Raw genomic sequence first — 112163 nt, forward strand, 5'->3', positions numbered from 1 at the left:
CGACGAAGTCGCGACGTTCGCCGGGGTGCTGCGCGACCAGGGTGTCGTGGCCGGCGACCGCGTGATCGTCTACATGCCGATGATCCCCGAGGCCGCGATCGCGATGCTCGCCTGCGCCCGTATCGGGGCGGTGCACTCGGTGGTCTTCGGTGGGTTCGCCGCGAAGGAACTCGCGACCCGCATCGACGACGCGAAGCCGGTCGTGCTGGTCACGGCCTCCGGCGGTCTCGAACCGGGCCGCACCATCGAGTACCTGCCGATCGTCGAGCAGGCGATCGGTCTGTCGCCGACGCCGCCGCACACCGTGATCGTCAAGGATCGTGAGCAGATCCCCGGTTCGGCGGCCGACTACCAGACCTCCTCCGCGGCGTGGTTCGACTGGGACGAACTCTGCGCCGACGCCGCTCCCGCCGAGCCCGTGACGGTCGCGGCGACCGACCCGCTCTACATCCTCTACACCTCCGGCACCACCGGGAAGCCCAAGGGCGTGGTGCGCGACAACGGCGGGCACGCCGTAGCTCTGACCTGGTCGATGCACAACATCTACGACATCGACCCGGGCGACGTGTGGTGGACCGCCTCCGATGTGGGCTGGGTGGTCGGCCACTCCTACATCGTCTACGGTCCGCTGCTGGTGGGCGCGACGACGGTGATGTACGAGGGCAAGCCCGTCGGCACACCCGATGCGGGCGCGTTCTGGCGGATCATCGCCGAGAACGGCGTCAAGGCGTTGTTCACCGCCCCCACCGCGATTCGCGCGGTGCGCAAGGCGGATCCGAATGCCGAGGAGCTGAAGAAGTACCCCATCGACTCGTTGCGGACGCTCTTCGCCGCCGGTGAACGCCTCGACCCCGACACCTACTACTGGGCGACGAAGGTGCTCGACCGTCCGGTGGTCGACCACTGGTGGCAGACCGAGACGGGCTGGGCGATCGCCGCCAATCTGCGCGGCCTCGAGGCGATGCCGCTCAAGGCCGGCTCCCCGACCGTCCCGGTTCCGGGATACCGGGTCGAGATCGTCGACGGCGAGGGCAGGCTCGTCGATCCGAACACCGAGGGCAACATCGTCGTCCGGCTGCCGTTGCCGCCGGGCACCCTGGCCGGCCTGTGGCAGGACGAGGATCGTTACCGCCGCTCGTACCTCGACACATTCCCCGGTTACTACCTCACCGGCGATTCCGGGTACATCGACGAGGACGGCTACGTCTTCGTCCTCGGCCGCTCCGACGACGTGATCAACGTTGCCGGGCACAGGCTCTCGACCGGCAGCATGGAGGCCGTGGTGGCCGGACATCCTGCCGTCGCCGAATGCGCGGTGGTGGGCATCCGCGACGAACTCAAGGGTCAGCGCCCGTCGGGTTATGTAGTGCTCAAGGCGGGCGTGGAGATCGATCCCGAGACCCTGCGCCGAGAGCTCGTCGCGATGGTCCGCGACCAGATCGGCGCGGTCGCGACCTTCCGCGATGTGACGGTGGTCCAGGCTCTCCCGAAGACACGCTCCGGCAAGATCCTGCGCAAGACGATGCGGCAGATCGCCGACCACGAGGAGTACACCGTGCCGTCGACGATCGAGGATCCGGCGGTGCTCGACGCGCTGAAGCAGCAACTCGGCGGCTGACGGCACGCCACGGAGGGTGTACACGGCAGCGGACGGATACCCGGTGCAGAGCACGAGTATCCGTCCGCCGGGGTACGCCTACGTCACCTGCGTCGTCGGCGTCTCACGATCCACAGGACGATCACCGCTGCGAGCATTCCCCCGGCCGCCGCCATCAGGTCGGGCCGGGTGCGCACCACCTCCGCCCGTTCGGCTGCGGACTGCTTGATCCTCGTGGGCACGTCGAGTCTGTCGGTGAGTTCGCCGACGGTCGCGGCGAGTTCTGCCCGTTGACGTTCGATGTCGGCCACGTCCTCCGGACGCCCATCGTTGTCGGATGCGGTCACTTCGTTGCTCCCTTCGCGGCGTCGATGTCGGCGCGGACACTGGCAACCGTGCGTTCCGGTACGGGGGGTGCGGCGTTCTTCGCCTTCGAGGCACCGACCGCCGCGAGGATGCCTCCGACGACGAGCACCACGAGCGCGACGATGAGGGCGGCGAGCCACGGCTCGACGGCCGTGGCGAGGCCGAGCACGGCTGTCGCGATCAGCGTCGCCAGTCCCAGGAACAGCAGGATCGCTCCCGCACCCGAGATACCCACGCCCACACCGATACGGGTGCCCTTGGACTTGACCTCCTCGAGCGCGTGGGAGACCTCGGTCCGGACCAGGGTCGACACCTGTTCGGTGAGCCGCTCGGTGAGTTCGACCGTGGACAGGTTCTTCGGTTGTTCGGCCACGGGACGCGCATTGCCGCCGGGCGTCGTCATCGCGGACTCCTTTCTGTCGAGGGTCGGGTAGGGTCCACGGAGTCGGTCGCCTCCTCGGAGGAGTTGTCCACGCTGTGGGCTTCACGCAGTTTCCGCCCGTGCTCGACGAGTTCCTCGAGCTTGGCGGCGTTCTTCTCGCTCGCGCGTGAATCACGTTCGGGCAGTTGCAGTGTCTTCTCGGCGGGCATACCGGCCTGCAGCTGGCGGCCTCGCTCCATCTCGGCGTCGAACTCGGCACCGAACAACAGGGCCAGGTTGGTGATCCACAACCACAGCAAGAAGATCACTGCGCCGGCGAGGGATCCGTAGGTCTTGTTGTAGCTGCCGAAATTCGAGACGTAGAAGGCGAATCCCACCGAGGCCACGATCCACACCAGGATCGCGATGAGTGATCCGAGGCTGACCCAGCGGAATTTCGGCTGGGACACATTGGGTGTCGCGTAGTACAGCACAGCGACGATCATCACCACCAGCGCGAGCATCACGGGCCACTTGACGATGTTCCACACCGTCACAGCGGTGTCGCCGAGGCCGATGACGTCGCCGATCGTCCGTGCCACCGGACCACTGATCACGAGCATCAGGGCGGTGGCGCCCGCGGCCACCAGGGCCACTGCGGTGATCAGCAGCATCAGCGGACGCAGTTTCCAGACGGGCCGCCCCTCTTCGATCTCGTAGATCCGGTTCATGGCGCGGCCGAAGGCGCCGACATATCCCGATGCCGACCACAGTGCGCCGAGAATACCGACGACCAGGGCGAATCCGGCTGTCGGTGCGGCGACGAGCTGTTCGATCGGTCCTCGGAGCGTATCGACGGCGGAGGACGGACCGAGATCCTCGACCATGCCGAGCACGGCATCCACCGTCGTCTGCCCCTGGCCGAACACACCGAGCAACGAGACCACGACGAGCAGGGCCGGGAACAGCGACAGGACGGCGTAGTAGGTCAGCGCGGCGGCGAGATCGGTGCACTGATCCCGACTGAACTCTCGAATCGTCCTGCGCAGCACATACTTCCACGACGGTTTGGACAAATCGGTCGGAGAGTCGGGTTTGCGCGGATCGTCGGGTGCGAGGGTGGCACCCGATGACCCGTCACGTCTGTGCTCGGCATCCATACTGCGGCGGATACCCGCGGTCGCACACGGACCAAACTCACAACCGCACCGAGACCGAACCCGCCGCCTCAGCGGTGCGACGGCCGTACGATTCGGCTCATGCCCGACATCCCACTCGAAGGATCCGCCGACGGTTTCGCCGACATCGCCTCGCAGCTCGACTACCCGATGTTCATCGTCACCGCATTCGACGGTGAGGAACGCAGCGGCTGCCTGATCGGATTCGCGACGCAGTCCGCGATCGATCCGGCACGCTTTCTCGTGGCACTGTCGGACAAGAACCGGACGTACCGGGTGGCGTCGAAGGCGAAGCATCTCGCGGTACACGTCCTGACCCCGGCCGATCGCGAACTGGCGGCGCTGTTCGGTGAGCACACCGGTGACGACATCGACAAGTTCGACCGCTGCTCGTGGCGGGAGGGACCGTACGGCCTGCCCGTGCTCGACGGCCCGCGGGCCTGGTTCGTCGGCCGGATCCTGGAGACGTTCACGACCGGTGACCACGGAGGCTTCCTCCTCGAACCCGAACGCGGCGAGCTCCGCGGCGACCTGGACCGCCTCATGACCTTCGCGTCCGTGGGCGATCTCGAAGCCGGGCACGGCGCGTGACGTGCATCCGTAGAGCGCAAGTGATCTGATCGGCGACATGCGACGACTCGACGGCACCCCTGCGGCGCAGCACGTGGACGACACGGCGCTGCGCGCCCTCTACGCCTATCCCGACGACCTGTCCCGGCCGTGGCTGCGGATCAACTTCGTGTCCTCGCTCGACGGCGCCGTGGCGGTCGAAGGACGGTCGGGCGCCCTGGGTTCCCCTTCCGACAAGAAGGTCTTCGGGCTGTTGCGCGAGCTCGCCGACGTGATCCTCGTGGGTGCGGGCACGGTGCGCGCCGAGAACTACGGTGGCGCCCGGACGAGCGAGGCCCTGCGGGCGCGGCGGCAGGAGGCCGGACTGGCTCCGATACCCCCGGTCGCGGTGGTGACCGCCTCGTGCGACCTGCCACCCGACCTGCGTCTGTTCACCGATACGACGATCCCGCCCGTGGTGTTCACGACCGCACGTGCCCCCGAGAGCGCCCGGCGCGCGGTCGAGGCCGCCGGTGGCGAGGTACGCGTCATCGCCGACGCGGTGATCGACGGACCCTCCTTGCTCGCCGCGATCGGCGAGGCAGGATGGCTCCGCGTGCTGTGCGAGGGCGGGCCCAGCCTGTTCGGCCGCATGATCGAGGACGGCGTTGTCGACGAGCTGTGTCTGACCTGGGCGCCGGTCCTGGCCGCCGGTAACGCCGGGCGCATCGCGCACGCACCGACGGCTGCCCTGACCCCCCTGCGACGTGCGCACCTGGTGTGCGACGACGACGGCACCCTGCTCACCCGCTGGGTGCGGACCGATGCTCTGGAAGGAGACACGCATGGCCGATGACGATGTGGTGGAGGGGACGGACACCTCCGACGAGCTGATCGAGCAGTTGGCCCAGCTCGCCTCCGACAAGGAATTGACGCTCGGCTGCGCGGAGTCGCTCACCGCCGGCACGCTCGCAGCCCGCCTGGGTGCCGCGAAGGGCAGCTCCGACTGGTTCCGCGGCGGCATCGTCGCGTACTCGCGCGAGGTCAAGTACGGCCTGCTGGACGTACCCGAAGGTCCGGTGGTCAGCGAGACCGCGGCGCGCACGATGGCGGAGAGCACCTCCCGCCTCCTGGGAGCCGAGATCGTCGTCGCCGTGAGCGGAGCCGGCGGACCCGATCCGCAGGACGGCCGTCCGCCGGGCACGGTCTGTTTCGCGACGACCGGTCCGGACGGAACTCGCAGCGAGGAGCAGCACTTCGACGGTGACCCGGAGAAGGTGCTCGCACAGACGGTGCGTCACGCGCTGTCGTTGCTCGTGGAGCGGGCATCCGCCTGAAAATCGGATGCGGTCCCCTGCCTGCGTGACCTACCGTGACGGCCATGCGCGTCGTCTTCACGAAAGGTCCCGGCATCGGGTACGAGATCGCGGTGCATCGCGAGACCGGACCGGAACTCGCTCCGCGCAACGGCCCGGGCGGTCACCCCTATCTCCCCCACGACCTCGTGCACCTGCTGGTCGAGAGGGAGGCGGGCATCGAGCTCGGCGTCTACGGGCAGTTGGCCGCCGGCGACAACGGCCTGTTCTGGCCTGCCGACGACGCAGAACGAACCCGGGCCGGTCGGCGTCGCAGGTCGAAGAAGCATGCGATGCCCCCGCGCGCGGAGGCCGACATGATCAGGTCGGAGGAACTGGCGCGCATCGCCGTCCCCGTCTGGGAGGCGCGGCGCCGCCCGGCAGACGGGCTGCCGGCCCATGTCTCCGAGAAGGACGTCGTACCGGTGGTCGACCGCATCGTGGACACCTTCGACGACTACGCCGACCGGTGGCATGCGCTACCGGTCGGCGGGTCGCTCACGGTGACCTGGGAGAGACCGTCACAGAGCCGACGGTGACACGTCCAGGGTCGTCCGGTCGAGGCTCGCGAGCAGATCGAACTGCGGGCCGGTCCTCGGCAGTTCGAAACGGAAGAAATAGCGTGCGGCAGCGCGCTTCCCGTCGAAGAAGTCACCCTCGCGGTCGCCTACGGCGAGGAGCTGCTCGAGCCACAGCCATGCCACGACGACGTGCCCGACGGCTTCCAGATAGACCGACGAGTTCGCCAGGGCCACAGCGGGATCGCCGGTGGACCACAGTGTCGCGGTGGTCTCCGCGACGCGCCCCACGGCCGCGCCCAGCTGTTCCGCGTAAGCGGCGGCGTCGCCCCCTGCCCGTGTCGCCTGCGCGATGGTCCGTCCTACCGTTTCGCCGAGCAGCGCGAGAGCGGCACCGCCCTGCATGATCACCTTGCGGCCGAGCAGATCCAAACCTTGGATACCGTGGGTGCCTTCGTGAATGGGGTTGAGGCGGTTGTCGCGGTAGAACTGTTCGACGTCGAACTCGCGGGTGTAGCCGTAGCCCCCGAGCACCTGGATCGCGAGGCTGTTGGCCTCGAGGCACCACTGCGACGGCCAGGACTTCGCGATGGGCGTGAGCAGGTCCAGCAGCAGACCGGCGCGTGCGCGCGCCGCTTCGCTCTCGGCGGTGCGCTGGTCGTCGACGAGCTTCGAGCAGTACAAGCCCAACGCCAGCGCACCTTCGACGTACGACTTCTGCGCCAACAACATCCGCCGTACATCGGCGTGTTCGACGAGGGGAACCTGCGGTGAGGCCGGATTCTTCGCGCCGAGCGGACGGCCCTGGGTGCGGGTGCGGGCGTAGTCGAGGGACTGCAGGTATCCGGCGTACCCGAGGGAGGTGGCAAGGAAGCCGACGCCGATCCGCGCCTCGTTCATCATGTGGAACATGTACGACAGGCCCTTGTGCGGCTCGCCGAGCAGGTAGCCGACCGCACCGGCCTTTCCGCCGGGCGTGTGGACGCCCTCCCCGAAGTTGAGCAAGGTGTTGGTGGTGCCGCGGTTGCCCATCTTGTGGTTGAGGCCGACGAGGGCGACGTCGTTGCGTTCGCCGAGGGTGCCGTCGGCCTCGACGAGGAACTTCGGGACGATGAACAGCGAGATGCCCTTCACCCCGTCCGGTCCGCCGGGGATCTTGGCGAGGACGAGGTGGACGATGTTCTCGGTGAGTTCGTGATCGCCGCCGGAGATCCACATCTTGGTGCCGGTGAGGCGGTAGGAGCCGTCGTCCGCGGGCACGGCCTTGGTGGTGATGTCGGCGAGCGAGGAGCCTGCCTGGGGTTCGGACAGGCACATGGTGCCGAAGAAGCGCCCCTCGAGCATGGGCGGTACGAAGGTGGCGATCTGCTCGTCGCTGCCGTGCGCGACGAGCAGGCTCGCGTTCGCCGCCGTGAGGAAGGGATAGGCGGAGGTTCCGGCGTTCGCCGCCTGGAACCACGCCATCGACGCGCGCTGCACCGTCACCGGAAGTTGCATCCCGCCGTGTTCCTCGTCGAATCCGCCCGCGAGGAGGCCTGCCTTGGAGAACAGCTCCAGGGCGTCCTTGACCTCGGGGATGATCTCGACGCGGCCGTCCTCCCCGATGCGGGGTTCCTGGGCGTCGGCCTTCTTGTTGTGCGGCGCGAAGTGCTTGGTGGCGATGTCGGCGCTCAGGGCGAGTACGGCATCGAAGGTTTCCCGAGAGTGGTCGGCGAAGCGTGTCCGCGTGGTCAGGGACTCGACGTCGAGCCAGTCGTAGAGAAGAAAGTCCAGATCGCGGCGGGACAGGAGAGGTGAGGGCATCGGGGATCCTTTCGGGCGACGCGGGTATCCGGCCGCAGCAGGAACGAACTAAGCGCTCACTCAGTAGAGCAATGCCGGTGCATGATGTCAACGACGCCTTTTCCGCGACCCGCAGGACGGACCCCGTGACCGACACACCCGAGCAGACCTCCGACGCGCCCGTTACCGTCGATTCCCCCGCCGCCGCCCTTCCGGGCGGCGGATCCGACGTCGCGCGCCGGCTCGTCGCCTCCGCCGTGGAGTCCTTCGCCCGACGCGGCTACCACGCGACCACCACCAGGGACATCTCCGTCGGCGCGGGGCTGAGCCCCGCCGCTCTGTACGTGCACTTCCCGTCCAAGGAGGCGGTACTCTTCGAAGCCGGTCGCAACGGACACCTCCACGTTCTCGAGGAGGTCGAGAGCGCTGCTGCGATCTCCACCGATCCGGTCGAACGGATGCGCGCGATCGTCGACCGGTTCGTGCGGATCCACGCGGTGCACCACACGACCTGCCGCGTCGCGCAGTACGAACTGCACGCGCTCTCGGAGGAGCACTACCGCGAGATCGCCGAGATCCGCCGGCGCACCGACGCCGTGGTCCGCGAGGTCATCTCCTCCGGAGTCGGCAGCGGCGCGTTCCGCGTCGGCGACGTGCCCACCGCAGCCCTGGCCGTCCTGTCGCTGGGGATCGATGTCGCCCGGTGGTACCGCCCGGGCCGAATGGACGTCGACGACCTGGCCCGCCACTACGTCGACCTGGCGTTGTCGATGCTCGGGGCACCCCCACACTGACCCGGGTCGGCCGCCGAACGACGACGAGGCCCGCGACATCGGTGTGACCACCGTTGTCGCGGGCCTCGAATGTCGTTGCGGGCGCGGTTATCCGACGCCGAGGAGATCGATCACGAAGACCAGTGTCTTGCCTCCGAGCGGATGCCCGGAACCGGCCGGTCCGTACGCGAGCTGCGGGGGCACCGTGAGCTTGCGACGTCCACCGACGCGCATGCCCGGAATGCCCTCCTGCCAACCCGGGATCAGCCGTCCCAGCGGGAACCGGGCGGAGTCGCCACGAGCGAACGACGAGTCGAACACCTCGTTGGTCTCGTACTCCACACCGTGGTAGTGCACATCGACCACGCCGCCCGGCTGGGCCTCGTCGCCGTCACCGATCGTGATGTCCTCGATCACGAGATCGGCGGGCGCAGGGCCGGTCGCCGGCTCGATCGTCGGAACCTCCGGCGGCACCTGCACGGCGAGCAGGTCGATGATGAACACGAGGGTCTTGCCGGACATGCGGTGTCCCGATCCGGCCGGACCGTAGGCGAGCTCCGGCGGGATGGTCAGCTGGCGACGCCCGCCGACCTTCATGCCCGGGATGCCTTCCTGCCAGCCGGCGATCAGGCCGGACAGCGGGAAGGTGATGGACTCACCGCGGCTCCACGACGAGTCGAACTCCTCACCGGAATCGAACTCGACCCCGACGTAGTGGACTTCGACCTTCGATCCGGGTTCCGCCTCGGCACCGTCGCCGACCACCAGGTCCTTGATGACCAACTGGGTGGGAGCGGGGCCCTCCTGGAACTCGATTTCGGGCTTTGTCATGCGTGTCTCCTCGTCGGGATTCGGTCGAGATGTCCGGTCGTTACGAGGGTCAGCGCTCCTCGAGGGACGTGTACGGCCGCTCGGTGTAGCCGGTGTAGATCTGACGCGGACGGCCGATCTTCAGGGTCGGGTCGGAGTGCATCTCACGCCAGTGCGCGATCCAGCCGGGCAGGCGGCCGAGGGCGAACAGCACGGTGAACATGCGGTCCGGGAAGCCCATCGCACGGTAGATCAGGCCCGTGTAGAAGTCGACGTTCGGGTACAGCTTGCGCTCGATGAAGTAGTCGTCCGTGAGCGCGGCCTCTTCGAGCTTCATGGCGATCTCGAGCAGTTCGTCGCCCGCACCGAGCTTCTTGAGGATGCGGTCGGCGGTCTTCTTGACGATCGCGGCCCGCGGATCGTAATTACGGTAGACGCGGTGCCCGAAGCCCATGAGCTTCACGCCGTCTTCCTTGTTCTTGACCTTGCGGACGAAATCCTTGACGTCGCCCTCGGACTTGGCGATGCCGTCGAGCATCTCGAGCACGGCCTGGTTGGCGCCGCCGTGCAGCGGGCCCCACAGCGCGTTGATGCCACCCGAGATGGACGTGAAGAGGTTGGCATCGGACGAGCCGACGAGACGCACCGTCGAGGTCGAGCAGTTCTGCTCGTGATCGGCGTGCAGGATGAGCAGCATGTCGAGCGCCTGCGCGATCTCGGGATCGATCTCGTAGGGCTCGGCCGGGAAGCCGAAGGTCATGCGCAGGAAGTTCTCGACCAGCGACAACGAGTTGTCGGGGTAGAGGAAGGGCTGACCGACCGACTTCTTGTACGCGTAGGCCGCGATGGTCGGCAGCTTGGCGAGCAGACGGATCGTCGACAGCTCGACCTGCTCGGAGTCGTCCGGGTCGAGGGAGTCGGGGTAGTACGCCGACAGGGCGTTGACAGCGCTCGACACGACGGGCATCGGGTGCGCGTTGCGCGGGAAGCCGTCGAAGAACCGCTTGAGATCCTCGTGCAGCAGGGTGTGGCGGCGGATCTTGTCGGTGAAGACCTCGAGCTGCTCCGCGGTCGGCAGCTCACCGTAGATCAGCAGGTAGCTGACCTCGATGAACGTGGACTTCTCGGCGAGCTGCTCGATCGGGTATCCGCGGTACCGCAGGATGCCCTCCTCACCGTCGATGTACGTGATCGCCGACTTGGTGGAGGCGGTGTTGACGAAACCCGGATCCAGGGTGGTGTACCCGGTCGCCGCAAGGAGCTTGCCCAGCTCGATACCGTCATTGCCTTCCGTCGCCTTGGCGATCGACATCGTGTGTTCGCCACCGGGGTAGCTGAGGGTGGGGTTGGTGTCATTCTCAGCGGGCACGAAGGATCCCTCTCAAGCTCAGACCTACGAGAAACTTCCGGACATTCACGTAGAACCTAGCCGTAGCGCGGGGTATGCGCTGAGGCAGGGTCCGCCGAAAGTCCCCGATCGGTATGTCGTCCATGTGGGCTCCGAACGCTCGCCCGCACCCTCTGCGACAGCGCCGCAAGGCCGGCACACGCCGATAACCTGCGGCAATACTACCCAAGTCTCACCAAGGTCGTTACGCGGGGATCTGCGCGTATCCGGCGCCCACGCGGTCACTCTACTCACGGCACCGCGAGGAGCACATCGAGGAGTGCGGCGGTGGCCTGCGCGACGGCTGCACCCTCGAGAGGCGCATCGGTTCATCGGTCGTCGAGTCCGACAGGATCGCCGCCATCACCGGCTGCCCGTCGGGCGATCACACCATCCCGGCGTCGTCCGCCGTCCCTTCGGAGGGATCCTTCCGCTTCGAGGCGCAGAACAGCGGCGGTGGAGAACAGCGCCCCGGCATCGTGCAGAACATTCTGCGCGGCAGAGTGTTTCGAATCGACATGACGCAACCCCGCGCATCGCCGTCACCGGGTTGCACGCGCCGCTTCCGGACGAAGTCGTTTCCGGCGAGAATGTGGACCTGTCGTCACCCGAGGGTGCGCGAGACCCGGTAGCGCACGAAGGCAGGGAAAGCGACGACGCACACGGCCGTGCCGACGATCACGAGCACACCGCCACCGGCCGCCGCGACTGCCGTGCCCACAGCCGCTGCGGCCGCACCGTGGAGCACGTCGCCGATGCGCGGCCCGCCCGCGACGACCACGATGAACACACCCTGGAGCCGACCGCGCATCTCGTCGGTCGCGACGGTCTGCAGCATCGTCGAGCGGAAGGCCGCGGACACCATGTCGACCGCACCGCCGAAGGCCAGGAAGAACAGTGCGACCCACAGCAGCAGGCCGCTGCCGCCCGGCTCGGCCCACCACACCGCGGCACCGAAACCCACCATCGCCACGCCCCACAGGACGATGCACACGATCACGGCGAGCCCCTGTCGCTGCACTCGCGGCAACCACCCGGAGAAGACGCCGCCGATCACCGCGCCCACCGACATCGCCGCGAACAGCAGACCGAGGGCGAAGCCGCCCTGCGCGGGATCACCGAACGATTCGTGGGCGATCTGCGGGAACAGCGCGCGCGGCATCCCGAACACCATCGCGACGATGTCGACGACGAACGACGCCAGCAGGATCTTCTGTCCGGACAGATACCGGAAGCCGTCGAACACCGCGCGCAGACCGGCGCGGGTCACCTCACCCAGCGGCGGGATCGCCGGTAGCCGGACCACCGCCCACAGGGTTGCGAGCAGGAAGATCGCGTCGAGCAGATAGAGGGTGGGCAGACCCACGACGGGGATGAGGGCACCCGCGAACAACGGCCCGGCGATGGCACCGAACTGCACCACCGTCATGTTCAGCGAGGTGGCCGCCGCGATCTGCCCCGTCGGCAGCAACCGCGGGATGATCGCCGCGCGGGTCGGCTGGTTGACGGCGAAGAACGCCTGCTGCACCGAGAACAGACACAGCAGGATCCACACGTTGTCCAGTCCGCTCGCCGCCTGCACCCACAGCAGCAGGGACGTGGCACCGAGTCCGGCGGAGGTGATCAGGAGCAGCTTCCGGCGATCCATGGCGTCGGCGAGGGCTCCACCCCACAGTCCGAAGACCACGAGGGGAACCAGCCCGAAGACACCGGTCAGGCCCACATATGCCGAATTGCGGGTGATCTCGTAGATCTGCTGCGGCACGGCGACCACGGCCATCTGGGCGCCGATGACGGTAACGATCCCGGCCCACCACAGCCGGGCGTAATCCTTGGTGCGCAGGGGTGTGGTGTCGGCGAGCAACCGCCTCACGGTTGCAGGCGCTCGGTGACCCAGCGACCGTCGACCGAGCGGGTCCGGATCCTGTTGTGCAACCGATTGGGTCGGCCCTGCCAGAACTCGACCGACTCCGGCACGATCCGGAAGCCGCCCCAGAACGGCGGCACCGGGATGTCGTCGTCGAGGTCGTACCGCTCGGCGGCCTCGACGAGGGCGTGCTCGAGATCGGCTCGCTCCCCCACCGGCCGTGACTGTTGCGACGCCCACGCGCCGAGTCGTGATCCGCGCGGACGGGTGTGCCAGTACGCGAGCGTCTGATCGTCGGGCACGCGGACGACCGGTCCGCGGACCGTCACCTGCCGGTAGACCGGCAGCCACAGGAAGGTGGCCGAAGCGTAGGGATGCCCGGCCAGATGGCGGCCCTTGTCGGACTCGAAGTTCGTGAAGAAGGTCAGGCCGTCGGCGTCGATCTTCTTGCACAGCACGGTGCGGGTCGCCGGGTGGCCCTGCTCGTCGACGGTCGCGAGCACCATCGCATTGGGTTCGGGCACAGCGGTGGCGACCGCGTCCGCAAACCACGTACGCAACAGCGGAAGCCAGCCTCCGGCGACATCGTCCGGGGTGAGATCGCGGTCGGCGGGGGACTCGTCGGTCGGCCCGGCCGGGCTGTAGTCGACACGCATACGCGCGAGGTCGTCTCCCTCGGGGCGCGGCAACGGTGTATCGGACGGCACGAACGACGACGGTACTCCGGCATCCGGAAGGCGGCGCTCGGACCACGAGGACTACAGTTTTCAGGACGACCCGAGTGGGGTGCCGATCACACCTGGCGGTGACCTCATTCCACCGGCAGCGCGGCTCGGACCGGGCCGTGCTCGAATGAGGAGAGCCCAACCGTCATGGCAATGCGCACGTCAGTTCCCGAGGATTTCGTCGCAGGACTCGAAGGCGTGGTCGCCTTCACGAGCGACATCGCCGAGCCCGACAAGGACGGTGGCGCACTGCGCTATCGCGGGGTCGACATCGAAGAACTCGTCGAGAAGGGAGTCACCTTCGGCGACGTGTGGGCTCTGCTCGTCGACGGCGAGTTCGGTCGCGGCCTGTACCCGGCCGAGCCGTTCCCCCTCCCGATCCACACCGGCGACGTGCGTGTCGACGTCCAGGCGGGGCTGGCGATGCTCGCACCCATCTGGGGTTTCCGTCCGCTGCTCGACATCGACGACGCCACGGCCCGCGACAATCTCGCGCGTGCCGCGGTGATGGCCCTGTCCTATGTGGCCCAATCGGCCCGCGGCATCTATCAGCCCGCCGTGCCGCAGCAGCGCATCGACGAGGCGAGCACCGTCACGGAGCGTTTCATGGTGCGCTGGAAGGGCGATCCCGATCCCAAGCACGTCGAGGCGATCGACGCCTACTGGGTGTCGGCGGCCGAGCACGGCATGAACGCCTCGACGTTCACCGCCCGGGTCATCGCCTCCACCGGCGCCGACGCGGCCGCATCGCTCTCCGGCGCCGTCGGCGCGATGTCCGGGCCGCTGCACGGCGGCGCCCCGGCCCGCGTGCTGCCGATGATCGAGGAGACCGAACGCACCGGCGATCCGCGCGGACTGGTCAAGGGCATCCTCGACCGCAAGGAGAAGCTCATGGGCTTCGGTCACCGTGTCTACCGCGCCGAGGACCCCCGCGCCCGGGTGCTGCGCAGCACCGCGAAGCGGCTCGACGCTCCCCGCTTCGAGGCCGCGGCCGCGCTCGAGCAGGCCGCGCTGGCCGAACTGCGCGAGCGTCGCCCCGACCGCGCGATCGAGACCAACGTCGAGTTCTGGGCCGCGGTGATCCTCGATTTCGCGGAGGTCCCTGCGGCGATGATGCCCGCGATGTTCACCTGCGGGCGCACCGCCGGCTGGTGCGCGCACATCCTCGAGCAGAAGCGGCTGGGCAAGCTCGTGCGTCCCGCGGCGATCTACACAGGCCCGGATCCGCGACCTGCCTCGGAGGTCACGGGCTGGGACTCGATCGCACACCGTTGACCCCTCCCCCGGCCGGGCCCGACCAGCGCCCGGCCGGGGCTCCGAGGAGGCGGTCTAGACTACCTGTGCACCATGTCCCTCGACTCTTAGGACACGCATTCCGATGGCAGACGCGTCACCGATCATTCCCGCCGACCTGAAGCCCGCAGACGGCCGCTTCGGCTGCGGCCCCTCCAAGGTTCGTCCCGAGCAGCTGCAGTCGCTGGTCGATGTCGGCGCTTCGGTGTTCGGCACCAGCCACCGGCAGAAGCCGGTCAAGGACGTCGTCGCCCGTGTCCGCTCGGGTCTGCGCGACCTGTTCTCCCTGCCGGAGGGTTACGAGGTCGTCCTCGGCAACGGTGGCACCACCGCCTTCTGGGATGCCGCGGCGTTCGGTCTGATCCGGGAGCGTTCGCAGCACTTCACCTACGGCGAGTTCTCGTCGAAGTTCGCGACCGTCGCGAAGAAGAACCCGTTCATCGGCGACCCGATCGTCGTGGGTTCGGAGCCCGGTTCGGCCCCCGAGATCGTCGCCGACGCGTCGGCCGACCTCATCGGCTGGGCGCACAACGAGACCTCGACGGGTGTCGCGGTTCCCGTGCAGCGCCCTGCCGGTTCCGACAACGCCCTGATCGCGATCGACGCGACCTCGGGTGCCGGCGGCCTGCCGGTGAACATCGCCGACGCCGACGTGTACTACTTCGCTCCGCAGAAGTGCTTCGCCGCCGACGGTGGTCTGTGGATCGCGCTGATGAGCCCGGCCGCGCTCGAGCGTGTCGCGGAGATCAAGGAGTCGGGTCGTTTCACCCCCGAGTTCCTGTCGCTGCCGATCGCGGTGGACAACAGCAGCAAGGACCAGACGTACAACACCCCGGCGCTGGCCACCCTGCTGCTGTTCGCCAACCAGATCGAGTGGATGAACGGCAACGGCGGGCTCGACTGGGCGGTCGCCCGCACGAAGGATTCGTCCGCGCGCCTGTACGAGTGGGCCGAGGCATCCGAGTACGCGACCCCGTTCGTCGCCGATCCGGCACTGCGTTCGCAGGTCGTGGGCACCATCGACTTCGCCGAGTCGGTCGACGCAGCCCAGGTCGCGAAGATCCTGCGCGCCAACGGCATCGTCGACACCGAGCCCTACCGCAAGCTCGGCCGCAACCAGCTGCGCGTCGGCATGTTCCCGGCCATCGATCCCGAGGACGTCTCGCAGCTGACCAAGAGCATCGACTGGGTCGTCTCCCAGCTCTGAGCACGCTCGCGAAGCGGGGCCGGGTCCGGGATCGGACCCGGCCCCGCTGTCGTTCGAGTCTCGACCTCGCATCGAGACATTTCGGCGAACCCTGGACGATAACGCGCCGCGCCGGATTTCTTGCGATGCCACTCGGCGTGGCGCGGCGTGTCCGGCCACGAAAAATATCGCGGTCGGTTACAGTCGGGCGGGTCAATCGCGATCGGCGCGAGGAGGTCAAGGTGCGAGAGCTTCGAGTGGTCGGTCTCGAGCCCGATGCTAAGCATGTGGTGCTCGCCGATCCCACGACGGGGGACAAGTTCCGCATTCCCGTCGACGACACCCTGCGCGCAGCCGCTCGCGGGGATCTGGCCCGTCTCGGCCAGATCCAGATCGAGACGACCAGCCAGCTCCGTCCTCGCGAGATCCAGGCCCGCATCCGCGGGGGCGCCTCGGTCGAACAGGTGGCCGACGAGGCGGGCATCCCCGTCGCCAAGGTCGAACGGTTCGCCTATCCCGTTCTGCTCGAACGGTCCCGGGCCGCCGACATGGCCAAGAAGGGTCACCCGGTCCGACCCGACGGACCTGCTGTCGAAACCCTGCTCGACATCGTCACGCATGCTTTCCGCGCCCGTGGGCACAGCCTCGACGAGGCCGAATGGGATGCCTGGCGCGACGACGACGGATTCTGGGTCGCGCAGTTGCGGTGGCACGCCGGTCGTTCCACGAACCGGGCCCACTGGCGGTACCAGCCCGATGCGCACGGTGGCACGATCACCGCTCTCGACGACATCGCGGCCGATCTGGTGGATCCCGATTGCGGTCGTCCTTTGCGCTACCTGACCCCGGTCTACTCGGCGCGCGACGTCGACGATTCCACCGAGGCCGAGAACGCCGAACGTCACGCCCCGATCGCACTGGAGTCCCCCGCTGCCGAAGAACCGGCTCCCGAGCCGACCGCTGCAGAGGAGGCTGCCGTTGCCGCCACCGTGGGCGACGAGGCACCACAGGCCCCCGCGAAGGACAAGCGCGGCAAGCCGGCCCTCCCCTCGTGGGATGACGTGTTGCTCGGTGTGCGCAGTAACGGACGCGTCTGAGGAAGACGTCGGCGATGTCGGCGACGGTGTCGACGCTCTGGTACGTCGACGCACCCGATCCTGCCGCGGTCCTGCGCGAGTTTTCCCCGGATCGTGATGCGGCGCAGGCACTTCTGTCGCGCATGTTCCCCGACGTTCAGGTCGATCCCGGGGTGCGGGTTCCGCTGACCGAGGTCGGTCGAGACGATACGGCGGATTCGGTCGAACGGTTCTGGGTCGGCAGCTATCCCGGCGTGACGGTCGTGTCGAGCCGCCGATTCGCACTGCGCCACCCATCGGAGCTTCCCTCGATGTGGTTGCGTACGCCCGCCGCGGAACACACCTGCCTGCTGGCCTCCGATCCGGCCGGTGCGTGGGGATCGTTCGCCGTGTGGGAGTGCGGCAGGCTGCGACGCAGTTTCGGGGCGAGCACGGTCGAGTTCTTCGAGGACGAGGGCCTGCCGTTCGTGTGGGAACGGCCGTTCTGGGCGGGTGACCATCCGCTCCGCTGGCCGCCGAACATCCCACCGCCCCCGGAGTCCCTGCCTTTCCACCCCCGCAAGCTCGTCGAGGAGGCGCACGGCGCATGGCTCGGATTCCGCTACGTCGGGCGTCGCCACGACGAACCGGACCCGCGCGAGATCGAGACGTGGAGTTTCACGCTGCGCACCCCGGTCCCGCAGGTCACCGCCCCGGCTCCGAAGACCGGCTGGTGGCGGCGCCTCGTGGCGCGTTGACCTCCCGCCCCTACCCCGGATTCTCCACCGGTCTGTTCACTCTCCTTCTGAGATAGTGGTTTTCAGGGAGTCGACGTCCTCGGACGTGATGTCCGGGGACTGGAGGACGATGGCCCAGGCGTCCACGTACTCGGTGCTGTACTTGTGGCCGTGACCGGCCGGCACACCCGTGGAGAAGGGCAGATCTGCCGTGATCTGCCAGAAGGTCACGAACGGTATCCACACCATGTCCTCGAGCACGTCGCGACCGGGGGCTTCACCGATCCAATCCGGTTCGCTCGTAATCAGACGCGGACTCCACCACACGATCGGGTCCGACGGATGCATCAGATACAGCACCCGACTTCCCTCCCACGGAGCGCCGTCGGGAGGAATACCCGCCTGCGGGTCGTTCGTGAATCGCACCGTGCGACCGTCCCGGAAGACCGGCTCGACCTCCGGGCTGCCCTCGTCCCGGCGATCACTGAACTCCCGGAAGAGGACGTTGAAGTTCGGAGGACCGGCGAACACCGTACCCGCCGTCCGATTGCGCAGGTCGTACTCGCCGCTGAAGGCCGTCTCCCCACCGAACGAACCGAGACTCTCACCTGCCACGAACAATCGGGGGCGGGCGTCCTGAGGAAGCTTGGACCAGACGTCGTAGACCGCGTCGAACAGATCGCGTCCGGCTTCCCTCGCCTTCGACTGGTCGACCAGATAGGAGATCCACGAAGGCAGGTAGGAGTACTGGATGGCAACGGTCGCGACATCGCCGCCGGTGAGGTACTCGACGGAGTCCACCAGGGCCGGGTCCACCCATCCACTTCCGGTCGTCGTCACCACCACCAGATTCCGGCGTTCGAATCCGCCTGCCCGCGTGAGGTCTTCGACCGCCAGCGCCGCTCGCGTCTCGGTGTCCTCGGACGACGCCAGACCGGCGTAGATCCGGATCGGTTCGAGGGCAGGACCTTCGGTGAACCGGCCGATCTGCTCGGTGGACGGACCCTGCCCGACGAAGATCCGCCCCTGCCACCCCAGGGAATCCCACGGCACCACCGAATCCGGTCCGCCGGAGCGTAGCGCGGTCGTCGGTTGCTGCACACCTTCCTCGGTCTTCGTGTCCCGTGCCGAGAACGCCGTGTTGGCGACGTCGATGAAACCTGCGAGCAGCACGCCGGAGACGAGCGCGTACACGAGGCCGGCGACGAGCACCCATCCCACGACGTTCGCGGCTCGCTGCCCGATCCACCGGTCGAGCGTCTTCGCCGCCCAGCGATACAGACCACGAATACCGCGTCCGGTCGCCAGGAGGAGGCCGAACACCAGTACCGCGATGACCGGCGAGAGCACCGTGAACACGAGATCGTATTCGGAAATCCCCATCAGAGATCGGATTTCGTGCTGCCAGTACTGGCCGAGCCCGAAGAAGACCGCGAAGAGGACCGCCCCGCAGACTCCGAAGATCCACCACGACGGAGCCTTGGGAGACCGAGGAGGCCGGTCGGCGAACGCGCGCCACACGAACGCGAGGAGCACCCCGAGGCCGTATCCGATCGCGGCAGTGATCCCGCAGATCATCCCCTGCAGGATCCCACCGCGCGGAAGCAACGACGGGGTGAAGGACAAACATGCGAAAAGCACTGCACCCCAACACCCGGGAAGCGTGAGATGCAGTGCACTCCGTCGTCGCTGCGAACGGGAAGCGCCGGACTCGGTCGTGATGTTCCCGACCGGTCCGCCCCGAACGCCGCGACCGCCTTCCTGCACGGCCGCGTCAGTAGTAGTCGGAACGCGGCTGCCAGGTCGAGACCGCCCAGATCACAACCACATCGAGCGCGATGATCAGGATCGACCACCACGGGTAGTACGGCAACCACATAAAGTTCGCAAGGATCGACAACGCGGCGATGACGATGGCCGTGACGCGAGCCCACGTGGCGCCGCTCATCAACGCGAGACCGGCGACCAGCATCACGACACCGAGGACGATGTGGATCCATCCCCACGTGGTGAAGTCGAATTTGAACGTGTATTCCACGCCCCGCACGAAGACTTCGTCCTCGGCCACCGCGGCGATGCCCTGGAAGATCTGGACGATGCCGACGGTTGCCAGGATGATCGCTGCGCCGATCGAGGTGCCTGCGGCGATGCCCTGTTTGACACTCGTCCCGCCCCGGTCGGGGCGTACATCCTGCGACATGACAATCCTCTCGTGTAGGAAGAAGACATCGACCGTGCGCCGCTCCTCACGAGGAGCGATTACGATCCGATTCTCGGAAGCAAGGGTGTCTTCGGGTTATGCTGCCACCCTTGAATTTTCGACCGCCGGCTTCTCGACGCGACGAGGCGTCGAACGCACGAGCCGACCACGGGAGGGCACCGTCGCAGTGCCCTCCCCGCGACGATGATTCACGCGATGGGCACGCCGTCACGTCCGGTCGTGGCGTTACCGAGCGCCTGAGCCTTGAGGTGTTCGTACTCCGCGGGCGTGATCGCACCGGAGTCGAGCAGGGCCTTCGCATCGGCGATCTGTTGAGCCGGGGACTTCCCGGCCGCCACGGTCCGGATGTATTCGTCGGTGGCCTGCTTCGCCTCCGCTTGGGCCTGCTGTGCCCGCAGCGCCATTCCCCGACCGCGAGCGATCAGGTAGACCAACGCCGTCAGGTACGGAAGGACCACCAGACCGATGACCCACACCGCTTTCACCCAACCGGATACGGAGTGATCCCGGAAGAGGTCGACGATGATTTGGAACAGGACGATCAGATACGCCACGAAGGCGAACACGACGACGGTGTACCACACGTAGTCCCAGAATGAATCCATAGCCGAACCTCCCCGGCCGAACCGATGGCGGGCGATGCCCTGTGAAACCACCGGAGAATGAAGATCTCGAATTCTGTTGTCCTGCGGTGTGCCGCAACGGCACTGCCACTACTCGCGGCCCCCGGTCCACTCGTCGACACCGGTGTCGAATCGTGACGACTGTCCGATTCGGGCTTCGGCAGGTCCATCTTCGGTCATGACGACCTCCGTCCCTCTGTTCGGGAGGGCCGGATATACCATACGCCCGTTCCCGGGTGGAGGGCACCGGTTTGCGCAATCGGCGCGTTTCGGTCCCGGATCGGGTCGATCAGGAGTACACCGCCCGGGGGTTCCAGGTTGCGACCGCCCAGATGACCACTACATCGAGGGCGATGATCGCGAGCGCCCACCCGGGATAGTAGGGAAGCCACATGAAGTTCACCAGGATGGACAGCGCGGCGATGACCATCGCCGACACCCGCGCCCATGTCACCCCGGAGATCAACGCGATGCCCACGATCACCATCACGACACCGACGACGATGTGGACCCACCCCCACGTGGTGAGATCGAACCTGAACACGTACTCCTGACCGGTGACGAACACTTCGTCCTCGGCGACCGCCGCAATCCCCTGCAACAGCTGCAGAGCGCCGATCAAGGTCATGATGATCGCGGCGCCGACCGACGTTCCCGCGGCCAGACCCTGCTTGACCGACATTTCCTCCCGATCGGCATGCACATTGTGAGACATGATGCTCCTTCCGGACGACCCGTCATCATCGAGTGTGCGCTCCGCCGGAATTCTCCAGTGGGGGTTGACGATTTTCCTCCGCCGGTGAGCACACCCGGAACGGTCAGGCCACGAGCAGCGCGAGCCATCCGAACGGCACGCCGCCCACGACACCGGCCGCGAGCCAGCGCAGCACCGGCACCCGCAGCCACGACCACACGGTCGGGACGATTCCCGCGGCCGTCACGATGTTGACGACGACCGCGAGAACCGGATCGATCCGGCCGAGCACCCGGCCGCAGGCCACGACGGCGATGACGGTGGCGACGAAGGAGAATGCAGTCAGTGTGAGCCCCGTCCCCCACGGGGTGGGCGCGGGGTCGCGAGCCGGGATCATCGCGGCAGCCGGACCCGCTCGTAGAACGCCATCGCCGCCGCGGTGGCCACGTTCAGCGAATCCGTGCCGGGCGCCATGGGAATTCGGGCACGCACGTCGGTCGCCCGCATCGCCTGCTCGGTCAGACCCGGGCCTTCGGCACCGAGCAACAGTGCGACCTTCTCCTCCGTCATCGCTTCCGCGAGCGGGATCGCCTGCGGATCGGGGGTCAGCGAGATAAGCTGGAATCCCTTGCCACGCAACTGATCCAGGTCGGACGGCCATCGGTCGAGATGGGTGAAGGGAACACGGAGGACGTGCCCCATCGACACGCGGACCGCCCTGCGGTACAACGGGTCGGCGCAGCCCTTCCCGAAAAGCACACCGTCGACACCGAGGCCGGCCGCGTTGCGGAACATCGAGCCGATGTTCTCGTGGTCGTTGACCCCTTCGAGCACCGCGACCGTGGTCGCCTTGTCGAGGACCTCGTTGAGCGACAACGGTGCGGGTCGATGCGAGACCGCGAGCACGCCTCGGTTGAGGTGGAACCCGACGATCTCGGCCATGGTTCCGGCGTCGGTGCGGTAGAAGGGCACGTCGACGTCGCACAGGTCGCCGGCGAGTTCGTCCAGCCGTCGACCCACTCCGAGCAGGCTCGCCGGAGAGAACCGGGAATCGAGCATGCGCTGGACGACCAGCACACCCTCAGCGATCACCAGCCCCTTCCGACCGGGAAGGTCGGGCCGACGATCCGCCGAGTTGAGATCGCGGAAATCGTCGACCCGGGGGTCGGAAGGATCGTCGATGTCGATGACGTGAACCACCGGGACATTCTCCCAGCGTCCGCGTCCCCTCCCGCACCGGGTCGGTCGACGCGACCGTGACACGAGGTCGACGCGACCGTGACACGAGGTCGACGCGACCGGGGGTACGGTCAGTCGTCTTCCGCGACCAGCGCCGTGAGGATACCCACGGCCTCGCGCAGCGTCGCGAGCGATGCGGAGTCGAGATTCTCGAGCCGTTCGGTCAGCCACACTTCACGTGCCTGGGCTTCGTCGGCGAGCAACTCGGTCCCGGCGTCGGACAACGTCACGATGATCTGTCGTCCGTCCGTGGGATGCGGTGTCCGCTCGACGAGGCCGAGTTCGTGAAGCGAGGCGATGACCCTGGTCATCGAAGGCGGTTGGACGCGTTCGCGCGCAGCCAGCGCCCCCGGGGTCATCGCACCCTCCTGCGCGAGGGTGGCCATCGCCGAGATCTGGGTCAGGGAAACTCGGGAATCGGTGCGTCGCCCCCGCAAATGACGCGTCAGACGCACAACGGCGAGTGAGAGGTCACCGGCGAGTGCGCGTGTATCCGAGATCATGGCGTGCAGAATACGTCACATCGCCCGAAACACGCCTCGGCCCTCTACGTGAGCAGTTCCGTGATCGGATCGACCGAGAAGTACAGGGCGAACAGCCCCGCGACGATCCACATCAGCGGATGGATGGTGCGGATCTTGCCGCTGGCCGCGTGCAGGACCACCCAGGTGATGAAGCCGACGCCGATGCCGTTGGCGATCGAGTAGGTGAACGGCATGACCATGATGGTCAGGAAGGCCGGCAACGCCACGGCGAACACCGAGAAGTCGATGTCGCGGACCTGGCCGATCATCAGGGCACCGACCACGACCAGCGCCGGAGCGGCCGCCTCGATCGGGACCACCTCGTACAGCGGAGTCAGGAACATCGCGAGCAGGAACAACACGCCGGTGACCACGTTGGCCAGGCCGGTGCGGGCTCCTTCCGCGATACCCGAGGCCGATTCGACGAACACCGTGTTCGAGGAGGCCGAGGCGCCGCCACCGACGATGGCGCCGGTGCCCTCGACGACGAGGGCCTTGCCGATGCCCGGCAGGGTGCCGTTCTTGTCGGCGAGGTCGGCCTCCTTGCCGAGACCGGTCATGGTTCCCATCGCGTCGAAGAAGTTCGCGAGGACGAGGGTGAACACGAGCAGCGTCGCGGCGATCACGCCGATGCGGGTGAACGCGCCGAACAGGTCGACATTGCCGACGAGGCTCAGGTCCGGGATCCCGAAGAAGGAGTCCGGGGCCTCGGGGGTGCTGAGGTTCCAGCCCTTCGGGTTGGTGCCCAGGGACGGACCGACGTCCGTGACCGCTTCGATGATCATCGACAGGATGGTCGTGACGACGATGCCGATCAGCAGTCCGCCGCGCACCTTGCGTGCGACGAGCACACCCATCAGCAGGACACCGACGACGAAGACGAAGGTCGGCCACGAGGCGATCGATCCGTCGATACCCAGGCCGACCGGAACGGTGGTGCCGGCGGCGTCGGGGATGCGGCGCACGAAGCCGGCGTCGACGAGACCGATCATGGCGATGAAGGCGCCGATACCGGCGGCGATGGCGGCCTTCAGTTCCGCCGGGATGGCGTTGAACACCGCGGTGCGGAAGCCGGTCAGGGCCAGCACGACGATGATGATGCCGTCGATGACCACCAGACCCATCGCTTCGGGCCAGGTCACCTGCGGGGCGATGGTCACCGCGAGCAGGCTGTTGATGCCCAGGCCGGCGGCGATGGCGAACGGATAGTTGGCGACCACACCGAAGACGATGCTCATGAAGCCGGCGACCAGCGCGGTGACGGCCGCGACCTGATTGATGGGCAGGATGTTGCCCAGCACGTCGACCTTCGCGCTCGCGTCGTCGGCGGAGAAACTACCGAGGATGAGCGGGTTGAGGACCACGATGTACGACATCGCGAAGAACGTGACGATGCCGCCACGCACCTCCCGGGACACGGTCGAACCGCGCTCGGTGATCTTGAAATAGGCGTCCAGAAAGGACGTTCGCTTGGAGTCGGTGCCTACGGCCATGTCCACAAAATCCGCTCGTCGAGTACGGGGCGTCGCAACGGGAACCGATTATTGCAGCGCGAAGGAACTAATCTGCAATCCGTGGAACCCGCCCAGCTCGTCGCCGCCCGTATCCGACGCCTCGCCGACCCCCGCCCCGCGCTCGCCGTGGGAACCGCTCTGTGGGTGGTGGCGACCGTCGTCGTGTTGTGGGTCGGCGGCGATCTCCGCGACGATGCGCTACCGATCTGCGTGGCGGGAATCCTGGTGGGGCTGCTGGGAACTGCGCTCTTCCTGCTGCAGCGTCGCGCCGCCCGTCGCGGCGACCGCGGCGCCCAGGTGGGTCTGGACTGATTCCCGTACACCGCCGTCCGCGAGACACCCACGGCGGGTCAGCGGCGGATCCGCACGCGAGTGATCAACCACACCCACAGCACGGCCCATGTGATCCCGAAGATCCAGCCCGCGACGACATCGGTGAACCAGTGCGCGGCCAGGTAGACGCGGGAGAACCCGATGGCCAGGGTGTACGTTGCGAGCGCCGCCGTCGCGACCGTCCGGCGACGATCCCCCCGCGGCCACGTGCGCACCACCACCGCCACGAGCACCGTGGCCAGCACGGCACTGGTCATCGCATGTCCCGAAGGGAACGACTCGGTGTGCAGGACGACCAGTCGTTCGGGTTCGGGGGGCCGGACGCGGCCGAACAGATGCTTGAGCAGCGACATCACCGGCCAGCCCGTCAGTACGGCACCGGCCACGAAGACAGCATCGCGCAGACGATCGGCGCGCACCAGCAACAACGTCGTCACCGTCGCGATCAGACTCGTCGCGATTCCCCCACCCGTATGGGTGAGGACGGTCACTGTGGTGGTCAGTACGGGCTCGCGGATCGAGACCATCCAGTCGAGCACCGCGACGTCGATCGTCACGGTCCGGTTCCCCGGTGCGGCGCAGCTGCCACCACGGTCGCGCGGCCCGCCGCGAGCGCGGTGAGCGCGGCGGCCAGGCCCTTCGGCGTGCTGTGGACGGTGCCGGCGGCATCGACCCACCATTCGACCTCGATCTCACCGGCCAGAGCCCCGGAGCAGCGCACGACCAGCCGGTCGTGCAGGGCGAGCACCCCGCGCGGCAGCGGTACACCGGCGACGATCCCGGCCAGGACGGCGGCAGGCTCGCGTTCCCAGGTCGAGCTGTGTCCCTGCTCGACGGGTTCGGCGTCGACGACCGCCGACGCCACGGCGATGTCGAGCACGTCCGCAAGCGCGTGCGCGGTTCCCCGTCCGCCGGTGACGAGCCGGTCGTGCGGGATGACGGCCGCGAACCACGGACGGTCGGGGACGAGGGCGTCCGCGGCATCGGCGACGGTGCCCGCCAGGCTGCGCACCCCGTCGGGCAGGGTGACCGACTCGGGATCGAGACCGCCCGACGAGAAGGCCGCGGCGAGCGCGTCGTGAGCGGCGACGATCGCCGCCGGTCCCGGCGATCGGCTCTCGTCGGCGAGCCGGTCGAGCAGTGTCTGTGCCAGGTCGAGGTCTTCGATCACCGTTCCGGCGAGGGCACCGCGGAAGGCGGCCGCGTCGGGATGGGTGCAGGGATCGAGGAGACCGTCGAACAGGACGTCGTCGGCGAAGCGGTAGTGCCCCAGGGGCCGGCCGTCGAGCGACGCGCGGGTGCGCAGGTACCACGCGGTGTATCCGGCAGGGTCGGCGAGCGCCTCGGCCGTAGTGGGTTCGGTCGCCAGCAGGGTCAGCGCCCGTGACCAGCGACGATCGTCGACGAGATCGAGATCGCGCACCGCGACGAGTGTCTCGGGATCGTCGTCGAGTCGCTCCCACCAGAGGTGTTCGTCGGGCAGGTCGTGATCGGGACCGGTGGGCAGGTCGGCGCGGAGGACCGTGAAGCCCCAGCCCACACCGATCGCGCGCAGCGCGTCGGCCCCGTACCGGTCGACGACGGACGGGTCGACGGTGCCGAAGGGTGCGTCCTCGACCAGCACCTCGGCGAGCGGCGCGCCGGGGAGCAGGAGTTCGTCGGCGGGAACGGCATCGCCGTGGGTGTCGGGCAGCAGCAACGCCCCGAGTTCGCGAGGCACGGCCGCAGCGGAGGCGAACGGCACCAGCCGGAGCACGACGTCGGCGAGCTCGCCGGCCGGGAGATCGCCGTCCGGGTCGATGTCGTCGGGATCGGCGTCCTCGACGGCGGCGGCGAGCGCCGGGTCGGCGAGCAGATCCTCGACCGTCACGGTGCCGGCTCCGAGCCGGGCGAGCAGAGGATGCGCGGCCTCGGGATGGACGAGGCGCACCCACGGCATCGACACCGCGCCCACATCCTGCAGTTGCGTCGCGAGGACGGTCGTGCGCGGGCCGGTCACGGTCCGGCCGTCCGACAGCGGAACCGGCAGGGATGCGAGTTCCTCGGCCGCCACCGCGTCGACGACGAGCGGAGTCAGCGCCTCGTAGAGGCGGTTCCACCACTTCGGATCGCGTTCGTGGCCGGAGAGCAGTTCGGCCAGTCGCGCGAGACCGAGCCGGTGCACTCCGACGGCCGAGAGCGCCGACGAATGTCGCGGGCCGCACAGCTCCGGGATCACGAGCCCGGGGACGACCTCACCGAGGACGTCGGCGAGCTCGTCGGTGAGACCGGGCAACGCGACGGCCCGGTCCGGTACCAGATCGGCGTCGCCGTCGGCTGCGGGAAGCCACGCTCCGGCGGCCAGGTCGTCGAGGATCGCCTCGCGGATCCTGCCGTCGACCTCGCTGCGCGCGAAGCCCGGGAGGGGCACGAGGTCGAGTCGCTGGTCGGGGGGCAGAGCCGCGACGAACCGCGCGTACCCGCGGGCGACGTTCTCGACGTGGGCCCCGGGCAGCACGCGCCGCCGGTCGGGTTGCATCGCGACGTCGGCGACGACGATCGCGGGCAGCGACAACTCCTCGTCGGAGCGGGTGGGAGCGCGCAGGACGTCGCTGCCGACCGGTGCGACCCGGCCGTCCACGACGGGGACGAGCCACCGCGCCGACGATCCGGTGAACTCCCACCAGGTGCGACCGCCGATCCGCACCTCCCCCAGGCCGTTGTCGAGTTCGCGCCGGTGGCGGGTGAACTCGTCGTCGCCGATGACGACGGTGCGCAGGCCGGGAAGTTCGAGCAGGATGTCGTGGGCCTCGGCGCGGAAGGCATCGAGCAGCGCGACCGGGTCGACCCCGGCACGCAGGGTCAGCACGACCTCGGTGTCGCTGCCGGGCACCGGTGGTGTCGCCGTCGGCCACACGAGGCGCAGCGCCGGGACACCGGACTCCGGTTCCGGCAGGCCCCGCTCGGCGAGGACCGAGCGGGTGCGCTCGGCCGAGAAGTGGATCGAGCCGGTCCGCGAACGGACCTCGATGTCGTCGGAGACCGCCAGCACCGCGGTGAAGCCGACACCGAACCGTCCCACTGTGGATGCGGTACCGCTCTTGTTCGACGAGCGCAGCGCGGTCAGTGCATGGACACCGCCCACGTCGAGCGGCTCGCCGATGTTCGCGACATGGAGCCGACCGTCGGCGACCCGTACCCGCAGTTCCCCCGGTGTACCGGCGCGCGCGGCGGCATCGGCGGCGTTCTGGGCGAGTTCGGTCAGGACGCGATCGCGGTACCCCGCACGGACGTGATCGGCCTCGGTGGCGGCGTCCTCCCGGAGGCGGGTGGGCGACGACGACCACGCCGCGAGGATTCCCTCGCGTAACGCCGCGGTCCCGAACGGATCCGCGGGGCCCGGCCGGGTCACGTCAGTCGGTCTGTTCCGGTTCGGACGAGGACGACTCGGCAGCGGCAGGCTCGTCCGCGGACTCGGCGGGCGCCGAGCCGAGTTCGACGACCTCCACGGCCGAATCGTCGAATGCCTCGTACAGCGGGGAGCCGGCGCCGGTGGGCAGAGAGGTGTCGGAATGCGCACCGCACCCGTACTCGGCGTGCACGACATGACCGTCGGCGGCGAACTCGTTGCCGCATACCCCGAAGGCCGCACGCAACGAACCTGCGAGGGGGAGGTAGAAACCGCACAGGCGGCACGAGGACGGGGCGGCCTTCGCCATCTCCGAACCGGGGCCGTACTCGCCGTCGAACCACCGCTGCGCTGCTTCGAGGCGACCCTCGAGGCTCATGACCTGCCTGCGGCCCAACCCGATCTCGAGGGCGGTCTCGTCGACCTCGGGATCGCCGGACTGCATGTAGCCGGGTACCAGCCGCACATCGTCGGGAGCGGGAGCCAGCAGATCGCCGGGACCGAGATCGCCGGGACGGATCCGCTCGCTCCACGGCACCCACTCGGGCGCGACGAGGGCGTCGGGGCCGGGCAGGAGCACGAGTTCGCTCACCGTCACCCGGTCGGAATCCGGTGCGGCGGACACGACGACGGCCCACTGCCAACCGCGGTAGCCCGGAAGCTCCGCGACGAAGCGGTGGGTGGCCGAGCACTCGTCCTCGCGCGTGACGCCCAGATAGGCGCCGACTCCACCGTCTCCGAGTTCGTCGAGTGCGGCCCGAGCGAGGTCGGCGGCGTCGGCGAGCACGGAACGCACCGCCGGATCGACCACGGGGTTCGTTCCTCGGGAAGCGGAAGCAGAGGCAACACTCACGGCCCCCATTCTGCCTGACCTGTCGGCCCGGGCGCCCGCGGGTCGCGGAAGCTGGTGCAGACGCGGGTCGCACATGCGATGCAGGATGGGCGCGTGTCCCGTCTTCTTCTCTCGGCCGCGGTCGCGGCGATCGTCTGCGTCACCACCGCCGGATGCGGTGACGATCTCGTCGCCGAACCCGGGCCACCGGCCACCGAGCTCGGTGTGGAGGTCGTCGCCACACACCCTCACGATCCGGAGGCGTTCACCCAGGGCCTCGAGATCGACGAGGACGAACTGCTCGAAGGCACCGGCCGTGCCGGACACTCGTGGGTCTCGGCGCGGGAGGTCGACGTCGACGGCGGCACCCTCACACTCGCCGAAGCCGAACGCACCCGTGAGCCCGTCCTCGACGACTTCTTCGGGGAGGGCATCACCGTGGTCGACGACGAGCTGTGGCAACTGACCTGGAAGGACGGCACCGCCGTCGTGCGCGATCGCGACACGCTTCTCGAGAAGCGCCGCGTCGGCTACGACGGCGAAGGCTGGGGGCTGTGCGCCCGGCCCGACCGTCTGGTGATGAGCGACGGCTCGGCCGAGCTGATCTTCCGCGACCCCACCTCCTTCGCCGAGATCGGACGCGTCACCGTGCACCGGGAGGGCCGCGCCGTGACGAATCTCAACGAGCTCGAGTGCGCCGAGGACGGCAGTGTCTACGCGAACGTCTGGCAGACGGACGAGATCGTGCGGATCGATCCGTCCACCGGCCGGGTGGACGCGCGGATCGACGCGGCGCCGCTGCGCGATCTGCTGCCCGACGGGGCCGAGGTGGACGTCCTCAACGGCATCGCGCAGATCCCGGGAACCGACCGGTTCCTGGTGACGGGCAAGTACTGGCCGACCCTGTTCGAGGTGCGTTTCGTGGGGTGATCCGGGTGGCATACCGATCGCGACACGCCTCACCGGGGCCACGACCCGCCCTTGTGTTACAGCCGCTACAGCGTGGGGAAGAATCGAAGACGTGACCGAACCGGACGAGCGACCCGCCCCAGAGGGAGCAGACCGACCTGCCCCGGGCTCGCAGCATCCGGGGTACAGCAACTATCCGCCTCCCCGCCGCGTCTCGGGACGTCGCACTCCCCTGCCACCCCTGCATCCCGTCGACCACCCGCGCCGACCTGCGGGTGCGCCGGGTGCCGATCGCGACGAGTCCGCGTCCGGCACCGATGCACCGCGCGCTCCGCGCATGCCGCGGAAGCTGACGGTGACGCGGGTCGCGGCTCTGCGCAGCCGCGAACTCACCTCGAAGGGCATCGCGACGTTCCGCCGGGCCGCCACCGCCGACGGCGCCGACAAGTCGGGACTGACCGCGCTCACCTACGCGACGATGGCGAACTTCGCTTCCGATGCGGCAATCGCCGTCGCCCTCGCGAACACCCTGTTCTTCTCGGCGGCCACCGGGGAGGACAAGACGAAGGTCGCGCTGTATCTGCTCATCACGATCGCGCCGTTCGCGATCATCGCGCCGCTCATCGGGCCGTTGCTCGATCGGCTGCAGCACGGTCGCCGTCTCGCGCTGGCGACGTCCTTCGCGCTGCGCACGGTGCTCGCGATGGTGCTCGTGTTCAACTTCGACAGCTGGCTGCTGTATCCGGCCGCCCTGGGCATGATGGTGCTGAGCAAATCGTTCGCGGTACTCAAATCCGCGGTGACCCCACGCGTCCTGCCACCGGAGATCGATCTGGTACGGGTGAACTCCCGGCTGACGGTCTTCGGCCTGGTCGGCGGCACGATCGGCGCCGGCGCGGTCGCGGCGGCCGCCGCGTGGGCGTTCGGGTCGGCGGGAGCATTGTGGCTGTGCGCCGGGATCACCGCCTTCGGCGCCTATCTGAGCATGCGTATCCCGGCCTGGGTCGAGGTCACCGAGGGCGAGGTACCGGCGACACTGTCGTACCACCGCTCCGATGCGCGTACCGAGGTGCTGCATTCCGACACCGTGACCGAGGTGATCGTCACCAAGTCCGGAAAACGGAAACAGCCCCTCGGACGGGCCGTCGTGACCGGACTGTGGGGCAACGGCACGATCCGCATCCTCACCGGCTTCCTCACCCTGTTCATGGCGTTCGTCGCGAAGAACACCACCGGACAGGATCCGCTGATGCAGGCCGCGATGCTCGGGGGTGTCGGCGCCGCCGCCGCGATCGGCAACTTCGCCGGCAATGCGACCGGAGCGCGACTCGCGCTGGGGCGGCCCGCCCTGATCGTCGTGCGGTGCACCGCGGCGGTCGTGGTCGTGGCCGCCGTGGTCGCCGCGACCGGCAACGTCCTGACCGCAGCCCTGGCGGCGCTCGTCGCGGCGTGCGCCAGCGCGCTCGCCAAGGTCTCGCTCGACGCGTCGCTCCAGCAGAACCTCCCGGAGGAATCGATCGCGTCGGGATTCGGACGGTCCGAGACCGTCCTCCAGCTCAGCTGGGTGTTCGGCGGGGCGATGGGCGTGCTGCTGCCCACCGAACTGTGGCTCGGATTCGCCGTGGTCTCCGTGGTGCTGGTCGTCGGATTCGCACAGACGGTGCTGACATACCGTGGGGGGACGTTGCTACCGGGATTCGGCGGCCGTCGACCCGAACGCGTCTCCACCGAGACGGCTGCCGGGCGACGACGCGCCGGCGGATCCCCCACCGAAGATTGGAACAGTTGAGTTGCAGGCCCGGACGAAGAAGACTCTCGCGCTGCTGCTGGTGGCCCTGGTGATCGTGGTGGGGGGAGTCGCCGCCACGGTGTGGAAACTGGTCGATTCGGCCGAGCCCACGCTTCCGACCATCACCGCGTACGCCCGGGGAAAGACCGTGACGGTCGACCCCGCGCAACACTGCAATCTCTATCTCGAGGACTGCGTGGAGAACCCCATCGGTCAGCTCGACGTGCCGGCGGGCTACCCGCTGCAGTTGTCGCTCCCCGCGGAGATCGCCGATGCTCCGTGGCGCATCATCACCGTCTACGGCGACACGCAGACCGGTCAGACCTACGTCGACGGCGCCATGTTCGAGGCCGGGGCGCGTCGGACGCTCACTGTGAAGAGCTCTCCCGAGCTGCAGCTGCTCGGGGTCGAGATCCAGCTGCCGTCGGCCGTGGTCGACGAGGCCGGTGAACCGATCGCGCACGCAGTCTGGGCCGTGAAGACCTTCTGATCCGGCCGCACGAACGACGCCGGGCCGCTCTCGCCGGTAGCGAGGCGGCCTGGCGTGTTTCGTTTCTAGTGGTCGAGCTCGCGCGCGATCGCCCGCATGACCTCGGAGATGCGCTGACCGGTCTTGCGGTCGGGATAGCGCCCGCGCCGCAGATCGGGCTGTACCGCTGCTTCGAGCAGCTTGATCATGTCCTCGACCATGCCGTGCAGCTCGTCCGGTGCGCGGCGCTTCTGCTGGACAGGAGCCTCGCGGCGTCCCTGCCGCAGCGTGGGTTGCTCGAGGAGCTCGACCTTCAGCGCCTGCGGACCCCGGCGACCCACTGCCATGCCGAACTCGACGCGCTGCCCGGGCTTGAGCGCTTCCACTCCTTCGGGGAGCGCGGAGGCACGCACGTAGACGTCCTCGCCCTCGTCCTGGGACAGGAAGCCGAAGCCCTTTTCGACGTCGTACCACTTCACCTTGCCGGTCGGCACCGCGCTCACCCGCTCCTCGACAGCTGTGCCCCCACGGGGCAACCCGTTTACCATGCAAAACAACGCGCCCCGACTCGGTCGAGTGGGACGCGTAGACGCCTGCCAGTGTACCTGCCGGGGTGTGCGTCCCCCCGAATCGTCTTCCCGCTCCCGGACCTCACCGCCGGACCCCGCGACGACTACCGTGGTCACGTGGGTACTTCATCTTCGGATTCGTCCGCCGCTCCGCGTAACGGCCTCCTGAAGGCCGCGATCGTGTGTTTCGCCGTCGGCGTGGTGGCCGTCCTCGCCATCTTCCTCACCCCGGTGATCACCGACGGCAAGCCCGGGCTCGTGCTGTATCTGCTGACCCTCGCCTGGCCGCTGGGCTTCGCGCTCGCCATCGCCTTCGCGCTGAGCTCGGGCCGGCGCGCACGGAACGGAGACCGGACATGAGGATCCTCCTCAACATCATCTGGCTGATCTTCGGCGGCCTGTGGCTCGCGCTCGGTTATTTCGCGGCCGGTCTGATCTGCTGCATCCTCATCATCACCATCCCCTTCGGCATCGCGTCGTTCCGCATCGGTGTCTACGCGTTGTGGCCGTTCGGCAAGACGACGGTCGACAAACCGACGGCCGGTACCGCGTCGCTGATCGGAAATGTCATCTGGATCGTGGTCGCCGGCATCTGGCTGGCCCTCGGGCACATCGCCACGGCGATCGCCATGGCCGTGACGATCATCGGTATCCCGCTCGCGATCGCGAACCTGAAGATGATCCCGATCTCCCTGATGCCCCTGGGGAAGGAGATCGTTCCTGTGGAGACCCGCCCGAGTTATATGTGATCTTTATCACATAACAGGGGGATAACGAGCGGGACTCGAAACGGATTTTCAGGTACCCGAACTCCACTACCTGGGACTTTATTCCCTGGTACGCGATGCGCGCGTTCGCCGACCCTCGAATCGGCGCGTTATCAATTGGTGACACTTCGCCCTCGGGCCGTTACCGTCATGTCCGGTCGAACCGCCAGGCTCGGCCGGTCCGGAACCGCCGCGCCAAATTCCTGTCCCGTGGTTCCGGAAATCCCGACGAACGATCCACAGGGGACAGGAAACGGGGGACCCACCGGTCTCCCAGGAACCGACCGGCCCACAGCCGGACGGTGTCCAGGAGGCCCGGGCCGACGCAAGCGCGACGGCCCTCGGGGTGAAGCCGAAGGCGCTCCCAACGGAGCGACACGGCCGGGCAACCTCTTCAGCCCGAACCCGACAGCTGACCTCGTAGGTGCGTACGGAGAGGAACACGGAACCGACATGAGCGGACGCCATCGCAAGCCCACCAATACCGGTCGTACCGTCGCGAAGTTCGCGCTGACGGGTGCAGTCCTCGGCGTCACGGGTGTCGCGTTCAGCGGCACCGCCGCTGCCGCCCCCGACTCCGACTGGGACCGCCTCGCACAGTGCGAGTCCGGCGGCAACTGGGGAATCAACACCGGCAACGGCTACCACGGTGGCCTGCAGTTCTCGCCGAGCACCTGGAACGCCTACGGCGGCCAGGAATACGCTGCCTCGGCCAGCCAGGCCAGCCGCGAACAGCAGATCGCCGTCGCCGAGCGTGTCCTCGCCGGCCAGGGCTGGGGCGCATGGCCCTCCTGCTCGTCGAGCCTCGGACTGTCGAGCGCGCCCACGCAGCGCTCCGTCGACACGGTCCCCAGCGCTCCTGCGGAGACCCCGGCGCCGAGCATCGAGAACGCTGTCCCGCAGCTTCCGGAGACCCCCGCCCTCCCCGCCGATGTCCAGGGCATCCTGGCCGGCTTCGAGCAGGGCGTCACCGCACTCCAGGACGCCGGCGTCGAGCTCGACCCGAACATCCTGGACGCCGTTCGCGCGGTGCTCCCGCAGTAACACTCCGAACATCCCGGGAAGGCCCCGCACCACTGATGGTGCGGGGCCTTTCCGCATGCGCGGACCCGGCATGGACCCTGAGAACGACGACGCCCGGCCCCTGCGAAGGACCGGGCGTAGTGCGGAAGAGCCGAATCGGTGATCCGCGATCAGCGGTTGATCACCGTCTTGGGGTGCGTGTAGGGCAGGTCCTCGACCGGCAACGGGAACACGGTGTCCTCACCGTAGGGGGAGAGCGGACCGGATCGCGTGGACGACAGTTCGGTGACAGCGTGCTCACCGTCGGCCAGCTCGGGCCATCCGTGGTCGACATAGTGCTTTTTCGAAGAGGTAGCCATGCGCTCATTTTGGCAGGTGAGTTCGGGGCCTGCTACCGCAGGTCTCTAATCTGGAGGGGATGTCCCCGACCACGCCCGCTCCCGACACCGCCTCGGACTCCCTCGCCCGCTGGCTGGCAGGTCGACGCGACACGGATCTCGCTGCCACGCTGCGTGCCCGGCCCGACCTCGTGGTGCCGCCACCGGCGAGCATGAACGTGCTCGCCAACCGGGCACAGCAACGCGCCTCGGTGTTCCGTGCTGCCGACGAGCTCGACACCGCCACCTTCGGAATCATCGAGGTGCTGGCGCGTCTCGGAGCGGTCGTGTCCCCCGTGACCCGGGCCGCCGTACTCGACGAGGTGTCCGGCCGGCTCAGCGCGAGGAATCTCGACCGGATCCTGTCCACCCTGCGGTCGCTGCTACTGGTCTGGGGATCCACCGACGAGTTGCGTCTGTCCGCTGCCGCCGTGGACGCCGTCCCGTGGCGCGTGGGACGCAGCAGCGACGTCGCCGGTCCGTCCCGGCAGGAACTCGACGATCTCCTCGCGGCGCTACCGCCCGAGCAGCGCAGCATCCTCGACACCCTGTCCCGTACGTCCCCGATCGGCCGTACCCGCGACGCCGCGCCCGGAACACCCGGCGAGCGGCCCGTGCAGAAACTGCTCGCCGCCGGACTGCTCCTCCGCATCGACGACGAGACCGTCGAACTCCCCCACCGGGTGGGTCAGGCGCTGCGCGACGACGCACCCTTCGACCCGGCGGCGCTCGCTCCCCCGCGCGCGCCGAAACCCACCCGGTCGACCGCCGACGTCAACGCGACCGCCGCCGGTGCCGCCCTCGAACTGCTGCGGCACTGTGAGGACGTCCTCGACGTGCTGGGCGCGCAACCCGCTCCCGTCCTCAAGGCCGGCGGACTCGGTGTCCGCGAACTGCATCGCATCGGGAAGTCGGTCGGCCTCGACGACGACGAGACGGCGCTGGTCGTCGAGGTCCTCGCCGGCGCCGGGCTGATCGCGCGTGGCCTTCCCGACCCGCCCACACCCGGCGACGACGATCACTGGGCCCCGACCACCGCCACCGACGCGTGGCTGGCGTCCTCCCCCGCCTACCGCTGGGCGGTCCTGGCCGGCGCCTGGCTCGACCTGCCGCGGCGCCCCTGGCTGATCGGCCGGCGCGACCAGAACGACAAGCCGGTCGCCGCACTCTCCGACGAGGTGAAGTCCCCCACAGCCGCCCGCGATCGGCGACTGCTGCTCGACGTCCTCTCCGACGTGCCGGCACTGGGCACGGACGTCGCCGATCTCCGTGCGGCTGCGGCGTGGCGTCGTCCTCGCTGGGCGGGTCGTCTCGACACGACGAGCGTCGTGGAGACCGTGCGTGAGGCGACGACCCTCGGTCTCGTCGCGCACGGCATGCTCGCGTCGCCCGGTAAGGCGTTGCTGCACGGCGGCGACGCCGAGGCCGAGATGGCGGCCGTGCTGCCCGAACCCGTCGACTACGTGCTCGTCCAGGCCGACCTGACGGTCGTCGCTCCCGGACCGCTCGTCCCCGAACTCGGCGAGCGGATCGCACTCGTGGCGGACGTCGAATCGGCCGGTGCCGCGACGGTCTACCGGATCGGCGACAACAGCATCCGGCGCGCGCTCGACGCCGGTCTCGGCGCGAGCGACCTGCACGGTCTGTTCGCGACGCATTCCCGTACCCCGGTGCCGCAATCGCTCACCTATCTGATCGACGACGTCGCGCGTCGCCACGGACGTCTGCGCGCGGGTGTTGCGACGTCCTTCGTCCGCGCCGACGACCCAGCTCTCCTCACCGAGGTGTTGTCCGCCCCGGTCGCCGCGATGCTCGCTCTGCGTGCGGTCGCCCCGACCGTCGCGATCTCGCAGGCACCGCTCGCCGAGGTGCTCACCGAGCTGCGTGCCGCGGGCTTCGCTCCGGCCGGAGAGGACGCCTCGGGAGCGATCGTGGATCTACGGCCCCGAGGGGTCCGTGTCGCGATGCCGCGCGCCCGCGCCCGTTACGCCGGACCGACCGCGCCGAGCGGCGAGCAGCTCGACACCCTGGTGCGTACGCTGCGCGCCGGCGACCGTGCGGAGGCCGCGACGCCGACGGCCTCGGCGCGCGGCGACGGCAGCAGATCCGGGGGCGCGGCGACTCTCGCACTGTTGCAGCTCGCCGTGCACGGCAAGCGCAGCGTCACCCTCGGCTACGTCGACGCCCAGGGGGTGGCGACGCGGCGGATCGTCGACCCGGTTTCGGTGGGCGGCGGACAGGTGCAGGCTTTCGACCCGGCGACGGGCTCGGTGCGCAGCTTCGTGCTGCACCGTGTCACCTCGGTGGCGCTGGTCGACTGACGACGGAACCGGGTGCGGCCGTCGGCATTCGGCGGCCGGTCGCGCACGAGCCCGCCCCCTTCATGTGCTCCCGCGGAACAGATTCCGCGGCAATGGATTCGAGTCCTCGATCACCGATCTGTTCGACATCGGACCGGTGGCACCATCCGGGTTCGCCGAGGAGCGTCGAGATCTCCCGGGTCACTCCTCGCGCACCCTCGTTCTCGTACCGGTTCGAGTACCGGTGAGGGTCCGTTCCGCCAGGGGCGCGACCTCGGGTGCGACAGGAATCGACGCACCGTGAAATCGACTCCGGGAACCCGGACGCCCGCACTATTTCTGCATTGTGTTCGGATGGCGCACAGAATATTTCGGGCGACTGGCTTTTTCCCGGAAATGACGTATGGTGTGGTCCTGTCGAGTGGTTGTTCATCGAAGATGGAGTGACAATGGCCGACAAGGGCAAGAATCCGAAGAAGCCTGCGAAGTCCCTGAAGGAACGTCGACAGGAGAAGCGGCAGAAGACCGCCGAAGCCGGAGAGTTCATTCGTAAGCGGAAGCGGAGCTGAATCCACTTGCAGGCCATGGATCTCGAAATCGCAGCGCTCGAAGCGCTGTACGAGAAGATAAGTGGATTGTCCGGTCGGGAATCGGGCACCGACGCGCAGCGGCACGGATATCGGTCCGCACTGGCGCGTGCGCGTGTGTTCGTTCTCGACGAGCGTGCCGGCGCGATGAAACAGCCGGCCTGAGAACAGAGAATCGGTACTGGAATGAAGCGGACGCTGCATGCCCTGGACAGGATCCAGGAACGACTCGAGTCGGAATTGGATTCGAGGCCTCCGGCCTCCGAGAAGGACGCCGGTTACCGGTCCGGGATCTCCGAGGCGCTGGTGTGCGTGATGGAGGTGCGGCAGTCGCTCGCACGGTGAGTATGTCGTGAAGCCGGGTCGGGCGTGCGTTCCCCACAGGGAGCGCACGCCCGATCCTGTCGTGGTGGCGCGGTACGGCCCGAACCTGGAGAATGGGAAAGTTCAACTTTCTACCCACAGGAGGCACTCGTGGCCGACGGACCGCTCATCGTCCAGTCCGACAAGACCGTGCTTCTCGAGGTCGACCACGAGGGCGCCGACGCGGCTCGTCAGGCGATCGCACCGTTCGCCGAACTCGAACGCGCCCCCGAGCACATCCACACCTACCGGGTGACGCCGCTGGCACTGTGGAACGCCCGTGCCGCCGGTCACGACGCCGAGCAGGTCGTCGACGCGCTGGTCTCGCATTCCCGGTTCGCCGTCCCGCAGGCCCTGCTCGTCGACATCGTCGACACCATGAGCCGCTACGGGCGTCTCCAGCTGGTCAAGCACCCCGCGCACGGCCTGACCCTGGTCAGCCTCGACCGCGCGGTGCTCGCCGAGGTTCTCCGGAACAAGAAGATCGCGCCGATGCTCGGCGCCCACATCGACGACGACACCGTGATCGTGCACCCGAGCGAACGCGGACGTGTCAAACAGATGCTGCTGAAGATCGGCTGGCCGGCCGAGGACCTCGCCGGCTACGTCGACGGCGAGGCCCACCCCGTCTCGCTGGACTTCGAGACGAACCCGTGGCACCTGCGCGACTACCAGGAACTGGCCGCCGACTCGTTCTGGGCAGGCGGCTCGGGTGTCGTGGTGCTGCCGTGCGGCGCCGGAAAGACCATGGTCGGTGCCGCCGCGATGGCGAAGGCCGGCGCGACGACGCTCATCCTCGTGACGAACACCGTCGCCGGGCGGCAGTGGAAGCGGGAGCTGATCGCCCGCACCTCCCTCACCGAGGAGGAGATCGGCGAGTACTCGGGTGAGAAGAAGGAGATCCGCCCGGTCACCATCGCCACCTACCAGGTGATCACCCGCAAGTCGAAGGGCGAATACCGCAATCTCGAGTTGTTCGACTCCCGCGACTGGGGGCTGATGATCTACGACGAGGTGCACCTGCTGCCGGCACCGGTCTTCCGGATGACCGCCGACCTGCAGTCCCGCCGGCGCCTCGGCCTCACCGCGACCCTCGTGCGCGAGGACGGACGCGAAGGCGACGTCTTCTCGCTCATCGGCCCGAAGCGGTTCGACGCGCCGTGGAAGGACATCGAGGCCCAGGGCTGGATCGCGCCCGCCGACTGTGTGGAGGTTCGCGTCACCCTCACCGATGCCGAGCGCATGGCGTACGCCGTGGCCGAGCCCGAGGAGCGGTACAAGCTGTGCTCGACCGCCCGTACCAAGATCCCGGTGGTGAAGTCGATCCTCGCGCAGCACCGCGATGCACCGACGCTGATCATCGGTGCTTACATCGATCAGCTCGACGAGCTGGGCGAAGCGCTCGACGCCCCCGTCATCAAGGGTTCGACGAAGACGAAGGAACGCGAGGCGCTGTTCGACCGGTTCCGTGCCGGCGAGTTGAAGGTGCTGGTGGTGTCGAAGGTCGCGAACTTCTCCATCGATCTGCCGGAGGCCTCCGTCGCGATCCAGGTGTCGGGCACGTTCGGGTCGCGGCAGGAGGAGGCCCAGCGTCTCGGGCGGCTGTTGCGTCCCAAGCACGACGGCGGGCAGGCCCACTTCTACTCCGTCGTCTCGCGCGACACCCTCGACGCGGAGTACGCCGCGCACCGCCAGCGGTTCCTCGCCGAGCAGGGCTACGCGTACCGGATCACCGATGCCGACGATCTGCTGGGCCCGCAGATCGGCTGACTGCCCGCGGGAGGCCGTTCGGGGCTCCCATAAGCTGGTGGCGTGCGCCGCTTCGACTTCCCCCTGGACCTTCCCCATGCCAAGGCCGTGAACCAGACCCTCGCGGATGTCCGTCGTCTGCGGTGGTCGGCGATATTCGTCGGCGTGGTGTGTGTCGCCGGTGCGGTGGGCCTGTTCCTGCTCGGCGAGAGCTGGTCGTACATCGTCGCCGCCGTGCTGGCCGTGGCGGCCGCGACGTCGGTGTGGGTGGCGCTGTGGGCACCGCGCAAGGTCGGGACCATCGAGCAGCTCTATCACGACAGCCCGCTCGTTCCGGCTGTCGTCGCGGCGAAGCGCGCCCGCGGGTTGACGCTCCTCGCTCTGGTGGACATCGCGAAGCCCGAGACGACGGGCCGGCACTTCGCCCTCGTCACCCGCAACGTGGAAGCGGTCCCCGGCCACCGCATCGCGGTCGGCGAGCGGGTGCCGTGTGCCGCGGTCCTCTCCGACCGCACGACCCGCAACGACTCGGGTGTGTGGCAGATGGTCGGGCCGATGCCGATCGCGTGGGGCACCCGCGACAAGAAGGTCATCGCCGATGCCGTCGCACAGATTCCCGACGTCGAGTGGCGCGTGCTGAAGGACCAGCTGAAGAGGGTGGACGAGGTCGATGCCACCGACGAGCGTCGTCTCGAGCTGTCGAGCAAGGAACTGCCGCCGGAATTGCGGTGACCCGGAAGTTCGGTGACATGGAGATTCGCACGCTGACCGACGACGTGGTGGTGCTCTCGCCGCCTCGCTCGGCCGATGTCGACGCCATCACCGAAGCGTGCCGGGACCCGCGGATCGCCCGCTGGACCACCGTGCCCTCTCCCTACACCCGGCCGGACGCGCGGCATTTCGTCGAGGACATCGTTCCGGCCAAGTGGGAGAAAGGTTTCCCCGATTGGGCGATACGATCCGCCGCAGACGGGGTGTTGTGCGGCATGGTCGGATTCGTCCCGCGCGAGAGCACGGATCCGGAGATCGGCTACTGGATCGCCCCGGCCGCGCGGCGCCGGAGTCTCGCGACCGCCGCGGTGCGACTGGCATGCGGTTTCGCGTTCGCCCCGGACGGCCTGAACGTCCGGCGGGTCGCCTGGCGCGCCTTCGTCGGCAACCGTGCCTCCGCTGCCGTCGCACGGCGGGTCGGATTCCGGTACGAGGGCATCGTCCGGAACGGTCTCGTCCAGCGCGGCGTTCCGCGGGACGTGTGGGTCGCCGGGCTGTCTGCCGACGACCCACCCGGACCCGTGGACGGCTGGCCCTTGTAGGCCGTCACGCGAGGTGAGGAAGCACTTCCTTCTCGAGCAGTTCCAGCCCCGAGGTGTCGTAGGCGGCCTCGGGCACGTAGAAGATCGCGTACTCGAGCCCCTGCTTCTTCAGGGCAGTGAGGTTCTCGACGATCTGCTCGGGGGTGCCGACGGCAGGCATCCCCCGGAAGGCGTCGAGCGCCCCGCCGGCCTTCTCCGGTCCCACGATCGGTTCGAGACGGGCCCGCAGCGCCTCGAGTCGGTCCTGCACCTCGGCTTCGGTGCGGCCGATCGCCACGTTGTAGTTGGCCGACCGCACGATCGCGCCGAAGTCGGTGCCGACCTCGGCGCAGTGCTCCCGCAGGATCTCCGATTTGCGCGCGAAACCTTCGGGTGTGCCGTCGAAGTTGGTGTACTGCGCGTACTTCGCGGCGATCTTCAAGGTCACCTTCTCGCCGCCGCCCGCGATCCACAGCGGAATACCGCCCTCCTGCAGCGGAAGCGGACGGACGATCGCGCCGTCGACGGTGTAGTGCCTGCCGGAGAAGGTCGCGGAACCCGTGGTCCAGGCCTGCCGGAGGATCTGTACGCCCTCGTCGAGGCGGCGCAGTCGCTCACCCGCCGACGGGAAACCGTAACCGTATGCGCGCCATTCGTGTTCGTACCAGCCACCGCCGATACCCATCTCGATGCGTCCGCCGGAGATGATGTCGGTGGTGGCCGCGACCTTCGCGAGGTAGGCCGGGTTGCGGTAGGCCATGGCGGTGCACATCTGGCCGATGCGCACGCGCTCGGTGACGGCCGCGAAGGCCGACACGAGGGTCCATGCCTCGTGGGTGGCCTCGTCGGTGGGTGCAGGGACCGTGTGGAAATGGTCGTACACCCAGATCGAGTCCCACGGGCCGCGATCGGCGCGGACCGCGAGGTCGCGCATCACCTGCCACTGGTCGGAGGGATCGATGTCGACGAGGTCCAGTCGCCAGCCCTGGGGGACGAACAATCCGAAGCGCATGCGGGTCCTAAGGTCGAAGTGACGGTGTTCGGTGCCGGTTCGGCCGGCGCCACCTGTTCCAGTGTGCGACGCGGCCACGGTGAGTATCGCGGAACGAAGCGGAACATGCAGGCCGCTCCGATCTGAGGCTTCGGGTCGAATCCCTTCGTCGTGCACCCCCGGCGGGGAGCTCGGATGATCCGGCAGAGCTCACCGGTCGGCGCGCCACCGCGACAGGCGACGTTCGATCGAGACGAGGATGCCGTTGAAGACGAGCCCGACCAGCGAGATCGCGACGATGCCCGCGTACATGTCGGGGATCCGGAAGTTCAACTGCGACGCGGTGATCAGATATCCGAGACCGGCCTTCGCGCCGACCATCTCGGCTGCGATGAGCACCAGGATCGACGACGCCGCCGACATCCGGATACCGGTGAAGATCGTCGGCACCGCTGCGGGCAGGACGACCTTCCGGAACAGGAGGTGCGTCGGAAGACCGAGCGAGCGCGCGGATTTCACCAGCAACGGATCCACGGTGCGCACACCGGAGATGGTGTTGAGGAGGATCGGGAATGTGCACGCGTAGATCACCAACGCGACCTTCGAGGTCTCCCCGATGCCCAGGATCAGGATGAACACCGGGAGCAGCGCGAGCGCGGCCGTGTTGCGGAAGACCTCCAGGATCGGGTTCGACAGGTCGGCGACGGGTTTGTACCATCCGATCGCCGCTCCGAGCGGCACCGCCACGGCGACCGCGACGAAGAACCCCACGAGCGCACGGGAGAGGCTCGCAGCCAGGTGGTCGGCGAGCCGGCCGTCGCCGATCAGGTCGGCGAAGGCACCGACCACGGTGGTGAACGGGGGCAGGAACACCTCGTCGACGAGCCCGACCCGGGGAGCGATCTCCCACAGGGCCAGGAAGGCGACGATCGCCGCCGCGGGCTTGACGACACGCCACACCAGGGCGACGGTGCGCCGCCCGGCACTGCGCACCGGCGATCCGGCCGGCGCGACGGCGGGCTCGGCGTGGCCGTCGAGCCCGGGCTTCGTCAGAACGGCACTAGTGCTGGACATGCTGGGCCTCTTCCGTTGCTGTGGCGAGTTCGAGGTCGTGCGTGCGGGTCACCTCCGAGTGCAGCAGCGACCAGATGTCGTGCCGCAACGTCCGGAATGCCTCGCTCGAGCGGACGTCGTCGACGTTCCGGTCGATGTCGACGTCGACGATCGTCTTGATCCGGCCCGGTCGGGACGTGAGGACCGCGACGCGCTGCCCGAGATACACGGCTTCGTCGATCCCGTGGGTGATGAACAGGATGGTCTTACCCGTCTCGCGCCGGATGCGGAGCAGTTCGTCCTGCAGCGATTCGCGGGTCTGGGCGTCGAGTGCCGCGAACGGCTCGTCCATGAGCAGGACCTCGGGGTCGAAGGCGAGGCTGCGCGCAATGGCGACGCGCTGCTTCATGCCTCCCGACAACTCGTGCGGGTAGCGGTCACCGAATCCGTGCAGTCCCACGAGATCGAGGTAGTGTCCGGCGAGCTCACGCCGCTCCCGTTTGGGCAGCCCCTTGGCCTCCAGACCGAATTCGATGTTGTGGCGGGCCGTGCGCCACGGGAGCAGTGCGTACTGCTGGAAGACGATTCCGCGATCCAGACCGGGGCCGGTGACGGGACGGCCGTCGAGCAGGATCTGTCCAGAGGTCGGCGTACCGAGACCACCGAGAAGGTCGAGCAGGGTGGACTTTCCGCAACCGCTCGGACCGACCAGCACGAGGAACTCGCCGTCGGCGAGGTCGATGCTGATGTCGTCGAGAGCGGTGAAGGTGTCGTTCGTGCCGCGTACCGGGAACTGCTTGGTGACGTGGTCGATCCGGAGTTTGGGCTCGCTCACTTCGCCTCCTCGAGAGGTTCACCGTTCGGACCGCTGGTGGGTTCGTAGGTGCCGTTGGCGTAGGGGTTGAACTCGTTCGTGAAGACGTCGTCGAGTTCGACCTGTCCTTCGTCGAGTTCGCCGTTGCGCGTGAGCCAATCGATCCAGGTCCGAATCTCCTGGTCGGTGATCACTCCGCCGGGTCCGGCCACGCCGGGGCTGCGCCAGTACTCGACGAGACTCGTCGACTCGTTGCGTCCGCGTCCCTCGATGATCTCCTTGTACTTCGCGATCACCTCGTCGCGAGGAGTGACCTGTGTCCAGCGGATGGCACGGGCCGTGCCCTGCACCAGATCCGCGACGGCGCCGCGGTTCCGTTCGATGAAGTCGTCGCGGAACACCAGGGTTCCGTAGGAGAACGATCCGAAGAGGGATTCGTCGGTGAACAACGGGCGGATGCCGCCTCGTTCGACGGCGGTCTCACGGAACACGCTGCCGAGCGTTCCGACGTCGATCTGTCCTTCGCGCAGAGCCTGTTCCGTATTGACGGGCGGCACCACGATCAGTTCGACCTGCGCGATCTCCTCCGCGTTCAGGCCCTGCTGGGCGAGCCATTCCCGGACGAGAAATTCGTGGTGGGCGCCGAGGGTGTTCATGCCGACCTTCTTGCCGATCAGATCGCGTGCGGTGCGGATCGGGTTGTCCTCGAGGACGAAGTAGCCGGTGAAGGTCTGCTCGTCGGAGCCGTAGTAGGCGAGCACGGAGGTCAGCGGGGAGTTGCCGGCCTGCGCCTTGATCACGGCGCCGTTGAACGCGCCACCGAAGTCGACCTGGTTCGTGGCGGTGTTCTGGAGCGACTGGGGACCGTTGCCGTTGTCTCCGATCCACTCCAGTTCGACGTCTTCGAAGTACCCGAGCGCTTCGGCGAGTTCGGGGAATCCGACCTGGCCGGCCGAACCCTCGTAGCGGAGGACGGTTCTTCCGTCCGCGGTGGTGGTCGCCCCGGAACCCGAGCACGCGGTCGCGACGGAGGCGAGGGTGAGAAACGCTGCGGCGGCAGCGACGACGCGCAGACTACTTCTGCGCAGAGGGGATGCGGGCATCAGGATTCGAGTCCTCGTGTCGGCCCGAGGGTACGGGCGCGGTGATGGGTACCCGGCCCTTCCGGGTACAGGAACTACGCACCGGTGGTGCGACGATGGCATGACTGTCGCTCAGCGACAACACAACCGACACTCGGACACGGTTCGTCCCCCTTCGATGTTCTGCGACGGTGACAGCATCCCCGCCCGGCAGAGGTGGTCACAACGATTGTGCGCAGAGTGATCCGAAGTGGGTGAATCCTCGTCCACACACGACGAAGGCCGGCACATCGACTGTGCCGGCCTTCGCCGTGGTGGACACGATCCGCGCGGGCGCTTCACCGCCTCGGATCGTGTCCGTCTTCCGCCCCCTACCGATCGGCCGGGAGCGGTGGGTGGGTTTCGTACACCGTCTCCCTGTTGCGGCCGAGGTCAGCGACGGAAGAGCGACCGTATGCTCCGACGCTCGGCGCGGGCCGGGACGGTGTCCTGACCGCAGGTGCAGCGATCGGCGGCGGGGACGGAACGCAGGACGGCGTCGACATGCTGTCCGCATCCACCCCATCCGGTCTTTCCGCAGTTCGGACAGGCGACGGGGTAACACATGAGAGTCCTCCTCGATGAGAATTCGCTACGGACCCGGCGACGGGGTCAGGAGCGCGAAGCTGCACGTCGTTCGGCAGCCCGGTGGTGGATCTCGGTCATGTCGAGGGCCTCGATCCGGGTGATCAGGTCCTCGAGAGCCGGTGCCGGCAACGCCCCGGGCTGCGAGTAGACGAGCACACCCTCCCGGAAGGCCATGATCGTCGGAATCGAGCGGATGTTCGCCGTGGCAGCGAGTTGCTGTTCGGCTTCGGTGTCGACCTTGGCATGCACGATCTCGGGGTGCGCCTGCGACGACTTCTCGAAGACCGGCCCGAAGGCACGGCACGGGCCGCACCACGATGCCCAGAAGTCGACGAGCACGATGTCGTTGCCGAGAACGGTGGATTCGAAGTCCGCCATCGTGAGGTTCTTCGTCGTCATGAGTTCTGCTTCCTTCTCGGGGTCGGCACGATCAGGCGGGGACGTGGGATTCGGCCCATGCGTTGTAGCCTCCGAGCAGATCCGTGACGTTCTCGAAGCCCTGGGCCCGCAACAGTGAGGCCGCGACGCTCGAACGCCATCCCCCTGCACAGTGCACGACGATCGGCTTGCCGGACGGGACCTGGTCCAAGCGGGTACGCAACTGGGCCAGCGGGATCGGCATCGCACCCGGAATGGTTCCGAACTCGCGCTCACCGGGATTGCGGATGTCGACGAGGGTGACCGCGTCGGCGGCGAGCAACCGGTCGAGTTCGTCGACCGATGTCCTGGATGCGGTCTCGACCAGATCGGCCAGTTCCGCCGGGAACACCCCGTCCCGATCGACGTTCAGATAGCCTGCAGCGCCGTCCGATCCGATTCGGGCCAGACGCACCGCGGCGTCCTGCTCCTCGCCGGGATAGGTGATCAGTACGATCTTCTCGCCCACCTCGGCGACCATGCCGCCGGTCTCGGCGAAACGCCCGTCGAATCCGACGTTGATCGAACCGCGCAGATGCCCGGCGGCGAAGTCGTCGACGCCGCGCGCATCGAGGACACGCGTGCCGGCGGCGAGTTCCGCCTTCATCCGCTCGGGGCTCAGCTCGGGAATCGTGTGATCCTGCGCCAGAAGCGGGTGCATCCGCTTGTTCATCGCGGCGTCGACCGAGAAGTACGACGGTGCGGCCGGCTGACCTTCGGTGACCAGGGCGACGAAGTCGTCCTCGCTCATCGGCTGCACGGACGGGTTGGTGGCGCGCTGTTCGCCGATGGTCGAGGTGAGTTCGGTCGACAGGTTCTTCCCGCAGGACGAACCGGCACCGTGAGCAGGCATGACGACGACTTCGTCGGGCAATGTCAGCAGCTTCTCGTGCACGGTGCGGTACATCGCGCGAGCCAGATCGGCACTCGAGCCGTCGCCGAGGTTGACCAGATCGGGACGTCCGACGTCGCCGATGAACAGCGAGTCCCCGGTGAGCACTGCGGCCGGGACGGCGCCGGAATGCTCGCGCACCAGCACCGAGATCGACTCCCAGGTGTGGCCCGGGGTGGACAGGATCTCGAGTTCGACGTCCCCCAGCGACAACTTCTCGCCGTCACGCAGACGGCGGATCGGGTAGTCGGTCTCCGCCGCTTCACCGAATCCGATCCACGCACCCGTGGCGTCGACCAGTTCGAGATGACCGGAGACGAAGTCCGCGTGGAAGTGGGTGTTGATCACACCCTCGATGGTCAGGCCGTACTTCTCTGCGTCGGAAAGATATTCGGTGATGTCGCGGCGGGGATCGACCACGACCGCCCTGCCCGTGTTCTCGTCACCGATGAGGTAGGACGCATGGGAGAGGCACTCGATGTAGTACTGCTCGAGAATCATGGATTCCTCCGTTGCTGGATCCGGATGGCGTTCCGGTGATATGGACATCGTGGCATATACCCCCTAGGGTATGTCAAGTACCCCCTGGGGTATCAGTTCGCCCCCGAAGCTCGGCCCTGCCGGGACGATCACATTTCTTGCATATACCCCCAGGGGTATGTATACGATGGTCCTGCAATACCCCCGGGGGCACCTCCTCGAACCCCTACCGATCCTCACGCTCGAAAGGCCACTCATGACCGAGTCCCCTACCGCCACCGTCGATCCGAATTCCCTGCACGAGTCGATCGATTCGGGCGGGCCCGTACGGATCGTCGACGTCCGGACTCCCGGCGAATTCGAGTCCGTGCACATTCCCGGCGCCTACAACGTCCCCCTCGACCTGCTGCGTGAGCATCGCGACGAGTTCTGCGCCCATCTCGACGAGAACGTCGTACTGGTGTGCCGCTCCGGGCAGCGTGCCGGCCAGGCCGAACAGGCCCTGCGTGAAGCAGGGTTGCCGAACCTCCACATCCTCGAGGGCGGCATGCTCGGCTGGGAATCGGCCGGCCTGCCCGTCAACCGCGGCGCAGATCGCTGGGATCTCGAACGCCAGGTCCGGCTCGTCGCCGGCTCGCTCGTCCTGGGCTCGGTTCTCGGAAGTATCGCCGTGCCGAAACTCAAGTGGCTCGCTGCCGGCATCGGCGGCGGGTTGACCTTCGCCGCACTGTCGGACACCTGCGCGATGGGCATGCTGCTGTCCAAGCTGCCCTACAACCGCGGGGCACAGTGGGATCTCCAGAACGTCGTCACCCAGTTGACCGGAGGTCCGTCCTGCCCGGCCGAAAGGAAACTGGCATGGTCGCGCTGACCGTAGCCCTGGCGGTCCTGGTCGGCGTCACCCTCGGACTGCTCGGTGGCGGGGGCTCGATTCTCACCGTCCCCCTACTCGCTTACGTCGCAGGGATGGACGCAAAGGAGGCGATCGCCACCTCGCTGCTGGTCGTGGGTGTCACCAGCGCGGTCGGCGCGATCTCCCACGCTCGCGCCGGCCGCGTGCAGTGGCGTACCGGCATCCTGTTCGGCCTGGCCGGCATGGTCGGCGCCTACGGCGGTGGTCTGCTCTCGCGCTTCATTCCGGGCACCGTACTGCTGCTCGGCTTCGCCGTGATGATGATCGCCACAGCGATCGCCATGCTCCGCGGCCGCAAGAACAAGGCCGCGGCCGGTGAGGGCGACGCTGCGATGCCCGTCGGCAAGATCCTGCTCGACGGTGTCGTGGTCGGCCTGGTCACCGGTCTCGTCGGTGCCGGCGGCGGCTTCCTCGTCGTGCCGGCCCTGGCATTGCTCGGCGGCCTGCCCATGCCGATCGCGGTCGGCACGTCGCTGATCGTGATCGCCATGAAGTCCTTCGCCGGACTCGGAGGCTATCTGTCCACCGTGCAGATCGACTGGCGTCTCGCGGCGATGGTCACCGGTGCCGCCGTCGTGGGCAGCCTCATCGGCGGCCGTCTGACCTCGCTGGTCGATCCGGACACCCTGCGCAAGAGCTTCGGCTGGTTCGTGCTGATCATGTCCTCCGTCATCCTCGCGCAGGAGATCCACCCCGGCGTCGGCATTGCCACGGCGGCACTCACCGTGGTCGCCGCCGGCGCCACCTATGTCTGCAACCGCAGCGAGCACTGCCCACTGCAACGCCTCGGAGGACGCTCTCGCACAGCCGCGGCGGCGGGCTGAACGCACGACGCGGAAGCGCTCACCCGTTCTCGACAGACCCGAACCGAGGAGTTCACCATGCAGGAAGTCGACACTGTCGCTCTGATCACGGCGTGGGAGTCCGGAGCTCCGGTGCTCGATGTCCGCGAGGACTACGAGTACCTCCGGGGCCACGTCCCCGGCGCTCGGTCGATCCCCCTCCCCGAACTGTCCGCCCGCGTAGGGGAGGTACCGCCGGGAGGGACCGTCTATGTGATCTGCGCGTCCGGAAACCGGAGCAAGCGTGGAGCCGAGATCCTCGAATCCGCGGGACGGTCCGCAGTGTCCGTCGCCGGCGGGACGAGGGCGTGGGTCTCCGCGGGTCGGGAAGTGCGGCGCGGACCCACCCCCTGAGCGCCGCGCCGAACTTCTTCACCAGCGGCCTGCATGCCGCCTTCGATGACGGCATGCAGGCCGTAGAGTGGAACTTCGCCGGGCCGGGCCCGGACGATGGTGAAACGAAAGCGGTGACACGGACGTGATGGGCCTCGGCGAGCTGGAATCGGCGATCATGGACGTGCTGTGGCAGAGCGACGAACCCCTTCGTGTACGCGATGTGCTGGCACGCCTCGAGCCCGACCGGTCGCCGGCCTACACGACCGTGATGACGGTCCTGGACAACCTGCACACCAAGGGCATGGTCACCCGCAGCCGAATCGGCCGTGGTTACAGCTACCGCGCAACCCGTAGCCGCGAGGAAACCGCGGCAGAACTGCTGCGGCACGTGCTCCGGACGTCCGGCGACGCCGAACAGGTCATGCTGCACTTCGCCAGTTCTGCGACGGAGGACGAATCCCGGATCCTGCGCCGCGCCGCCCGGCGGACCACGGCCCGCAACCGCAGGAATCTGCCCTCGTGATCGTTGCAGCAGCACTGTTCGTGGCAGCGCTCGTCCTCGGTTTCGCAGCGCCGCGATGGCTTTCGCATCTGGCCTCCCCGGGCCGCGATCCGCGCGGTGCGCTCACCGCGTGGGTATCGACCGAGGTCCTGTTCGTCGCGGCACTGGCCGGCGGTCCCCTGGCGGTAGCCACGCGACCCGGCTTGCAGATCGATCATCTGCCGGTACCGGCGTCGTGTGTGCGTACGGCGCGGGACGAAGGATTGCTGCCATGGCTGCCCTATCTGGAGACAGCGCTGTGGGTGGTCGCGGGCGCGGTTCTCGTGCGGATCGCCGTGGTGGTGTCCCGTTCGTACCGCAGGCACCGCCGCGAAACCGTTGCCCACCTCAACCTGGTCCGCATCCTCGGAAGGATCCGGAGACACGCCGGGGGTGAAGTCATCTGGTTGCAGGACACCGCCTGCGCGGCATACAGCATCGGCGGCCGTAACGGCACTGTCGTGGCCGGCGAGGGACTGAAAGCGCTGGACCCACCGACGCGTCGGGCGGTACTCGATCACGAGTACGCACACATCCGCGGTCGCCACCATGTGCTGGTGGCGATCAGCGGGGCCCTGAGGACGGCGTTGCCGTTCGTGCCGCTGTGCCGCCAGGGAGCGCCGTGGATACGTGTGCTCGTCGAGCTGGCAGCAGATCGCCGGGCCGCGCAGTCCTGCGGACACGATGCGGTCCGCGATGCTCTGCTCCGGTGCGCAACGACGCTCGATCCGGCGGCACGAGAAGAAGCATCCGACGGGTATCTCGACGCGAGGCTCCGGTGGTTGAGTCCGGTTCGCCGGTCCGGCCGTTCGCACGGCGTACTCGCTCGTCCTTTCGCAGTGGCCTTGTCCGCTCTTCCCGCATTCCTCACGGGAGTCTCCGTCGTCGGAATCGTGACCGCGTCCTGCCTCCCCGTGTGATCGGCGATTCACAGGAGTCGTCGCAGGGACGCCGCCGCCACCGGTAGAGAACGGCGCCGCCGAGCAGGGCCAGCGAGAGGACGGCGAGGATCGGCTGTAGCGGGGCCCACCATCCGAGCGCTCCGGACGCGCCGATCGTGACGAGCACCACTTTGTTGCAGACCGGGCAGCCCACGGCGAACACGGTCAGCATCACTCCGGCCGCGGGTGTCGCCGTCCGCGGACTCCCGGAGTGGGAGTTCTGTAGACCGAACCACAGCGCGGTCAGCACCACGGTCGCGCCGAGCACCGGGTATTCCCACCAGCGCACCGGGATCTCCCGGCCGAACCACGGATTCGCGAGGATGTCCGTCGGTACGCCGACGACCAGAAGAGTGATCACCCCCGCGGCCACCGCTCGGAGCAGGGCTCTGATCCGATACGAATTCTTCTGAGCGATTGCGGGATTGCGAGTCTCGAGAGCTGCGGGAGGGGTGGTCACATCGGGATCCTTGTCGACGGAGAGTGGCACAACTACTAACCAGCTTAGTAGCTCGAGCTACTATCCTGCTTAGTAGTTCGGGGCGGTCGATCCACTCCGGCACGACCGACCGTGGAGGCACGCATGACCCCGACGAAACACACCGTCCGCACCCGGCGGGACCTGTGGCTGCTCGGCGCGCTCGGCGTCGTCGTCGCGGTTCTGCTCACGTTTCTCGTCGTCGGCCGCACCGGCGCCGAAGATGCGGCCGAACCTGTGACGGCTCCGCAGATGGGACCGGTCGGAGATATGTCACGGCGCATCGACGGTGACCCGTTGGCGATCGGCGCAGTGGATGCTCCCGTGGTGTTGGTCGAGTACTCCGACTACCGCTGCCCGTTCTGCGCCAAGTTCAGCCGAGACGTCGAGCCGGCTCTGATCGACAAGTACGTCGACGAGGGCATTCTGCGCATGGAATGGCGCGATCTTCCGATCTTCGGCGACCAATCGATGGCCGCTGCCCGTGCCGGACGCGCCGCTGCCGCACAGGGGAAGTTCTGGGAATTCAACGCGACCGTCTACGCAGCTTCCCCCGATCGCGGCCATCCCGACCTGACGCCGGAATCTCTGCGCAGCTTCGCAGCTGCGGCCGGAGTGCCCGACCTGGATCGATTCGACCGGGAGGCCGCGGACCCGTCCGTCGACCAGTCCATCTACGCCGACATGCTCGAGGCGAACACCATCGGCGTATCGAGTACGCCGTCGTTCGTGATCAACGGCACCCCGATCCTGGGCGCACAGCCGCTCGGAGTCTTCGAGCAGGTCATCGAGGCAGCAGCCGGGGCGGCGGAGTGACCGAGATCGGCCTGCTCGGTGCTCTGCTCGGCGGCGTGCTCTCCCTGCTCAGCCCGTGCTCGGCGCTGCTGCTGCCCTCGTTCTTCGCGTATGCCTTCGACGGTGCGGGGCGCCTGGCGGCACGCACCGCACTCTTCTACGCCGGATTGACCTCGGTACTCGCGCCCCTGGGAGCCGGACTGGGATTGATCGGTGCGCTCCTGACCCAGCACCGCGCCGTGATCACCCTGGTCAGCGGCACCATTCTCATCGGTCTCGGCATCATGACCGTTGCCGGCGGAGGCTTCGCATCGAAGTCGGCGCAGCAAGCCGCGAACTCGCTGACCGGCTCCGGCGCCCTGTCGGTGTTCGCGCTCGGAGCCGTGTACGGATTCGCAGGATTCTGCTCCGGACCCCTGCTCGGGAGCGTGCTGACCATCGCGGTCGCCGGGGGGCACCCGCTGCACGGGGCCGTGCTGATGGCCGTCTACGCCCTCGGTATGGCGCTGCCGCTGTTCGCACTGGCCCTCGCGTGGGAACGATTCGAGCTGCGGAAGCGCACCTGGCTACGAGGACGTCCCATCACCCTCGGCCCCCTGCGAACCCATACCACGTCTTTGATCTCGGGGCTGCTGTTCGTCGGCATCGGCGTGCTGTTCCTCGTCACCGACGGCACCGCGAATCTCACCGGGCCGATGGGTGTCGACGAGCAGTTCGATCTGCAAGTAGCACTCGGCCGGTGGACACAGGAGGTGCCCGTCGTCCCGATTCTTCTGATCGTCACGCTCGTCGCGTTCTTCGTCGTCATGCTCCGCGTGGTGCGTCAACGGCAAAGACGCTGATACGCGCCACCGCGATCGTCGGGTCGCTCGCCGGGTGCCGTCGGTCGCACGACTCACACGCCGATTTGATACCCCCGGGGGTACACTGGTCTGCAGAACTAGGAAAGGACGCCTCCATGGTCGGCGACGAAGACAGCATCGCATTGGTACTCAACCGGCTGCGCCGCGCACAGGGTCAGCTCGGCGGAGTGATCGCGATGATCGAACAGGGCCGGGACTGCAAGGACGTCGTCACTCAGCTTGCAGCCGTGTCGCGCGCGCTGGACCGCGCCGGTTTCAAGATCGTGGCGAGCGGGCTGAAGGAATGCATGAACGGCAATGCCGAGGACGGCAAGGAACCGATGACCGAGGTCGAACTCGAGAAGCTCTTCCTCGCCCTGGCCTGATCCCTCCCCTTCCGAGAGAAAGCAGGACACCCATGACACTCGCACTCTCGACCACCCTGCACACCTCGTTCCCCGACGCGGTCGAACGCACCCGTAAGGCGCTGTCCGAGCAGGGATTCGGCGTGCTCACCGAGATCGACATGAAGGCCACCCTGAAGGCGAAGCTCGGCGAGGACATGGAGGACTACGTGATCCTCGGGGCATGCAATCCGCCACTGGCACACCGCGCAGTGACGGTCGACAGGCAGATCGGGCTCCTGCTCCCCTGCAACGTCGTGGTCCGCACCGATCCGAACAACCCGGAAACGGTCGTGGTCGACGCGATGAACCCGCAGATGATGGTGCAGGTCGCCGATCAACCGGGACTCGCGGAGGTCGCCGACGACGCCACCACCGCCCTGCAGGCCGCAATCGATTCGCTGAAGGCGGACGTACCGAAGAACTGAAGGCGACAGACACCACGAAGGCCGGCACAGAGCTGTGCCGGCCTTCGCCGGCCGTCTCGAGTTCCGCCGGGTCGGACCAGGACGGAAGTTGCCGGGCGTGTTTCATGAAGTCGCGCAGGTCGTTCGGAAGTCCTCAGGGCGACGGCCGAGAGTTCTTCCGCCCGGCAGTTCCTCGTTCCCATTGCGCTGCCGGATGTTCAGTCGACGCGGTAGTACCGCCCGGCGTCGTCCAATCGTGCACGCAACGCGTCGATTGCCGGCCGTTGCCCCTTGTGCAGCTTCGTCTCGGCGTCCGCCGCGACGACCCAGCGCGCCTCGTCGACCTCCGGGATGGTGATCCGCTTGCCGGATCGCGGGGGCCATTCGACCTCGCACGTGTTGCTCTCGACGAACCTCAGCTCCTCCGCCGTCTCCCCCGCGTAGATGCTGACGATCTTGCCGGACGACTGCCGGTAGCGACCCAGCAACGACAACGGCACATCCGGGGGCTCGATCCCGCATTCCTCTGTGAACTCGCGCAGGGCGACCTCGCGAGGATCCTCCTCGGGACCGTACTCGCCCTTCGGTACCGACCAGGCCGCTTCGTCTTTCCCCTTCCAGTACGGGCCGCCGGGGTGGACGAGCCACACGCCGAGCAGTCCGGTGTCGTCGATGCGATAGAACAGCAGACCCGCACTGGTGACGGCCATCATTACTCCTGTATCCCTGTGACAGGTCGACGCAGAACGGTTCTCAACTTCGCGGGCGCGGCGCGGCGAGGGTCGGACAGGTAGATCTCGTGGTGTTCACCCGCGAACGTCAGGCCTCGCTCCGGCATCACCTGCGTGTGCAGGCGCCGCAGTACAAGTCCTTCGTCGTCGTACGGTCCGATGTGCAGGATCTGCAGCGCCTTGCCCTCCGTCAACCGGAACGGCCGAACACGCGGCAACGAGGGAAGCGACTTCTTCTTCGCGCGGGCCTTCCCGCCCGCGGACACGATCGCCTCGGTCACCATGTCGCCGGTGATCCAGGTCGGCTGCGCGATCATCATGCGCCACGACCAGAGGTCTTTGTTCCGGGTGTGGAAGGTGGTCATGTCCTCGCTCCACCACAGTCCTTCGAGGGGCCCGACGACGAAATCACGGCCGAGTTCGTTCTCGGAGGTGAACTTGACGGTGTATGCCACCGAGTAGAGAGCTTCCACGGCGTCGGCGTACTCCTCGGAACTGTTCGGATCGCCTGTCCCGTCCACGGCCGGATAACCGAACTCGGGGACGTGCACCTCGGTGAAATCCTCGGACGAGCAGGTGTACCGCTCGCGGTACTGCCGTTCGATGTCGTATTTGTCCACGGCACCCCTTCCGTTCGAGGACGAGAATAGGCGTCTGGCGGCATCCGTACGCGCGATCCGCCGTTGCCTTCGCCCTGCAGCCGATTGCGTCTAGCATCGTGCTCATGCTCGACGAGAGCGCCCAGAAGGCGTTCGAGGAGAACCGCACCCACCTGCTGTCGGTGGCGTACCGCCTCACCGGCAGCCTCGCCGATTCCGAGGACGCCGTACAGGACGCATGGCTTCGACTCGCGGGCGCGGATGCCACCGAGGTGCGCGACCTGCGTGCGTGGCTGACGACGGTCGTGGGGCGATTGTGTCTCGACAGACTGCGCTCGGCCGCGGTGCGCCGCGAGACGTGTGTGGGCCAGTGGTTGCCCGAGCCGATCGTGGCGCCCTTCGGTTCCTCCGTTCCCCCGGATCCGCTCGACGAGATCGTGCGCGACGAGGACAACCGTCTGGCCGCCCTCGTCGTGCTCGACAACCTGACCCCGGCGCAGCGCGTGGCGTTCGTCCTCCACGACGCGTACGGCATCCCCTTCGACGACATCGCCCGCACCCTCGGCGTCGCCACCCCGACCGCCCGCCGGCTGGCCTCCCGCGCCCGCCGGACGGTGTCGTCCGTTCCGCCGCCGAGTTCGCCGGCCGAACACGAGGAGGCCGTCGTGCGGCTCGTCGCGGCCGTCGCCGGCGCCGACCTCGATGCCGTCGTCACCGCGCTCCATCCCGATGCCCGCATGATCGGGGACGCCGGGGGCACGACCCGCACGGCAGCGAACGTCGTGGTCGGCGCCGAGAAGGGTGGCGCGTTTCATCCTGGAGTTGCCGCGGCTCCACGGCGCCGAGGCGTTGACGGCGTTCGAACCGGTCCTCGCGAACGGCGAGTCGGGTCTGCTGAACCGCGGTCGCCCGGCCGAGGACGGTCGGCCGGGCTTTCCCACGCGTGACGGCGTGGACCGTGCGGGACGGACGGATCCGGGCTGCCTACGACATGGCGGATCCCGAGAAGCTCAGGCGCGGAATCCTCCTGGACGACAGCATCTTCGATCAGTCGTCAAGCGCTCCCGGTCTCACCGGTGCGCGGTTCGGCCCACGGGACGCGGCAGGCGTCCGTGCTGAAACCCTGATCGTGGATGCCCAGAGCCGAGTTCATGCGCGCACGCATGTTCTCGAGCGCGATCTGATAGGTGAGTTCGACGACGCCCGCCGGCCCGAAACGACGCTCGAGGTCGGCGACCTGTTCGTCGGTGACCTCCGTCGCCACGTCGCCGGTCATCGCGTCGGCGTAGGCGATCGCAGCCTTCTCGTCGTCGCTGTAGAGATCGGAGGTCCGGTACTCGGCGATGTGGGCGAGGCGTTCGGTGTCGAGTCCGTCCAGTCGCTGCATCATCGTGCCGAAATCGATGCACCACGAGCATCCGACGGTCCACGCCACGCGATAGACCGCGATCTCCCGGACCGCGGCGGGCAGGACGGTGGAGGCGCGTTGAGCGAGCATCTCGTGGACTCCGCTCGTACGCATCAGCCTCGGATGGTGCGCCGTCACCGCGAAGGGTTCGGGTACCGAACCGAACCTGCGGCGGGCGAACGCATACATCGCACGGGTCGTCGGGCCCGCGCGGTCGGGAGCGACGGCTTCGAGTCGTGCCATGACAATGTCCTTCCGATACGACCGACGGAGCCTTCCGTCGGATCCGAGGTGGTCTACACCATGGAGACGAGGCAGGCCGCACGGATGTGACACCTCGGGCGCTACGCTGCAGGAATGGTTGATTCGACGACTTCGGGACGGGTTCGTACGGTCTCCCGGTTACGACCGTTCGCCTCGACGATCTTCGCCGAGATGACCGAACTCGCCGTACGGCACGGCGCGATCAACCTCGGGCAGGGCTTTCCCGACGTCGACGGTCCGCCCGCGATGCTCGAGATCGCCCGTCGCGCTATCGCCGAAGGCGTCAACCAGTACCCGCCGGGGTCCGGCATGCCCGTGCTGCGCGAGGCCGTCGCCGCCGACCGCGCCGCGCGGTACGGCCTCCACCACGACCCCGGCTCCGAGGTACTCGTCACCGTCGGCGCCACCGAAGCGATCAGCGCCGCCATCCTCGGACTCGTCGAGCCCGGCGAGGAGGTGCTGCTCACGGAGCCGTACTACGACTCGTATGCCGCCGCGGTGGCTCTCGCCGGGGCGACGCGGCGTACCGTGCCGCTGACCCGTTCCGGGAACGGTTTCGTGCTCGACGTCGACGCCCTACGCGACGCCGTCACCGACCGGACCCGGATGCTGGTCGTCAACAGCCCGCACAATCCCACCGGCACCGTCTACGACCGTGAGGCGCTGACCGCTCTCGCCGAGTTGGCCTGCGAACGCGACCTGCTGGTGCTGTCCGACGAGGTGTACGAACATCTCGTCTTCGACGGTCGCGCGCACATTCCTCTCGCGTCGCTGCCGGGCATGGCCGGACGAACGGTCACGGTCTCGAGTGCCGCCAAGACGTTCAACGTCACGGGCTGGAAGATCGGGTGGGCGATCGGCCCGCGCGAACTGATCGACGGGGTACGTGCCGCGAAGCAGTTCATGACGTTCGTCGGAGGGGCGCCCTTCCAACCCGCGGTGGCGCACGCGCTGACGCACGAGCAGGAGTGGATCACGTCGATGCGCGACGACCTGGAGCGCAAACGAACCTTCCTGTCGCGTGCGCTCTCCGATGCCGGATTGCAGGTGTTCGACTCCGCCGGAACGTATTTCGTGTGCGCCGATCTGACATCTGTCGGCAGGTCGGATGCGGTCGCCTTCTGCCGGGAACTTCCCGGGCGGATCGGGGTGGCCGCTGTGCCGGTGAGTGTCTTCGTGGACGATACCGCCTCGTGGAATCACCTGGTGCGCTTCGCGTTCTGCAAGCGGGACGAGGTGCTCACCGAAGCGGTGGCACGCCTGAACGGATTGCAGGAGGCGCGCTAGATGTTGCGTCCGACCATTCCGTCCGACTTCGTCTCGCGAGCGGTACGGGTGGGAGCCGAGGAGGGCATCGATCTGCAGCCCGCTCTCGACGCGGCGCGCATCAGCCGTGCGGTGCTCACCCATCCCCATGCGCGCCTCACACCGGCGCAGGTCAGTCGCTTCACCCAGCTGGTCTGGCAGATCACCGACGACGAACTCTTCGGCATCGCAGCGGCACCCGTGCCTCGCGGCACCTTCCGGGTGATGTGCCTGACCCTCATCCACCGGCCCGATCTCGACCGCGCCCTGCGACGGATGATCGAGGTCAACCACGTCCTCCGTTCCCTGCCGCAACTGAGCCTCACCCCGGGCGGGTCCACCACCTTCCTGGAGGTGGAACTGCCGGAGGTCGTGGACGACAAGACCCGTGTGGTGGTCGATTTCCTGCTCATGCTGCTGCACCGTTTCGCGGCGTGGCTGGTGGGAGGCCGCGTCCCCCTCGAATCGGTGTTCCTGCCGTACACCGAACCCGATCCCGTCCTGGCCCGCAGTTACGACGCGATCTTCGGCGTGCCGGTGACCTTCGGCGCCGGACGCGCCGCGCTCCAGATCGACAACGCCGCACTGAAATCCCCACTCGTGCAGACGGAGGAATCACTCGAGGAGTATCTGCGGGATTCTCCGAACCTCATTCTGTCCGAACGTGATTACGAATCGACGGTCTCGACCCAGGTGCGGCGGATATTCGAGTCGGGCATCGAGGGACGGACGGCGACCGCCGAGGACATCGCCGGCAGGCTCGCGGTGAGCGCTCCCCACCTACGACGTCTGCTCCGTCAGGAGGGCACGTCGCTGGGGCAGTTGCGTGAGGAGGTTCTCCGCGACCTCGCGATCGCCGGGCTGAGACGCGGCGAAGCGGTCGACGACCTGTCTTCCCGGCTCGGTTTCTCCGAGCCGAGCGCCTTCCGGCGGGCATTCAAGAGATGGACCGGGAATACTCCTCGCTCATACCGCGAACACCGCTGACGGTTGCGGACGCCGACCGAGGCAGTGCGACCGGGTACCCGCACAGTCGCGGATCGAAACTCGATCGGACCAGCAGTTTTCGGTCGTGGATCGGAGAGTGGCCCAGGCCGGTGCCGGGCTTGCATTCGCGCATTTTCAGTGGGAACGTCGGAAGGGAACCGTCATCGACTGTCGAGAGGGTGATCTACGAGCTATGCGCACGATCGTTCGCGACGACTATCCGACCCGCGGTCGCACCGCCTGTGAGTCCGTCGAGAGGAAGGATCCCGTCGTCTGGGGTTCGGCAGCCGACGGACCGCTCGACGCGGAGGCAGTGGTCGAGTACGACCGCTGCGGATTCCACACCGCCGAAGGACTTCTCGCCGCGCACGACGTCGGGAACCTTCTGGAGGAGACTTCGCGCCTCGGCCGCGAGCTCGGTGACGACGACCGCGTGGTCCGCGAACAGGGCAGCGGCGACGTCCGCTCGGTCTTCGACGTGCACCGGCTCAGCGATCTCGTGGACTCCATCGTCCGCAGGCCCGAGATCGCCGGAATCGCACGGCAACTGCTGGGATCCGACGTGTACGTCCACCAGTCGCGGCTCAACGTCAAGCCCGGCTTCCGCGGCGGACCCTTCTACTGGCATTCGGACTTCGAGACGTGGCACGCAGAGGACGGCATGCCCAAGCCGCGCGCTCTGAGTATCTCGATAGCCCTCACCGAGAATTACGGCTACAACGGCGGTCTGATGATCATGCCGGGTTCGCACAGGACGTACGTCTCCTGTGCCGGTGAGACGCCCGACGACTACTACCGGGAGTCGCTGGTCACCCACGTTCCGCAGACGGGTTCGCCCGACGAGGACACCCTCACCCGCCTGGCGGCCGAGCACGGTATCGCGACCTTCACAGGTCCGGCCGGGTCGGCGACGGTCTTCGATTCGAACTGTATGCACGGTTCCAACGGAAACATCACACCGTTCCCGCGCTCGAATCTGTTCGTCGTGTTCAACAGCGTCGAGAACACGCTCGTCGAACCGTTCGCCGCATCGAAACCGCGGCCGTCCTATCTCGGCAGCCGCGACTTCACGCCTCTGCGGTGAACTGGGTGAACACACCTCGGGGGTGAGGCCGCCGCCGGTTGGCCGGGCCGTCCTGCAGCGTCCCGGCCGCAACCGGCGCACGGAGGCCTCGTCACACGGGGCCTGATCACATGGAGGCCTCGCGCCTTTTCACGTCGATCGGCATGGCGCGTCCACCGGAGCCGAAGATCGCTCGTCGGAGGGTGAATCTGCCCAGGTCGGGATCGTAGGGCCGGTATGCCGCATACACGAGGACGTGGAGACGTGACTGCAGACGGATGAGCCCGAGAATCTCCGGCGTCAGGCGGCCGTGCAGTTCGAAGGTGTCGATTCCCGATCGGATGTAGGCCGCGTACTCACGCGGCGGTGTGTAGGCCCGGCGCGGCGACAGATCGACGTACAGGTCGGTCAACTGGGCGATCTCGATGTCCGCCTTGCGCAGGCACAGCGCGAGATCCAGATCCTCGTGGATCCTCGGGTCCGTACTGACGACGTCCCGGACCTGCTCCCATGCGGATCGTCGCAGCGCCATGTTCGCGCCGTGCAGATTGTCGATCCGCCGTTCCCCACCGAACGTTCCCTGGGCCACCCGCTTGCCGACGTACCACTTCTTGAGCGCCCGGTAGGGAGAATCGTACGAGTTGTTCAACCCGCTGATCGCTCCCACTGCCGCAGTGTCTTCGCGCGCGAAGAAGGTGCGAACGGTACGTGCCCACTCCGGGCGAACCCGCGTGTCCGCGTCGATTCGTCCGATGAGATCCCCTGTCGCCGCATCGAATCCGGCATTGCGCGCGAATGCGACACCCGGCCGCTCCTCGACGATCCGGCGGACGAGCGGGTCGCCCGCGGCGACGGCATCGATGATCTGCGCGGTGCGGTCGGTGGAATTGTTGTCCACCACCAGGATTTCGTGTATCTCCGACCGCTGCGCGAGCAGTGCCGCCAGACACTGTCCGATATAGCGTTCCTCGTTGTGGGCCGGCACGACGATCGACAACCTGTTCGTAGCCATGGGGCGACGGTACCCGACGGGGCGGCGACCGGCGGAGTCGTCATCGCAGACGACTCCGCCGGTCCTTCCGGCCGCGGACGGAGAAGATTCAGCCGCGGCGGGTACGCACCGCCTGCGCGAGACGGTCGAGTTGCACCGCGGTGGTGTCCCAGTCGATGCACGCATCGGTGATCGACCTGCCGTAGTCGAGCTTGTCGGCCTCCCCGAGAGTCAGGTCCTGGCGACCCGACTCGATGAAGCTCTCGAGCATCAGGCCGACGATGCCCTTCTCGCCGGCCTCGATCCGCTCCGCGACATCGGTGACGACGTCGACCTGCTTGTTGTGGTCCTTCCGGCTGTTGCCGTGGCTGGCGTCGATGACGACACGCTCGGGCAATCCCGCCTTGCGCAGCCTGGCCATCGTGTCGGCGACGGTCTCGGCGTCGTAGTTCGGGCCCGCGCTGCCGCCGCGCAGGATGACGTGGCAGTCGGGGTTGCCGACGGTCTCGATCAGCGCGGCCTGGCCATCGAGGTCGGTGCCGGGGAAGACGTGGCTCGCCGCCGCGGCCCGGGTGCCGTCGACCGCGACCTGCACGTCGCCTTCGGTGGAGTTCTTGATACCGACGGGCATGGACAGCGCACTGCACAGCTGGCGGTGGACCTGGCTCGCGGCGGTGCGGGCACCGATGGCTCCGTAGGTGACCAGGTCGGCGTAGTACTGCGGGAGGATCGGGTCGAGGAACTCGCATCCGACGGGCAACCCGAGGCCGGAGACGTCGAGCAGCAGCTTGCGGCCGATGCGCAGGCCGGTGTTGATGTCGAAGGTGCCGTCGAGGTGCGGGTCGTTGAGCAGGCCCTTCCATCCGAGGGTGGTGCGCGGCTTCTCGAAGTACACCCGAATCACGACGTGCAGGTCGTCGCGCAGCTCCTCGGCCTTGGCGGCCAGACGGCGCGCGTAATCCATCGCGGCGGCGGGGTCGTGCACGGAGCAGGGACCGACCACGACGACGAGACGGTCGTCGGTGCCGTTCAGGATGTCGACGGTGCCTGCGCGGCCCGAGCGGACGGTTGCTGCAACGACGGCGTCAGGTGCGTACTCGGCACGGATCTCGGAGGGCGCGACGAGAGGGCTGACCTTGACGGTGCGCTGTTCGTCGAGATTCGACGTGGAGATTCCGGTGGTCGCGGTTCCGGTGGTGGGGCTCATCGATGGTTCCTGTTCTCGGTGGTTCGGATTCCGACCCGAGAGAACCTGCGATTCCGACGAGCCGGTCTGGATCCGGCTCGTAGGTGGAGAAGTCAGCGCGTGGTCACGCCGACCGACCCACCCCGGGCCGGCCTGCTAAACCAGAAATATGCACGCTGCATGACTCCGTACTGTACCAGGAGAGCCGAAGCCCATGTCGAACCGGCCACGTCCCCGGACCTTCTAGTGTTGTGAGCATGAGCAAGCCAGTCGTCCGCAGCCGACATGTCGCTCGTGTCGTCCGGTGTGCACCCCGCCGGGTCTACGAGTTCGCCGCGGATCCCGACAACCTGCCGAAGTGGGCCGCCGGTCTGGCCCGCAGCGAGGTGCGGCGCGTCGGCGACACCCTCGTCGCGGAGTCCCCGATGGGCGAAGTCACCGTGCGGTTCGTCGGCGCCAACGACTACGGGGTGCTCGACCACGAGGTGACGCTGCCGTCGGGGACGAGCGTGCACAACCCCATGCGGGTGCTCCCCCATCCGGACGGCGCCGAGATCGTATTCACCGTCCGCCAGATCGAACTGACCGACGACGAGTTCGACCGCGACACAGGCATGGTGGAAGAAGACCTCGCGCGACTCGCGGCGCTCCTCGAGTCGTAACTCTTCGGAACAGGAGAACGTGCATGGCTCGCAAGATCGCCACGAACACCCCGGTCGGAATCCGGGAGTTGCTGGATTTCGTCCGGCCCCGGCACCGGATGATCCTGATGACGCAGCGCGACGACGGCACTCCGCAGGCTTCCCCCGTCACCGGTGGCGTCGACGACAGCGGACGCATCGTGATCGCGACCTACCCGCAGCGTGCCAAGACCCGCAACGCCCGTATCCGTCCCGAGGTCGGCGTCGTCGTGCTGTCGGACGACTGGAACGACGCGTGGGTACAGATCGACGGAACCGCGGAGGTGATCGACGCCCGGGACGACGTCGAACCGTTCGTCGAGTACTTCCGCAACATCGCCGGTGAGCATTCGGACTGGGACGAGTACCGGCAGGCGATGCGCGATCAGGGCAAGTCGCTGATCCGGATCACCCCGGCCCGCTGGGGTCCGGTGGCCACGGGAGGGTTCCCACCCGAGCTGCCGTAGGCAGTTCACCGCCCCGCGTCGACCACGTGCCCCGCGATCCTGCGCAGGGGCACGTTGCGTTCCTGGGAGAGCTTCCGGAGCAAGGCGAAGGCATTGTCGGCGTCCACCGCGAAACGCTCCATGAGCATGCCCTTGGCCTGGCCGATGACATCGCGTGACGCGAGAGCGGTGCGCAACTGATCCTCCCGGCGGGAGGCGATCACCGCGAGCGCTGCGTGGGTCGCCAGGCTCGTGCCCACATCGATGCTGCGAGCGTCGAACGCTCCCTCACGAGAACTGTGCACGTGCAGGGCACCGTGGACGTCGTCGGTGTACAGGCACAGCACCAGCACTGATCCGACACCGACGGCCGATGATTCGGAAGAGAAAGCAGGCCAACGCCTCTCGCGTCGCATGTCGGGTACGAGCACCGTTGCCCGCTCCCGCATCGACTCCACGCAGGGTCCCTCGCCCGATTCCTGCTGCAGTGCGTCGATTCGCCTCGGGAACAGCCCGGTCGCAGCACGGGAATCGAAGCGGAGACCGGACGTACGCAACGCTATGCCGGCCTGCTCGGCACCCGGGATCAGGTCGACGGCCGCCGCGGTGATCACGCGCAGGGTGTCGTCGAGACAGGCACATTCGATTCGCATTCTGCGCGCCACATCGTCTATCCGACAACGCAATCGCCCTTCGGACGAATCTCCGTTCGTCCGCTCTGCGTTGCCGGTCTCCCCCAATGCCACGCCACATACTTGCATCGACGCGTCGGAACGCCGAAAGTCCCTAGCACGAGAGGTACGTCGCCCCCTCACCCACCGGACGCGTCCGGAAGGCCTACCGCCACGGCACCCGTTCCGGCTCGCGCAGGATCCGTCGTGCCGTGGACATCCGGTGCACCTCGTCGGGGCCGTCGTAGATGCGGGCGTAGCGCGCCCGGCGGTACATCCCTTCGAGCGGGGTGTCGGCGGTGAGGCCGAGCGCCCCGTGCACCTGGATCGCACGGTCGACCACATCGTGCAGCATCTGCGCGCCGCGGAACTTGGCGAGCCCGATCCGGACGCGGGCGTCCTCTCCCGAGTCCATGACCCGCGCGGCGTCCAGGGTCATCAGCCTGGCCGCCTGGATGTCGGCGGCGGATTCGGCGATGTAGCGCTGGATCTCACCTTTCTCGGCGAGCAGCGACCCGTGGGCGAAACGGGCGTCGGCGCGGGCACACATGAGTTCGAAGGCTCGTTGCGCCTGACCGAGCCAGCGCATGCAGTGGAAGATGCGCCCCGGCCCGAGCCGGTCCTGCGCGACGACGAAACCGTTGCCGCGTTCGCCGAGCACGCTCTCCTCGGGAACCCGCACACCGGTGTACCGCACCTCGTAGTGATCGCTCGGGTCGTGCCCCATCGTGGGGATCGCACGGACGATCTCGAGTCCGGGCGTGTCGATGGGCACGATGATCGCGCTGATACTGCGGTGCAGCGGCGTCGACTCGGGTTCGGTCCGGGCGAAGACCGTGCAGTACCCGGCCTGCGCGGCACCGGTGGTGAACCACTTGTGCCCGTCGATCACCCATTCACCGTTCTCGAGCCGCGCGGTGGTCTGCACGAGTACCGGGTCGGAACCCGCCACTTCGGGCTCGGTCATGCCGACGGAGGGCAGGATGTCGCCGGAGACGAGACCCGGGATCCAGCGCTCGCGTTGTTCGGCGGTGCCGTGTCGCTGGATCATCAGTGCGTCCTGCATGGACACCGACCCGACCGCGAGTTGTCCGTACTCGGAGCGGCCGATGATCTCGTTGAGGTAGACGAAGTCGAGGAAGGAAACCCCGCCACCGCCCATCTCCGCGGGATGCCCCAGAGCCCACAACCCCAGCTCCTTCGCCCCGGCCTTCAGGCCGGTGAGGGCCTCGGCGGCCGTGTCGTCGTGTCGGCTCAGGACCGGTTCGAGAGGAATCACCTCGTCGTCGATGAACGAACGCATGCGGGTGCACAGCTCGGCCACCCGTCCTCGGGGCCGGTTCCCAGTCATGCCCGCCAATGTATCGGCACACACGTCCACCCACAGAGCGTTCCGTCCGCTCCGGGTGTGGAAACCCGCCCGCCGGGGCATTCTGGGGCGAGTCCATCCTGCGACGCGACGAGCACGGAGGTGCCATGCCGGATCCTTCCGACCGAGTGCCGGAATACGAACACACCGAAGACGGTCATCTCGTCGAGAGCCGGGCCGAGGACTTCGCCCACGCGCGCAGCCTGCCCGTCGACCCGGACTGGTTCAAGACCGCGGTCTTCTACGAGGTCCTCGCCCGCGCTTTCAACGACTCGAACAACGACGGCACCGGCGACCTGCGGGGCCTGACCGAAAAGCTCGACTACATCGCGTGGCTCGGTGCCGACTGCATCTGGCTGCCGCCCTTCTACGATTCGCCGCTCCGGGACGGCGGTTACGACATCCGCGACTTCCGTGCTGTGCTACCGGAATTCGGCACGGTCGAAGATTTCGTGCTCTTCCTCGACGAGGCGCACAAGCGCGGCATCCGCGTCATCACCGACCTCGTCATGAACCACACCTCCGACACGCACGCATGGTTCCAGGAATCGCGGAGCGACCCCGACGGGCCGTACGGCGACTTCTACGTATGGTCGGACGTCGACGACCGGTACCAGGAAGCCCGCATCATCTTCGTCGACACCGAGACGTCCAACTGGACGTGGGATCCGGTGCGCAAGCAGTACTACTGGCACCGGTTCTTCTCGCATCAACCCGACCTGAACTACGACAACCCCGAGGTGCAGGACGCGATGCTCGACGTCCTGCGTTTCTGGCTCGATCTCGGCATCGACGGGTTCCGGCTCGACGCGGTCCCCTATCTCTTCGAACGGGAAGGGACCAACTGCGAGAACCTCCCCGAGACGCACGCCTTCCTGAAGAAGTGCCGCTCGGTGATCGACGCCGAGTATCCCGGTCGGGTGATGCTCGCCGAGGCGAACCAGTGGCCCACCGACGTCGTCGAGTACTTCGGCGAACCCGAGATCGGCGACGAGTGCCACATGGCCTTCCATTTCCCGCTGATGCCGCGCATCTTCATGGCGGTGCGGCGGCAGAATCGTTTCCCGATCTCCGAGATCCTCGCCCAGACCCCGCCGATCCCGAAGACCGCCCAGTGGGGCATCTTCCTCCGCAACCACGACGAGCTGACCCTCGAGATGGTGACGGACGAAGAACGCGACTACATGTACGCCGAGTACGTCACCGATCCGCGGATGCGCGCCAACATCGGGATCCGCCGTCGTCTGGCCCCGTTGCTCGAGAACGACCGGAACCAGCTCGAACTCTTCACCGCTCTGCTGCTGAGCCTGCCCGGCTCCCCCGTCCTGTACTACGGCGACGAGATCGGCATGGGCGACAACATCTGGCTCGGCGACCGCGACGCGGTGCGGACCCCGATGCAGTGGACTCCCGACCGCAATGCCGGATTCTCGCGCGCCGACCCGGCGCGGCTGTATCTGCCGGTCATCATGGATCCCACTTACGGATACCAGGCGGTGAACGTCGAATCGCAGATGAATTCGACGAACTCTCTGCTGCACTGGACGCGGCGGATGATCCAGGTCCGCAAGCAGCATCCGGCCTTCGGCAAGGCCTCGTTCACCGAACTCGGCAGCGCCAACCCCGCGATCCTGTCCTATCTGCGCGAGATGTCGCCGAGCCCGGAACGCAATTACAGCGACGTCATCCTGTGCGTGAACAACTTGTCGCGTTATCCCCAGGCGGTCGTGCTGGACCTGTCGCGCTTCGCCGGGTGGATCCCGGTGGAGTTGACCGGTTCCGTTCCGTTCCCGCCGATCACGGAGGAGGGTTACATGATCACCCTGCCCGGTCACGGATTCTTCTGGTTCGCCCTGCAGCCCGATCCGTCGAAGGAGGGGCCGGGCGAGCACCCGGTGAGCAGCGAAGCGGAAGCGGCGGTACAACCGTGATGACCAACACCGAACTCTATCCGGACGAGCGGCTCGTCGAGGACCTGCGCGAGTGGATGCCACACCAGCGATGGTTCGCGGCCAAGGGTCACACCATCACCGGGATCAGCGTCGTCCTGCGCCATCCGCTCGTCGAGGAACCCGGTTTCGGGGCCGACCATCTGCTCGTGAAGGTCTCGTTCGAGTCGACGGCGGACCAGATCTACCAGGTGCCGCTGGGTTTCCGTTCCCATCTCCCCGAGGAACTGCAGTCGTGGAGCGTGGTCGGTCCCGACGACTCCCACGACCACGGCCTGCACGTCTACGACGGCCTTCGCGATCAGGAGATCCTCGACCGGTACTCCCGCAGTCTGGCGAGCGGCACCCCCGCCGGTCCGGTGGATCTCCACAACGTGCCGGGTTCGGTCATCGAACAGGGACTGCGGGGCCGCGCGCTGAGCGCGGAACAGTCCAACACCTCCGTGGTCCTCGGAGAGAAGTTGCTGCTCAAGATGTTCCGGCGCGTGACGCTCGGTATCAACCCGGACGTCGAGCTGCCGCTCGCACTGGGCGAGGACGGTTGCCGGTCGATCGCACCGATCCGGGCGTGGATCGACGCGGAGGTCGACGGGGTCCGCACCACGCTGGCGATGGTGCAGGACTTCGCGGCGAATTCGGCAGACGGCTGGTCGATGGCGCTCGGCAGCGTCCGGGATCTGCTCATCGAAGGGGACCTGCGTGCCGACGAGGTGGGCACCGACTTCGCCGGCGAATCCCACCGCATCGGTGCGGCGGTCGCGGATGTGCACGCCCACCTCGGCTCCGCGCTCGGCACCGACGAGCGCGCCGCCTCCGAACTGGCCGAGGGCATGCTCCACCGGCTCGAGGGTGCGACGGCCGAGGTCCCCGAGCTCGCCGACCTCACCGAGGCGATCCGCGCACGATTCGAGGAGGTCGCGGCGCTGGGGCAGATTCCGGTGCACCGCATCCACGGCGACCTGCACCTCGGTCAGGTGTTGCGCACCCCCGAGCGCTGGCTGCTCATCGACTTCGAAGGGGAGCCGGCGAAGTCCCTCGAGGAGCGCCGCAAGCCCGACAGCCCGTTCCGGGACGTGGCGGGGATGCTGCGGTCGTTCGATTACGCCGCGCATCATTCGGTCCGCGAATCCGAACAGGGCACGGCGGTGGAGTCGCAGCGGGAGTTCCGGGCACGGGAATGGGCCGAACGCAATTGCGCCGCCTTCTGCGACGGTTACGCGGCCGCCTCGGGAACGGATCCGCGGGACGCCGACGTCCTGTTGCGCGGGTACGAGCTCGACAAGGCGGTCTACGAAGTGGTCTACGAGGCGCGGCACCGTCCCTCGTGGTTGCACCTGCCGCTCGAGGCGATCCGTCGCCTCACCACCGGCTGACCGCCGCCCGAACGCCGGGAATGCAGGAAGGGGAGAGATGCCGTGGCATCTCTCCCCTTCCTCGTCCCGCAGGTCAGCTCACCTGGAGCAGCAGTTCGTCGTCGACGACGTCCGCCGTGACCCGGTTGCCCTCGGCGAGTGCGTCGTCGAGCAGCATGTCGGCGATGCGATCGTCGACCACCCGGGAGATCGAGCGGCGCAACGGGCGGGCACCGAACTCGGGCTGGTGACCGTTGCGGGCGATCCACGCCACCGCGTCGGAAGTGAACTCGAGATCGATCCCCTTGCTCTGCAGACGCTTCCGGCTGTCGGCGAGCAACAGCTCGGTGATCCGATGCAGCTGGTCGTCGTCGAGCTTGCGGAACATCACGATCTCGTCGATGCGGTTGAGGAACTCCGGCCGCATCGATTCGCGCAGCCGTCCCATGACCCGGTCGCGCAACGGCTTCTCGGCCGCCTCGGCGTCGCCGGTGGTGAAGCCGAGCGCGCCACCGCGACTCGAGATGATGTCCGAACCGAGGTTGCTGGTCATGATGACGACGGTGTTGGTGAAGTCCACCGTGCGTCCCTCACCGTCGGTGAGGCGACCGTCGTCGAGGACCTGCAGCAACGTGTTGAACACGTCCGGGTGCGCCTTCTCGATCTCGTCGAGCAGCACCACCGAATAGGGGTGGCGACGCACCTGTTCGGTGAGCTGCCCGGCCTCGCCGTAGCCGACGTAACCGGGAGGGGCACCGACGAGACGGCTCACGGTGTGGCGTTCGCCGAACTCGCTCATGTCGATGCGCAGCATGGTGCGCTCGTCGCCGAAGAGGACCTCGGCGAGCGCCTTCGCGAGCTCGGTCTTGCCGACGCCGGTGGGACCGAGGAACAGGAAGCTGCCCACCGGACGACGCGGGTCGCTCATGCCGGAGCGGCTGCGCCGCACGGCGCGTGCCACGGCGTGCACGGCTTCGTCCTGCCCGACGACGCGCTTGTGCAGCTCGTCCTCGAGAGTGCGCAGCCTCTCCTTCTCCGCGCGGGTCATCTGCGAGGCCGGGACACCGGTGGCCCGCGAGACGATCTCGGCGATCAGTTCCGGATCGACGGTGGGAGTTTCCTCGCCGGTTCCGTCGCCGCTGTCGATCCGTGCCTGGAGACGGAGGATCTCGTCGCGGATGCGCGAGGCCTCCTCGTACTGCTCGGCTTCGACGGCCCGGTCCTTCTCCGCTTCGAGTTCGCCCAGCCGCGAACGCAGTTCGGTCACATCCGTGCGGGGGGTCCGCAGGCGCAGTCGTGCACCGGCCTGGTCGACGAGGTCGATCGCCTTGTCCGGCAGGTGCCGGTCGGGCAGGTACCGCATCGACAGGTCGACGGCCGCTTCGAGCGCTTCGTCGGTATACCGGACCTTGTGGAACTCGGCGTACCGATCGGCGAGACCCTTCAGGATCGCGACGGCGTCGTCGCGTGCGGGCTCGTCGACCGTGACCGGCTGGAAACGACGTTCGAGTGCCGGATCCTTCTCGATGTGCTTGCGGTACTCGTCGAGGGTGGTCGCACCGACGACGTGCAGTTCACCGCGGGCGAGCTTCGGCTTGAGGATGTTCGCCGCGTCCATCGCGCCCTCGTTGCCGGCGCCCGCACCGACGACGGTGTGGATCTCGTCGATGAAGACGATGAGCCTGCCCTGCTGGGCGACGATCTCGTCGAGCGCCGTGGTGAGGCGTTCCTCGAAGTCGCCGCGGTAGCGGGTTCCGGCGACCATCGCGGTCAGGTCGAGCTGGACGATGCGCTTGTCCTGCAGGACCTCCGGGACGGCGCCGTCGACGATGCGCTGGGCGAGCCCTTCGACGATGGCCGTCTTGCCGACACCGGCTTCACCGACGAGCACCGGGTTGTTCTTGGTACGCCGGGCGAGGATCTCGATCGTCTGCTCGATCTCGTCGGCGCGGCCGATGACGGGGTCGATGCCGCCGCCCCGGGCCCGTTCGGTGAGGTCGACGCCGAACTTGTCGAGCGTCGGCGTGGACGTCTCCTCGGCGACGGGAGCCGTGGGGACGGGCTGCAGCGCGGTCTGCAACGCCTGCGGTGTCACGCCCAGCGACGCCAGCAGGCGTCCGGGAGCACGGGTCTGGTCGGCCGCGAGCGTGAAGAACAGGTGCTCGGGGTCGATGTAGGTGGAGCCGAGCGCACGCGAGAGCTGGTGCGCTTCGAGGAGTGCGGTCTTCACGGCACCGGTCAGTGCGGGTGCGGAGACGGCCTCACCGGGGCGGCTCTGCGGCAGCCGCTGGTCGACGGCCGCAGCGACGTCGGCGGGGTCGGCCCCGGCGCGGGTCATGACCGTGCGGGACGGATCCTGCTCCGCCATCGCGCGGAGGAGGTGCAGCACGTCGAGTTCCGCGTCACCACGGTCGGTGGCGTAACGCGCCGCGTGGGCGAGGAGGTCCTGGGTGCCGCGGCTCATGAAACGCGTGATGTCGATTCGGCCGGGGCCACCAGGTCCGAAGAATGCCGGCATTCCGAAGCCTTTCTGTCGAACTTGAGCCATTCTCACTCAACTAACGTGCCCGGCTGCCGTGCAATTCCCATGCGTGAATGATCTGGATCACACATCCGGTTGGGGCCATCAATATTGTGCACAACATAACGGTGCACTACATTCATCTCGTGTCGTCTCCCCTCGAACTCGACCAGCAGGTGTGCTTCGCGCTCTACCGCGCGTCCCGCACCGTCACGGCCGCCTACCGGCCACATCTCGACCGGCTGGGCATCACCTACCCGCAATACCTCGTACTCCTGGCACTGTGGGAACGCGATGCGCGAGGCGTGCAGGATCTGTGCGACTCGCTCGATCTCGACACCGGCACACTGTCCCCCCTGCTCAAGCGGCTCGAGGCCGCCGGATACGTCGAACGACGCCGGCAGCAGACCGACGAACGTCGTGTCGTCGTCCATCTCACCGAAGCGGGGGATGCACTCCGGACAGAGGCCGCGGACATCCCCGGCTGCGTGACGCGGGACAGCCGGTTCGACGTCGACGAACTGGTCGCGCTGCGCGAGACGCTCCACCGCCTGACCGCCGCGTTGCAGGAAGCACCCGGCGCACTCTCGAAGAAAGGCAGGACATCGTGAACATCGTCTACACCGCCGAAGCACTCGCCACCGGGGCAGGCCGCGACGGCCACGCCCGCACCAGCGACGGCAAGCTCGACGTCGACCTCGCCCTGCCCACCGAGATGGGTGGCAGCGGGAAGGGAACCAACCCCGAACAGCTCTTCGCCGCCGGCTACGCCGCGTGCTTCCATTCGGCGTTGCAGATGATCGCCCGGCAGGAGAAGGCGGACGTCAGCGATTCGGCCGTCGGCGCCCGCGTCGGCATCGGCCCGACCGACGCCGGCGGATTCGGTCTCGCCGTCACCCTCGAGGTGACCCTGCCGAACCTCTCCCGCGAGAAGGCGCTCGAGCTCACCGAGAAAGCCCATCAGGTATGCCCGTACTCCAACGCGACCCGCGGCAACATCGACGTCACCCTCGAGGTGACGGACGACTGAGTCACCCCCGAGGGTGACGGACGACTGAGTCACCCCCGAGGGTGACGGACGACTGAGTCACCCCCGAGGGTGACGGGCGACTGAGTCACCGCCGAGGGTGACGGGCGAGTGACGCGCCCCTGCGCGGCGCACGTGTCCACGCCGACCCGTAGCGTGGAGACGTGCGCACGCAGGACCGGTCGCAGCTCACGACGTTCGCGGCCGAACTCGATTTCCCCCTCGACGACTTCCAGCTCGAGGCCTGCCACGCCCTCGAAGACGCCCGCGACGTGCTGGTGTGCGCTCCCACCGGGGCGGGCAAGACCGTCGTCGGCGAATTCGCCGCTCGCCTCGCGCTCGCAGCGGGCGGTCGCTGTTTCTACACCACCCCCATCAAGGCGCTGAGCAACCAGAAGTATCTCGACCTGTCGCGCCGTTTCGGCGACGACCGGGTCGGTCTGCTCACCGGCGACATCTCGCTGGACCCCCACGCGCCCGTGGTCGTCATGACCACCGAAGTGCTGCGCAGCATGCTGCACGGCGGCTCCCCACTTCTGCACGGTCTCACCCACGTCGTCATGGACGAGGTGCACTATCTCGCCGATCGTGAGCGCGGCGCGGTCTGGGAGGAAGCAATCCTCTCGCTCGCCGACGACGTCCGGCTGACGAGCCTGTCGGCCACGGTGAGCAACGCCGAGGAATTCGGTGGCTGGCTGCGCGGCATCCGCGGCGACCTGGCCGTCGTCGTGGAGGAGACCCGCCCCGTACCGCTCACCCAGCACATGCTCGCCGGCGGACGCCTGTTCGACCTGCTGTCGCCCGGCGGCACCGTCGACGAGACCCTCGAGCGGTACATCGCCCACCGCCGGCTCGTCGAAGCCGCGCCCGGCCCTGCGACCGGCAGAGGACGGCGACGGCGACGGGCACGCGGAGCACCCGGACCGGCCGGCGGCGACCTGCCCGGTACCGTCGCCCGGCTCGAGGCCGAACAATTGCTGCCGGCCATCTGGTTCCGGTTCAGCCGCAACGGTTGTGACGACGCCGTCACCGAATGCCTCGAATCGTCGGTCCGTCTCACCGAGGCCGCCGACACCGCCGAGATCCGCGCGGTCGCCGACCGGCACACCGCGGCCCTGCCACCCGCCGACCTCGACGCGGTCGGTCACACCGGGTGGCTCGAAGGTCTCGAACGTGGCTTCGCCGCGCACCACGCCGGTTTGATCCCCGCCTTCCGGCACACCGTCGAGGAACTGTTCGCCCGCGGTCTCGTGCGGGTCGTGTTCGCCACCGAGACCCTCGCCGTGGGAGTGAACATGCCGGCGCGCACCGTCGTCCTCGAACGTCTCGTCAAACCCACCGCCGACGGCCAGGTGCGCCTCTCCCCCGGCGAGTACACGCAGCTCACCGGCCGTGCCGGTCGTCGCGGTATCGACGTCGAAGGGCACGCCGTGGTGCTGTGGAGTCCCGAAGCCGACCCCGCGACGGTCGCCGGTCTCGCCGGCGCACGCTCCTATCCGCTGCACAGTTCGCTGCGTGTGGGATACACCACCGCGATCAACCTGGTCGCCGGTCGCGGCGTCCCCGGTGCGCGGGAGTTCCTGCGACGCTCGTTCGCCCAGTTCCAGGCCGAGCGGTCCGTCGCAGCACTCACCGACGCTGTCCGCGCGAACACGACCACGCTCCGCGATCTCGACACCGAACTCGGCGACGTCGAAGGCTTCACGGAGTACCGGCATCTGAGCGAGCGGCTCGCCGAGGCGCGACGATCCGGCTCGGCCGACCTCGTCGCCTCGCTCGCACGGGCGGTGCGCTCACATCCGGCGCACCGGCGCGGCGACAAGGACCGTCTCCTCACCCTCTCCGCCCGGCGCGCCGCGGTGCACGGCGACACCGAACGAATGCGATCGCAGATCGAGACGGTCACCGGCCGTCTCGCCGACACCTTCGATCGCACACTGGATCTGCTCGAGGATCGGGGCTATCTGCTCCGGGATCCGGTGGGCGGGTCGGCCTACGTCACCGACGACGGTCGCCGGCTGGGCCGGATCTACTGCACGAACGAACTTCTCGTCGCCGAGTGTGTCCGCACCGGAGCCTGGTCGGGACTGACACCCGCCGAACTCGCCGCCGTCGCCTCCAGCGCTCTGGGCGAGACCCGGCGCCGCACCGTCGGTGTCCCCGGCCGTACGACCCCGGCGATCGACGAGGCGCTGCGCGCCACCTCGCGGTTGTGGAGCGAACTCGCCGGACGCGAGGAACGACTCGGACTGGAAGTGGGGCCGGATCCGGATCCGATCGCCGTCGCCGCGATCCACCGCTGGGCGCGCGGGGACGGACTCGCCGCTGCCCTGCGCACCGCGTCGGATGCCGGACTGTCGGCGGGCGATCTGGTCCGCCGATATCTGAGGACCCTCGACCTCGTGGACCAGACCGGACTGTGCCGGCGGGACGAACTGCCGCCGGTCTCCTTCACCCTGACCTGACGGCCGGGGCCTCCCCTGAGCTCAGGGCATCGAGTACTCGACGGAACACAGCCGCTCCGACAGCTCCCACAGTTTCCGGGCCAGGATCTCGTCGCGGGAACGCGAGCTGGACTGCACCCGCTTCGGATGGCCGCGCATCTCGAAGAAGGCGTCGGGCCCGTAATAGCCGCCCGGCTCCGCGTCCGGTGCGGTCGCCGCGTAGAGGCTCGGGAGCGCGCCCTGTTGCGGGGACTGCCCGATGATCGGAGTGACGAGTTCGACGATCTTCCCGTGCCAGGACTCGCTGCGGTACTGCAGATTCGTCGACGAGTAACCCGGATGCGCGGCAATCGATCTCACATTCGATCCGGCTGCGGTGAGACGCCGCTGCAGCTCGTATGCGAACAGCAGATTCGCCAGCTTCGACTGCCCGTAGGCGAGCCACCGCTCGTACCGGCGGCGTTCCCAGTCGATGTCGTCGAGATCGATGCTGCCGATGCGGTGCATCGCGCTGCTGACCGTCACGACCCGGTCGGTGATGCGATCGATCAACAGCCCGGTGAGCGCGAAGTGGCCGAAGTGGTTGGTCCCGATCTGCATCTCGAAGCCGTCGGCCGTCCGCCGCAACGGCACCGCCATGACACCGGCATTGTCGACCAGGACGTCGATGCGCTCGTACTCGGCCCGCACCGCCTCGGCGAATGCACGTACCGATGCCAGATCCGCCAGGTCCAGACGACGGACCCGGGCGCGGTCGCCGAGTCCGGCCGCGACCGCCTCGCCCTTGGCGACGTCGCGGCAGGCGAGCACCACCTCGGCTCCGGCCCGCGCGAGTGCCCGGGCGGTCTCCGCACCGAGACCGCTGTTGGCTCCGGTCACGATCATCGTGCGTCCCGACAGATCCGGAATATCGTTCGTCGTCCACCCCATGCCCGCCACCCTACGGACGCGTGTCGCGCCGCGACAGTCCCCCGCGTCCCGCGGCGATGCCCCCCCGCGTCCCGCGGCAATGCCCCCGGGTCCCGCACGGTGGTCCCGATGGATTGCACCCTCGCCGTCGCCCGCACCTGCTCGTAGACTGCCCCGGAACGTACGGTCGCACGCGCGCGGGGGCGTATGCACGACAGGAAGGTTCCATCGATGGGGCACCACCCCGGACGTCCGGATCGTGAGCTCGCCGCAGCGTTGCGGAACGGAGCGCCGGATGCCACGGCAGCGGTCTACGACCGTTTCGCCCCCGGTCTGTACGCATACGCGTGCGGTTTCGTCCCCGTGTCGTCCGCATCGGACGTGGTGTACGACTCCGTCTGGACGGCGGCCGCACGTATCCGGTCGCTGCGCGATCCCGGACTCCTCCGCGCCTGGCTCCACGCCGTGGTCCGGGCCGAGTGTCTCCGGGTACTGAACCGGACCGGATCCGCACTCGAATATCTCCCCGCCACCGATCCCGCCTACCAGGCCGGACCCGAGGTGCTCGAGGTCCGCGAGGCCGTCCATCTGCTCGGCGGCACCGCCCGCGAGGTGGTCGATCTCGCGGTGCGGCACCACTTCTCGTCTCACGAGATCGTGGCGATGCTCGGGTCTGCGGGCGACGGGCGTGTCCTCGCCCATGCGCAGGACTTCGTCGACCGGGCGGTGCCCCGCGTACCGAATGCGCTCGGAACCTTCTCCCTTCTCCCCTTCGCTCCGCTGCCCGCCCACTTGCGGGGACGAGTCCTGGCGGTGCAACCTTCGGAGGCGGAACTGCTCGATCTCGGCCGGCGGCTCGAACCGGTGGACCGTGAAGGCTTTCCGCGTCGTGATCGTCGCGCGAAGCGCACCCTCCCCGTCGTCGCGGCATCGGTGGCGTTGTTCGCCGCTCTGGGTGTGGGTGCGTTGTTCGCGTTCCCGCAGGCCGAGCCCGTCGACCGGCAGGTTCTGCGCCCCGCCACCGGATCGACGCTCGACGCGGGATCCGCGGTCGCCACGACCACGGCCGACACCGCGACCGAGACCACCACGACGCCCGAGGCTCCGGAGACGACGACGGAGGAAGCGGTGATCGAGGCACCGGTGGCGACCACCACTGCGGCCCCGCTCACCGAACCCACTGTGGCATCCACCGCTGCCTCCACTACGACGGCGACATCGACCGGTAGCGGTTTCACCAGGCGCGGAGGTCCCGGTCGCGAGGCCGAGCCGGAAGAGGAGCGTCAGCACCGGGACACCGAGGAGAGCGACGCACCGGGCACCGCGACGGGTCGTCCCACCACCTCGGGTGCACCCACCACGCCGCGGGAGATGCCGACGCTGCCGACCTTCCCTCCGCGCGGCGGCGGGTGACGCACAGAGTTCACGACGGGACGGTGAACCCCCGCCCCTACCATCGAGACGTGCCGTCCATTCACCATTCACCGTTGCGGAAGACCGACCCCGAGAGTCTGTACCGGATCGTCGCGCTGCGCACCGACGTGTTCGTCTTCGAGCAGGGCATCACCTGCGAACCGGAACTCGACGGGCGCGATCTCGACCCGGCCACCGAGTTGTTCTGGACGCAGGACGGAGACGAAGTGCTCGCAACCCTGCGCGTGCTGCACGACGACGGGGACATCGCCCACATCGGGCGAGTCGCCACCGCCCGGCACGCACGCGGACGCGGGCTCGCCGCCGACCTGATCGAGGCGGCGCTCGCGACCTGTCCGGCGGTGGTCGAGATCTCGGCGCAGGCGTACCTGGAGAACTGGTACGCCCGATTCGGATTCGTGCGCACCGGACCGAACTACATCGAGGCCGGGATCGACCACGTGCCGATGCGCCGGACCGCGTGACCGGGGACGCGCATCAGCCTGCGTCGAAGACGGTCATCAGCCGATCTCGAAGTGCACTCCGGTGAGCTTCTCCGACAGCTCCCACAGACGCGTCGCGGTCTCCCGGTCGCGGGCACGACGCCCCACGGCGGCGACACCGGGGGATCCGTACAGCAGGAAGCGCGGACCGATGTAACCACCCGAGACAGCCGGATCGGAGGCGGCGAGCACGACCGATTCGGCCCCCTGGTCCGGCGTGCGCTGCAGGACCCTCTTGCCGAAGCCGAACAGCCGGTCGAACCACGTCCCCGTGTGGCTGCCCACTTCCGTCGCCGCGTAGCCGGGGTGGGCCGCGACCGCACGCAGAGGCGAGCGGGCCGCAGCGAGGCGGCGTTCCAGTTCGAGACCGAACAGCAGGTTCGCGAGCTTCGACTGCGCGTACCCGGCGGCACGGTTGTACGGGCGCCGTTCCCAGTTCAGGTCGTCGAGATCGACGTGTCCGAGCAGATGAGCGGCGCTCGACACCGTGACGACGCGACCGGTGATGCGTGGCAACAGCAGTCCGGTGAGGGCGAAGTGTCCGAGATGGTTGGTTCCCATCTGCATCTCGAACCCATCGACGGTGCGGCCGAGCGGAACCGCCATCACCCCGGCGTTGTTGACCAGGACGTCGATTCGCCGATCGGCGAAGGCGTCCGCGAAGGCGCGGATCGCCGAGAGATCGGCGAGATCGAGCGACATCGTCTCGGCCCGGGGCCCGATCTCCTCGGCGATGCGCTTGCCACGGTCGACGTTGCGGCCGGCGATCACAACCGTGGCTCCGGCAGCCCCGAGCGCCCGGGCCGTCGCTTCACCCACACCGCTGGTGGCCCCCGTCACGACGACGGTGCGGCCGACCAGCGATGTGGAAGCGTCAGGCGCCAATCGAGGACTTGAGCATCGGGAGCATCGCCCACAGCTCGTCCTGCCAGTATCCCCACGAGTGGGTGCCCAGGACCGGGAACGAGAAGTGTGCGGTGTCGATGCCCAAGGTCAGCAGGCGCACCTGGAAGGCACGGTTCTGCGTGAGGGCGAGCGCTTCGAGCCCCATGGCGTTGGTCGTGTTGAAGCTGCCCACGAGCGAACCCGGCCGGTCGTACTGGCCGGGCAGACCGCTCGCCGCGGAGATCCACATCGGCAGACCGCGCAGGTTCGGCGCCGCGACGAACGGGTCGTGACGCAGCCACGCCGAATCCCACGGCGGTCCCCACATCGCGTCGGAGTTGTATCCGCCGGCGTCGAGCATCGCCACACGGATGGCTTCGCGCATCCCCGGTGCCGAGAGGTTGAGGTAACCCGACAACGAACCGGCGAAGGTGAACTGGTTGCGGTGGTAGGCGGCCAGGATCAGCGCCGCGTTGCCGCCCATCGACAGGCCGACCACCGCGTTGTTGCCGCGGTCGATGCCGTAGACGTTCGCGAGATGGTCCGGCAGGTTCTGGGTCAGGAAGGACTCCCACTTGTACGTGTAGGGCTGACCGTTGAAATTGCTCGGCGCGTACCAGTCGGCATAGAAGCTCGACTGCCCACCGACCGGCATGATCACGTTGACACCGTGGTCGGCGAGCCACGCCGCGTTGGTCTCGTGTTCCCAGCCGCTCATGTCGTCGGTGGCACGCAGTCCGTCGAGCAGATAGACGGCCTTGTTGCTGCCGTTGTTCGCTCGCCAGATGCGCACCTTGATCGCGCCTACACCGCCCGGTGCCGCGACCATGTCCTCGTGGAACCGGGTGTACGGGTCGGCCGAGGCCGTCCCGGCCCCGACTCCCGTGAACACGAGGGCCAGTGGAAGTACCACCGCTGCCACCAGTAGCCGAACGAGAGCGCGTCCCCCCCGCCGACGTGTTCCGGTCTTCGCCGAAATCGTCACAACAAGCTCCCCTTGCACTCCAGTAACATTCTTCACTTCCGTCCCAGGGTATCGACGGTGCAGAAACCTTAAGCAGGCTTGCACACAATCGTTATCGTGGAAAGCCCGGCCGTGTTATCGACGCGGTTTCGGCACGTTGCCGACACAGCGTCGGCACCGGGAATCCCGCGGTGCGACTAACCTGACGATCCGTGCCCGACGCTCCCCTCCCCGTTCGCGACGGCTTGAACCCCACCCGCCTGCGACTGCCGGAAAATGCCAGCTGGGAGACCATAGCGGAGTTCCTGGCGACGCGCTTCCCGAGCGATACGACACGAATTGCGGAGAAGATCGAAGGCGGCGAAGTGGTCGTACAGGACGGAACTCCGATCACGTTCTCCACGCCGTACACCCCACGCGAATTCGTGTATCTCTACCGTGATCCTCCGGTCCAGCCGCGCGTCCCGTTCGAGATCGACATCCTCCATCGGGACGAGAACCTGCTCGTGGTCGACAAGCCGCACTTCCTGGCGACCACACCTCGCGGCTCGTGGGTGACGGAGACGGCCCTGGTGCGGCTGCGCACGGAACTGGATCTTCCCGAATTGTCCCCCGCTCATCGGCTCGACCGGCTCACAGCGGGCGTACTGGTGTTCACCGTCCGGCGCGAGGCGCGACGCGCGTACCAGACCCTGTTCGACCGGCGTCTCGTGGAGAAGGAGTACGAAGCGATCGCTCCGGCCGCACCGCATCTCGACTTCCCCCTCCACGTACGCAGCCGCATCGTCAAGGAGCGCGGCGTCCTGCAGGCACGCGAGGTCGAGGGTCCTGTCGACGCGGTGACGCGGATCGACGTCGTGGCCACGGCCGGCGACCGTGCCCGTTACCTTTTGCGTCCCCGCACCGGCAGGACGCACCAACTCCGTGTCCACATGAACTCGCTGGGAATCCCCATTCTCGGAGACAACCTCTATCCGGAGGTGTACGAGGTTGGGGCACAAGACTATTCGAATCCACTGCAGCTACTGGCGCGATCGGTGTCGTTCCACGATCCCATCACAGGTCGGTCGACCCGCTTCGTAAGCCGACGAAACCTGGCAGCATGGGGTAACAGCACGCCAGGACCCCGCTGACCGGCGAGTTCTCGTCTTGGAGGTTCCCATGGATATCGGCATCATCTCGCGTACCTACGACGGGAGGGTCGCTCTTCGGTTCCAACGCTCGTTCCCCTACACCCCCGAGAAGGTGTGGAGCGTTCTCACCGATCCCCAGCACCTCCGCGCCTGGTTCCCTGCCGACGTCGAATTCGAACTCACGCCCGGAGCGGCACTCGAATTCCGATCCACACAGGAACAGACCCGGCGTTTCGGACTCCCGGAAGGACACACCACCACGGGCAGCGTCCTCACGGTGCGCACCGGACGGATCCTGGAATACCTTTGGGACGCCGATGTTCTGCACTGGGAGATCACTCCCGACGGCTCCGGCGGGTGCTGGCTCACCCTCACCCACACCACCGACGACGAAGAGGACGCCCTCGCGCACGGCGCAGGCTGGCACGCCGGGTTCGAAGTGGTCGAGGCCCAGTTGGCGGGACGCCCGGTCGACTGGTCGATCTGGGACCGCGCCGCCGAACTGAGTTCGCACTACCGGGGCGATTCGGACTGATCCCCTAGCGTCGCGCCCCACGCTGCGCGGGAGCCGATCCGACCCGGTCGAGATCGTGTCCCCGGCCGGCCGTCCGCGCGACGATCCGCGCACCCCACGCTCCGATCGCATCCCAGTCCCGGAAATCACCGGAGGGGGCGCCGAACATCCTGACGACCATCCGTTCGCCGGTGCCGAGCACCGCCGGATCCAGCTTTCCCGGGAAGGTGCGATGCTCGCAGGCCCCGACGCGTTCGGCGACGGCGCACGCGTCGTACGACGTGTCGACCCGTCGCCCGCCCGAAGCGACCGGGCCCGACGAGAAGAGATAGACGTCGCGCTCGCGCAACTCGGACGCATACCGCTCGGCGAACTCCCGTGCGCTGCGCAGCCAGCGACCGCGATAGACGGCACTGCCGAGCACCACGACGTCGTACGCGCCGAGATCGTCGACGTGCTCGGGCGCGTTCACGTCGACCTGTGCGCCGCGGTGGCGCATCGACGCGGCGAGTGCGGTCGCGATCTCCGCGGTCGAACCGTGCCGACTGGCCACCGAAACAAGAACCTTCATCACTACCCTCCGGACCCGCGTCGAACCATGATCACCCCGGAACCGAGCCTTGACCAGGGCCGAAGTGCTCTTTGCCCGGTATCGGCAGATCACAGCCGGACGAATCACCGCATACCGGACCGCATGGCAAGGTGGAAGGCGACGCGTACCGAGAAGGAGCAGATGGATGCCCAGCACACCGTCCCCGGCCGCCGCGGAGGAGGCCGAACGCAAGTACTCCGCCACCGGCGACCAGCCGCTCCCCGACCTGGCGGGGTTGCCGTCGGTCGATGCGATCGACGTCGACCGATTCGAACTGTCGGCCCAGTACTACGACACTGCCGACCTGAACCTGCTGCGCTCGAAGATCACGCTCCGCAGGCGTGAGGGCGGCGACGACGCAGGATGGCATCTCAAGCTCCCGTCCGGTGTCGACACCCGCACCGAACTGCACTTCCCCCTCGGCGACGACTCGGCCGAGGACATCCCCGCCGACCTGTCGTCGCTGCTGCGCGGGCTCCTTCGCGGTGCGCCGCTGAGCCTGGCCGCCCTGCTGGTCACGCAACGGCATCGGCACCGTCTCCGCTCTCCCGACGGCGACCTCCTCGCGGAGGTGGTCGTCGACGAGGTGGACGCCGTACGCCGGGCCGACGGGTCCGAGATCCGCTGGCGGGAGATCGAGGTCGAATGGAACTCCTCGTTCGACGAGAAGACCATCGGCCGCTTCCTCTCGGCGCTCGAGAAGCGCTTCGCGGCGGCCGGGATCACCCGCTCGGAAAGCCCCTCGAAACTGCACCGTGTGCTCGGTGATCTGATCCCCACCCGACCGCGGATCGCGAAGGGCCTGCTCCCCGTTCGCGACTATCTCGCAGCCGAACTGCACACTCTGGAGTTGTCGGACCTCGCGGTGCGTCGCGACGCTCCCGATTCGGTGCACAGCATGCGCAAGGCCGCACGGCGCCTGCGCAGCGCACTGCAGACCTACTCCGGCGAGATCGCCGTGGACGACGACCTTGTCGACGAACTGCGTTGGCTCGGAAGACGTCTCAGCCCGTCGCGCGATCTCGAGGTCCAATGGGAACGACTCGCGGATCGCGTCGCCGACATCCCGGTCGAGTCGCACCGGGAAGCGACGCGTGCCCGTATCGACGAGTACTTCTCGGCCGCATCCGAGGCTGCACGCCTCGAGGCCGTCGACACCCTCCGTTCCGACCGGTACGTCGCGTTGCTCGCCCGACTCGACTCGGCGATCGACGACCTCGCCCCCGCGACCGAAGCGGTGGGTGCACGACCGAAGGTCGCGCGGAAGGAACTGCTGCATGCGATCGAATCGCTCTCGGACAAGGTGTCGCGTCGCGTCGCCGAGGTGGGAGATGCCGAGAGCACGGCCGAACGCGACGAGTTGATGCACCGGGCCCGCAAGGGGGCCAAACGGATGCGGTACGCCATCGAGGTGATCGCGCCGCTGCATCCGAAGCGCTCCGGGCGGATCCTCGACCGGTTCGACACCTTCCAGGATCTGCTCGGCGAATTCCAGGACTCCGTGGTGGCCCGGGAACACCTCCTGCACATGCTCTCCGAGCAGGGCCACACCGCCGAGACCAGCTTCGGGCTCGGGATCCTGTTCCGCATCGAGAGCGAGATCGGCGACGCACAGGCCGCGCACCTGGACGAGGGCTGGAGGAAGGCCCACCGATCGGCCCGCCGGTTGTGGAGCTGACCGAGGTCCGAAGGCCCTGGTCCGGTCCTGTCCGATCGGGGATCATGAAGACCGTCGACAGCGGGTCACCACCGCCTCGTGGCGGTAACGTGACCTCGAGCCGACCGGCACACGGGAAGCCGGGCGCCGCAACGAGAAGGAGACATCGATGAGCACACCGAGCACCGGCAAGGCAGTCGTCGCAGGCGTGGACGGCTCCGAAACGGCTGTAGCGGCAGCGCGATGGGCCGGCGCCGTCGCGTCGCGTATCGGAGCACCCCTCCACCTCGTGCACTCGATGCCCCCGGAGGGCATCTTCTACAGCGAGGCCGCGGTGCTGGTGCAGTCGCAGATGATCCAGCAGCTCGAGGAGGACGGCAAGAAGCTCCTCGCCGACGCCGCCGAGCGCGTCCGCGCCGATCACCCCGATCTCGAGATCGGTAGCTTCATCGGCCCCGGCCCCGCAGCCAAGTCGCTCCTCGAAGCCGCCGAGGATGCCCGTCTGGTGGTCATGGGCGCCACCGGCGCGGGCGCACTGGAGAACTTCCTGCTCGGCTCCACCGTCCTGCGTGTCGCGAACCATGCACCGTGTCCGGTGGTGGTGTGGCGCGGCGACACCGACGCACCGCTGCCCGATTCGCGGCCGATCGTCGTCGGCGTGGACGGAAGCGAATTGTCCTCGGCCGCAGTCACTCACGCGTTCGACCTCGCTTCGGCCCTGAACGTCCCCCTCCGTGCCGTGCACTCGTGGATCGGTGATGCCGCTCTCGGCGTCGGCGCCACCGCCGCGCTGGTCGACTGGGATGCAGTGGAGACCTCGGAGACCGCGGTTCTCGCCGAGACCCTCGCCGGATGGAGCGACCGTCACCCCGAGGTCACCGTCGACCGCGTGATCGACCGGGGCCCGGCGACGAAGGTCCTGCTCGCGCACCTCGACGACGCCCAGCTCGTCGCGGTCGGAAGCCACGGTCGTGGCCAGTTCCGCGCCGCACTGCTCGGATCCACGAGTCAGAACCTGCTGCACAAGGCCCCGTGCCCGGTGCTCATCGCGCGCACGTCCTAGACCGGCTCCTCCGGGGAACGGGGATCGCTTCGACGGAAGCGGTCCCCGTTCCCCGTTCGATCGACGCGATCACCAGGGCGCCGGACCGAGCATGCTCTCCAGTCGCGTCTCGTCGACGGTCTCGACGCCCGTGTCGATCCGGAACGCCTCCGGCCACGGGTCCCTCCGCCGGAGTTGCCGTTCGAGCACGGCGGGAGTCGCATCGGAGGCATCGTCGCCGCGCTGAGCTCGGGATGCCATCCGCTGCAGAAGGATTCCTTCGTCCGCACGACATTCGATCTCGATCACATCCACTGCCGCGTCGTCGGCCACCCTGCGGGCCGCGTCGCGCTGCGCGGACGACAACCAGGTCGCGTCCAGCACGACGGATCGTCCGCGGGTGAGCGCGGTCCCGGCGCGGCGGAGCATCTCCCGGTAGGTCGCCTCCGAATGCGCCGGCGCGTACAGGCCGGTGTCCGTTCCGTCGCCGGTCCGGTCGGTGGGCCGCAGCCCCACCAGTTCCTTGCGGACGACGTCGCTGCGCACCACCTCCGCGCCGAGATACGCGCCGGCCGTGCGCGCGAGCGTCGTCTTACCGGTCGCGGAGACACCCCCCACGAGCACCATACGAAGACGTCCGCGGTCGAGATGGCACTCGAGCAGGTCGAGGAAGCCTGCGGCCGTCTCCCGCGCCCCCGTATCACCCTGCTCGTAGCGGAGGGCGGTCACCTTCGCTCGCACCAGCGCTCGATAGGCGATGTAGTGGTGCACGAGCGACGGCGGCGGCCGATCACCCGAGACCTCGGCGTACTGCTCCAGCAGCCGCCGTGCCGCGGCCTCGGCGCCCAGACGTTCGAGATCCATTGCAAGGAAGGCCAGATCGAGAACCGCGTCTCCGTAGCGCAGTTCGTCGTCGAACTCGAGGCAGTCGATGATGCGCGGGCCGTCGTCGAGGCAGAAGATGTCGTCGGCGAGCAGATCGCCGTGTCCGTCCACGGCCCGGCCCGCCGCGATGCGTTCGTCGAACAGGGCCGTCCGGCCCGCGAGATAACGATGCACGGACTCGCGTATCCGTGCCGACGAGTCGGCGCGATCCGCTCCCACCTCCAGCCCACCGAGATGGTCGAGACTGAGATCCCACAACTCGGCGACGAAATCCGCGGAGGCACACCGGTCGATGCCGGGGCTGTGCGGCGAGGAAGCGTGCAGCGCCGCGACCTGCCGGGCCACTTCGTCGATCACCGACGACACGTCCTCCCCCCGCCGGACCGCCGCGGCCAGGCGCCGGTCGTCCGGGAGCCGCACCATTTCGACGAGGTGCTCGCACGGCTGCCCGTCCGGGCCGTAGACGTCCGCGACCCCCAGGTAGACGTCGGGCGCGAGACGGCGGTTGAGTTCCACTTCGCGGTGACAGATCCGCTCGCGGGCCTCCCGCGTGCGGTTGTCGAGGAAGCCCAGGTCGAGCGGCTTCTTCATCTTGTGCACGCGATCGCCGACGAAGAACACCACCGACGAGTGCGTCTCCCGCAGCCCCGCGTACTCGACGAGCCCTGCATGTTCGCCACCGTCCGGTCCGGTACCTGCGGTCACTGCGTCCTCCCTGCCGTCGGCGGGTCCACCGAGCCCTCTCGTCCACCACATTGTCGTTCAGGCACTCCACCGGTGCATCTGCGAAGTCTCTGCGATCGTCCGGATCGCCCGAACGAAACGGCCACGACAGGTAACTTTCACACCGGGGCGACTTCTGGACGGGGTGAAATGAGGAACGACCAACTGGGGCGACCGCGAAGCGACGACACCGTGAGGGCACCCGGCGGACCGACGGTGGCGGTCGTGGCGTACACGACGACACTCGAACGGACGATGATCGAGGACTGGCTGCGTTCGGACGAGGTACCCGCCGAGTACCGCACGCCGACCGGTCCGCAATCGCTCGAACTCGACTCCCGGGTGCTCGTGGACCAGCTCGTCACCCGCACCGACGACCCGCTGATCCTGCCCGTGCGCGTCGTCTGGCTCCCGGCCGAACGGGACGGTGCGCGACGCGTGCGGTTCTCCGACGTCCTCGCCCTGACGAACCCGCGCAACCCGAATCTGCTGCTGCAGAAGTGGCTCGTGCGCAAGGGTGCCGACCGCCACCGGATCGTCGTGGCCCAACCGGCCCGCCTGTCCGAATTACGTGCCGCGCTCGCCGCGGAGCGCGGGGTCGCCGACGACGAGGCCCTCGCGCGATACGTGACCCGCCGCGCCGTCGTCGCACTCGAACGCGCCGAACGTGCCGTGATCGGGGACCGCTACAAGGTCCCTCGGCTCGTCGCCGCACAGATCATGGACTCGTCGCTCTTCCGGCGCCGTCTCGACGAGATCGCCGCCGAGCACGGTCTGTCGCGCGCCGAGATCGACGCGCGGGCACGCAGTGCGCTCGACGAACTGGTGGCCGTGCAGTCGCGTCTGGTCACCGACCTGTTCACGCAGGCGATGCGGCCGCTGCACGCGGCGGCCTGGACGGTGCACGCGGACGAGTCCGGCCTGCGTGCGCTGCGCGAGTCCAACCGCCGGTACTCCCTGGTGTTCCTTCCGTCGCATCGGTCCTATGCCGACGCCTTCGTCCTGGGCGACATCCTGGCGGCGAACGACTTTCCCGGCAACCACATCATGGGCGGAGCCAACCTCACCTTCTGGCCGATCGGTCCCGTCGCCCGCCGCACCGGCACGGTGTTCATCCGGCGCAGTTTCGCCGACGACGACGTGTACAAGGCGGCGCTCGAGGAGTACTTCGCGTTCCTGCTCAGCAAGCGGTTCAACCTCGAATGGTATTTCGAGGGCGGCCGGACCCGGACGGGCAAGCTCCGGGCCCCGCGCTACGGCCTGCTCAGTTACGTCGCCAACGCGATCCGCGGCGGGCGGGTCGAGGACGCGATGCTGGTGCCCGTGTCGATCACCTACGAGGGCCTGGCCGAGGTCGCGGCGGTCGCCGCCGAACAGACCGGCGCCACGAAGAAGCCCGAAGGGCTGGGTTGGCTCGTCCGTTACGCCCGCAACCAGCGCAAGCGGGCCGGGAACGTGTACGTGCGGTTCGGTGATCCGGTGTCGATGCGCGAACTGCTGGTCGCCGGTGGGGATCCGGACCTGACCGCACCGGCTCTCGCCGCCGGCCCCTCCGCGGCGCCGACGGATCCCGAGGAAGTGCGAGCACTGCGACGGAAAGCGCTGCAGAAGGTCGCCTTCGAGACCGCGGTCGGCATCAACTGCAACACCCCGGTGACGGTGAACTGCCTGGTCACCCTGGCACTGCTCGGTGTACGCGACCGCTCGCTGACGCTCGAGGAGGTACGGGCGGTGATCGCCCCGGTCCGCCGCTATCTCGACCGTCGCGGTGTTCCGCAGGGCGGCCTGCACATCCTCGACGTCGAGGGCGGGCTCGAGGATGTGCTCTCGTCGCTGACCCACGCGGGTGTGGTCACCACCTACGCAGGCGGGGAGGAACCGGTCTATTCCATCGAGCCGGGCCAGCATCTCGTGGCGGCGTTCTACCGCAACAGCGGCGTGCACTGGTTCGTCAACCGCTCGATCATGGAACTGGCGATCCTGTACGCGCACGCCAATCCCGGCGACGATCCCGCTCGTGTCGCGTGGGAGGAGGCGAAGAACCTCCGCGACCTGCTGAAGTTCGAGTTCTTCTTCCCCGACCGCGACACCTTCGAGGCCCAGATTCGCGACGAGCTGGCTTGGCTCGTCCCGTCCTGGGGCGATGCCCTGCCGACGAAGGACGAGGCGCTCACCGGCCTCGTCGAGACCGGTTTCTTCATGTCGCACCGCACGCTGCGGTCGTTCTTCGACGCGCAACTCGTCGTGGCGGAGCGTCTCGCCGTGCGGGACCCCGAGCTCGAGATCGACCGCGCCGCCTTCCTCGCGGAGTGTGTGGCGGTGGGCCGGCAGATGCTGTTGCAGCGCCGCTTGTACGGACCGGAATCGGTGTCGTCGGAGTTGTTCGCGTCCGCACTCGACCTGGCACGCAATCGAGGACTGCTCGACCGGAACGAGAACAGCGCCATCGTCCGCGAACGCAGGACGGCATTCGCAACGGAGTTGTCGGCGTTGGCGCAGCGGGTCGCGCTGGCCGAGTCGCTCGACGTGTCGAACAGAAAGGTGGAGCGGTGAATCTCGAGCAGGCCCTCGAACGGGTGCGCACGGGTCCGCACGGACCCCAGGTGGCGGCCTTCTTCGACTTCGACGGCACCATCGTGCACGGGTTCTCCGGTGTCCACTTCTTCCGCGATCGGGTGCTCGCCGGAAAGGTCTCCGCATCCGAACTCGCCGCGACGATGATCAACGGACTCCGCGGGACGGAGACCGAGGATGATTTCGAACGTTTCGTCGCGATCGCCTTCAAGGCGTGGCGCGGTCACACCGAGGACGAACTCTACGAGATCGGCAACCGGCTGTTCATGACGACGATCGCCGGGCATCTGTATCCGGAGGCGTGGCAGCTCATCGGGGCGCACCAGAATGCGGGTCACACGGTGGTGATCGCCTCGTCGGCGTCCCGCTACCAGATCCAGGCCGCCGGGGACGCATTGGGAGTCGAGCACATCCTGTTCACCCCCCTCGAGGTGGAGAACGGTGTGCTCACCGGGCGGGTCGATGGGAAATCGTTGTGGCGCAGCGGAAAAGCGCAAGCGGCGCGCAGTTTCATCGAGACTCACGGTATCGACGCCGAGGCCAGCTACACCTATTCCAACGGTGGCGAGGACGTGGAGTTCCTGGCCACCACCGGCAACCCCACCGCCACCAACCCCGATCGCACCCTCGCGCGCGCAGCCGTCGAACGCGACTGGCCGATCATGCGTTTCCGGCCGCGTGGTACGCCGGGTGCGCGGGAGCTCGTTCGGACCGTCGCCGCATACAGCGGTTTCTTCGGCTCGGTGTGGACGGGCCTCGGCCTGGGTCTGGTCAACCGCAGCCGTAAGACCGCCCTCGACTCGATCATCAACATCGGTTCGGAGGTCTCACTGGCGCTTGCCGGCGTGAACGTGCGCATCGTCGGGGAGGCGAATGCGTGGGCCGTGCGACCGGCGGTGTTCATCTTCAACCATCAGAGTCAGCTCGATCCGATAGTGCTGGCCAAGGTCCTGAGGCAGGACTTCACGGGCGTGACCAAGAAGGAGATGGCCGACGATCCGCTGTTCGGACCGCTCCTGCGGTTCGTCGGTGCCACCTTCGTCGACCGCACCAACACCGAGCAGGCGGTCGCGGCACTCGAACCCGTCGTCGAGACCATCCGGCAGGGGACGTCGCTCGTCATCGCCCCGGAGGGCACACGATCGCTGACACCGGCGATCGGCAGATTCAAGAAGGGCGCCTTCCACATCGCGATGCAGGCCGGTGTCCCGATCGTGCCGGTCGTGATCCGCAATACCGGTGAGATCCTGTGGAAGCACTCGACCCTGCTGCGTCCGGGCACCGTCGACGTGGCGGTACTCGAACCGATCGACGTGAACGGCTGGTCGCGGAAGAAGCTCGGAGAGCACATCGCCGAGGTCGAGGATCTCTACCGCCACACCCTGTCCAGCTGGCCCGGCGACTAGATGTCGAACGAGACAGTGAAACCGGGACGACCGGACGACGAGGAACCGGACGACGGTACGGCCGACGAGACGGAACCGGACCAGAGCACGACCGCCGAGACGGGACCGCTCACCCCGAAACGGCGGCGCCGGCTCAAGTGGCTCATCGGCGCACTGCTGGTCGTGGTGCTCACCGTCGAGATCGTCCTCGTGTGGCCGGAGTTGTCCGACAGCGTCCGCGGCCTCGGGCACCTGTACTGGTGGTGGGTCCTCGCGGCGGTGTGCGCGTCGATGGCGGAGATGTCGACCTTCGCTCGGGTTCAGCGGGCACTGCTGTCCGCGGCGGACGTGAAGGTCTCGCAGCGGCAATCGCTCTCGGTGGCACTGGCGGCGAACTCCATGAGCGTGACCCTTCCGGGCGGGCCGGTGGTCGGGACGACCTTCACCTACCGGCAGATGCGCCACTGGGGTGCATCCCCGGTGGTGTCGACCTGGCAGCTGGTCATGGCAGGTCTCCTCCAGGCCGCCGGGCTCGCGTTGCTGGGCCTCGTCGGCGCTCTGCTCGTCGGCGCGAGCAACAACCCGTTCTCGTTGATCTTCTCGATCGGCGGTCTGCTGCTGCTGGTCGTGCTCATCCAGTACGCGGCGGGCAATCCGGGTTCGTTCGAGTCGATCGGCCTGATCGCCCTGCGCGGGCTGAACCGTCTGCGGAAGAAACCCGAACACGCGGGTGCCCGGGCGTGGCGGAAGATCGTCGATCAGTTGAGCGCGGTGCAACTCGACCGTCCGCACGCGGCCCGCGCGTTCGGCTGGTCGGTGAGCAACTGGGTGTGCGACGGCGCGTGCCTGGCGTTCGCCGCGTACGCGGTCGGTGGAGCGCCGAGCCTGGCGGGCATCGCGGTCGCCTACGCGGCCGGAACCGCCACGAGCCGCGCCATCCCGCTGCTTCCCGCGGGGCTGGGCGTCATGGATGCGGTGCTGGTCCCGGCGCTCACCGCCAGCGGGATGACCGGTGCGCAGGCCCTGTCGGCGGTGGTGGTGTACCGATTGATCAGTTTCGTGCTCGTCGCCGCCGTCGGCTGGATCGTCTTCGCGTTCCGCTACCGGAACGTCGGGGAGGAGGACGAGGGCGACACTCCCCCGGATCTGCGGATCTGGGACGACGACTGAAGACGCCTACCCGAAAGATCGCCCGTGCACCGGTCGGGGCGCTAGCGTTGCTCCATCCGAATGAATGGAGGGACGAGGTCCGTGGCACAGCACGAGGTCACACGTAAACGGGAGGTCTGGTCGGGCCGGTCGGTGTTCATCATGGCCGCAATCGGTTCGGCGGTCGGACTCGGCAACATCTGGCGCTTCCCGTACATCGCATACGAGAACGGGGGTGGCGCGTTCCTGATCCCGTATCTGGTCGCGCTGCTGACTGCGGGCATCCCCCTCCTCCTGGTCGACTACGCGATCGGGCACAAGTTCCGCGGGTCGCCGCCGCTGGCCTTCCGCCGGTTGCGCCGCGGAGCCGAGTTCATCGGCTGGTGGCAGGTGCTGGTGTGCTTCGTCATCGGCGTGTACTACGCGGTGATCGTGGCGTGGGCCGCGCGGTACACCTTCTTCTCGATCACCGAGGCGTGGGGTGACGACCCCGAGGGCTTCTTCATGAGTTCGTTCCTGAACCAGGACACCGACGCGACCTTCGGCCTGAACTTCGTGCCGGGTGTCGCGTGGACGCTACTGCTGGTCTGGATCGCGACGCTCGCGGTGCTCGCCCTCGGCGTCCAGCGCGGTATCGGCAACGCCAACCGGTTCTTCGTACCGTTGCTGGTTCTGCTGTTCGGCGCGCTCGTCGTCCGGTCGCTGACCCTCGACGGTGCGACGACCGGTCTGGATGCGTTCTTCAGCCCGAACTGGTCGGCGCTGACCGACACCAGTGTGTGGATCGCTGCGTACGCGCAGATCTTCTTCTCGCTGTCCGTAGCCTTCGGCATCATGGTGACCTACGCGTCGTACCTGAAGCGCAGGACGAACCTCACCGGTTCGGGTCTGGTCGTCGGTTTCTCGAATTCGAGCTTCGAGGTGCTCGCCGGTATCGGTGTGTTCTCGGCCCTGGGCTTCATGGCCCAGGCGCAGGGTGTCGAGGTCGGCGAGGTGGTCGCCGGCGGTATCGGTCTCGCGTTCATCGCCTTCCCGACGATCGTCTCGGAGATGCCCGGCGGTCCGCTCTTCGGCGTGCTGTTCTTCGGCTCGCTGGTCTTCGCCGGGTTCACGTCGATGATCAGCATCATCCAGGTGACCGTCTCGGCCTTCCAGGACAAGACGGGCCTCGGTCGGGTGCCGGCGGTTCTCGCCATCGGCGGTGTGTCGGCGATCGTGTCGCTGCTGCTCTTCCCCACCACCACCGGTCTGAACACCCTCGACGTGGTGGACCGCTTCGCGAACCAGTTCGGCATCGTCGGTGTCGCCTTCGTGGCGCTCGTGGTGGTCGCCTGGATCTACCGCCGCCTGCCCGAACTCCGCGACCATCTCAACTCGGTGTCGTCGTTCAAGGTGGGGACCGGCTGGCTCGTGTTCACGGGCGTCATCACTCCGCTCGTCCTCGGCTACATGCTGTTCAGCGAGATCCGCGACCGTGTCCGCGACGGCTACGGGGGCCTGCCCGACAGCCTGGTCACGGCGTTCGGGTGGAGTGTGCAGGCCGGCGTGATCATCCTCGCCGTCCTCCTGACGTTCATCCCGTGGCGCAAGGGAGTCGACGAGGAGTACGAGCTCGACGAGAACCGTCCGCTCGCGTCCGCCCAGGTTCCCGCTTCGTCCGGTGATCCCTCGCCCGCACCCGACTCGTCCACCGGAGGTAACCAGTGAGCACAGCAGCCATCGGCATGATGCTTCTCGCCCTGATCACCCTGTGGGGTGGTCTCGTGCTGAGCATCCTTCATCTGCGCAGACATCCGGACGATCCGGACTGATCTGCACACCCGACCCCGAAAGGGTCGATCGTCGACGCTGCCACCCGAGGGTGTCGGTTCGGTAACACAACGGGGCGGCGCTCTGGCCGGGGCGCCGCCCTTGTGGTCTCCTGGAACGGTCGCACTCTAAACCTCTACTTTAGAGTTAGGTAGAACCCGTCCGGGTGTCACGACCCACAGGAGGAGAACCCCATATGAGCCGCAGACACCGTCACCGGATGCGCCGCTTCTCGGCCGCCGCAGCCCTCACCGTCGCCGCAGGCCTGACGCTTCCCGCCGTCGCCGTGGCCGAGCCCGCCCCTGCAGAGCCGGCAGCACCGGCGCAGGCGCCCGTCGAGAGCCCGCTCGTGGCCGCCCTCGAAGCGCTCCGCGCACTGCCCGGCGTCGATCCCACCGCTATGGCCGCGGCCGAAGCCATTGCGAACGCACGAGGAAGTGCGGTCGACGCTGCGGAATCGACCCCGCTCGGCGCCTACGAGGACGGTATGGAATTCCTTCGCCGCCTCGGCGTCGAACCGTTCCTCTACCCCACCGGCGCACCGTTCTGCACGGCCGACGGCGACCTGCCGCTGGGCACCGTGCCGGCTGTCGCGGGCGCACTGCCCGGCCCGTGGCCCAACCGCAGCCTCGCACCTCTGCCGGGAACCCTGAACGTCGTCGACCCCGCCGAAACGTTGTTCGCGTTCGTACCGGTCGGCCTCGAGGGCGACGCGGACGCCTCGGGAATCCAGCTCGCCTGGTTCAACATCAACACCTTCCAGGGCGGCTTCGTGCCGATGGGCACGCCGGAGGAAGCCGCTGCGGGAGCCATTCCGGAGGGCATCACCGGAGCGACACGCGGCATCATCGAGCAGGCCGTCACGCGCTTCATCGCCGACACACTGCCCATGGGTGGCGTGCGGGTCGCACCGGTCGAGACGGGTTCGGGCACCGTGCTCTCGGCCATCTTCGGCACCGTGCAGAACGGCGACACCCAGTGCTTCTTCCTGCCCACGATCGGCATCGTGGACGTGCCGGCGCCCTGACGACCGGTCTTCGACATGCAGCGGGCGGGCGTCAGCTCGCCCGCTGCAGTCGATTCAGCCGGTCGAACACGAGCGTGACGGCGGTGTCCATGTGCGCGAGCACGTCGTCGACGGACTGCCGTCCCGCAACCCAGGCGACGAGCGCCGACATCCACACGTCGGCGATGATCCGCACGGCGTTGAGCACCTCTTCGGTGACGATGTCGATGCCGGACGCCTGCGCGAAGAGGAGGGTGAGCACCTCACCGAGACGATCGAGTTCGGGCGCCGAGGACGCGTCGGCGAACATTGCTGCGCGGATGAGGGCGTCGTAGCGCAGCGGATTCTCGGAGAGACGGGGCATCACTCCGCGCAGCACCCCCATGAGACGCTCGGCAGCACCGTCACCCGGAATCTCTGCGGTGGTCACGGCTTCCGCGGCGGTTTCGAATTCGAGCACGAGCGCGACGACGAGCAGGTGATTCTTCGAGGGAAAGTAGCGGTAGACCGTGCCGAGGGCCACGCCGGAGCGGTCGGCGACCGCTCGCATCTGCACGGCGTCGTATCCGCCTTCCGACGCGAGTTCCTCGGCCGAGGCGATGATCCGCATGTACCGCGCCCGCTGCGCGGGCCGCAGGCCCGCGCCCGGCGAGCGGGTGGACCCGAGACCCGGTCGCGATGCCCGAGCCGACGCCGATCCTTCGTCCGCGGTCTCCGTCGTCGACTGCTCCGTCATCACGCCACCTTCCGTTCATGCCCGTTTCGAGGATAGTTCAGCGTGGTGCTTCTGCTTTTTTGTACCGCCGACCGAGCCCCGACCGGACAGGTGTCCGGAAATCCCTTCCCTCCGGATGTAGAACGCGTTACATTTTCTCCGTCACCGTCAGGAGAGGGGCAGCTGTGCGCCACGGAATCACCCTGTTCACGAGCGACCGGGGAATCCGGCCCGACGTCGCCGCCTCGACCGCGGAGAGCCGCGGTTTCGACAGTTTCTACGTCCCCGAACACACCCACATCCCGGCCCGCCGCGAATCCGCACACCCGGGAACGGGCAACGAGACCCTCCCCGACGACCGCTACATGCGCACCCTCGATCCGTGGGTGGCGCTGGGCCTCGCGGCCGCGGTGACGTCGACGATCACACTGGGCACCTCCGTCGCGCTGCCCCTCGAACACGATCCGATCACCCTCGCCAAGACCATCGCAAGCCTCGACCATCTTTCCGGCGGGCGCGTGCACTTCGGCGTCGGATTCGGCTGGAACGCCGAGGAACTCGCCGACCACGGGGTGCCACCGAAGAAGAAGCGGACCGCGCTGCGCGAATATCTCGAAGCGATGCAGGCGCTGTGGACAGAGGAGGAGGCCTCCTACGAGGGCGACTTCGTCGCATTCGGGCCCAGCTGGGCGTGGCCGAAACCCGTGCAGCAGCCGCGTCCCCCGATCTTCCTCGGAGCCGGTTCCACCGACCGCAACTTCGATTGGATCGTCCGCCACGCCGACGGGTGGATCACCACCCCCACTGAGGACAATGTCGTCGACAACGTCGCGCGCCTCCACAAGGCGTGGGCCGATGCCGGGCGCAGCGGGACCCCGGATGTCCTGGCCTTGGCCGGTCGCTACGACGCCGAGCAATCGAGACTGTGGGCCGATGCCGGTGTCACCGAAGTGATCTTCGGACTGCCCGACCGCTCCGAAGAGGACGTCGTCGCGTACATCGACCGGCTCGCTTCGAAACTCGACCACTGATCACCGACCGGAACGGATCCCCATGAGCACCGATCTTCACCCCGTCCCCGCCGACACCGTCACCACCTGGAACCACGAAGCCGACGTCGTCGTCGCCGGTTACGGCATCGCCGGTGTCTCGGCGTCCATCGAGGCCGCCCGCGCGGGTGCCGAGGTGCTCGTCCTCGAGCGGACCGGCGGATGGGGCGGCGCGGCCTCGCTGTCCGGGGGGATCATCTACCTCGGCGGTGGCACCCCGCTGCAGAAGGCACTCGGATTCGAGGACACTCCCGAGAACATGAAGGCGTTCATGATCGCCGCTCTCGGCCCGGGGGCCGACGAAGCGAAGATCACCGAGTACTGCGAGGGCAGCGTCGAGCACTACGAGTGGCTCGTGGACAACGGCGTGGTATTCAAGGAGAGCTTCTGGGGCGAACCGGGCTGGGAGATCCCCGGCGACGACGGCCTGATGTACTCCGGCGGCGAGAACTCCGCACCCTTCAACGAGATCGCGACGCCCGCTCCGCGCGGCCACGTCCCCCAGATGGCCGACAAGCGCACCGGTGAGAAGGGCGGTGGGTTCATGCTCATGCAGCCGCTGTCGAAGGTCGCCGAAAGCCTCGGTGTGCGTTCCGAATACGACGTGCGGGTCCAGCGGTTGATCGTCGACGGCGACGGACGCGTCGTCGGCCTGGCGGCCAAGCAGTACGGCAAGGACGTCCACATCCGCGCCCGCCGAGGCGTCGTCCTCGCGACCGGCAGTTTCGCGTACAACAAGGAGATGGTCGCCTCCTACGCGCCCCAGCTGACGGGACGACCGGGCGCGGCGATCGAGGAACACGACGGGCGCGCGATCCGCATGGCGCAGGCACTCGGCGCCGACCTCGCGCACATGGATGCCACCGAGGTCGCCTTCTTCGGCGACCCGCAGTTGATGGCGCGGGGCATCCTCGTCAACGGCCGCGGTCAGCGTTACGTCCCCGAGGACACCTATCCGGGCCGCATCGGTCAGCTCACGTTGCTCAGGAACGACAACCAGGCGTACCTGATCATCGACGAGCAGGCGTACGAGGAAGGTTGTGCGGCAAAGAGTTCGACGCCCTTCTTCCGGTTCCGGCCGAAGTGGGTCGCGGAGACCGTGGCCGAGCTCGAATCCGACATGGAGCTGCCGGCCGGAACGCTGCAGGCGACCGTCGAGGTGTACAACCGGCACGCGGCGAACGGCAGCGATCCGGTGCTGGGCAAGAAGAGCGAATGGGCCAAGCCGATCGGCAGCCCGATCGCCGCACTCGATCTCCGTAACTGCGCCGCAGGTTTCACGCTCGGTGGCCTGCGCACCTCGGTCGACTCGGAGGTGCTGCACGTCTCCGGCGACCCGATCCCCGGCCTGTTCGCCGCGGGTCGCTGCACGTCGGGTGTGTGCGCGTGGGGATATGCGAGCGGCACGTCGCTGGGAGACGGAAGCTTCTTCGGGCGACGCGCCGGCCTGTCGGCCGCAAAGGGCTGATGCCCGGGCGCGTGGTTCCGGTGGCCTGAGCCGCCGGAACCACGCTCTTTGTCAGAACACGCGATCGAGGTCGCGCGAGACGATGTGGTCGGCGCCGTACTCGGCGAGCGCCGCGATCGTCATCGACGGATTGCACGCCCCGGTCGATCCCGGAATCTTCGCGCCGTCCACCACATACAGGCCGGGCTGGCCGTGCACGCGACCGGCGTCGTCGCACACCGCCCCGAACGGCGCACCCCCGAGCGGATGGAAGGTGTTGATGTCGACGGCGTTGACGTCGATGACGATCGAGGCCGGTCCCGCGATCCGCCGGATGCGGGCCTCGATCGCGCGGGTGAGTTCCCGGTCGTAGGCCTGATCCCAGTTCAGGACCGCATCGTCGCGGCCGGCGTCGTAGTGCCAGACTCCTCGGCCGTCGACGATCCCCAGACCGATCATCGTGGTCGTTCCCACATCGACGGGGAACGGCACCGGCCCGGTGACGATCATCAACGGTCCGGCGGGATCGGTGTAGTCGCGCATACCCACACAGGCGGGCCCGCCCTGATGGTCGCCGGGGCTGACGAGCGGACTCGTCACGGCGAACACCCGGTCGCCGTTGTTGCCCCATCCCGTTCCGACGCCGTCGGGAAGATCGGGGACGAACCCCTTCGCCTTCGCCTTCACGAGGAGACGGGTTGTGCCGGCCGATCCGGCACCGAGGAACAGCGACTGTGCGAGGATCCGCTTACGTTCGAGAATCGTTCCGTCCGTGTGGATCCGGTCGACGTGCACGATCCAGGTGCCGTCCGGAGCGCGCTCGATGTCGCCGACCCGGTGCAGCGGCGCGACCGTGACGAGCCCCGTGCGTTCCGCTTCGGCGAGATAGGTGACGTCGACCGAGAACTTACCGCCGTTGTTGACTCCGTAGATGACGTCGCCCGTCGTGTAGGACGGTTTCAGTTCCCCGGTCAGCTCCCGTCGCGCGAAGTCCCAGTCGATGCACATCGGCACCCTGAACGTGTCGTAGCCCTCCGAGCCTGCACGGTCCAGGAACTGGCGTGAGGACCGGTACCGATCGTGGTCGAGCAGATCGTCCGGGATGGTCGCGACCTGCAGCATCCGCGCCACCCGCCGGTAGTGGTCGGAGGCCAGCAGGTCGTAGTCGATACGCGAGGACACCGAATCGGAGAATCGCTGCCCGTCGGGTTGCACGGTCATGCCGTGATAGGCCAGCGAACTCCCACCGACCCCCGCGCCGCACATGACGTCCATGCCGTTCCCCGGAACCCGTTCGATGAGCCCTGTGAACGGTTCGGTCGGGATCGGCGGAGTACCGGTCATCACCGGGACGGACGACAACCACGACATCCGCCGGTCGGGTTGCAGCATGTGTGGGAACGTCTCGGCGTTCGGGCCCGTGGGCCAGCGGATACCCCGTTCGAGGACCAACGTCTGCACACCGGCCCGGCCGAGATGCAGCGCGGTGATCGCACCGCCGAATCCGCTGCCCACGACGACCGCCCGGTGGCGTTCCTCGGTGACCTCGGCGCGTGCTCGTGGAACAGCGGTCAACGACAGTGCTGCGACAGCGGCGCCACCGACTGCGCTCGCGCGCAGGAAGGTACGACGCGTCAGGGACTCGGCGCGGGCCCCGATCCCGTGCTCGATATTCACGAATGGATCTCCTGGAGGAAGTTAGAGGACGGTGAGCGGCAGAGGTATCCCTCGATCCACGAACTCGAAGGACGAACCCGAGCTGTAGCGGGTCACAGCCACTTCCGGACATTCCTTCGTCGGCTGCTCCTGCCGGACCACCTCGACGACGAGCGCCTCCGCGCTCTCGGAGACCACCTGCGTGGAGAAGTGCGGGTCGACGCCTCGCACCAGAGCATCGAGCGGTCCGAGATGGTCGGAGTCGATCAGCGTGGGCCACGCCCCGTCGGCCTGGGCACCACCGCGCCGGGCGATCCGCACACCGAGGCCTTCGTCGTCGTGACAGATCGCCCTCTCGACGTACTGACGCGGCGCCAGCAGGGGGTGGACGTCCATGACCGTGGCCAGACCCGCGAAGGTCGGCGGCAGGGCGAGGACCCGGTGGATGCGTTCGGCCGTCAGCCCTGCGATGCCGGTGAGCTGCTTCCGTGCGAGGCCGAGGGCCGACTGCTCGTCGGTGCGTTTGCGCACGCCCATGAGGAAACCCAGAGTGAGCATGTGCTGTTGCAACGCGACCTCTTCGGCGATGCGCACCAGCGCGGACTTCGAGAAGTCGCCGAAGCGGAGATCGGCGAGCAGCGGACCCGAATAGTCGTGCACCCCGTCCCCTTCGGGGACGATCGGGCTCAGGTCGACGGCGACCGCGGCCGACCTGCCGAGCGCTTCGGTGTGCGATGCCACCGGCGGCGGTCTGTGCGACGGATCGATGGTCACCGTCCACGCGCAGTGCGGGTGCCGGTCGGCGGACAAGCGCGGGGGCCGGTGGATCGGACGTACCTGCACGTGCGGATTGGTCGCGAGCGCGGTGGCGTCGAAGGTCGGGTCCTCGATGTCGTGACACATCGCGGTCACGTAAGCGTCGCCGAGCGGTTCGACGTCCATCAACGCCCCGCAGTGATCGAGCCAGAACTCGCCGTGGTCGCGGTCGTGGACGCGGTAGCGGAAGCCCATGAACTGCGGGGGTGCCCCGATGTCGAGTTGCATGCCCTTGAAAATGGTGACGACGTCGTCGCCCTCGAACTTCAGGGCCCGCTGCATGCGACGGGTGTACCACGGCGAGGACGCCTGCCATTCCTCGATGGCCACCTCCGCCATGCCCTCCCGACCGAACGCCGAGATCAGATGCGCCATCCCGGATCGGTCGATGAGCTGACCGCACAGCAGCAGTTCGGGAACGAGCGCGGCGAGGTCGGTGCGGGAGAGCGCAGCGAACGATTCACCGGTGTCCACGGTTGTCACCACAACGGAACCGGTGACTCGCCGACCCGGTACCAGCCGGGAAGGCGCTTCTTCGCCGTCGATCGCTCGATCCGTTTCTGCATGCCATCGGACAGCGCGTTCGCGGTGATCATCTCGAGGAACAGGTGCGAGACGTTGCCGAAGTCGAAGAAGTCGCGCTGCCACGACCACTGGAAGTCGCCGCCGTACCGGAACCAGCTCCCGCCGATGCCGTGGACGGAGTAGTGCTCGCCGTCCTCGCGGGTCGCATCGGCCATCTGCTTCCAGAAGCCGATCACGTCGCCCGACCGGTCGTCGACGACGAACTGCTGGTAGGGATACTGCCAGCCCTCGAGTCCGTCCATCTCCTGACCGAGCGCGAGTTCGCGGATCTCCTCACGGCCCACGGCCATGAACTCGTCCTTCGGACCGTAGTTCCAGCCGTAGGTGGCGTCCTCGGTGTACATCTCGGCCAGCGGCTTCCAGTCGCCCTCGGCCTCGGCGCGCTTGTTGGCGTCGACCCAGCGGGTGATCATCTCGTCGAGCTCGGCACGATCGAACGTGGCCATCCGGTCTCCTGATCCTCAGTCTTCGACGATGCGAAGGGCTTGTGTGGGGCAGTACTTCACGGCTGCTCGTGCATCTACGTGCATCTCGTCCGGCACGGGGTCGAGAAGGATCTCCACCTCACCCCGCTTGGCGACGGCGAACACGTCCGGCGCCTCCATCGAGCACATCGCGTGCCCCTGGCACAGATCGAGATCTGCTTCGATCCTCATCTCGCGAACCTCACTCCTGCGTCGCCGTACCGCTGTTCGATGCCCCCCGGGTGCGACGTCGGTACCGCACGGCACACGGCTGCTCGAGCTGGACCACCATCTTCGAGTGATCGTTGCGATAGGTTTCGGGCGGCTGGGACAACTCGAACTCGAAGTCGCGCAGCAGGACCGAGAATATGGCCTTCAACTGCATGAGCGCGAATGCCGCTCCCACACAGCGGTGCCGGCCGGCTCCGAACGGTATCCAGGTCCACCGGTTGACGATGTCCTCCTGGTTGGGGTCGATGTACCGGCCCGGATCGAAGGTGTCGGGGGCGGGGAAGTCCTCCGGGATCCGATTGGAGATCGCGGGGGTGGCACCGACGAGATCGCCTCGCGCGATGCGGTATCCGGCGACCTCGAAGTCGTCCTGGGCCACCCGCAGGAGCAGGATGAGCGGCGGATGCAGCCGCAGCGTCTCCTTGAGCACCGCCTCGAGAATCGGGATCTGCCGCAGCGCATGGAAGCTCACGCTTTCACCGTCGGCGTAGAGGACGTCGAGTTCCTCGGTCACCCGCTCCATGTACTCGGGATGCCGCAGCAGTTCGATCAGCGCCCAGGCCGCCGTACCCGAGGTGGTGTGGTGACCCGCGAACATCATCGAGATGAAGATGCCGGTGATCTCGTCGGCGCTGAACCGTTCGTTGCCGTCCTCGTCCTCGATGGAGACGAGGACGTCGAGCATGTCGCGATCCTCCTTGCCCTCCGGCGGATTCGCGATGCGTCCGTCCATGATCTCCTGCACGAGTGCCACGAGTCCGCGGCGGGCCTCGTCGCGTCGCCGGAAACTCTCGATCGGCGCGTAGGGATCGACGAAGGCCAGTGCGTCGGTACCTTTTTCGAGGTCGTGGTAGAGGTGGGCGAATCGGCCGTCGAGCTGGTCGCGGAACTTCTTGCCGATCAGGCAGGCCGACGAGGTGTAGATGGTCAGCTCGGCGAAGAATTCGAGCAGGTCGATTTCGCCTTCGTCGCCCCAGTCGGCGACCATGTCCTGGACCTCGCGGTCGATGGTCGCCGCGTGGCCTCTCATCTGTTCGCCGCGCAGCGCCGAGTTGTGCAGCATCTCCTTACGGCGCTCGGGGCTCGCATCGAAGACGACCCCCTCCCCGAAAACCGGCTTCATGAAGGGATAGGCCGCCTGCTGGTCGAGTTCCTCATCCGCAGCGCGGAAGAAGAACTCGTTGGCCTCCGCCCCGGAGAGGAGCACGACCTTCTTGTCGGCGAGCTGGAAGACACCGACGTCGCCGCACTCCTGGCGGACGCGGCGCATGAGCGCGATGGGATCGGTGCGCAGTTCCTCGAGGTGGCCGTGTTCGTGTTCGCCGCCGGACACACGCCGGGGCTCGACGAGTGTGGTCATGAACGGTCCTTCCGCAGGGGTGCTTCGGGTTGAACCTCGATGAGCACGATGTGGGCACCGCGAGGGGCCGAGACGACGGAGAGCGCGGCCGCGGCGATGTCGGATGCACGAAGGAAATACGGGTGCCGGGCGAATCCCCATGTGCCCCAGTCCTCGAGCATCGGTTCGAGGACCTCTGCCGGCGCAGACATGCCGGCACCGGTCTGCGTCGGCCCCGGGCGCACGACCGACGCCCGGACGCCCGTGCCCTCGAGTTCCATCCGCATCTCGCGGACGAGCGCTTCGAGACCGGTCTTCGCCGCGTTGTATGCGCCCATCCAAGGCCGGGGTATCACGGCACAGTCGGATCCGATCACGACGAAGTCGCCGCGCCGTCGGTCGATCATGCCGGGCAGCGCGCGGTGGGCGAGTCGTTGCGTACCCATCAGGTGCACGTTCACCTGGAAGGCGAAGCGGTCGGGATCCATCTCGTGAGGCAGCGCGAAGTCCATGTCACCCGCTCCCGAGACGACGATCTCCGTGGGTCCGAGGGTCTCCTCGGCCGCCGTGACGAACTCGTCGACGGATTCGGTGGACGACACGTCGAGGAAGTGGGCGAAGGCTTCTCCTCCCTCACCACGGATCTTCTCGGCGATCGCCGTGCATTCCTCCACGCGACGAGCACCCAGAGCGACGGGATGCCCGTGCTCGGCGAGCGCGTAGGCGGTGGCCGTACCGATCCCGGAGGAGGCGCCGGCGACCAGCGCGGGACGGCGGTCGGGATGGGGTTCGAATCTAGGCATGTCGTTCGGTGACCTCTACAGGAAGGGCCGCGAAGCCTCGGACATTGGTGGAGTGGACGCGTTCGCAACGGTCCTCGTCGATCTCGTAGTCGGCGACGCGCCGGGCGAACTGTTCGAGTGCGATGTTCGCCTCGAGTCGGGCGAGATGCGCGCCGAGGCAGAAGTGAACTCCCCCACCGAAGCTGGCGATCTTCTGGGAGCTGTCGCGTCCGATGCGGAAGTCGTCGGCGGCGTCGAAGACGTCGGAGTCGCGGTTGGCGGAGCCGATGAGCAGCAGGACCTTGTCGCCGGAACGGATGGTGGCGTCGTGCAGGTCGATGTCGTCGACGGCGGTGCGGGCGACGATCTGGCTCGAGGTGTCGTAGCGGAGCGTCTCCTCCACCCATTGCGGTGCACGCGTGGGATCGCGGAGCACCCGCGACACCTCGGACTTGTCGTGCGCGCCCCAGTAGAGGGCGTTGCCGAGGAGTTTCGTGGTGGTCTCGTTGCCTGCGACCACCATGAGGAACATGAATCCGATGATCTCGTCGTCGGTGAGCCGGTCGCCGTCGATCTCGGCGGCCAGCAGCGCCGACGTGAGATCGGAGGTCTCCTGCTTCCGGCGCTCGGCGAGCATGTCGGCGTAGTAGCCGACCAGGTGCAGTGACGCCTCCATCGCGGCGACCGGTACGTCGAGCACACCCTCCTCGCGATGGACGACGAGGTCGGCGAGTCTGCGGATCTCGTCGCGATCGGATTCGGGCACGCCCATGAGTTCGGAGATCACATCCATGGGCAGCTTGCCCGCGAACTCCGAGATCCAGTCGAATTCCCCTGCTTCGACGGCAGGTTCGAGATAACGCAGGGTCAGCTCGAGGATGCGCTCCTCGAGGTCGGCGACGCGACGCGGGGTGAAGCCCTTGGAGACGAGGCGACGCATGCGCATGTGACGCGGGTCGTCCATCGCGAGGAAGGACATCACCTTGTGGGCGCCCGGGCCGTAGGCGGACGGATCGAGCGAGACACCGTTGGCACTCGAGAGCCGGGTGTTGTCGCGGAAGGCCGCGACGACGTCGGCGTGGCGGGACAGCGCCCAGAATTCGAGGTCGGGGTTGTAGTAGGCCGGTTCCTCCTCACGGAGGCGGCGGTAGGTGGGATACGGATCGTCGTGGAAGGCGTAGTCGTACGGGTTGAAGACCACGGGGCCGAGCGTCGGTGGATCGGGCGATGCGGGCCCTGCGTGCGACGCGGAGCCCGGGGATGCCTGGATCATGGATCACTCCAATAGAAGTCGGGCGGATGTCTCCAGCCTGTCGGCGAGTTTCTCGTAGGTGCCGTAGCCCATGCCGGCCCGGACCAGCGCGCCGGCGTAGAGCAGTTCGAGTGCTTCGAGTTCGTCGGGATCGGAGTCGGCGCCGAGCGCCGCCGAGATCCGGTGACGGATGTCGAGTCCGATGCGCGCGCGCAGGTGTTCGACATCGGGGTCGTGACCGAGCAGTGCACTGGTGACGGCAGCGGCGAGTTCCGGTTCGTCGGCCAGCAGCAGCGCGATTCCCCGGAGTACCGCGACCACGCGATCGGCACGGCTCGTGTTCCCGGCGTCGGCCGCGTCGGCCGTGGCAGCGTTGGCCAACCGGCGCCAGAACACTTCGGCGACGAGGTGTTCCTTGGACGAGAAGTAGGTGTAGGCCGTGGCCGGAGCGACTCCGGCACGGGCGGCGACCATGCGCACCGTCAGCCCCGCGAATCCCTCCTCGCGGAGCACCTCGACCGCGGCCTGCGTGAGCCTCGCTACCGTGTCGGCCTGCTTCTCTGTCAGGCGACGACGGGTCGATTCGAGATTCACGTTTCTGGACACGTGTCTGGACATTACTACGGTCGAGTGGGGTCGGCAATGCCCTGAAAGGGGTCATATGCCGAATTCAACGCTGTCGTGGGTGGATACGGACGGGCATCGACTTGATGCCGTTGATGAAGTTCGACCGTAGCCGCCGCGGCTCACCCGCCGGCTCGACCCGATCGATACGGGCCGCGAGGGTCTCGAACATCACGCGCAATTCGAGCCGCGCCAGATGCGCTCCGAGACAGAAGTGCACGCCCGTCCCTCCGAAGGCGACGTGCGGATTGTGTTCCCGCCCGATGTCGAAGGCGTGCGGTTCGTCGAAGACGTCCTCGTCGCGGTTCGCGCTCGGGTAGTACACGATCACCTTGTCACCCCGCTCGACCCGCTGGTCGCCGATCGACACCGGACAGGTGGGCGTGCGGCGGAAGCCCAGCACGGGGCTGACCCATCGCAGAATCTCCTCCACGGCGCTGTCCACGAGTCCGGGATCGTCCTGCAACCGGCGCCATTGCCCGGGATGGTCGACGAAGGCCTGCATCCCACCCGAGATCGCGTTGCGTGTCGTCTCGTTGCCCGCGATCACGAGCAGGACGAAGAACATGTCGAACTCCATCTCGCCGAGCGTGTCGCCGTTCTCGTCGGGGCACACCAGCTTCGAGACGATGTCGTCGCGCGGTTCGACGCGTCGCTGCGCGGCGATCTCGTTGGCGTACAGGAAGACCTCGGCGGCGGCGAGCTCACCGTCCTCCTGGGTGGTGCCGTATTCGGGGTCGTCCCAGCCGATCATTCGGTTCGACCAGTCGTACAGCTTCCCGACGTCCTCCGCCGGCGCGCCGAGCAGCGCTGCGATCACCTCCAGCGGGAGGGGCGCCGAGATCGCCGGGACGAAGTCGATCACCGCGCCGTCGCGCCCGGCCTCGATCGCTGCGTCGACGGTGCGTTCGCACGTCCGCCGGATGCGGTCCTCGAGCGTCTTGACCATGCGCGGGGTGAAGCCCCGGCTGACGAGCTGCCGCAGGCGGGTGTGATCCGGCGGGTCGAGGTTGAGCAGCATGGACGCCTGTTTCAGGCGCGTCTCCTCGTCGAAATCGTCTATCTGGGTGGTCCCGAGCGCCGAGGAGAAGGTCGCGCTGTCACGGGAGATCGCGACGACGTCGGCGTGCCGGGTGACCGCCCAGAAGCCTTCGCCACCGGTGTCGGGTTGCCGGTGGACCGGACAGGTGCGCCGCAGTTCCGAGAAGTATTCGTGCGGAACCTCCTTCGCGAAGACGTCGGGGTTCTTGAGATCCGTGGGTGATGTCGTCATGAAGCCGCCCTCGTTGCGGGTGGACGAATGGCCTTCGTTTACAAACTACTCGTCTTCGTTTCGAATGGAAGACCCTTAGACTGTTTTCATGGCAGGCGACAACTCCCGGCCCGTGCGGCGGCGAACACTGACCCGCGACAAGGTCGTCGCAGCAGCGCTCGGGATCGTCGACGAGCTCGGATGGGACGGGCTCACGATGAGCACCCTGTCGTCGCAGCTGGGAATCGTCACTGCCTCGCTGTACAACCACGTCCGCAATCTCGACGACGTGCGAGCGGCCGTGCAGATCCGCGCGATGACCGATCTGGGAGCACATCTGCGCGAGGTCGCCATGGGCCGCAGCGGACTCGACGGACTGCGCGCGCTGATCGACGCCCACCACGCCTGGGCCGTCGATCATCCCCGCCGCTACGGAGCGCTGACCACCGCGCCGGTGGATCGCGACGGGCTCCTCGCGGCCGCACTGGACGCGAACGTCGCCCTGCGCACGATGCTCGCGTCCTGCGGGGTACCCCAGGAGGAGACACTCGAGGCCGCGATCGGCATGTTCGCAGCTCTGCACGGTTTTGCGGTCCTGCAGGGCAGCGGTTTCCTCGGCGACGAACTCGACCTCGACCACGTCTACGAGACCGTCGTGCGCGGAGTTCTGGCCGGCGTGGCCCTCGACCCGACGAAGACGCGCTAGAGTGACACCCATCAACTGAATACGTCCGTCTTCAGATGGAGGGGTCATGCGGACGATCGACACTCTCGGCGATCTCGTCTCACCACTCGGCGGCACGATCAACGCCGCCAACGTCATCATGCAGCTCGCCCATCCCGGCGTCGGCCAGGGCGTCGTCGACAGCACGGTCGACTCCGGCCGGGCCGATCTCCATCCGATCAAACGGGCCCGCACGACCGGCACGTATCTCGCGGTCGCGGTATTCGGTACCGCCGCCGATCGCGACTTCGTGCGGGAGTCGGTGCGGAAGATTCATGCCCGGGTCGCCTCACCGCCCGGCGCGGAGGTCCGCTACAGCGCCAACTCCCCCGCCCTGCAGCTGTGGGTGGCGGTCTGCCTGCTCAAGTACTTCATCGATCAGCACGAGTTCCTGTACGGCCCCCTCACCGAGGAGCAGTACGCCCGGGTTCTGCGCGACGGCGCACCCCTCGCGACGACGCTGAACGTGCGACCGGAGTCGTGGCCCACGACCCGCGAGGAGTACGAGGAGCTGTGGAAGGCCGGCCTCGCCGACATCTCCATGAACGAGCACGTGCGCGAGTACCTCACCGAACTCTGCAATCTCGCGTTCCTCGAGGTGCGCCTCGGATCACTGGGCCGCGGGATCCACCGGCTGCTCGGCAGGTCGTTCGAACTGATCACCCGTGGTGCACTGCCGCCCGAGTTCCGCGACGTCATGCACTACGAGTGGACCGCCGACGACCAGCGCCGCTTCGACCGCTATCTCGTGGCGGTCCGGCGTCTGCACCGCGTCACGCCGTGGATGTGGCCGTTGCTGTGGAAGATCTACCTGCTCGATCTGCGCACCCGACGACGCCTCGGGCTGCGCGTGTTCTGACCGGCACCCGCCGGACCCTCGTCGAGACCGGTGTTGTGCGCGAGAATGTCGAATTCTTCGCACACAACACCGGTTTCGCCCGTTTTCGACGAAGCGTTGCGTTCTGTCGCGTCGCCGAACTATAGTCCAGACACCTGTCCAGGACATCAGGGAAGGTCTCGATGACGCTTCGCCCCACCGACAGCTCCACTCTCCTGATCGACGGAAAACTCGTGCCCGGCAGCGGAGGCACCTTCGGTGTCACCGACCCGAGCACCGAGGAGTTACTCGGCCACGCGGCGGACGGCACCGCAGCCGACATGGATACCGCGATCGCGGCCGCGCGCCGAGCCTTCGACGACACCGACTGGTCGCGCGACCACGCTTTCCGGGCCCATTGCCTCCGGCAGTTGCGCGACGCCCTGCGCGAGCACATCGAGGAACTGCGCGAGATCACCATCGCCGAGGTCGGCGCCCCCCGATTCCTCACGAGCGCCGCCCATCTCGAAGGACCCGTCGACGACCTGCTCTACTTCGCCGACCTCGCCGAGAACTATTCGTGGACGCAGGATCTCGGCAACGCCTCCCCCATGGGCATCGCGACCCACCGCTATCTGCTCAAGGAGGCGGTCGGGGTCGTCGGGGCCATCACCCCGTGGAATTTTCCGCACCAGATCAACTTCGCCAAGCTCGGACCCGCCCTCGCCGCCGGGAACACCGTGGTGCTCAAACCCGCACCCGACACCCCGTGGTGTGCGGCCCTGGTCGGGAGGATCGCGGCCGAGGAGACCGACATCCCGCCGGGCGTGCTGAACATCGTCACCTCGAGCGACCACCGGCTCGGCGCACAGCTGAGCGAGGATCCGCGCGTCGACCTGGTCTCGTTCACCGGCTCCACCGCGACCGGCCGAGCCGTGATGCGCGCGGCCGCCGAGACGCTCAAGAAGGTCTTCCTCGAACTCGGCGGCAAGTCGGCGTTCATCGTCCTCGACGACGCCGACCTACGCGGCGCCTGCTCGATGGCGGCCTTCACCGTCTGCACGCATGCCGGGCAGGGCTGCGCGATCACCACTCGCCTGCTCGTCCCGCGCGAGCGCTACGACGAGGCCGTGGCGCTGACCGCGAAGTCCCTGAATGGCATCCGCCCCGGCGACCCGCGCGACCCCGGCACAATCTGCGGGCCGCTCATCTCCGAGAAACAACGGCAGCGCGTCGAGGGCTACATCCGCCTCGCCGTCGAGGAAGGCGGCACGATCGCCGCCGGTGGCGGACGTCCCGCCGAACACGAGCGGGGATTCTTCGTCGAACCCACCCTCGTCGCCGGTCTCGACAACTCCGCTCGGGTGGCACAGGAGGAGATCTTCGGTCCGGTCCTCGTGATCCTCCCCCACGAGGGCGACGACGACGCGATCCGCATCGCCAACGACTCCCCCTACGGCCTCTCAGGTTCGGTGTACGGCACCGATCCCGATCGCGTCGCGCGGGTCGTGGCCGGTGTGCGGACCGGGACGCTCGGCGTCAACGGCGGTATCTGGTACGCCGCCGACGCACCGTTCGGTGGCTACAAGCAGTCCGGGATCGGCCGCGAGATGGGTGTCGCCGGTTTCGAGGAGTACCTGGAGACCAAGCTCGTCGCCGAGCCCGCGAACTGATCGCACCTTCCGAAAGGACCTACGAGATGGCACGTTTCACAGGACGTACCGCGATCGTCACCGGCGCGGCCCAAGGCATCGGTGAGGCGTACGCCCGTGCGCTCGCCGCCGAGGGCGCGAAGGTGGTGGTCGCCGACCTGAATGCCGAACTCGGCGAACAGGTCGCCGAGCAGATCGTCGCCGACGGCGGCACCGCGACCTTCACCTCGGTCGATGTGGCCGACACCGTCTCGGCCGAAGCACTCGCGGCGTCGACGGTGGAGACCTTCGGCGGCATCGACCACGTGGTCAACAACGCGGCCATCTACGGCGGTATGAAACTCGATCTGCTGCTGACGGTTCCATGGGACTACTACAAGAAGTTCATGAGCGTGAACCTCGACGGCGCCCTCAACGTCACCCGCGCGGTGTGGCCGCACATGACGAAGAACGGCGGGTCGATCGTCAATCAGTCGTCGACGGCAGCATGGCTGTACTCGGGCTTCTACGGGCTCGCAAAGGTCGGGATCAACGGACTCACACAGCAACTCGCGGTGGAGCTCGGCGGATCGAACATCCGCATCAACGCGATCGCCCCCGGCCCCATCGACACCGAGGCGACCCGCACCACCACTCCCGCGAACATGGTCGCCGACATGGTGAAACAGCTTCCTCTCCAACGGATGGGCACACCCGACGATCTCGTCGGCATGTGCCTGTTCCTGCTCTCCGACGAGGCCGGATGGGTCACGGGGCAGATCTTCAACGTCGACGGCGGGCAGGTGATCCGCTCGTGACCGGACGCTACGGATACATCGGGCTGGGCAACATGGGTGCACCCATGGCCCGGCGGTTGCTCGACAGGCCGGGAGGCCTGACGGTGCTCGATACGCGACCCGAGGCCGTGACCCCGTTCGTCGAGGCCGGCGCGAAGGCCACGTCCTCTCCCGCCGAGTTGGCTGCCGAATGCGACATCGTCTCCGTCACGGTCCTCGACGACACCCAGGTCCGCGACGTCGTGACCGGCCCCGACGGGGTGCTGTCCTCCGCCCGTCCCGGCACCGTCGTGGCAGTGCACTCGACGATCTCCGACACTACGGCCGTCGAACTCGCCGAGATCTGCGCGAGCAGGGGCATCGATCTCGTCGACGCCCCCGTCAGCGGTGGAGCACCGGGTGCGAAGAACGGAACTCTCGCGGTGATGGTCGGCGCGAGCGACGACGCCTTCGGAAGAATCGAGGAACCCTTCGGCAGCTTCGCGTCGCTCGTCGTGCACGCGGGGCCCGTCGGCTCCGGAACGCGGATGAAACTGGCCCGCAATCTGCTCCACTTCATCGCGTTCACCGCGGCAACGGAGGCGCAGCGGCTCGCCGAGGCCGCCGGGCTCGACATCACCGAACTCGGCAAGGTCGTCCGCCACACCGACGCGATCACCGGTGGCGCGGGTGCGATCATGTGGCGCGACAGTACGTCTCCGCTGACACCGGAGGATTCGTGGTTCCCGATCTTTTCGCACGTCCGCGCCCTCGGCGAGAAGGATCTCGCGCTCGCACTCGATCTCGGCGGCCGTCTCGGAATCGACCTTCCGCTGGGTGCGCGAGCGTTGACCGATCTCGGCCCCGGGCTCGGCGTCGGTATCGGCGAGGTCGCGCAGACCCGTTCCCGGAAGGAGCCCGCATGACGGACGAGACCCGCCGCCGCGGCCTGGAGATGATGTCGAAGGTCTACGGCTGGGAGATGCAGGACGGCCCGGGAGATCATTTCGCCGTCACCGCCGACCATCTGTTCGCGGACATCTGGTCGCGGCCCGGACTGAGCATCCGCGACCGTCGACTCCTGCTCCTCGGCGCCCTCACCGCGCAGGGACTCACCGACGTCGCCGAGATCCAGATCGCGGCGGCCCTGCACAACGAGGAACTCGACGAACAGCAACTCCGCGAGATCGCCTTGTTCCTCTGTCATTACGTCGGGTGGCCGTTGGGCACGAAGCTCGATTCGACGATCGGCAGCGTGCTGCACAAGCGGCGGGCCGCGAACCGGTCGTGAATACACCCGGTGGGTCCACGCCCGAGCCGGACTGTCCGGAACTCGGGTTCTACGGCCTCGCCGGGCACACCGACGACCCGCGGGCGTTGCTCGACGAGATCGCCGTCGCCGAGGAGATCGGCCTCGGGTCGGTCTTCCTGTCCGAACGATTCGACACCAAGGACGCGGCAGCTCTGGCCGGTGCGGCGGCCGCGATGAGCCGCACGCTCGGGATCGGCACCGCCGCGACCAACCCTCACACCCGGCATCCACTCGTCACCGCGACGATGGCGACCACACTGCACCGGATGAGCCGCGGACGGTACGCCCTCGGACTCGGCCGCGGCTTCGACGTGCTGTTCGATCTCATGGGACTACCGCGCGTGACGTCGGCGCGACTCGAGGACACCGCCGAGCTGCTCCGTACCCTGTGGCGCGGTGACGCCGTCGCGGACCACCACGGACCGGCCGGCGAATTCCCGTATCTGCGACGCACCGCCGAGGGCGCCGACCGTATCCCGATCCTCATGGTCGCCCTCGGTGAGCGCACGCTCGAACTGGCGGGACGCGTGGCCGATGCCGTCGTCCTGCACACCTTCTTCACCGACGACACACTCGCGCGCGCCGTGCGAACGGTGCGA

The 112163-nt window shown here is 67.9% G+C and carries 114 protein-coding genes, 2 pseudogenes and 1 riboswitch (2 of these 117 only partly in view); of the genes and pseudogenes, 64 read left to right on the forward strand and 52 right to left on the reverse strand.

The annotated features are described in order from the left end of the window. Positions 1-1618, forward strand: partial view of a propionyl-CoA synthetase gene (locus tag EQ874_RS13595; RefSeq protein WP_129977103.1) — the 3' portion only. It extends 275 nt beyond the left edge of the window; the window shows 1618 of its 1893 coding nt (coding positions 276-1893); the start codon falls outside the window, past its left edge; it ends in the stop codon at positions 1616-1618. A gap of 83 nt (positions 1619-1701) precedes the next feature. Here the strand turns inward: EQ874_RS13595 and EQ874_RS13600 are convergent, their stop codons facing one another. From EQ874_RS13600 to EQ874_RS13610, 3 genes are read right to left on the reverse strand one after another with little or no spacing between them, the layout of a single operon-like run. Further along, the gene (locus tag EQ874_RS13600; RefSeq protein ID WP_129977104.1) at positions 1702-1944 is read right to left on the reverse strand and encodes a DUF3618 domain-containing protein; all 243 of its coding nucleotides are present in this window, start codon (positions 1942-1944) and stop codon (positions 1702-1704) included. Next, a complete protein-coding gene (locus EQ874_RS13605) occupies positions 1941-2366 on the reverse strand; it encodes a phage holin family protein (RefSeq protein WP_129977105.1) in 426 nt (141 codons plus the stop codon). Before EQ874_RS13605 ends, EQ874_RS13600 begins: the two co-directional genes overlap by 4 nt. Continuing rightward, on the reverse strand, positions 2363-3484 hold the full coding sequence (locus EQ874_RS13610) for a YihY/virulence factor BrkB family protein (protein WP_129977106.1): 1122 nt from the start codon (positions 3482-3484) through the stop codon (positions 2363-2365). The genes EQ874_RS13605 and EQ874_RS13610 overlap by 4 nt, the downstream gene beginning before the upstream one ends. A gap of 99 nt (positions 3485-3583) precedes the next feature. On the opposite strand from EQ874_RS13610, the gene EQ874_RS13615 reads away from it, so the two are divergent. Genes EQ874_RS13615 through EQ874_RS13630 form a run of 4 tightly spaced genes read left to right on the forward strand, consistent with a single transcriptional unit; the run spans position 3584 to position 5945 of the window. Then, positions 3584-4093 carry a flavin reductase family protein gene (locus EQ874_RS13615; RefSeq protein ID WP_129977107.1) on the forward strand — a complete coding sequence of 170 codons (510 nt, stop codon included), beginning with the start codon at positions 3584-3586 and terminating at the stop codon, positions 4091-4093. A gap of 37 nt (positions 4094-4130) precedes the next feature. Then, the gene (locus EQ874_RS13620; RefSeq protein ID WP_129977108.1) at positions 4131-4907 is read left to right on the forward strand and encodes a pyrimidine reductase family protein; all 777 of its coding nucleotides are present in this window, start codon (positions 4131-4133) and stop codon (positions 4905-4907) included. Then, on the forward strand, positions 4897-5388 hold the full coding sequence (locus tag EQ874_RS13625; protein WP_129977109.1) for a CinA family protein: 492 nt from the start codon (positions 4897-4899) through the stop codon (positions 5386-5388). The genes EQ874_RS13620 and EQ874_RS13625 overlap by 11 nt, the downstream gene beginning before the upstream one ends. Before the next feature lie 44 nt (positions 5389-5432). After that, positions 5433-5945: a hypothetical protein gene (locus EQ874_RS13630; RefSeq protein WP_165369251.1), complete on the forward strand. Its 513-nt coding sequence runs from the start codon at positions 5433-5435 to the stop codon at positions 5943-5945. Here EQ874_RS13630 and EQ874_RS13635 read toward each other — a convergent pair. Next, positions 5928-7727, reverse strand: a complete 1800-nt coding sequence (locus EQ874_RS13635; RefSeq protein WP_129977111.1) for an acyl-CoA dehydrogenase — start codon at positions 7725-7727, stop codon at positions 5928-5930. The genes EQ874_RS13630 and EQ874_RS13635 overlap by 18 nt on opposite strands. Positions 7728-7804: 77 nt before the next feature. Here EQ874_RS13635 and EQ874_RS13640 point away from each other — a divergent pair, with 77 nt between their 5' ends. After that, a complete protein-coding gene (locus tag EQ874_RS13640) occupies positions 7805-8500 on the forward strand; it encodes a TetR/AcrR family transcriptional regulator (protein ID WP_064064798.1) in 696 nt (231 codons plus the stop codon). A gap of 87 nt (positions 8501-8587) precedes the next feature. On the opposite strand, the gene EQ874_RS23220 is transcribed toward EQ874_RS13640, so the two are convergent. The 5 genes and pseudogenes from EQ874_RS23220 to pdxH all read right to left on the reverse strand — a co-directional run bounded on the left by EQ874_RS23220 (position 8588) and on the right by pdxH (position 13232). Beyond that, positions 8588-8983, reverse strand: a complete 396-nt coding sequence (locus EQ874_RS23220; RefSeq protein ID WP_232284705.1) for an FKBP-type peptidyl-prolyl cis-trans isomerase — start codon at positions 8981-8983, stop codon at positions 8588-8590. After that, positions 8960-9310, reverse strand: a pseudogene (locus tag EQ874_RS23225) (FKBP-type peptidyl-prolyl cis-trans isomerase); the annotation flags it as partial. The pseudogene EQ874_RS23225 and the gene EQ874_RS23220, both read right to left, overlap by 24 nt. A gap of 49 nt (positions 9311-9359) precedes the next feature. After that, entirely contained in the window at positions 9360-10658 is a 1299-nt protein-coding gene (locus EQ874_RS13650) for a citrate synthase (RefSeq protein ID WP_016933032.1), read from the reverse strand. A 622-nt stretch (positions 10659-11280) separates the two neighbouring features. After that, positions 11281-12549 (reverse strand): MFS transporter, encoded by a 1269-nt coding sequence (locus EQ874_RS13655; protein WP_064064764.1) that lies wholly within the window; start codon positions 12547-12549, stop codon positions 11281-11283. Beyond that, positions 12546-13232, reverse strand: coding sequence for a pyridoxamine 5'-phosphate oxidase (gene pdxH / locus EQ874_RS13660; protein WP_165369259.1), 687 nt, complete (start codon positions 13230-13232; stop codon positions 12546-12548). The genes EQ874_RS13655 and pdxH overlap by 4 nt, the downstream gene beginning before the upstream one ends. Positions 13233-13415: 183 nt before the next feature. Here pdxH and EQ874_RS13665 point away from each other — a divergent pair, with 183 nt between their 5' ends. The 4 genes from EQ874_RS13665 (at position 13416) to EQ874_RS13680 (ending at position 17560) form a co-directional block, all read left to right on the forward strand. Next, positions 13416-14543, forward strand: coding sequence for a citrate synthase 2 (locus EQ874_RS13665; RefSeq protein WP_129977112.1), 1128 nt, complete (start codon positions 13416-13418; stop codon positions 14541-14543). Between the two features lie 103 nt (positions 14544-14646). Further along, the gene (serC, locus tag EQ874_RS13670) at positions 14647-15768 is read left to right on the forward strand and encodes a phosphoserine transaminase (protein ID WP_016932820.1); all 1122 of its coding nucleotides are present in this window, start codon (positions 14647-14649) and stop codon (positions 15766-15768) included. A gap of 221 nt (positions 15769-15989) precedes the next feature. After that, complete coding sequence (gene sepH / locus EQ874_RS13675; RefSeq protein WP_165369252.1) at positions 15990-16844, forward strand: septation protein SepH; 855 nt, start codon at positions 15990-15992, stop codon at positions 16842-16844. A 14-nt stretch (positions 16845-16858) separates the two neighbouring features. Further along, the gene (locus tag EQ874_RS13680) at positions 16859-17560 is read left to right on the forward strand and encodes a hypothetical protein (RefSeq protein ID WP_064064768.1); all 702 of its coding nucleotides are present in this window, start codon (positions 16859-16861) and stop codon (positions 17558-17560) included. Positions 17561-17596: 36 nt separating this feature from the next. Here EQ874_RS13680 and EQ874_RS13685 read toward each other — a convergent pair whose 3' ends face one another. From EQ874_RS13685 to EQ874_RS13720, 8 genes are all read right to left on the reverse strand, one after another. After that, positions 17597-19180, reverse strand: a complete 1584-nt coding sequence (locus EQ874_RS13685; protein WP_129977113.1) for an alpha/beta-hydrolase family protein — start codon at positions 19178-19180, stop codon at positions 17597-17599. Between the two features lie 133 nt (positions 19181-19313). Continuing rightward, positions 19314-19739: a hypothetical protein gene (locus EQ874_RS13690; RefSeq protein WP_064064769.1), complete on the reverse strand. Its 426-nt coding sequence runs from the start codon at positions 19737-19739 to the stop codon at positions 19314-19316. A 209-nt stretch (positions 19740-19948) separates the two neighbouring features. Beyond that, positions 19949-20365 carry an SHOCT domain-containing protein gene (locus EQ874_RS13695; protein WP_016932825.1) on the reverse strand — a complete coding sequence of 139 codons (417 nt, stop codon included), beginning with the start codon at positions 20363-20365 and terminating at the stop codon, positions 19949-19951. 307 nt (positions 20366-20672) lie between these two features. Further along, positions 20673-21098: a hypothetical protein gene (locus EQ874_RS13700; RefSeq protein WP_016932827.1), complete on the reverse strand. Its 426-nt coding sequence runs from the start codon at positions 21096-21098 to the stop codon at positions 20673-20675. Between the two features lie 103 nt (positions 21099-21201). Beyond that, a complete protein-coding gene (locus tag EQ874_RS13705) occupies positions 21202-21474 on the reverse strand; it encodes a DUF2537 domain-containing protein (RefSeq protein WP_064064771.1) in 273 nt (90 codons plus the stop codon). Continuing rightward, complete coding sequence (locus EQ874_RS13710) at positions 21471-22277, reverse strand: RNA methyltransferase (RefSeq protein WP_129977114.1); 807 nt, start codon at positions 22275-22277, stop codon at positions 21471-21473. Before EQ874_RS13710 ends, EQ874_RS13705 begins: the two co-directional genes overlap by 4 nt. Positions 22278-22387: 110 nt before the next feature. Then, positions 22388-22819, reverse strand: coding sequence for a MarR family transcriptional regulator (locus EQ874_RS13715; RefSeq protein ID WP_026002996.1), 432 nt, complete (start codon positions 22817-22819; stop codon positions 22388-22390). Positions 22820-22863: 44 nt separating this feature from the next. Beyond that, on the reverse strand, positions 22864-24333 hold the full coding sequence (locus EQ874_RS13720; RefSeq protein WP_064064773.1) for an NCS2 family permease: 1470 nt from the start codon (positions 24331-24333) through the stop codon (positions 22864-22866). A gap of 81 nt (positions 24334-24414) precedes the next feature. Here EQ874_RS13720 and EQ874_RS13725 point away from each other — a divergent pair, with 81 nt between their 5' ends. Then, positions 24415-24666, forward strand: a complete 252-nt coding sequence (locus EQ874_RS13725) for a DUF2530 domain-containing protein (RefSeq protein ID WP_016935129.1) — start codon at positions 24415-24417, stop codon at positions 24664-24666. 38 nt (positions 24667-24704) lie between these two features. Here the strand turns inward: EQ874_RS13725 and EQ874_RS13730 are convergent, their stop codons facing one another. Genes EQ874_RS13730 through EQ874_RS13740 form a run of 3 tightly spaced genes read right to left on the reverse strand, consistent with a single transcriptional unit; the run spans position 24705 to position 28886 of the window. Continuing rightward, entirely contained in the window at positions 24705-25244 is a 540-nt protein-coding gene (locus tag EQ874_RS13730) for a phosphatase PAP2 family protein (RefSeq protein WP_064064774.1), read from the reverse strand. Then, entirely contained in the window at positions 25241-28078 is a 2838-nt protein-coding gene (locus EQ874_RS13735) for an ATP-binding protein (RefSeq protein ID WP_129977115.1), read from the reverse strand. The genes EQ874_RS13730 and EQ874_RS13735 overlap by 4 nt, the downstream gene beginning before the upstream one ends. A 1-nt stretch (position 28079) precedes the next feature. After that, positions 28080-28886 carry a DUF3027 domain-containing protein gene (locus EQ874_RS13740; RefSeq protein WP_115311546.1) on the reverse strand — a complete coding sequence of 269 codons (807 nt, stop codon included), beginning with the start codon at positions 28884-28886 and terminating at the stop codon, positions 28080-28082. A gap of 135 nt (positions 28887-29021) precedes the next feature. Between EQ874_RS13740 and EQ874_RS13745 the strand changes: the two genes are divergently transcribed. The 3 genes from EQ874_RS13745 (at position 29022) to EQ874_RS13755 (ending at position 32095) form a co-directional block, all read left to right on the forward strand. After that, entirely contained in the window at positions 29022-29837 is an 816-nt protein-coding gene (locus tag EQ874_RS13745) for a glutaminyl-peptide cyclotransferase (protein WP_129977116.1), read from the forward strand. A 91-nt stretch (positions 29838-29928) separates the two neighbouring features. Beyond that, positions 29929-31605, forward strand: a complete 1677-nt coding sequence (locus EQ874_RS13750; protein ID WP_129977117.1) for an MFS transporter — start codon at positions 29929-29931, stop codon at positions 31603-31605. Position 31606: 1 nt separating this feature from the next. Next, a complete protein-coding gene (locus EQ874_RS13755) occupies positions 31607-32095 on the forward strand; it encodes a DUF2771 domain-containing protein (protein WP_064064777.1) in 489 nt (162 codons plus the stop codon). A 65-nt stretch (positions 32096-32160) separates the two neighbouring features. On the opposite strand, the gene EQ874_RS13760 is transcribed toward EQ874_RS13755, so the two are convergent. After that, on the reverse strand, positions 32161-32568 hold the full coding sequence (locus tag EQ874_RS13760) for a cold-shock protein (RefSeq protein WP_172506139.1): 408 nt from the start codon (positions 32566-32568) through the stop codon (positions 32161-32163). 192 nt (positions 32569-32760) lie between these two features. Between EQ874_RS13760 and EQ874_RS13765 the strand changes: the two genes are divergently transcribed. From EQ874_RS13765 to EQ874_RS13775, 3 genes are all read left to right on the forward strand, one after another. Beyond that, positions 32761-33003, forward strand: coding sequence for a hypothetical protein (locus EQ874_RS13765; RefSeq protein ID WP_037222384.1), 243 nt, complete (start codon positions 32761-32763; stop codon positions 33001-33003). Then, positions 33000-33392, forward strand: a complete 393-nt coding sequence (locus EQ874_RS13770; RefSeq protein ID WP_064064778.1) for a YccF domain-containing protein — start codon at positions 33000-33002, stop codon at positions 33390-33392. The genes EQ874_RS13765 and EQ874_RS13770 overlap by 4 nt, the downstream gene beginning before the upstream one ends. Positions 33393-33718: 326 nt before the next feature. After that, positions 33719-33853: riboswitch (cyclic di-AMP (ydaO/yuaA leader) on the forward strand. 10 nt (positions 33854-33863) lie between these two features. Beyond that, a complete protein-coding gene (locus tag EQ874_RS13775; protein WP_026002975.1) occupies positions 33864-34454 on the forward strand; it encodes a resuscitation-promoting factor Rpf1 domain-containing protein in 591 nt (196 codons plus the stop codon). A gap of 149 nt (positions 34455-34603) precedes the next feature. Here the strand turns inward: EQ874_RS13775 and EQ874_RS13780 are convergent, their stop codons facing one another. Then, complete coding sequence (locus tag EQ874_RS13780) at positions 34604-34792, reverse strand: hypothetical protein (protein ID WP_006551681.1); 189 nt, start codon at positions 34790-34792, stop codon at positions 34604-34606. Between the two features lie 59 nt (positions 34793-34851). Here EQ874_RS13780 and EQ874_RS13785 point away from each other — a divergent pair, with 59 nt between their 5' ends. The 6 genes from EQ874_RS13785 (at position 34852) to EQ874_RS13800 (ending at position 41122) form a co-directional block, all read left to right on the forward strand. Next, on the forward strand, positions 34852-37131 hold the full coding sequence (locus EQ874_RS13785) for a helicase-associated domain-containing protein (protein ID WP_129977118.1): 2280 nt from the start codon (positions 34852-34854) through the stop codon (positions 37129-37131). 563 nt (positions 37132-37694) lie between these two features. Next, positions 37695-37862, forward strand: a complete 168-nt coding sequence (locus EQ874_RS22910) for a hypothetical protein (RefSeq protein WP_016932729.1) — start codon at positions 37695-37697, stop codon at positions 37860-37862. 21 nt (positions 37863-37883) lie between these two features. Further along, positions 37884-38042 (forward strand): hypothetical protein, encoded by a 159-nt coding sequence (locus tag EQ874_RS22915; protein WP_016932728.1) that lies wholly within the window; start codon positions 37884-37886, stop codon positions 38040-38042. 129 nt (positions 38043-38171) lie between these two features. After that, positions 38172-39830: a DNA repair helicase XPB gene (locus EQ874_RS13790; protein ID WP_064064780.1), complete on the forward strand. Its 1659-nt coding sequence runs from the start codon at positions 38172-38174 to the stop codon at positions 39828-39830. A 42-nt stretch (positions 39831-39872) separates the two neighbouring features. Continuing rightward, positions 39873-40541, forward strand: a complete 669-nt coding sequence (locus tag EQ874_RS13795) for a DUF3239 domain-containing protein (protein WP_129977119.1) — start codon at positions 39873-39875, stop codon at positions 40539-40541. A 17-nt stretch (positions 40542-40558) separates the two neighbouring features. Further along, positions 40559-41122: a GNAT family N-acetyltransferase gene (locus EQ874_RS13800; RefSeq protein ID WP_129977120.1), complete on the forward strand. Its 564-nt coding sequence runs from the start codon at positions 40559-40561 to the stop codon at positions 41120-41122. A 4-nt stretch (positions 41123-41126) separates the two neighbouring features. On the opposite strand, the gene EQ874_RS13805 is transcribed toward EQ874_RS13800, so the two are convergent. The 6 genes from EQ874_RS13805 to EQ874_RS13830 form a co-directional block, all read right to left on the reverse strand. Continuing rightward, a complete protein-coding gene (locus tag EQ874_RS13805) occupies positions 41127-42113 on the reverse strand; it encodes an LLM class F420-dependent oxidoreductase (protein WP_129977121.1) in 987 nt (328 codons plus the stop codon). Between the two features lie 189 nt (positions 42114-42302). After that, complete coding sequence (locus EQ874_RS13810; protein WP_129977122.1) at positions 42303-43166, reverse strand: ABC transporter permease; 864 nt, start codon at positions 43164-43166, stop codon at positions 42303-42305. After that, positions 43153-43980, reverse strand: coding sequence for an ABC transporter ATP-binding protein (locus tag EQ874_RS13815; RefSeq protein ID WP_129977123.1), 828 nt, complete (start codon positions 43978-43980; stop codon positions 43153-43155). The genes EQ874_RS13810 and EQ874_RS13815 overlap by 14 nt, the downstream gene beginning before the upstream one ends. Beyond that, positions 43977-45062, reverse strand: a complete 1086-nt coding sequence (locus tag EQ874_RS13820; protein WP_094980927.1) for an ABC transporter substrate-binding protein — start codon at positions 45060-45062, stop codon at positions 43977-43979. Before EQ874_RS13820 ends, EQ874_RS13815 begins: the two co-directional genes overlap by 4 nt. Before the next feature lie 630 nt (positions 45063-45692). Then, positions 45693-46067: a thioredoxin gene (gene trxA, locus EQ874_RS13825; protein WP_129977124.1), complete on the reverse strand. Its 375-nt coding sequence runs from the start codon at positions 46065-46067 to the stop codon at positions 45693-45695. A gap of 31 nt (positions 46068-46098) precedes the next feature. Continuing rightward, positions 46099-47478, reverse strand: coding sequence for an MBL fold metallo-hydrolase (locus tag EQ874_RS13830; protein ID WP_129977125.1), 1380 nt, complete (start codon positions 47476-47478; stop codon positions 46099-46101). 235 nt (positions 47479-47713) lie between these two features. On the opposite strand from EQ874_RS13830, the gene EQ874_RS13835 reads away from it, so the two are divergent. The 5 genes from EQ874_RS13835 to EQ874_RS13855 all read left to right on the forward strand — a co-directional run bounded on the left by EQ874_RS13835 (position 47714) and on the right by EQ874_RS13855 (position 51009). Next, positions 47714-48328: a rhodanese-like domain-containing protein gene (locus EQ874_RS13835; RefSeq protein WP_016932383.1), complete on the forward strand. Its 615-nt coding sequence runs from the start codon at positions 47714-47716 to the stop codon at positions 48326-48328. Continuing rightward, positions 48316-49194: a sulfite exporter TauE/SafE family protein gene (locus EQ874_RS13840; protein ID WP_094980928.1), complete on the forward strand. Its 879-nt coding sequence runs from the start codon at positions 48316-48318 to the stop codon at positions 49192-49194. The genes EQ874_RS13835 and EQ874_RS13840 overlap by 13 nt, the downstream gene beginning before the upstream one ends. 57 nt (positions 49195-49251) lie before the next feature. Then, complete coding sequence (locus tag EQ874_RS13845) at positions 49252-49566, forward strand: rhodanese-like domain-containing protein (protein ID WP_006551700.1); 315 nt, start codon at positions 49252-49254, stop codon at positions 49564-49566. Positions 49567-49693: 127 nt separating this feature from the next. Next, entirely contained in the window at positions 49694-50071 is a 378-nt protein-coding gene (locus tag EQ874_RS13850) for a BlaI/MecI/CopY family transcriptional regulator (protein ID WP_006551702.1), read from the forward strand. Next, positions 50068-51009 (forward strand): M56 family metallopeptidase, encoded by a 942-nt coding sequence (locus EQ874_RS13855; protein ID WP_129977126.1) that lies wholly within the window; start codon positions 50068-50070, stop codon positions 51007-51009. Before EQ874_RS13850 ends, EQ874_RS13855 begins: the two co-directional genes overlap by 4 nt. On the opposite strand, the gene EQ874_RS13860 is transcribed toward EQ874_RS13855, so the two are convergent. Then, positions 50957-51490 carry a hypothetical protein gene (locus EQ874_RS13860; RefSeq protein ID WP_242496762.1) on the reverse strand — a complete coding sequence of 178 codons (534 nt, stop codon included), beginning with the start codon at positions 51488-51490 and terminating at the stop codon, positions 50957-50959. The two genes, EQ874_RS13855 and EQ874_RS13860, sit on opposite strands and share 53 nt — an antisense overlap. Positions 51491-51613: 123 nt before the next feature. On the opposite strand from EQ874_RS13860, the gene EQ874_RS13865 reads away from it, so the two are divergent. The 4 genes from EQ874_RS13865 (at position 51614) to EQ874_RS13880 (ending at position 53977) form a co-directional block, all read left to right on the forward strand. Further along, entirely contained in the window at positions 51614-52324 is a 711-nt protein-coding gene (locus EQ874_RS13865; RefSeq protein WP_129977127.1) for a thioredoxin domain-containing protein, read from the forward strand. Next, positions 52321-53145, forward strand: coding sequence for a cytochrome c biogenesis CcdA family protein (locus tag EQ874_RS13870; protein WP_129977128.1), 825 nt, complete (start codon positions 52321-52323; stop codon positions 53143-53145). The genes EQ874_RS13865 and EQ874_RS13870 overlap by 4 nt, the downstream gene beginning before the upstream one ends. 116 nt (positions 53146-53261) lie before the next feature. Then, positions 53262-53531: a metal-sensitive transcriptional regulator gene (locus EQ874_RS13875; RefSeq protein ID WP_006551708.1), complete on the forward strand. Its 270-nt coding sequence runs from the start codon at positions 53262-53264 to the stop codon at positions 53529-53531. A 32-nt stretch (positions 53532-53563) separates the two neighbouring features. Continuing rightward, the gene (locus EQ874_RS13880; protein ID WP_006551709.1) at positions 53564-53977 is read left to right on the forward strand and encodes a DUF302 domain-containing protein; all 414 of its coding nucleotides are present in this window, start codon (positions 53564-53566) and stop codon (positions 53975-53977) included. A gap of 197 nt (positions 53978-54174) precedes the next feature. On the opposite strand, the gene EQ874_RS13885 is transcribed toward EQ874_RS13880, so the two are convergent. Beyond that, entirely contained in the window at positions 54175-54666 is a 492-nt protein-coding gene (locus EQ874_RS13885; protein ID WP_129977129.1) for an NUDIX domain-containing protein, read from the reverse strand. Positions 54667-54668: 2 nt separating this feature from the next. Further along, complete coding sequence (locus tag EQ874_RS13890) at positions 54669-55307, reverse strand: GyrI-like domain-containing protein (RefSeq protein ID WP_129977130.1); 639 nt, start codon at positions 55305-55307, stop codon at positions 54669-54671. A gap of 104 nt (positions 55308-55411) precedes the next feature. Here EQ874_RS13890 and sigJ point away from each other — a divergent pair. After that, a pseudogene (gene sigJ, locus EQ874_RS13895) lies at positions 55412-56295 on the forward strand (RNA polymerase sigma factor SigJ); the annotation flags it as partial. Between the two features lie 45 nt (positions 56296-56340). Here the strand turns inward: sigJ and EQ874_RS13900 are convergent. Further along, the gene (locus EQ874_RS13900) at positions 56341-56937 is read right to left on the reverse strand and encodes a carboxymuconolactone decarboxylase family protein (protein WP_129977303.1); all 597 of its coding nucleotides are present in this window, start codon (positions 56935-56937) and stop codon (positions 56341-56343) included. 114 nt (positions 56938-57051) lie between these two features. On the opposite strand from EQ874_RS13900, the gene EQ874_RS13905 reads away from it, so the two are divergent. From EQ874_RS13905 to thpD, 3 genes are all read left to right on the forward strand, one after another. Continuing rightward, positions 57052-58245 (forward strand): pyridoxal phosphate-dependent aminotransferase, encoded by a 1194-nt coding sequence (locus tag EQ874_RS13905; RefSeq protein ID WP_129977131.1) that lies wholly within the window; start codon positions 57052-57054, stop codon positions 58243-58245. Beyond that, positions 58246-59250: an AraC family transcriptional regulator gene (locus EQ874_RS13910; RefSeq protein WP_016932397.1), complete on the forward strand. Its 1005-nt coding sequence runs from the start codon at positions 58246-58248 to the stop codon at positions 59248-59250. Positions 59251-59443: 193 nt separating this feature from the next. After that, complete coding sequence (gene thpD / locus EQ874_RS13915) at positions 59444-60334, forward strand: ectoine hydroxylase (RefSeq protein ID WP_129977132.1); 891 nt, start codon at positions 59444-59446, stop codon at positions 60332-60334. A 106-nt stretch (positions 60335-60440) separates the two neighbouring features. On the opposite strand, the gene EQ874_RS13920 is transcribed toward thpD, so the two are convergent. Further along, on the reverse strand, positions 60441-61325 hold the full coding sequence (locus tag EQ874_RS13920; protein WP_129977133.1) for a glycosyltransferase family 2 protein: 885 nt from the start codon (positions 61323-61325) through the stop codon (positions 60441-60443). Between the two features lie 88 nt (positions 61326-61413). Next, on the reverse strand, positions 61414-62511 hold the full coding sequence (locus tag EQ874_RS13925) for a 3-deoxy-7-phosphoheptulonate synthase (RefSeq protein ID WP_129977134.1): 1098 nt from the start codon (positions 62509-62511) through the stop codon (positions 61414-61416). 236 nt (positions 62512-62747) lie between these two features. Here EQ874_RS13925 and EQ874_RS13930 point away from each other — a divergent pair, with 236 nt between their 5' ends. Continuing rightward, the gene (locus EQ874_RS13930; protein WP_129977135.1) at positions 62748-63152 is read left to right on the forward strand and encodes an SRPBCC family protein; all 405 of its coding nucleotides are present in this window, start codon (positions 62748-62750) and stop codon (positions 63150-63152) included. A 23-nt stretch (positions 63153-63175) separates the two neighbouring features. Continuing rightward, a complete protein-coding gene (locus EQ874_RS13935) occupies positions 63176-63637 on the forward strand; it encodes a PPOX class F420-dependent oxidoreductase (RefSeq protein WP_129977136.1) in 462 nt (153 codons plus the stop codon). Positions 63638-63642: 5 nt separating this feature from the next. On the opposite strand, the gene EQ874_RS13940 is transcribed toward EQ874_RS13935, so the two are convergent. Continuing rightward, on the reverse strand, positions 63643-64269 hold the full coding sequence (locus EQ874_RS13940) for a GAF and ANTAR domain-containing protein (RefSeq protein ID WP_016934134.1): 627 nt from the start codon (positions 64267-64269) through the stop codon (positions 63643-63645). A gap of 184 nt (positions 64270-64453) precedes the next feature. Then, complete coding sequence (locus EQ874_RS13945; protein WP_207213545.1) at positions 64454-65638, reverse strand: acyl-CoA dehydrogenase family protein; 1185 nt, start codon at positions 65636-65638, stop codon at positions 64454-64456. 125 nt (positions 65639-65763) lie between these two features. Here EQ874_RS13945 and treS point away from each other — a divergent pair, with 125 nt between their 5' ends. Together treS and EQ874_RS13955 are read left to right on the forward strand one after the other, a co-directional pair. Then, a complete protein-coding gene (gene treS / locus EQ874_RS13950; protein WP_129977137.1) occupies positions 65764-67587 on the forward strand; it encodes a maltose alpha-D-glucosyltransferase in 1824 nt (607 codons plus the stop codon). Beyond that, a complete protein-coding gene (locus tag EQ874_RS13955; protein ID WP_129977138.1) occupies positions 67587-68978 on the forward strand; it encodes a hypothetical protein in 1392 nt (463 codons plus the stop codon). Before treS ends, EQ874_RS13955 begins: the two co-directional genes overlap by 1 nt. 73 nt (positions 68979-69051) lie before the next feature. On the opposite strand, the gene EQ874_RS13960 is transcribed toward EQ874_RS13955, so the two are convergent. Continuing rightward, positions 69052-71475, reverse strand: a complete 2424-nt coding sequence (locus EQ874_RS13960) for an ATP-dependent Clp protease ATP-binding subunit (RefSeq protein WP_129977139.1) — start codon at positions 71473-71475, stop codon at positions 69052-69054. 149 nt (positions 71476-71624) lie between these two features. Here EQ874_RS13960 and EQ874_RS13965 point away from each other — a divergent pair, with 149 nt between their 5' ends. The 3 genes from EQ874_RS13965 (at position 71625) to EQ874_RS13975 (ending at position 74970) form a co-directional block, all read left to right on the forward strand. Further along, on the forward strand, positions 71625-72089 hold the full coding sequence (locus EQ874_RS13965) for a MarR family winged helix-turn-helix transcriptional regulator (protein ID WP_129977140.1): 465 nt from the start codon (positions 71625-71627) through the stop codon (positions 72087-72089). Further along, a complete protein-coding gene (locus tag EQ874_RS13970) occupies positions 72086-72508 on the forward strand; it encodes an organic hydroperoxide resistance protein (RefSeq protein ID WP_129977141.1) in 423 nt (140 codons plus the stop codon). Before EQ874_RS13965 ends, EQ874_RS13970 begins: the two co-directional genes overlap by 4 nt. Positions 72509-72669: 161 nt before the next feature. Continuing rightward, positions 72670-74970, forward strand: a complete 2301-nt coding sequence (locus EQ874_RS13975) for a DEAD/DEAH box helicase (RefSeq protein ID WP_129977142.1) — start codon at positions 72670-72672, stop codon at positions 74968-74970. A gap of 21 nt (positions 74971-74991) precedes the next feature. Here EQ874_RS13975 and EQ874_RS13980 read toward each other — a convergent pair whose 3' ends face one another. Continuing rightward, positions 74992-75879, reverse strand: coding sequence for an oxidoreductase (locus tag EQ874_RS13980; RefSeq protein ID WP_129977143.1), 888 nt, complete (start codon positions 75877-75879; stop codon positions 74992-74994). Between the two features lie 210 nt (positions 75880-76089). Between EQ874_RS13980 and EQ874_RS13985 the strand changes: the two genes are divergently transcribed. After that, positions 76090-77271: a sigma-70 family RNA polymerase sigma factor gene (locus EQ874_RS13985; RefSeq protein ID WP_242496763.1), complete on the forward strand. Its 1182-nt coding sequence runs from the start codon at positions 76090-76092 to the stop codon at positions 77269-77271. Positions 77272-77321: 50 nt separating this feature from the next. Beyond that, entirely contained in the window at positions 77322-77756 is a 435-nt protein-coding gene (locus EQ874_RS13990) for a GNAT family N-acetyltransferase (protein ID WP_129977145.1), read from the forward strand. Positions 77757-77792: 36 nt separating this feature from the next. Here the strand turns inward: EQ874_RS13990 and EQ874_RS13995 are convergent, their stop codons facing one another. Then, positions 77793-78659: an oxidoreductase gene (locus EQ874_RS13995; RefSeq protein ID WP_129977146.1), complete on the reverse strand. Its 867-nt coding sequence runs from the start codon at positions 78657-78659 to the stop codon at positions 77793-77795. Beyond that, positions 78649-79644 (reverse strand): alpha/beta hydrolase family protein, encoded by a 996-nt coding sequence (locus tag EQ874_RS14000; protein WP_242496764.1) that lies wholly within the window; start codon positions 79642-79644, stop codon positions 78649-78651. The genes EQ874_RS13995 and EQ874_RS14000 overlap by 11 nt, the downstream gene beginning before the upstream one ends. 191 nt (positions 79645-79835) lie before the next feature. Here EQ874_RS14000 and EQ874_RS14005 point away from each other — a divergent pair, with 191 nt between their 5' ends. Then, the gene (locus tag EQ874_RS14005; RefSeq protein ID WP_129977147.1) at positions 79836-80756 is read left to right on the forward strand and encodes a pseudouridine synthase; all 921 of its coding nucleotides are present in this window, start codon (positions 79836-79838) and stop codon (positions 80754-80756) included. A gap of 28 nt (positions 80757-80784) precedes the next feature. Beyond that, positions 80785-81291: an SRPBCC family protein gene (locus EQ874_RS14010; RefSeq protein ID WP_064064581.1), complete on the forward strand. Its 507-nt coding sequence runs from the start codon at positions 80785-80787 to the stop codon at positions 81289-81291. 4 nt (positions 81292-81295) lie between these two features. Here EQ874_RS14010 and EQ874_RS14015 read toward each other — a convergent pair whose 3' ends face one another. Next, a complete protein-coding gene (locus EQ874_RS14015) occupies positions 81296-81841 on the reverse strand; it encodes a flavodoxin domain-containing protein (protein ID WP_129977148.1) in 546 nt (181 codons plus the stop codon). A gap of 166 nt (positions 81842-82007) precedes the next feature. Here EQ874_RS14015 and EQ874_RS14020 point away from each other — a divergent pair, with 166 nt between their 5' ends. Together EQ874_RS14020 and EQ874_RS14025 are read left to right on the forward strand one after the other, a co-directional pair. Continuing rightward, entirely contained in the window at positions 82008-83540 is a 1533-nt protein-coding gene (locus EQ874_RS14020; RefSeq protein WP_064064582.1) for a CYTH and CHAD domain-containing protein, read from the forward strand. 148 nt (positions 83541-83688) lie between these two features. After that, the gene (locus EQ874_RS14025; protein WP_064064583.1) at positions 83689-84582 is read left to right on the forward strand and encodes a universal stress protein; all 894 of its coding nucleotides are present in this window, start codon (positions 83689-83691) and stop codon (positions 84580-84582) included. Between the two features lie 69 nt (positions 84583-84651). Here the strand turns inward: EQ874_RS14025 and EQ874_RS14030 are convergent, their stop codons facing one another. After that, positions 84652-86202 (reverse strand): AAA family ATPase, encoded by a 1551-nt coding sequence (locus EQ874_RS14030; RefSeq protein ID WP_129977149.1) that lies wholly within the window; start codon positions 86200-86202, stop codon positions 84652-84654. Between the two features lie 117 nt (positions 86203-86319). Here EQ874_RS14030 and EQ874_RS14035 point away from each other — a divergent pair, with 117 nt between their 5' ends. The 6 genes from EQ874_RS14035 to EQ874_RS14060 all read left to right on the forward strand — a co-directional run bounded on the left by EQ874_RS14035 (position 86320) and on the right by EQ874_RS14060 (position 94113). After that, positions 86320-88722, forward strand: coding sequence for a glycerol-3-phosphate 1-O-acyltransferase (locus EQ874_RS14035; RefSeq protein WP_129977150.1), 2403 nt, complete (start codon positions 86320-86322; stop codon positions 88720-88722). Continuing rightward, positions 88719-90149, forward strand: coding sequence for an HAD-IB family hydrolase (locus tag EQ874_RS14040; RefSeq protein WP_064064586.1), 1431 nt, complete (start codon positions 88719-88721; stop codon positions 90147-90149). The genes EQ874_RS14035 and EQ874_RS14040 overlap by 4 nt, the downstream gene beginning before the upstream one ends. Then, complete coding sequence (locus EQ874_RS14045) at positions 90150-91298, forward strand: flippase-like domain-containing protein (RefSeq protein ID WP_129977151.1); 1149 nt, start codon at positions 90150-90152, stop codon at positions 91296-91298. An 81-nt stretch (positions 91299-91379) separates the two neighbouring features. Next, a complete protein-coding gene (locus tag EQ874_RS14050; protein ID WP_129977152.1) occupies positions 91380-92984 on the forward strand; it encodes a sodium-dependent transporter in 1605 nt (534 codons plus the stop codon). Beyond that, complete coding sequence (locus EQ874_RS14055) at positions 92981-93088, forward strand: methionine/alanine import family NSS transporter small subunit (RefSeq protein WP_129977153.1); 108 nt, start codon at positions 92981-92983, stop codon at positions 93086-93088. The genes EQ874_RS14050 and EQ874_RS14055 overlap by 4 nt, the downstream gene beginning before the upstream one ends. Positions 93089-93282: 194 nt before the next feature. After that, entirely contained in the window at positions 93283-94113 is an 831-nt protein-coding gene (locus tag EQ874_RS14060) for a hypothetical protein (RefSeq protein ID WP_026003337.1), read from the forward strand. A gap of 31 nt (positions 94114-94144) precedes the next feature. Here the strand turns inward: EQ874_RS14060 and EQ874_RS14065 are convergent, their stop codons facing one another. After that, positions 94145-94828, reverse strand: a complete 684-nt coding sequence (locus tag EQ874_RS14065) for a TetR family transcriptional regulator (RefSeq protein ID WP_016934359.1) — start codon at positions 94826-94828, stop codon at positions 94145-94147. A gap of 164 nt (positions 94829-94992) precedes the next feature. Here EQ874_RS14065 and EQ874_RS14070 point away from each other — a divergent pair, with 164 nt between their 5' ends. After that, positions 94993-95838 carry an LLM class F420-dependent oxidoreductase gene (locus tag EQ874_RS14070; protein ID WP_129977154.1) on the forward strand — a complete coding sequence of 282 codons (846 nt, stop codon included), beginning with the start codon at positions 94993-94995 and terminating at the stop codon, positions 95836-95838. Between the two features lie 22 nt (positions 95839-95860). Beyond that, positions 95861-97324 carry an FAD-dependent oxidoreductase gene (locus EQ874_RS14075; protein ID WP_129977155.1) on the forward strand — a complete coding sequence of 488 codons (1464 nt, stop codon included), beginning with the start codon at positions 95861-95863 and terminating at the stop codon, positions 97322-97324. A gap of 51 nt (positions 97325-97375) precedes the next feature. On the opposite strand, the gene EQ874_RS14080 is transcribed toward EQ874_RS14075, so the two are convergent. The 9 genes from EQ874_RS14080 to EQ874_RS14120 form a co-directional block, all read right to left on the reverse strand. After that, the gene (locus EQ874_RS14080) at positions 97376-98980 is read right to left on the reverse strand and encodes a GMC oxidoreductase (RefSeq protein ID WP_242496765.1); all 1605 of its coding nucleotides are present in this window, start codon (positions 98978-98980) and stop codon (positions 97376-97378) included. Positions 98981-99001: 21 nt separating this feature from the next. After that, the gene (locus EQ874_RS14085) at positions 99002-100261 is read right to left on the reverse strand and encodes a hypothetical protein (RefSeq protein ID WP_129977156.1); all 1260 of its coding nucleotides are present in this window, start codon (positions 100259-100261) and stop codon (positions 99002-99004) included. After that, positions 100255-100806, reverse strand: a complete 552-nt coding sequence (locus EQ874_RS14090) for a nuclear transport factor 2 family protein (protein WP_016932258.1) — start codon at positions 100804-100806, stop codon at positions 100255-100257. The genes EQ874_RS14085 and EQ874_RS14090 overlap by 7 nt, the downstream gene beginning before the upstream one ends. Positions 100807-100821: 15 nt before the next feature. After that, the gene (locus tag EQ874_RS14095) at positions 100822-101016 is read right to left on the reverse strand and encodes a ferredoxin (RefSeq protein WP_016932259.1); all 195 of its coding nucleotides are present in this window, start codon (positions 101014-101016) and stop codon (positions 100822-100824) included. 10 nt (positions 101017-101026) lie between these two features. Beyond that, entirely contained in the window at positions 101027-102415 is a 1389-nt protein-coding gene (locus tag EQ874_RS14100; protein ID WP_016932260.1) for a cytochrome P450, read from the reverse strand. Then, complete coding sequence (locus tag EQ874_RS14105; RefSeq protein ID WP_016932261.1) at positions 102412-103197, reverse strand: SDR family oxidoreductase; 786 nt, start codon at positions 103195-103197, stop codon at positions 102412-102414. Before EQ874_RS14105 ends, EQ874_RS14100 begins: the two co-directional genes overlap by 4 nt. After that, positions 103190-104449 carry a cytochrome P450 gene (locus EQ874_RS14110; RefSeq protein WP_232284673.1) on the reverse strand — a complete coding sequence of 420 codons (1260 nt, stop codon included), beginning with the start codon at positions 104447-104449 and terminating at the stop codon, positions 103190-103192. Before EQ874_RS14110 ends, EQ874_RS14105 begins: the two co-directional genes overlap by 8 nt. A gap of 3 nt (positions 104450-104452) precedes the next feature. Next, the gene (locus EQ874_RS14115) at positions 104453-105022 is read right to left on the reverse strand and encodes a TetR/AcrR family transcriptional regulator (protein WP_129977307.1); all 570 of its coding nucleotides are present in this window, start codon (positions 105020-105022) and stop codon (positions 104453-104455) included. 76 nt (positions 105023-105098) lie between these two features. Further along, positions 105099-106325: a cytochrome P450 gene (locus EQ874_RS14120; protein WP_129977157.1), complete on the reverse strand. Its 1227-nt coding sequence runs from the start codon at positions 106323-106325 to the stop codon at positions 105099-105101. An 88-nt stretch (positions 106326-106413) separates the two neighbouring features. On the opposite strand from EQ874_RS14120, the gene EQ874_RS14125 reads away from it, so the two are divergent. The 7 genes from EQ874_RS14125 to EQ874_RS14155 all read left to right on the forward strand — a co-directional run. Continuing rightward, positions 106414-107010 (forward strand): TetR/AcrR family transcriptional regulator, encoded by a 597-nt coding sequence (locus EQ874_RS14125; protein ID WP_129977158.1) that lies wholly within the window; start codon positions 106414-106416, stop codon positions 107008-107010. 46 nt (positions 107011-107056) lie between these two features. Beyond that, positions 107057-107887, forward strand: coding sequence for an oxygenase MpaB family protein (locus tag EQ874_RS14130; protein WP_129977159.1), 831 nt, complete (start codon positions 107057-107059; stop codon positions 107885-107887). Positions 107888-108048: 161 nt separating this feature from the next. Beyond that, entirely contained in the window at positions 108049-109518 is a 1470-nt protein-coding gene (locus EQ874_RS14135; RefSeq protein WP_129977160.1) for an aldehyde dehydrogenase, read from the forward strand. A 26-nt stretch (positions 109519-109544) separates the two neighbouring features. Further along, the gene (locus EQ874_RS14140) at positions 109545-110294 is read left to right on the forward strand and encodes an SDR family oxidoreductase (RefSeq protein WP_129977161.1); all 750 of its coding nucleotides are present in this window, start codon (positions 109545-109547) and stop codon (positions 110292-110294) included. Continuing rightward, on the forward strand, positions 110240-111178 hold the full coding sequence (locus tag EQ874_RS14145; RefSeq protein WP_129977162.1) for an NAD(P)-dependent oxidoreductase: 939 nt from the start codon (positions 110240-110242) through the stop codon (positions 111176-111178). Before EQ874_RS14140 ends, EQ874_RS14145 begins: the two co-directional genes overlap by 55 nt. Continuing rightward, positions 111175-111543, forward strand: a complete 369-nt coding sequence (locus EQ874_RS14150; RefSeq protein ID WP_129977163.1) for a carboxymuconolactone decarboxylase family protein — start codon at positions 111175-111177, stop codon at positions 111541-111543. Before EQ874_RS14145 ends, EQ874_RS14150 begins: the two co-directional genes overlap by 4 nt. After that, positions 111540-112163 carry the 5' portion of a TIGR03857 family LLM class F420-dependent oxidoreductase gene (locus EQ874_RS14155; protein WP_129977164.1) on the forward strand. Its footprint extends 486 nt past the window's final position, so only the first 624 of its 1110 coding nucleotides appear in the window; it begins with the start codon at positions 111540-111542; the stop codon falls past the right edge of the window. Before EQ874_RS14150 ends, EQ874_RS14155 begins: the two co-directional genes overlap by 4 nt.

It is taken from the genome of Rhodococcus sp. Q1, from assembly GCF_004153645.1.
In the GTDB taxonomy this organism is placed as follows: Bacteria; Actinomycetota; Actinomycetes; order Mycobacteriales; family Mycobacteriaceae; genus Rhodococcus; species Rhodococcus gordoniae.

Excerpts from the sequence above, each read along its gene's own strand:
- EQ874_RS13625 (WP_129977109.1), top strand. The coding sequence starts at position 4,897 with ATGGCCGATGACGATGTGGTGGAGGGGACGGACACCTCCGACGAGCTG.
- EQ874_RS14035 (WP_129977150.1), top strand. The coding sequence starts at position 86,320 with ATGAGGAACGACCAACTGGGGCGACCGCGAAGCGACGACACCGTGAGG.
- treS (WP_129977137.1), top strand. The coding sequence starts at position 65,764 with ATGCCGGATCCTTCCGACCGAGTGCCGGAATACGAACACACCGAAGAC.
- EQ874_RS14015 (WP_129977148.1), bottom strand. The coding sequence starts at position 81,841 with ATGAAGGTTCTTGTTTCGGTGGCCAGTCGGCACGGTTCGACCGCGGAG.
- EQ874_RS14140 (WP_129977161.1), top strand. The coding sequence starts at position 109,545 with ATGGCACGTTTCACAGGACGTACCGCGATCGTCACCGGCGCGGCCCAA.
- EQ874_RS13700 (WP_016932827.1), bottom strand. The coding sequence starts at position 21,098 with ATGTCTCACAATGTGCATGCCGATCGGGAGGAAATGTCGGTCAAGCAG.
- EQ874_RS13615 (WP_129977107.1), top strand. The coding sequence starts at position 3,584 with ATGCCCGACATCCCACTCGAAGGATCCGCCGACGGTTTCGCCGACATC.
- EQ874_RS14120 (WP_129977157.1), bottom strand. The coding sequence starts at position 106,325 with ATGACGACATCACCCACGGATCTCAAGAACCCCGACGTCTTCGCGAAG.
- EQ874_RS14060 (WP_026003337.1), top strand. The coding sequence starts at position 93,283 with ATGAGCCGCAGACACCGTCACCGGATGCGCCGCTTCTCGGCCGCCGCA.
- EQ874_RS13900 (WP_129977303.1), bottom strand. The coding sequence starts at position 56,937 with ATGGCACGACTCGAAGCCGTCGCTCCCGACCGCGCGGGCCCGACGACC.
- EQ874_RS13720 (WP_064064773.1), bottom strand. The coding sequence starts at position 24,333 with ATGGCCGTAGGCACCGACTCCAAGCGAACGTCCTTTCTGGACGCCTAT.
- EQ874_RS14100 (WP_016932260.1), bottom strand. The coding sequence starts at position 102,415 with ATGACCACACTCGTCGAGCCCCGGCGTGTGTCCGGCGGCGAACACGAA.
- EQ874_RS13840 (WP_094980928.1), top strand. The coding sequence starts at position 48,316 with ATGGTCGCGCTGACCGTAGCCCTGGCGGTCCTGGTCGGCGTCACCCTC.
- EQ874_RS13680 (WP_064064768.1), top strand. The coding sequence starts at position 16,859 with ATGTCGGCGACGGTGTCGACGCTCTGGTACGTCGACGCACCCGATCCT.
- EQ874_RS13940 (WP_016934134.1), bottom strand. The coding sequence starts at position 64,269 with ATGCGAATCGAATGTGCCTGTCTCGACGACACCCTGCGCGTGATCACC.
- EQ874_RS13830 (WP_129977125.1), bottom strand. The coding sequence starts at position 47,478 with ATGATTCTCGAGCAGTACTACATCGAGTGCCTCTCCCATGCGTCCTAC.
- EQ874_RS13695 (WP_016932825.1), bottom strand. The coding sequence starts at position 20,365 with ATGGATTCATTCTGGGACTACGTGTGGTACACCGTCGTCGTGTTCGCC.
- EQ874_RS22915 (WP_016932728.1), top strand. The coding sequence starts at position 37,884 with ATGAAGCGGACGCTGCATGCCCTGGACAGGATCCAGGAACGACTCGAG.
- EQ874_RS13785 (WP_129977118.1), top strand. The coding sequence starts at position 34,852 with ATGTCCCCGACCACGCCCGCTCCCGACACCGCCTCGGACTCCCTCGCC.
- EQ874_RS13930 (WP_129977135.1), top strand. The coding sequence starts at position 62,748 with ATGAGCAAGCCAGTCGTCCGCAGCCGACATGTCGCTCGTGTCGTCCGG.
- EQ874_RS14045 (WP_129977151.1), top strand. The coding sequence starts at position 90,150 with ATGTCGAACGAGACAGTGAAACCGGGACGACCGGACGACGAGGAACCG.
- EQ874_RS13805 (WP_129977121.1), bottom strand. The coding sequence starts at position 42,113 with ATGCGCTTCGGATTGTTCGTCCCCCAGGGCTGGCGACTGGACCTCGTC.
- EQ874_RS13845 (WP_006551700.1), top strand. The coding sequence starts at position 49,252 with ATGCAGGAAGTCGACACTGTCGCTCTGATCACGGCGTGGGAGTCCGGA.
- EQ874_RS14130 (WP_129977159.1), top strand. The coding sequence starts at position 107,057 with ATGCGGACGATCGACACTCTCGGCGATCTCGTCTCACCACTCGGCGGC.
- EQ874_RS14135 (WP_129977160.1), top strand. The coding sequence starts at position 108,049 with ATGACGCTTCGCCCCACCGACAGCTCCACTCTCCTGATCGACGGAAAA.
- EQ874_RS13945 (WP_207213545.1), bottom strand. The coding sequence starts at position 65,638 with ATGACTGGGAACCGGCCCCGAGGACGGGTGGCCGAGCTGTGCACCCGC.
- EQ874_RS13715 (WP_026002996.1), bottom strand. The coding sequence starts at position 22,819 with ATGATCTCGGATACACGCGCACTCGCCGGTGACCTCTCACTCGCCGTT.
- EQ874_RS14090 (WP_016932258.1), bottom strand. The coding sequence starts at position 100,806 with ATGGCCACGTTCGATCGTGCCGAGCTCGACGAGATGATCACCCGCTGG.
- EQ874_RS13925 (WP_129977134.1), bottom strand. The coding sequence starts at position 62,511 with ATGAGCCCCACCACCGGAACCGCGACCACCGGAATCTCCACGTCGAAT.
- EQ874_RS13985 (WP_242496763.1), top strand. The coding sequence starts at position 76,090 with ATGGGGCACCACCCCGGACGTCCGGATCGTGAGCTCGCCGCAGCGTTG.
- EQ874_RS14030 (WP_129977149.1), bottom strand. The coding sequence starts at position 86,202 with ATGTGGTGGACGAGAGGGCTCGGTGGACCCGCCGACGGCAGGGAGGAC.
- EQ874_RS14075 (WP_129977155.1), top strand. The coding sequence starts at position 95,861 with ATGAGCACCGATCTTCACCCCGTCCCCGCCGACACCGTCACCACCTGG.
- EQ874_RS13770 (WP_064064778.1), top strand. The coding sequence starts at position 33,000 with ATGAGGATCCTCCTCAACATCATCTGGCTGATCTTCGGCGGCCTGTGG.
- EQ874_RS13780 (WP_006551681.1), bottom strand. The coding sequence starts at position 34,792 with ATGGCTACCTCTTCGAAAAAGCACTATGTCGACCACGGATGGCCCGAG.
- EQ874_RS14145 (WP_129977162.1), top strand. The coding sequence starts at position 110,240 with ATGGGTCACGGGGCAGATCTTCAACGTCGACGGCGGGCAGGTGATCCG.
- EQ874_RS13620 (WP_129977108.1), top strand. The coding sequence starts at position 4,131 with ATGCGACGACTCGACGGCACCCCTGCGGCGCAGCACGTGGACGACACG.
- EQ874_RS13705 (WP_064064771.1), bottom strand. The coding sequence starts at position 21,474 with ATGATCCCGGCTCGCGACCCCGCGCCCACCCCGTGGGGGACGGGGCTC.
- EQ874_RS13905 (WP_129977131.1), top strand. The coding sequence starts at position 57,052 with ATGGTTGATTCGACGACTTCGGGACGGGTTCGTACGGTCTCCCGGTTA.
- EQ874_RS13690 (WP_064064769.1), bottom strand. The coding sequence starts at position 19,739 with ATGTCGCAGGATGTACGCCCCGACCGGGGCGGGACGAGTGTCAAACAG.
- EQ874_RS13955 (WP_129977138.1), top strand. The coding sequence starts at position 67,587 with ATGACCAACACCGAACTCTATCCGGACGAGCGGCTCGTCGAGGACCTG.
- EQ874_RS13875 (WP_006551708.1), top strand. The coding sequence starts at position 53,262 with ATGGTCGGCGACGAAGACAGCATCGCATTGGTACTCAACCGGCTGCGC.
- EQ874_RS14125 (WP_129977158.1), top strand. The coding sequence starts at position 106,414 with ATGGCAGGCGACAACTCCCGGCCCGTGCGGCGGCGAACACTGACCCGC.
- serC (WP_016932820.1), top strand. The coding sequence starts at position 14,647 with ATGGCAGACGCGTCACCGATCATTCCCGCCGACCTGAAGCCCGCAGAC.
- EQ874_RS14020 (WP_064064582.1), top strand. The coding sequence starts at position 82,008 with ATGCCCAGCACACCGTCCCCGGCCGCCGCGGAGGAGGCCGAACGCAAG.
- trxA (WP_129977124.1), bottom strand. The coding sequence starts at position 46,067 with ATGACGACGAAGAACCTCACGATGGCGGACTTCGAATCCACCGTTCTC.
- EQ874_RS13820 (WP_094980927.1), bottom strand. The coding sequence starts at position 45,062 with ATGCCCGCATCCCCTCTGCGCAGAAGTAGTCTGCGCGTCGTCGCTGCC.
- EQ874_RS13960 (WP_129977139.1), bottom strand. The coding sequence starts at position 71,475 with ATGCCGGCATTCTTCGGACCTGGTGGCCCCGGCCGAATCGACATCACG.
- EQ874_RS13635 (WP_129977111.1), bottom strand. The coding sequence starts at position 7,727 with ATGCCCTCACCTCTCCTGTCCCGCCGCGATCTGGACTTTCTTCTCTAC.
- EQ874_RS13630 (WP_165369251.1), top strand. The coding sequence starts at position 5,433 with ATGCGCGTCGTCTTCACGAAAGGTCCCGGCATCGGGTACGAGATCGCG.
- EQ874_RS14095 (WP_016932259.1), bottom strand. The coding sequence starts at position 101,016 with ATGAGGATCGAAGCAGATCTCGATCTGTGCCAGGGGCACGCGATGTGC.
- EQ874_RS14110 (WP_232284673.1), bottom strand. The coding sequence starts at position 104,449 with ATGATCCAGGCATCCCCGGGCTCCGCGTCGCACGCAGGGCCCGCATCG.
- EQ874_RS13920 (WP_129977133.1), bottom strand. The coding sequence starts at position 61,325 with ATGGCTACGAACAGGTTGTCGATCGTCGTGCCGGCCCACAACGAGGAA.
- EQ874_RS22910 (WP_016932729.1), top strand. The coding sequence starts at position 37,695 with ATGGATCTCGAAATCGCAGCGCTCGAAGCGCTGTACGAGAAGATAAGT.
- EQ874_RS13935 (WP_129977136.1), top strand. The coding sequence starts at position 63,176 with ATGGCTCGCAAGATCGCCACGAACACCCCGGTCGGAATCCGGGAGTTG.
- EQ874_RS14025 (WP_064064583.1), top strand. The coding sequence starts at position 83,689 with ATGAGCACACCGAGCACCGGCAAGGCAGTCGTCGCAGGCGTGGACGGC.
- EQ874_RS13850 (WP_006551702.1), top strand. The coding sequence starts at position 49,694 with ATGGGCCTCGGCGAGCTGGAATCGGCGATCATGGACGTGCTGTGGCAG.
- EQ874_RS13800 (WP_129977120.1), top strand. The coding sequence starts at position 40,559 with ATGGAGATTCGCACGCTGACCGACGACGTGGTGGTGCTCTCGCCGCCT.
- EQ874_RS13980 (WP_129977143.1), bottom strand. The coding sequence starts at position 75,879 with ATGGGGTGGACGACGAACGATATTCCGGATCTGTCGGGACGCACGATG.
- EQ874_RS13865 (WP_129977127.1), top strand. The coding sequence starts at position 51,614 with ATGACCCCGACGAAACACACCGTCCGCACCCGGCGGGACCTGTGGCTG.
- EQ874_RS13775 (WP_026002975.1), top strand. The coding sequence starts at position 33,864 with ATGAGCGGACGCCATCGCAAGCCCACCAATACCGGTCGTACCGTCGCG.
- EQ874_RS13885 (WP_129977129.1), bottom strand. The coding sequence starts at position 54,666 with ATGGCCGTCACCAGTGCGGGTCTGCTGTTCTATCGCATCGACGACACC.
- EQ874_RS13880 (WP_006551709.1), top strand. The coding sequence starts at position 53,564 with ATGACACTCGCACTCTCGACCACCCTGCACACCTCGTTCCCCGACGCG.
- EQ874_RS13810 (WP_129977122.1), bottom strand. The coding sequence starts at position 43,166 with ATGTCCAGCACTAGTGCCGTTCTGACGAAGCCCGGGCTCGACGGCCAC.
- EQ874_RS13610 (WP_129977106.1), bottom strand. The coding sequence starts at position 3,484 with ATGGATGCCGAGCACAGACGTGACGGGTCATCGGGTGCCACCCTCGCA.
- EQ874_RS13910 (WP_016932397.1), top strand. The coding sequence starts at position 58,246 with ATGTTGCGTCCGACCATTCCGTCCGACTTCGTCTCGCGAGCGGTACGG.
- EQ874_RS13605 (WP_129977105.1), bottom strand. The coding sequence starts at position 2,366 with ATGACGACGCCCGGCGGCAATGCGCGTCCCGTGGCCGAACAACCGAAG.
- EQ874_RS13665 (WP_129977112.1), top strand. The coding sequence starts at position 13,416 with ATGGCAATGCGCACGTCAGTTCCCGAGGATTTCGTCGCAGGACTCGAA.
- EQ874_RS14010 (WP_064064581.1), top strand. The coding sequence starts at position 80,785 with ATGGATATCGGCATCATCTCGCGTACCTACGACGGGAGGGTCGCTCTT.
- EQ874_RS14065 (WP_016934359.1), bottom strand. The coding sequence starts at position 94,828 with ATGACGGAGCAGTCGACGACGGAGACCGCGGACGAAGGATCGGCGTCG.
- EQ874_RS13835 (WP_016932383.1), top strand. The coding sequence starts at position 47,714 with ATGACCGAGTCCCCTACCGCCACCGTCGATCCGAATTCCCTGCACGAG.
- EQ874_RS14150 (WP_129977163.1), top strand. The coding sequence starts at position 111,175 with ATGACGGACGAGACCCGCCGCCGCGGCCTGGAGATGATGTCGAAGGTC.
- thpD (WP_129977132.1), top strand. The coding sequence starts at position 59,444 with ATGCGCACGATCGTTCGCGACGACTATCCGACCCGCGGTCGCACCGCC.
- EQ874_RS14105 (WP_016932261.1), bottom strand. The coding sequence starts at position 103,197 with ATGCCTAGATTCGAACCCCATCCCGACCGCCGTCCCGCGCTGGTCGCC.